This is a genomic window from Aeromicrobium piscarium (genome assembly GCF_007421815.1).
Lineage (GTDB): Bacteria > Actinomycetota > Actinomycetes > Propionibacteriales > Nocardioidaceae > Aeromicrobium > Aeromicrobium piscarium.
Window position 1 is genome coordinate 112,914 of the sequence record NZ_VLNT01000002.1, and the last position, 93,710, is coordinate 206,623.

Genomic DNA, 93,710 nt, shown 5'->3' on the forward strand with positions numbered 1-93,710 from the left:
ACACCCGCGCGCCGCGTGGCACCGAAGGCCGCGAGCGTCGCGTGCTCGAGGTCGAGCTCCTTGGCGGCGAGAGCGAAGAACTCGGTGTCCTTCGGATTCGATCCGGGCCAACCTCCCTCGATGTACCCCACCCCCAGGTCGTCGAGGTGCTGTGCGATCGTCAGCTTGTCCTGCACGGAGAGGTTGAGCCCCTCCTGCTGGGCGCCGTCGCGCATCGTCGTGTCGTACACGTGGAAGTCCGCGCGGGCCATGGTGCCGTGCGCCGGGGTGTCGCTGCTGCTCATCGTTCCTTCGGTCCTTCGCTTCTGACTGGTGCGCGGCCAACAAAAAAGCCCCCCGATACGGGAGGCGGCGCGTCGACGGGGTGGTGTCGACGCGCTAGGCGATGATGATCGAGACGTTGGTCACGGGCACCAGCATAGACTGGCGCGACGATGAGCACCACAGCAGTCCCACGCCCCGGACAGGTCGACGTCATGTATGCCGTCGTCACGACCTCGCCGCTCGAGCGCGACGATCCCTTGCCGACCGGCCTTGAGCCCCTCCTACGGCGCAACGGCACCAATGAGCAGCTGTTGGCGATGTGGCGCGAACGCGAGCACGCGCAGGTGCTGCTGCGCTCGGTACCGCTGGCCGATGCGGGCGAGACCCATCTGCGCACCCGCGCGGCCGCGCTGGCGCTAGCTGCGGAGAACGACGGGGTCGTGGTCGATCTCGCGATTCCGCGGCTGGTGGAGCCTCCCTCGGGAGAGCTGAGCCTCGCGTACTCCGATGCCTGGGTCATGGTGCACTACGAGGTCGCCGACCGCGGCGCGATCGGCAGCCGGGGACTGGAGTCCTTCGGCCTGCCCGAACTGTGCGTCACGGTGCCCGACGGCGCCGATCCGGCGATGTGCGGCGCGGTCACCAGCGGGCTCACCCATCGTCTCCTCGACGAGTGGCCGCAGATGGACCCCGTCGGGCCGGCGGTCATCACGTTGCGCGATATCGCCTTCGGACTGGGCGATCCGCAGGCCGCCGAGATCGGCACCGAGCGCCGGATCCGGATCGAGATCGGCTACGACGACATCGCGCACGAGCTCGACGTCACCCTCCTCGACGACCCGGCGCTCCTCTTCGCCTGACTCCCCTCCTCAGGCTGTGGCGCTAGGCCATCAACCTCACCGGCACCTCATAACGTTGACCAGCTACCGCCACCGAGGCTGTGGGATCAGACGGTGCTGATGTCGTCGGTGACGTGCGGCGGCTCGGGGCGTGGGGCGAGGTTCGCCAGCGACTCCGGGCGCAGGATCTCGTCGAGCGTCGCAGCGGGGAGCAGCTCGCGTTCGAGGATCAGCTCCGCCACCCCCCGGCCGGTCGCAAGTGCCTCCTTGGCGACCTCGGTGGCCGCCGCATAGCCGATGTATGGGTTGAGCGCGGTCACGAGCCCGATGGAGTTCGCGACCTCCGAGCGCAGTAGCTCGCGGTTGGCGGTGATGCCGTCGACACAGCGCGACGCGAGCACCAGGATCGCCTCGCGCAGCCGTGAGAGCCCGGCCGACAGCGAGTAGCAGATGACCGGCTCGAAGGCGTTCAGCTGGAGCTGGCCGGCCTCGGCCGCCATCGACACCGTGACATCGTGCCCTATGATCTGGAAGGCGACCTGGTTGACCACCTCGGGGATCACCGGGTTGACCTTGCCCGGCATGATGCTCGATCCGGCCTGGACGGCGGGCAGATTGATCTCGTTCAGGCCAGCGCGCGGTCCCGACGAGAGCAGCCGCAGGTCGTTGCAGATCTTGGACAGCTTGACGGCCACGCGCTTCAGCGTCCCCGACAGCTGGACGAAGGCGCCGCAGTCCTGTGTGGCCTCGATGAGATCGACGGCCGGCACGAGCGGCAGGTCGGTGATCTCGGCCAGGTGCGTGCACGCGGACTGGACATAGCCCGCCGGGGCATTGAGCTGCGTGCCGATCGCGGTGGCGCCGAGGTTGATCTCGTGCAGCAGCATGACCGCCTCACCGAGCCGAGCCCGGTCCTCGCCGATCATCAGGCTGTAGGTGCGGAACTCCTGCCCCAGGGTCATGGGTACCGCGTCCTGAAGCTGGGTCCTTCCCATCTTGAGCACGTCGTGGAACTCATCGGCCTTGCGGGCGAACGACTCCTCGAGCACGGCCATCGCCTCCAGCAGCGACTTCGTGGCCATGATGATCGCGATCTTGATCGCGGTCGGATAGACGTCGTTGGTCGACTGGCTCAGATTGACGTGCTCGTTGGGATGCAGGCGCGTGTAGTCGCCCTTGGGATGGCCGAGGTTCTCGAGTGCCAGATTGGCGATCACCTCGTTGGCGTTCATATTGGTCGAGGTGCCGGCCCCGCCCTGGATGACGTCGACGATGAACTGGTCGTGCAGCGCGCCGGCCCTGATCTGCTCACAGGCATCGCGGATCGCCTCGAATCGCTCGTCGTCGAGCAGTCCGAGCTCATGATTGGCCGTCGCGGCCGCCTGCTTGACGCCGACGAGCGCCTCCACCAGATAGGGACTGCCCTCGATCGGAATGCCCGTGATCGGGAAGTTCTCCAGCGCACGAAGTGTGTGCACTCCCCAGTAGACGTCGGCCGGCACCTCGCGGTCACCGATGAGATCGTGCTCGCTGCGCGTGGAGGAGTCCATGACCTCCATCCAACCACCCGGACGTGGCCGACTGGCGGGTAACCAGAGGCGTGTCCGCGGCGTCGCGGCGACCGTCCCACAGAAGGGCCACCGCGGCGCGCGCGATCAGATCAGACGGGTCATCCAGCCGTGCTCGTCGCGGGCGCGGCCGTACTGGATATCCACCAGGGCCTGGCGGATCGCCCCCGTCACCTTGCCGAGTTCGCCGTCCCCGGAAGTGACCTCGCCGCCGTTCCACTTCAGGGTGCCCACGGGGGTGATGACCGCGGCGGTGCCGCAGGCGAAGACCTCGGTGATCGTGCCGTCGGCGACGCCCTCACGCCATTCGTCGATGCTGACCTTGCGCTCGACGACCTCGTGGCCGAGGTCGCGGGCGAGCTGCAGGATCGAGTCGCGGGTCACGCCCTCGAGGATCGAGCCGTTCAGCTCCGGGGTGACGATCGAACCATCGGCGTGCACGAAGTACAGGTTCATGCCGCCGAGCTCCTCGATCCAGCGATGCTCGACAGCATCGAGGAAGGCGACCTGAGCGCAGCCGTGGGCGGCGGCCTCCTGCTGGGGCAAGAGGCTGGCGGCATAGTTGCCGCCGCACTTGGCGGCGCCGGTTCCGCCCACGCCGGCGCGGCTGAACTCCTCGGAGAGCCAGATCGAGACGGGCTTGATGCCTCCGGTGAAGTAGGCGCCCGCCGGCGAGGCGATCACCGAGTAGGTGACGTGCTGGCTGGGCCGCACCCCGAGGAAGACCTCCGAGGCGAACATGAACGGACGCAGGTAGAGGCTCTTCTCCTCTCCCGAGGGCACCCATGCGCGATCGGTCTCGACCAACGAGCGGATCGAGCCGAGGAACCAGTCGAGCGGGAGCTCGGGCAGCGCGAGCCGGTGCGCCGACCGCTGGAGGCGCTCGCCATTGGCCTCGGGGCGGAACAGCCACACCGACCCGTCGGCGTGGCTGTAGGCCTTGAGACCTTCGAAGATCTCCTGGGCGTAGTGCAGGACGGCGGTGGCGGGATCGAGCTGCAAGGGCCCGTAGGGCACGACGCGGGGGTCGTGCCAGTCCTCGGCCGGGGTCCACTCGGCCAGGAACATGTGATCGGTGAAGTGATTGCCGAATCCGGGGTTGGCGAGGATGCCGACACGTTCGGCTTCCCCGCGCGCGTGATCGGAGAGCTCGATGCGGGGGGCGAACGTGGGCGAGGTCATAGAGGTCACGGTACTGCTTTCTGGTGGTCGAACGGTACGGGGTCAGGCGACCACCGATACCGCTGCGGCCACGCGTGACGCGATGGCCTCTCCCACCTCCTCGGTGCTGCGGGTACCGCTGCGCTCGGCGATATCGGCCTCGACCGCGGAGGTCACGGCGGCGGCCGCCTCGGGGAGTCCCAGGTGCTCCAGCAGGAGCGCCGCCGAGAGGATGGCGGCGGTCGGGTCGGCCTTGCCCTGGCCCGCGATATCGGGGGCCGATCCGTGGACGGGCTCGAACATGCTGGGAGCCGTGCGATCGGGGTTGACATTACCGCTGGCCGCCAGGCCGATGCCACCGGTGACGGCAGCGGCCAGATCGGTCAGGATGTCGCCGAAGAGGTTGTCGGTGACGATGACGTCGAAGCGCCCGGGGTCGGTGGTGAGGAAGATCGTGGCGGCATCGACGTGGAGGTAGTCCACCGTGATCTCGGGGTACTCGGCGGCGACCTTCTCGACGGTGCGCGACCAGAGGTGGCCGGCATGCACGAGCACGTTGTTCTTGTGCACGAGCGTGAGCTTCTTACGCGGACGTGCCTGGGCGCGCTCGAAGGCATCGCGGACGACCCGTTCGACGCCGAAGGCCGTGTTGAGGCTGACCTCGGTGGCGACCTCCTGCGGCGTGCCGACGCGGATCGCTCCGCCGTTGCCGACGTACGGACCCTCGGTGCCCTCGCGGACGACGATGAAGTCGATCTCGCCGGGATCGCCCAGGGGCGTGGGCACACCAGGGAACAGCTTGCTCGGCCGCAGGTTAACGTAGTGGTCGAGCTCGAAACGCAGCCGCAGCAGCAGACCGCGCTCGAGGACGCCCGACGGCACCGATGGATCGCCGACCGCACCGAGCAGGATGGCGTCGTGCTGACGGATCTCCTGCAGCACCGAATCGGGCAAGGTCTCGCCCGTCGCATGCCACCGCCGCGCGCCGAGGTCGTACTCGGTCGAGGTGAAGGCGACATCGTGGTGCTCGGCGATGACGTCGAGCACGCGCAGTGCTTGGGCAGTGACTTCGGGGCCGATGCCGTCGCCGGGCACGACAGCGAGCGAGAACGTGGTCATGGGCGTGATCCTACGGGAGCCGGTCTCATGATGCGAAACCGGCATCTCACCTGGCGATCAGTTATCGTCGGGGCGGTCATTGACCTCGGCGACGTCCTCGTCGCGCAGGTGAGCCGGTCCCCATTCGATCAATGGCTGGTTCATGATGGCGTGTCCTTCGATGAGTGGATGGGTGCTGGGAGTCAGCGGGATCCGGATCGATCCGGCGACTCGCCAGGCCACATGCTCGAAGGTGGTCGAGCTCTGACAGAGGGGGAGACCAGGTCATGGTCAGGACATCTGCTGCGGAGTCGCCGGGCCAACGCCGAAACTCCGCGGCAGGTGTGGCCCTAAGAGGTCCTGCCGCGGCAAGCGATGAGTACGAGCTGCTTCCGCATGTTCACACTCTAACTGTCACGTTCGGCTTTGTGAAGCATTTCGCGAGACACTGTGCCGCGTGTCTCACGAGCCGGTCTGTTCCGACGGACAGATGCAGTGTCCGTGCCACACTGAGCGAGTGAGCGCACCCACCGATGTCCCCGATCTCGTCGCCCGGACCCTGGACCTGTCCCGGCGACGGGGGTTCATCACGTCCACGCGCCACGAGACCGGACGCCTCCTCGCCGCGCTCGCGGCCTCCCGCAGCGGAACCCTGGCGGAGCTGGGTACCGGATGCGGTGTGGGCTCGGCTTGGCTGCACAGCGGTGCGCCGAAGGAGGCCTCGATCGTCAGCGCCGAGCTCGATCCCGATCTCGCCGAGGACGTCCAGGAGATCTTCGGCGACGCCGAGAACGTCCGGGTGCTCGCCGGTGACTGGTCGGCGCTGGAGGAGTTCACGCCGTTCTCTCTGCTGTTCGTCGACGTCCGCGATGTCATGGCCGATATCGACGTCCTCGCCGACATGCTGGAGGCCGGCGGCATCGCCGTGCTCGATGACTTCGTGCCGTCCTCCTTCTGGCCTCCCATCGTCGACGGGCAGGTCGACTCCATCCGCGAACAATGGCTCACCGACGAGCGTTTCGCCGCCGTCGAGATGCTCATCGACCCCGACGCGAGCCTCATCATCGCCACCCGCCGCTGAACCGTCAGCGCCAGGCACTCTCCCAGAACGCAAGCTCGTAGCGCGTCGCCCGGCTGTACGCGTCGTGCATGTCCGGGATCGTCGAGGGATCGAGCTCGGCCCACCGGTCGGCGATGGCCTCGCAGCGCCGTGTCGCCTCCGCGAAGCCGGGATCGCCGTACTGCTCGAGCCAGGGCAGGTACGGATGGTCCGGATGTGCCGCGGCGGCGAGCGTCTCCCCCACGTGCGCATAGACGCGGAAGCACGGGAGAACCGCCGCAAGCCCGACGCTCGCGGGTTGCCGCGTCGCCGTCGAGATGAGGAAGCCGGTGTAGGCGTCGCAGGCCGCACTCGGCGGCGATGTGGCCAGCGCAGTGCCCACCACCGTCTCGTGCAGCTCACGCTCGGCCACCGCCGCTCCGGCGGCGAACTCCGCCATCGCCCCGACATCGGCAGTCATCGGGGCGCGCGCCGCGAGCGTCGCCAGCACTCGTCCGTATCGATCGAGATAGTGCGCGTCATCGCGCAGGTAGCGCTCGAAGGTCGCGGACGGCAGTGTGCCGTCCGCGAGACCGCGGACGAAGGGATGGTCCATGATCTGCGCGACCACGTCGGCGACCTCGTGCCACGCGCGTTCGCTGAAGCTCATCCCTCACCCCTCAGGTCGACCAGATGGTCCACGGGCCCGTGTCCGGCGCCGATCCGGCGATCGACCGAGGCGATGAGCGCACGCTGAAGATACGCGCGCGCGGTCACCACCGCGTCGGCCATCAGATCACCGAGCGCGAGCCGCGCCGCGACCGCCGCGGACAGGGTGCATCCGGTGCCGTGGGTGTTGGGGGTCTCGATCCGCGCGTTGATCAGGCGACCCGCGCCGTCCGCCGAGACGAGCACGTCGATCACCTCATCGCCGTCGAGATGCCCGCCCTTGACGAGGACGTTGCGCGCGCCGCGGGCCAACACCGCTCGGCCGGCGGCCTCGAAATCATCGGGCGAACGGACATCGAGACCGGCGAGCACTGCCGTCTCAGGCAGGTTCGGAGTCGCCAGGTCGGTGATCGGCAGCAGCGACTCGACGATCGCCGCGACCGCGGTCTCGGGGATCAGTCGGTCCCCCGAGGTGGCGACCATGACGGGGTCGAGCACCAACGGGATCTCGGGGCGCTCCCGCAGCCGCGAAGCGATCGCCTCGATCACGTCGGCATCGCCGAGCATGCCGATCTTGACAGCCCGTACGTCCAGATCCTCCAGCACGGCATCGAGCTGCTCGCCGACGAACCGCGCGGGGACCGGGTGGATGCCGCGGACACCGATGGTGTTCTGCGCCGTCAGCGCAGTGAGGACGCTCGCGCCGTAGACCCCGAGAGCCGTCGCGGTCTTGAGGTCGGCCTGCACACCGGCCCCGCCGGACGGATCGGACCCGGCGATCGTCAACATGACCGGTTCACTCATCGGATCCTCCCTCGGCTCACAGCGGCGCCGAGAGCTCGTACGACCTGGTGCGGATCGGACGCCCGGGTGACGGCCGAGACCGCCGCCACGGCGTCCGCGCCTGCCGCCACCGCCTCCGCCGCACGCTCGAGGTCGATGCCTCCGATCGCGACCACGGGCACCGGCGACCGTCCCGCGATCGCCCGCACACCCTCGAGCCCGAGCGGTGCCTCGTGATCGGGTTTGGTCGGCGTCGCCCACACGGGACTGACGGCCAGGTAGTCGCACGCGCGGACCTGCTCGACATCGTCGAGCTGCGCGATGTCGTTGACGGACCAGCCGATGATCGCCTCGGCCCCAAGGGCCTCTCGTGCCCGCGTCGGCGGAATGTCCGTGACGCCGACGTGGATACCGTCGACTTTCGCGGCTGCATCGAGATCGTCGTTCGCGATGACCGGCACGCCCGCCCTGGACCGGATCATCCCGGCGATCTCGACGAGCTGTGCGGTGGAGGCCGTCTTGTCGCGGACCTGGATCAGGTCGAGTCCGCCTCGCGACGCGGCGACGGCGATGTCCGTGATCCCGTCGACCGGTTCGGTCACCAGATACACACCATGGGTGAAGTTCATCGTCGGACGACCTTTCGCAGATCGTCGGGCTGCTGCAGATAGAGAGCGTCCAGCAGCGCCGGGCGGAGCGTGCCGGGGCCCGAGGCCGAACGGCCCGCGACCTCGCCCGCGTCGGCCAGTGCCGCCATCGCGGTGACGGCGCCCACCCAGGGATCGGGCGCACACGCGCAGGTTGCCGCGACCAAAGCCGACGCCGCGCAACCGAGGGCCGAGATCAGCGGCATCCGCGGATCGCCACCCTCGACGAGCACCGTGCGTTCACCGTCGGTGACGACATCGGTGGCGCCGCTGACGACGACGACCGATCCGAGCGCTTCGGCGAGCTTCTCCGCCTCGTGGCGGATGGCGATGGAGTCGTCGGTGCTGTCGACACCGCGACCGGCGCCTTGGGAGGTCGCGATGGCGAGGATCTCACTGGCGTTGGCACGAATGACGGTGGGGCGATGGGCGAGCAACGCGGTGACCGTCTCGCGACGGTAGGCGGTGGCGCCGACCGCGACCGGGTCGAGGACCCACGGTATGCCGCGATCGTGCGCCGTGCTCGCGGCGGCGTGCATCCCCTCGACCCAAGGCGGGCTCAGGGTGCCGATGTTCACGGTGACCGCCGAGGCGATCGTGGCCATCTCGGCGGCCTCGTTCACGTCGTGCACCATCGCCGGGGAGGCGTGTGCGGCGTTGAGCAGATTGGCAGCAACGTCCATCGAGACGTAGTTGGTGATGCACTGCACGAGAGGAGTGCGCTGGCGCACCACACGGGCGGTGTCGACGACGGCGTCGACGGACAGATCGGACGTCATACGGCTCCCTAGCGCCGGTGTTAACCGGATCAGGTTCGGCGGGTGTGTTCTCAGCCCTCATGGGCACCCCGGCGTGGTCGTGTCGTGCCCGACCGTAGCAGCCTCCGCGGAACCATCGCGGCCAGGGTTGTCCACACGGCGATCCGACGGCAGGTGACAAACGGACCGTTCACCACTACTTTCGTGTCATCGACTTCGGGGGTGATGAGATGCGGCGGATGGTCCTGCCGGTGCTGGCGATGACACTCATGGGGTGTTCGGGTGGCCCCGACCCGCCAGAGGAGACGGTCTCGCCGTCGCCGGAGATCACCGCGCCCGCGATGCCGGAGCTGGCCGGCGACGACTCCCCTGCCGGCGCCGAGGCCTTCGCCCGCCACTACATCGAGGTGCTGAACTATGCCGCGCTGACCGGTGACACCGCGGACCTGGAAGAACTGTCCGCCGACGACTGCACCGGCTGCGCGAAGTATGTCGATTTCTACCGAAATACATACGAAAATGGTGGGCGCATCATCGACAGCACGTGGCGTGTCGACTCGATAACAACCGACTTCGCACCTGGGTCAGATCTGCAATATGTGACGCTCGAAACCCACATCACTGAAGGAATCCATCGGGAATCCGCTGAGAGCGACCCGTTCAAGACCGAACCATCACGCGACACCGTCTCCATGGAACTTATGCGATCTGACCACTGGAGTGTCAGCCAACTCGGCCTAGGCGGAATCGGATGACTGAAAGCAGCCTCACCCTCATCCTGACCGTTCTCTTTGCCTGGCCGACTGTGGATACTGGCATCGATGTCAGACCCGATCCGGGTGCCCCGGGCGTCGTAATCGGAGGCGAGCGAATCACACCCGGCCGACCACCCCATCCCGGTGCTCCTTCTGGGCCGGTGGTGGGGCCGGGTGGGGCACCGGAGGCCCGGCCTCCGACCACGCGCGAACGCATACAGGACGAGATCCAGCGCCGCTGTCCCCCGAGCAGTCTCATCGGATTCCTGTGTTCCCCGCCTCCCCCGGACACCGCCGGCCCCGAGGACCCTCCGCAGGGATCGACGCCGGAGCCTCCATCGCCGGAGGAGATCGAACGAGCCATCCGCGAGATCGACCTGCCCCCGCTCAGCGTCGCCGTCGAACCACGAGACACCACCCTCGTCAACCTGCCGACCAATCTGTACACCACAGCCCCCGAGGTCGACCAGACTGTCGACATCCTCGGCGTCGCCGTGCGGATCCGTGCGACCCCGGTGTCGTTCACATGGCGTCACGGAGACGGTACTCAGCAGACCACCTCGCACCCGGGCGCTCCCTATCCCAACCTGGCGGTGACGCACCGCTACACCAGGGCCGCCGCCTCGATCGATGTACGCCTGGACGCCGGCTACCAGGTCGACTACGCAGTGGACGACGGGTCGTGGACCCGACTCGACGGTCTCATCGTCGCCTCGGGACCTCCCACGACCGTCACCGTGCGCGCCGCCGAACCCGTGCTCGTCCGGCCGTGAACGTGTGTCAGCGGGCCCTTTCCCGCCGGTACCCGTCGCGGAGCAGATCACGCACGGTAACCGCCGCGGCCACCAGAAGCAGTCCACTTCCCAGAATCACCCAGAACATGCCCCGATACTGGCAGCCAGTGGCCTTGTATTCGATAGCCAATTGCCGCAGAGTGGCGTTATGAGCTCTCACCAGCTGAGCGCTGCGAGCCTGGTGGCCGTGGTGGACCCGGCGGCCCATGGACGCGGAGGCCCCGCCTACCAGGCCTGGGCCTCCGCCATCTCCGCCGCCGTCATGGACGGTCGCATTCCCGACGGCACCCGGCTGCCCAGCGAACGCACGCTGGCCGACGCGGCGGGCATCAGCCGCACCACCGCGACGCGTGCCTACGGCGTCCTGCGCGACCGGGGACTCGCAAGCGCGCGACAGGGCTCCGGAACCGTCATCCGGCTCCCGCTCACCGAACAGAACGCGACGAGCCTGCTCGCCAGGTCCGCCGACCCCGACGACATCGCCCTCACCACAGCCGCGATGCCAGCACCGCCCGAGCTCGCGCATCTCGTGCACCGCGCCACCGAGGGACTCCCCAGCCTGATGGCGACCCACGGCTACCTCCCCGACGGACTGCCGCTCCTGCGCGAACGACTCGCGCAGCGTTACACCGAACACGGTCTGGCCACCGAACCCGAGCAGATCATCGTGACCACCGGCGCCCAGGGAGCGCTCGCGCTCCTGACTCGCACCCTCTGCCGGCCCGGGGGCCGCGCGCTGACAGAGGCCTGCAGTTATCCGCATGCCTTCGACGCCTTCGGCGGAGCCGGAGCACGCCTCGTCCCGCTGCCCATCGGTGACGACCCCTGGCCCCTCGCCGATATCGAACGCGCCGCACCTTCCGCACAGGTCGCCTATCTGATCCCCGACTTCCACAATCCGACCGGGGCGGTGATGGACGCCGAGCGGCGAGCCCGGGTCGGCGCGACGCTGCGCCGCCATGACGTCGCCACGATCATCGACGAGACCACCCGAGACCTGCGACTCGACGGTGACTCCCTCCCCCATCTGGCGACCTGGTGCTCCGATGCCTTCACCATCGGCTCGGCGTCCAAGTCGATATGGGGCGGGCTGCGCGTCGGGTGGATCCGCGCGCCCCGCTCGGCAGTCCCGGGCCTGGTCCAAGCCCGCCTGCACCAGGATCTGGGCGCATCGGCACTCGATCAGCTCATCGTCGCCGAGGCCGTCGCCGCGGGACTGCTGGACCGCTCACCCCACCTCGACACCGCGCGACGGACGCGCGATGCGGCCTCCGCCATGATCGCCGATCGACTCCCCGACTGGAGGATCGATATTCCGGCAGGAGGGCTGACCTTATGGGCTCGGCTGCCCGGGCGCAGGGCAAGCGCCCTCGCCCTCGCCGCCGAGGAACATGGTCTCCTCCTGACGCCGGGGCCGCGATTCTTCGGCGCGCAACCCCACGCGGGCGAGCAGTGGATCCGCATCCCCTACACACAGCCGCCGGAGATCATGGAGCGAGCGATCGAGCGTCTCGGCCGGGCGTGGAGCGATCTCGGCCCGCCGGACGCGCACGCGGTCCGCGATCCACGGACCATCGACATCATCACCTGAAACACATCGAGCGTGGTGCCCAAGCGCATCCGAGGATGCGGCCGGGCACCACGCTCAGTGGTGACGGCGAGGGTCAGCGCGCGGCAGTGCCCTCGGTGTAGTCGTCATCGACCTGCTGCCAGGCGAAGTGCGCCCGCAGCTCCTTGCCGGTCGCCTCGATCGAGTGGCCGGCCTCCTTCTCGCGAAGCTCGTTGAACTCCTTGGCTCCGTTGTCCTGATCGTCGATGAAGCGCTTGGCGAACGAACCGTCCTGGATCTCGGACAGGACATCCTTCATCCGGTCCTTGACCGAGGAGTCGATGATCCGCGGCCCGGAGACGTAGTCGCCGTACTCGGCGGTGTCCGAGACGCTCCAGCGCTGCTTGGCGATGCCGCCCTCATGGATGAGGTCGACGATGAGCTTGAGCTCGTGCAGCACCTCGAAGTAGGCGATCTCGGGCTGGTAGCCGGCCTCGGTCAGCGTCTCGAAGCCCGCCTGGATCAGGTGCGAGACGCCGCCGCAGAGCACCGTCTGCTCGCCGAACAGGTCGGTCTCGGTCTCCTCGGTGAACGTCGTCTTGATGACGCCCGCGCGCGTGCCGCCGATCGCCTTGGCGTAGGACAGCGCCAGTGGCCAGGCATTGCCGGTGGCATCCTGCTCCACACCGAGGATGTCCGGGATGCCGCGACCGGCGACGAACTCACGGCGCACGGTGTGACCGGGGGCCTTGGGAGCCACGAGCACGACGTCGACGCCCGCGGGCGGCTTGATGAAGCCGTAGCGGATGTTGAAGCCGTGGCCGAACACGAGGGCATCGCCCTCGACGAGGTTGGGCTCGATCGACTCGGCGTAGAGCGTGCGCTGCACCTGATCCGGCGCGAGGATCACGACGACGTCGGCCTCCTCCGCCGCCTCGGCGGGAGTCAGGACGCGCAGTCCCTCGGCCTCGGCCTTGGCACGGCTCTTGGAGCCCTCCGGCAGACCGACCCGCACGTCGACGCCCGAGTCGCGCAGGTTGAGCGCGTGGGCGTGGCCCTGGCTGCCGTAGCCGATGACGGCCACCTGCTTGCCCTGGATGATGGACAGATCTGCATCGTCGTCATAGAACAACTCAGCCACGGGTGATTCTCCTTGCGTTGTGTGATGGACGTCAGTTTCTGGGGTCGACCGCTAGACGGCGCTCTGCGCGCCTGGCACTGCCCGAAGGGTGCGGTCGGTGATGGATCGTGAGCCGCGGCCGATCGCCACGCGACCGGACTGCGCGATCTCACGGATGCCGAAGGGCTCGAGGACGTTGAGCATCGCGGCGAGCTTACCGGCGTCGCCGGTGGCCTCGATCGTGACCGAGTCCTGGGCAACGTCGACGACCTTGGCGCGGAACAGCTGAACGGTCTCGAGCACCTGCCCGCGGGTCTGCTGATCGGTCTTCACCTTGATCAGCATGAGCTCACGCTCGACGGCGGCGCTCGGTTCGAGCTCGACGATCTTGAGCACCTGCACGAGCTTGTTGAGCTGCTTGGTGACCTGCTCGAGCGGCAGCTTGTCGACATTGACGACGATCGTCATGCGCGAGATCTCCGGGATCTCCGTCGGTCCGACCGCGAGGCTCTCGATATTGAAGCCGCGCCGCATGAACAGGCTGGAGACGCGGGCGAGCACGCCGGGGCTGTTCTCGACCAGGACGCTCAGGGTATGCGTGCTCATGCCGCCACCTCGCTTCTACGCTCGCTCATGCCGCCATCGCCTGAAAGAAGAAGCACGATAGGTCGACGGCGGCATTCGTCAGCACTCATCGTTCGCTCGCTGCGCTCGCTCATGCCGCCACCGCCTGAAAGAAGAAGCACAGTAGGTCGACGGCGGCATTCGTCAGCACTCATCGTTCGCTCGCTGCGCTCGCTCATGCCGCCACCGCCTGAAAGAAGAAGCACAATAGGTCGACGGCGGCATTCGTCAGCACTCATCGTTCGCTCGCTGCGCTCGCTCACAGGTCGTCCTCTTCCCAGTCCGGCGCGAGGTCCCGCGCGATCTTGATGTCGTCATTGCTGGTGCCGGCGGCCACCATGGGCCACACCATCGCATCGCGTTCGACCACGAAGTCGATCACGACCGGCACGTCGTTGATGCTGAGCGCCTTGGCGATGACATCGTCGAGGTCGTCCTCGTTCTCGCAGCGCAGCCCGACACAACCGTACGCCTCCGCCAGCTTGACGAAGTCGGGGATCCGGCGTGCGCCGATCGACTCCGGACCGGTATTGAGGTCGGTATTGGAGTAGCGCCCCTCGTAGAACAGCGTCTGCCACTGGCGCACCATGCCCAGCGAGGAGTTGTTGATGACGGCGATCTTGACCGGGATGCCCTCGAGCGCGCAGGTGGCGAGCTCCTGGTTGGTCATCTGGAAGCAGCCGTCGCCGTCGATCGCCCACACGACACGATCCGGGGCGCCGGCCTTGGCGCCCATCGCGGCAGGCACGGCATAGCCCATGGTCCCGGCGCCGCCGGAGTTGAGCCACTGACGCGGGCGTTCGAAGTCGATGAACTGGGCGGACCACATCTGGTGCTGACCCACGCCGGCGACATAGGTGGCGTCCGGTCCCGACAGGGCGCTGATGCGCTCGACGACCGTCTGCGGGGCCAGGCCCTCCGCGGGCTTGTCATAGGAGGGCGCGAACCTGGACTTCAGTCCCTGCACGAAGGAACGCCAGGCCGAGTACTCCCCGACCAGGGCGTCCTCCTCGGCCTGCTTCTGCAATGCGCGGACGAGGTCGGCGATCACCTCACGGGCGTCACCCACGATCGGCACGTCGGCGGTGCGGTTCTTGGAGATCTCCGCGGGATCGATGTCGGCGTGGACGACCTTGGCGTTCGGGGCGAAGGACTCCAGGTTCCCGGTCACCCGGTCGTCGAAGCGGGCACCGAGGGTGATGAGCAGGTCCGACCGCTGCAGGGCACCGACGGCCGCCACCGTGCCGTGCATGCCGGGCATGCCGAGATTCAACTCGTGCGAGTCGGGGAAGGCCCCGCGTGCCATCAGCGTGGTGACGACGGGGATCTGGGTCAGCTCGGCGAGCACCTTGAGCTCGGCCGCCGCATTCGCCTTGATGACGCCGCCGCCGACGTACAAGACGGGCTTGCGAGCCTCGGCGATCAGCTTCGCCGCCTCGCGGATCTGCTTGTTGTGCGGTCGCGACGTGGGACGGTAGCCCGGCAGCGCCAGCTCGTGCGGCCAGCGGAAGCTGGTGGGCCCCTGCAGCGCGTCCTTGCTGATGTCGACCAGGACCGGTCCCGGGCGGCCGGTCGAGGCGATGTGGAAGGCCTCGGCGATCGCGCTCGGGATGTCAGCCGGATCGGTCACGAGGAAGCTGTGCTTGGTGATCGGCATGGTGATGCCGCGGATATCGGCCTCCTGGAAGGCATCCGAGCCGATGACCCCGCTGGCCACCTGGCCCGTGATCGCGACGATCGGCACCGAGTCCAGGTAGGCGTCGGCGATGGCGGTCACCAGGTTGGTGGCACCCGGGCCGGACGTGGCCATGCAGACGCCGACCTTGCCGGTCTCCATCGCGTAGCCCTCGGCGGCATGTCCCGCGCCCTGCTCATGGCGGACGAGGACGTGCCGGATCGAGGAGTCGAACAGCGGATCGTAGGCGGGGAGGATCGCGCCTCCGGGAATGCCGAAGATCGTGTCGACGCCCACGCGCTCCAGGGCGCGGACGAGGCTCTGCGCCCCGGTGATGATCTCGGCCGGCGGTTCGGTCATCTCGCGGTCCATCTCTGCTCAGTGGTCGGTACTTCGGGCGTGCAGCTCACATAAAAAAACCCTCCGGCCCGTTGGGGCAGTGGAGGGAGGCGATCGTCGGAGACGACCGCCTAGGAAACTACGAGAAGCTGTGCACGCACGCGTCCAGTGTGCGCCCTGCAGGTCGGCCGGTCAAGTTCTGAGACGGCTTCTTCCACGATGTGGACCGCCCCGTTGTGCGCATCCCGACACGAGCCGTGTTGAATGGCTTCGGAGCGCTTCACCGGGGGCGCCGCTAGGAAAGGTACGCCATGAAGCTGTTCACCAAGACCGCCGCCGCGGTCTCCACCGCCGTGCTCGTCGGCTCGCTCGCCGCCTGCGGCGGATCCGACCGCCCCAGCCAGCAGGAGCTCGCCGACTCGATCAGCTCCGGGGACTCGGCGCTCGGCTCCGCGATCCCGGAAGAGGCTGCCGACTGCTTCGCGAAGGTCATCCACGAGTCCGACCTCTCCGATGACGCGCTTCAGGCGATGGTCGACGGCGAGGAGAACTACGACGCCTCCGATGAGGACAAGGAGGCGGCCGAGGACCTGCAGACGACCCTGATCGACGAGTGCCAGGACTCTGTGACTCAGTGAGCCTGTGGTTCGGCCCCGATCGGGGCCGAACCACCTCACCAGGGTGAGGCGCGGAAGTCCTTGAGGAAGACGCCGTAGAGATCCTCGCCCGCTTCTCCTCGCACGATCGGGTCGTAGACCCGTGCCGCGCCGTCGACGAGGTCGAGGGGCGCCTTGAAGCCCTCCTCGGCCAGCCGGACCTTGGTGATGTGCGGCCGCTCGTCGGTGATCCAGCCGGTGTCGACGGCGGTCATGAGAATGCCCTCGCTCTCGAGCATCTCCCCCGCACTCGTGCGGGTCAGCATGTTGAGCGCGGCCTTGGCCATATTCGTATGGGGATGACCCGGCCCCTTGTACGCGCGAGCGAACTGGCCTTCCATCGCCGACACGTTGACCACATAGGCCCGCCGCGCTCCCGCCTCCACCGCGGCGGCCATCGCCGGCCGCAGGCGACTGGTCAGGATGAACGGCGCCACGCTGTTGCACAGCTGCACCTCGAGGAGCTCCAGCGCGTCGACCTCTCCCACGTGCTGCACCCAGCTGTTCGTGTCCACGACATCGGGCACCAGTCCCCCGGCATCGATGCGCTCCAGATCCGCCGACCCGGCCGTCAGCGCCATCGCGGTCAGCGCATCGGCGGTGTTCGCGTCTCCAGCCAGCACCGGATGCGAGGCGACCGACCCGACGAGCGAAGCCGGATGCGCGTCACTGGTGTGACCGAAGGTGATCAGTTCGGGCATCGGGCCGGCTGAGAGCTCGGTGGTCTCGGCATCGGCCAGGTGCTGGTAGGCGCCCGGCGAACGCTTGACGGTCTGCGCGGCATTGTTGATGAGGATGTCCAGAGGCCCAGCGGCAGCGACATCGTCGGCGAGACCGATGACCTGGGCGGGGTCGCGCAGGTCGATGCCGACGATCTTCAGCCGGCCGATCCACTGGTCGCTGTCGGGCAGCTGGCGGAACCGGCGCACCGCATCGCGTGGGAAACGGGTCGTGATGGTGGTGTGGGCCCCGTCGCGCAGCAGCCGCAAGGCGATGTACATCCCGATCTTCGCGCGCCCGCCGGTGAGCAGCGCCCTCTTGCCCGTGAGATCGGTGCGGGCATCCCGTTTGGCGTGGCTCATCGCGGCGCAGTCGGGGCAGAGCTGGTGGTAGAAGGCATCGACGACCGTGTAGTCGGTCTTGCAGATGTAGCACGGGCGGGCGACCTTCAACGTTCCCGCAGTGGCGCCCTTGGCCTGCGAGACAAGCGGCAGACCGGCGGTCTCGTCATCGATCCGCCGCGCCGACCCAGTGGCGGTCGCCTCGACGACGGCGCGATCGGCGGCGGCGATCTCGGCCCGCTTCGCCCTGCGACGCTGCTTCTTGACGTCCTTGTAGAACTTGCCGCACGCGCGGCGCAGCGCGATATAGGCGTCGTCCTCCTCGCCGAGGAACTGGGCCTCGCCGAGGACCTTCAGCGCGATGGCGAGCTCGTCGGGATCGATCGTTGACACCGCGCGATCCTACCGGGCGACACCCCGGCGGAGTCAGCGCGCCAGGTCGTCCATCGCGAAGGAGACGGTGAAGGGGCGCTCGACGGTCGCCGTCTCGCCCGGCGTCCAGCTGCCCAGCTCGGTGTAGACGGCGTCGCCGGAATGCAGCGCATAGGCGGTGAGGCTCAGCTCGGGATCGGTCTCGACCCGCCAGAAGCCCTCGATCCCCCACATCGCGTACTGGGCCGGCTTGGTGATGCGGTCGGTGGTCACCGACGACGGCGACACCACCTCAACCGCGAGCAGCACATCGGTCGGGGCCAGCCAGAGACCGACCGGGCGGACATCGCGCGGAACCACGGCCACGCCGGGCTGACGAAAGTTGCTCTCACCGAGCTGGATGCCTAATTCGGCACCGACGAGATAGTCATCGCCGAGTGAGCGTTGAAGGACCGCTACCAGTCGAGAGGCGACCCGTGTGTGCCCCCAGAGGGGCGGAGGGCTCACTTCCAGCCGCCCGTCGACCAGTTCGAGCTTGCCCTCGTGGTCGGGCATCTCCTCGACGGTGTACCGCCGCGAGAAATCGCCGAGCATCGACATGACGCACCTCCTGATGCCACTATTCCACGCGACCACCACATGAGGCGATGGCCGCGTGGACGTGGCGTCAGGTCGAACGTCTATCCACAGTGAGCGCCGTCGGCGGCCGCTTCACCGGAGAAGCCGTTCGCAGAAGCCGGCCTGCCGCGGTACCTCGGAGCTCAATCCCGACGCCACATCGCGACGAGCGCGATCATCAGCGCCGCGACACCGGCGACGGCAGCCCACGCCGACAGGAATCCCCATCGGTCCACCACGATTCCGGCTAGGAGCGGACCGACCATGAAACCGAGGAACAGACCGAGCGATACCCGCCCGGTACCGCGTCCGACCGATCCGGAGGGGACCACTCGGACGACAGCCAGCATGATGATGGCGTTGGCCGCCAACGCACTGAAGCTGAACATCGACGCGCCCACCCATACCAGCGGCTCACCGCAGCGGTGAGCCGCGAAGACGGCGGCGACGGCGACCAAAGCCACGACGGCCAGTCCGCTGAGCAACCGCCGCAGATCGGTGACCCGACCGGCAAGACCGCCCCAGAGGAGCCTCGCGAGGACACCGAAGCCACCCAGCACTGCTGCGACCAGCCCGGCTCGTGTCACCGATGCTTCCAACTCCTCATATAGGTACAACGGCAGGTAGACATTCGTCGCCTGAACCACGATCCCGAGCAAGAAGGCGTAGCCGCTGAGCCACCAGACCGCCGCGGGTACCTGTCCGGGAGACAACGGATCGTGCCGGCTGGAGTCAGGCATCGATAGCGGAACAAGGCGCAACGTCGGCAGGAGCCCGGCCGCGACGATAAGCCCGCTGCCGATGATCGCGTACCGCCACCCGACGATGACGGCAACGGACGGCAAAACCAGGCCGGCGAAGAGCTGCGCGCCCTGAACGCCCGACTGCTTGGTGCCGAGGACGACGCCTTGACCACTGCGCTCGACCTGCGCCGCTACCAGACGATTGCTCACTGGGTTGGACAGCGACTGGACCGCGCCGGAGATCGACAACGCCACCAGAAGCCACCCGTAGCTTCCCGCCACTCCCCCGATCATCACGGCAGCGAAGGCCAGGACGAAGATCCCGATCAGCACGACACGTTCATTGAGGATGTCTGCGACGACACCAGCCGTGATGGTGCACACGCTCGCCGCTCCGAAAGTGAAGAGCCACAGCGAGCCGAACTGCGTCGCGGTCAGACCGAGCGACTCCACGATCAGCGGTCCGAGGGCGCTGACGGAGTAGTGGAGCAACGGCCCCACCGCCATCACGAGCGCGAGGTACGCGCTCAGGGCACCACGGCTCCAGCCCACCTACACACCGCTCTCTTCATCACCGGCGGCGCGCCCGGTGCCCCGACCACGTCGCCTCCGGGCAGCACCGCACGGCCTCCCGCTCACTGCAGGCCGTCGAAGATCACCGAATCCGGCGGCTGATCGGCGAGATAGCCCGTCTGGATACCGGCCTCGAACACCGCCCGGATACCTTCGGTCACGTCGCTCGCCGGCGCTACCCGCAGTCGCAACCTCTCGTCGTTGTCCTCGATGAGCTTCTGGATGACCTCCGCGTCTCCACCGGGGATCGTCTTGGCGATCAATGCGCCCGCCTCCTCAGGGTTGTCCAACACCCAGTCGGCGGCCGCCTTGTACGTGTCGTAGAGGGACTGCACCTCATCGGGATGTTCGTCGACCCAGGCAGTCTGAGCGGCCACGCCCAGATAAGGAATGTCACCGGTACCGAACTCGGACTCCCACGCGTCGTAGTCGAGATCGACGGTGCGGATGTCCGAGACCGAGGCCAGCAACGACGAATAGGCCGGCTCCCACAGCTGTGTGGCATCGGCACGGCCGGTCTGTGCCATCGTCGACAATCCGGCCGTCGTCTGATTCTGCGTCTCAACCTCGTTGAGATCGAGTCCGATGTCTTGGGCGAACCAAGCGAACATCGCATAGTTCGTCGTGCCCGTCGCGGCGGCGAGGGTGTGGCCGGGGAGATCGGTCAGGCTCTCGATATCGGGGTCCGAGGTCACCACTGTGCCGTAGAAGTCGAACAGGTTGAACAGATAGGTGACATCCGCGCCTCGTTCGGTTCGCAAGCCCTCTGACAGCAGAGCCGCGCTCCCACCGACGTCATAGTGCCCAGCCCCGAACTCCGAGTTGTAGTTGTCCGGTGTGGCGTACGTGAACTGCAGGTCGAGTCCGTGCTCCGCGTCCAGTTCACGTTCCTCGATGACGGCAGGCAGGAAGGCGCCCAATGACGGAGCTTGGAAGGCGACGATCTTGACCGTGGTGCTGTCACCACCGCCATCTGAGCCACAGGCCGTCACTCCGGCGAGGGCTAGAAGCGTCGAAGCGCCGATCGCGGCGGTACGGCGTAGCACGTTTCTCCGCGGTGCGGGGTTCCAGGACATGCTGCTCTCGTTTCTATCGATGGGATCAACTTCGGGCTCGGGGAAGGCGGGGAATGGGCTCTACGGCAGGAAGCTCGCTCGCTCCCGTCCCTCGGGATACGGCAACACGTAGGTCACGGGAATTCGCCCTGGCCCGGCCACGCGGCGCTGGCGGCGGCCGACCACCATCCCGATGAGACCGGCGATCAACGCGGCGGCGATCGCCGGGAGGCCCTTGCGCAGCATCGGCAGCGCGATCGTGCGCACGACGTCGAGGTCGTCCTGGGCGAGCGCGGCCGATCCCGTCACGCCGCTGCCCGAACCCCCCGCCGACGGTTCCGGACCGGAGACAGAGGGGCTGTCGTCGCCGCCACCGATCATGACCTCGAGACGACGGACGAACTCATCGACCATCGTGTTGCTGACCTCGGCGAGCAGGCTGCGGCCGAACTGGGCGGCCCGGCCCGAGACATTCAGCTCGGTGGCGACGTCGACGAGCGTGCCGCCCTCCGCCGGCTTGAGCTCGGCAGTGATCAGAGCGTTTGCCGAACCGCTGCCTTTCTGCTCACGGCCGCGGGCGTCGATCACGGCTCGATGGGCGACGTCATCGCGCTCACGAAAGCTGGCTGTGCCTTGATACTCGAGGCAGGCAGCGAAGCCGATACCTGCGAGACGGCCTTGCGCGCGCAGGTCGTCGCGTTCAGCCAGCAGCGACGTGAGGTCCGAGATCTCGATGGCCTTGTCGAGCACGCCCGGGTAATCGCCCGAGTCGTACTCAGTGCCGCTGGGGATCCGGTACGGGAACTCGTCGGGTCCGATGAAGTTCCGGCGCCTCAACTCCAGCCGATCCACGCCCAGATCCCGGGCGACGGCGTCGACCGCAGCCTCGATCGCGTAATTGGTCGGCGACTGGCCGAAGCCTCGAACCGCGACCTGTCCGGTCTTGTTGGTCGTGACCGCGGTGGCGTTGTATGCCGCGCTCGGTATCCGATACGGGCCGACGATCGCGCCGATCGGCTTCGCGAGCTGCAGTGGCGAGCGGCCCGGGTAGGCCCCCTCGTCGTCCAGCACGTCGATGCGGATCGTGGTGAACTCGCCGTCGGCGGTGTACCAGAGCTCGACCTCGAACAACCGGTCCGGGCCGTGGAAGTCACCGCCGTGCATGTTCTCGCTGCGGTCCTCGATCAGTTTGACCGGTACGCCGAGCCGGCGGGCCAGGAATCCGGCGAGGACGCCGTGTTTGATGCCTCGCTTGACGCCATAGCTGCCGCCGACGTCGACGTCGAAGTGGACACGCACACTGTTGCTGGGTATCCGCAGCGCCTCGGCCACCTGGTCGGGGAATTGCGGCATCTGGATCGAGGCCCAGACATCGAGCACATCCCGGTGCTGGTCCCACTGCGCGACGGCGCCGAAGGTCTCCAGCGGCACGGTCGAGTTGCGGTTCCAGCGCGTCGTCACGGTGGTGGAGCGACCAGCACGGGCGCGGTCCGCATCGACATCGCCCCAGACGAAACGACGCTGCGCCATGACATTGGTGCCATGCGAGGGATGCACGAGTGGAGCCTCGTCTTGCGCCGCATGCTCGGGGTCCATGACGAACGGCAGAGGTTCGTAGTCGACCACGACCACTTCGGCGCCGTCCTCCGCGATGGCGCGGGAGTCGGCCACCACGGCGGCGATCCACTCGCCCGCGTACCGCGTCGACTCGACAGCCAGCGGGCGCCATTGGACCTCGGGAACATCGAGATACTGCCGCAACGGGTTCGTCTCGGCCGCCAGCTCGGCGCCCGTCACCACCGCGACGACGCCGGGGATCTTCAGGGCCTCCTCGGTGTCGATCGACACGATCCGGGCATGGGGATGCGGACTGGTCACCAGGCCGACCTGCAGCGTGCCCGGCGGCGTGATGTCGGCGACGTAGCATCCGCTGCCGGTGACGAATCGTCGGTCCTCGCGGATACGGCCGGGCTGTGACAGGTATCGATGACCGGGTTCGTCATGCACCCCGGAGGCCACACTCTCCTGAGTGACCGTCATGTCGGGCGCTTGCTCATCGATCGTCGTCATGACGTGCTCACCTTGTCCTCCTCCGCGATACCGGCGACGACAGTGGCCACGGCCTCGCGGATCTGCACATAGCCGGTGCAGCGGCAGATATTGCCGCCGATGGCCTCATCGATGTCCTCGGTGCTGGGGGTGGGATTGCTGTCGATCAAGGCCTGCACGGCCAGGACCATGCCCGGCGTGCAGAAGCCGCACTGCAGCGCGTGGGTCTCACAGAACGCATCTTGGACGGCATTGAGCTCGCCCCGCGGACCGGACAGTCCCTCGATCGTCGTGACCGACTGCCCCTCGGCCTGCGCGGCGAGCATGATGCACGAGCGAATCGGCGTGCCGTTGAGCAATACCGTGCAGGCCCCGCAGACACCGTGCTCACAGCCCAGGTGGGTACCGGTGAGACCCAGCTGGTCACGCAGGAAGTCCGCCAAGCTGGTGCGCGCAGATGTCGCGCAGTTCCGCCACTCCCCGTTGACCTCGAGGCCGACATACTGATCCGTGGTCATCCTCTACTCCTTCGCGGCGGCAGCATCGAGCTGCTCGCAGAATGCATGGACTTCGGCGGCGAAATCGCCGGGATTGTCGGCATTGGACAGGTGACCGGCGTCGGGCAGCACCACCAGATCGGCTCGCGCTAGACCGGCGACGATCTCCTCCGAAAGCGGTCTCGGGGTCTTCTGATCGCGATCTCCCCACACGACGCGAGCCGGGGCGGCGATCCTGCCGAGGAGGTCGCGGATGTCGATCCCGAAACACGCCTCGACGGCAGCGATGTAGCTGTCCCTGTCCATCTGCGCGATCGCGCGACGCACGGCCTCGGCGTCGGGCGGATACGGTTCGCGGAACGTGTCCGCGAGGTACCGATCGGCGACTGCCGGCATCGACAGAGTCCTGGCCTGCTCGACCGAGCTCGCGATCTTCGCGACAGCCACATCGGCATCGAGACCGACAAAGCTGTCGGCCACGACCATGCCTCGTACGCGCTCGGGACGGTGTGCGGCGAGAACGATCGCCTGTATGCCGCCCAGCGAGACTCCCACCACCGTGCACCGGTCCGCGTCCGCGTCATCCAGGATCGCCACGAGATCCTCGGTCCACGACGTCACCGACTGCTCCGTGGCTGCTTCGGACGATCCGTGGCCCCGCGTATCGGGCAGGATCAGCCGATACTGCTCCTGCAGCAAGGCGCGGCATCGCCCCCACATGCCACGGTCGGCGCCGAGGCTGTGCAACAGGAGCAGCGTGGGCAGGGCGGGGTCGCCGGCGACCTCGTACCCGAGCATCGTGCCGTCGGGTGACCGAGCAAATCGGTCGGTCATGCGCTCGACGCCTTCGCCGACGGGGTGCCCACTACGGTGTCACCGCCGCCCGGGTCCATCGCCCGCAGCACCCGCTGCCGCAACGCGTCGACGTCCTCCTGAGTGGCATCTGGATCGAGGTGGACATCGTCGGCAAGATGTCCGGGCGGACGCATCACCAGAACACGGTTGCCCAGCGAGAGCGCCTCGGCGATGTTGTGGGTGATGACGACCCCCGTCTTGTTGCCGGCGCGGACCAACTCCACGAACTCCGCGCGCAACGCCTTCGCTGTGATCTCGTCCAGCGCCGAGAAGGACTCGTCGCACAGGATCAGCTCGGGGTCGACCGCGAAGGCCCGTGCGAGCGACACACGCTGACGCTGGCCGCCCGAAAGCTGGTGCGGGTAGGAATTCTCGCGGCCGGCCAGTCCGAGCCGTTCGAGCCAGTCGCGGGCCACCGGTTCCCAGCGCTCCTTCTCGATGCCGGCGAACTTCATCCCCACGCAGACGTTCTGCAACGCGGTACGCCAGGGCAGCAGTCGGGCGTCCTGGAAGACGACGGCGACCTTGCGACGGAACCAGTCGAATTCGGTATAGGGGTCGTGCCCCTGCACCTGGACGGTCCCTCGCGTCGGCGCGAACAGACCGAGGGTCAGGTTGAACATCGTGGACTTGCCGCAACCGGTGACACCGACGACGGAGACCAGCTCGCCACGGCTGATCGTGAAGTCCAGGTTCTCGACCGCACGATGACCCGGGAATGTCTTCTCGACGCGGTCGAACTCGATGATGGCGTCGTTCTCTGGAGCGTAGGTGGTCATGGTCATCCCTTCGTCGTGACGGGCTCTTCGGCCGAGGGGGCGGAGAGCTTGGCGGCCGGCGCCTGTGGAATGGCGCGATAGCGCAGCACATAGGACTCGACGGCGTCGATGGCCGCTTGCAGGATCAGCATGCAGACGGCCAGGAGAAGGGTCCATGAGACGACTGCGGCCATATCGAAGAGCTGCTGAGCGGTCAGGAGCTGCGAACCGACTCCGACGGTGGCGCCGACCAGCTCCGCGATCAGCACCATGCGAATGCCGAGTCCGAGGTTCACCTTCCAGGCGGTGAACAGTCCCGGCGTGATGGACGGCAGGGTCACCTCGCGGAAGAGCGCCCAGCGCGTCGGGCGGAATGACCGCGCCATATCGCGCAGCTCCGCCGGAATGGCGCGATAGGAGTCGTAGGTCTGCAGGGCGAAGCCGGGCAGCGTCACCAGCAGCATGACGAACCAGACACGCAGCTCGACATTGGAGAACCAGATGACGGCGATGATGACCCAGGACAGCGAAGGGATCCCCTGCACGAATCGGACGATCGGCAGCAGGTAGCCCGCCGCGAGAGCGTTCGCGCCGGTAAGCAGACCGATGGCGACGCCGACGATGAACGAGCACACGAGGCCGAAACCGACGCGTGCCAGCGTCGTGAACAGGTTCTCCAGGCCTTCGGCGCTCGTCACGGTCGCCCACAGATGCTCGGCGACGTCGAGAATGGGCGGGACGTTATAGCCAGAGACCAGGGTGGCCGCGATCTGCCAGACCACCAGGAAGAGGACGAGCAGGATCGCGATCTTGGGATCCGCGAGCCGCTGCCACACGGGCTTGCGGGTCACGGGAGCCAGCCCCTCGTCGGGCTTCGTCGCCTCCGGGATGGCCATCAGGACTCCCCTCCAACGGTGGTCAGCTGCGTCGAGAAGTACCGCCGGTCCCCCAGGGCACGCGAGATGTCGGCGGCCGTCGCGAGCGTCATGTCACGCAGAGCGTCCATACGGTCCGGGCTCATGCGGTGGTCGGGCATGCACAGACCGACCGAGGCGACCACACGGCCGGTGTGATCCCGGATGGGAGCAGCGATGCCGCTGACATCGTCGCGGTAGCTGCATTGGTTGATGCCGTAGCCGCGTTCACGCACGTCGGTGAGCATCTCGCCGAGCTCGGCGGGATCGGTGATGGAACGGTCGGTGTACGCGGGCAGAGGCTCCGAGAGGACCCGGTCGATCTCGTCGTGATCACTGTAGGCCAGCAGGACGCGGCCGGTGGCAACGCAGGTGGCCGGACAGCGACGTCCGACATACGACTTGGCGACGACCTGTTGCGGGCTTTCCAGGCGGTCGATGTAGATGACATCGCCGTGTTCGTACACCCCCAGATGCACGGTCTCGCGCGACTGCTCGTTGAGCGCCTTCAGGTACGGCGCGGTGACCGCGCGCAGGTCCAGATTCTGTGCCCAGAGGCTTCCCAGCTCGAAGCATCGCACCCCCGCCGAGTACCGCCCTGTGGACGCATCTTGGCTCACGTAGCCGCGCGCTTGCAGTGAGGCGAGGATCCGGTGCGTGGTGGCCTTCGGGGACGCCACCTGTTCCGACAGCTCTGTCAGCGCCGTCGGGGCTCCTGATCGGGCCAGAGCTTCCAGGATGTCGAGTGTGCGAGTGACCAACAACACTGGTTCGGAACTATGTTTCATGTCACACAGTGAACTGGAACACAGTTTCAAAGTCAAGCCTTCGGCGTCGACCTGCCCTAGAAGAGGTGGCCTTGAGTCGCTCGTACGGCTCGGAATGGCAGCAAAAAAGACAGCACCACCAGGACGGACCTGGTGGTGCTGTCAGAAGCGGGTGAGGACCCCGCCATGTCAGGCGACTCGAACGAGCTATCCGCAGACGGCGCCGTCGGCTGCCGAGGAGACGAGCTTCGCGTACTTGGCGAGCACGCCCGTGGTGTACCGCGGCGGGTTGGGCTCCCAGCCCTGCTGGCGACGCTCGAACTCGTCGGCGTCGATCTCGACCTCGAGCGTGCGATTGGCCATGTCGAGCTCGACGATGTCGCCATCGCGGACGAACGCGATCGGACCACCGTCGACCGCCTCGGGCGCCACGTGGCCGACACACAGGCCGGTGGTGCCGCCGGAGAAGCGTCCATCGGTCAGCAGCAGCACGTCCTTGCCGAGGCCGGCGCCCTTGATGGCACCCGTGATCGCGAGCATCTCACGCATGCCGGGACCGCCCTTGGGACCCTCGTAGCGGATGACGACCACGTCGCCCGCCACGATCGTGCCGTCCTCCAGCGCATCCATGGCCGCGCGCTCGCCGTCGAAGACGCGGGCGGTGCCACGGAAGACATCGGAGTCGAAGCCGGCGCTCTTGACGACCGCGCCCTCGGGGGCCAGCGAGCCCTTGAGCACCGTGATGCCGCCGGTGCGGTGGATGGGCTCGGAGAGCGGGCGGATGACGCTGCCGTCGACCTTGCCATCGAGGCCGAGGTCGCTGAGGTTCTCGGCCATCGTCTTGCCGGTGACCGTGAGGGTGTCGCCGTTCATCAGGCCCGCGTCCAGCAGCGCCTTCATGACGACCGGGATACCGCCCTTCTGATCGACGTCGTACATGACGTACTTGCCGAAGGGCTTGAGATCGCCGAGATGCGGGACCTTGTCGCCGATGCGGTTGAAGTCCTCGAGCGTGAGGTCGACCTCGGCCTCACGCGCGATCGCCAGCAGGTGCAGCACGGCATTGGTGGAGCCACCGAGGGCCATGACGATGGCGATGGCGTTCTCAAAGGCCTCGCGGGTCATGATCTGGCGAGCCGTGATGCCCTTGCGGAGCAGCTCCACGACGGCCTTGCCGGACTCCTGTGCGAAGCCGTCGCGGCGGCGGTCGATCGCCGGCGGCGCGGCCGAACCCGGCAGGCTCATGCCGAGCGCCTCGGCGACCGAGGCCATCGTATTGGCGGTGTACATGCCGCCACAGGCACCCTCGCCGGGGCAGATGTTGCGCTCGATCTTGTCCAGCTGCTCGCGGGAGATCAGACCCTTCATACAGGCGCCGACACCCTCGAAACCGTCGATCAGCGTGACATCCTCGCCGTCGACCTTGCCCGGCATGATCGACCCGGCGTAGAGGAAGACACTCGCGAGATCGAGACGGGCAGCGGCCATCAACATGCCCGGCAGACTCTTGTCGCAGCCGGCCAGCAGCACCGATCCGTCGAGCCGCTCGGCCATCATCACGGTCTCGACCGAGTCGGCGATGACCTCGCGACTCACGAGCGAGAAGTGCATACCCTCGTGGCCCATCGAGATGCCGTCGGAGACGCTGATCGTGCCGAACTCGAGCGGGTAGCCGCCGCCGGCGTGCACGCCCTCCTTGGACGCCTTCGCGAGGCGGTCGAGCGACAGATTGCAGGGGGTGATCTCATTCCAGCTCGACGCCACGCCGATCTGCGGCTTGACCCAGTCGTCGTCGCCCATCCCTACCGCGCGGAGCATGCCGCGCGAGGCGGTCGCCTCGATACCGTCGGTAACCGTCCGGCTACGGGGCTTGATGTCGATCTGGTCCGCGGGAGTGGAGTCGGAAGAGGTCATGGGAAAAGCGTACGACTCGCCTCCGGCAGAACGGCGCGGGGTTATCGCGGAGTCAGAAGAACGGGACGGTCGCGAAGGCGAGCGCCCAGCTGACGAAGCTGCCGACCAGCACGTACTCGGCACGTGTGCCGTCGCCCGGGTCGCGCGAGATCTCGGGGAACCGCAGCACCCCTTTGGCCGCCATGACGGCGGCGACGGCCGCGTATTGCCCCGCGAGCGCCATCGCGAAGATGAACACGCGCTCGATCGGGCCGAGGATTCGACCGCCCTGGAGCTCGCGCTCCTCGTCCAGGACCGCGGGCCCGGCCCGGCGCAGCACCGCTCGTACGACCACATTGGCCGATTGCAGCAGGAAGAGCACGACGCCCAGCCCCAGCACCGCGGTGTCGAGGTCCAGGGTCTCGATCGCCGGTATCTCCAGATCGGCGTACCAGGAACCGATGGGTGCCTCCGTGCGCGGTACGTGCTGTCCGAAGAGGAGGGCGACAGCGAGTCCCGCGGCCAGGGCCAGAGGGCCCCAGACACCCTGGCGACGTTGGGACGTGAGCCAGAGCATGACGATGGCCATCGCGGGGAGCAGCGTCCAGATGCCGGACCGCTCCAGGCCGAGCATCGCACCACCGAGCACGTAGACGGCCAAAGCCATGAGGAAAGGAAGCTCCACGGTCCGCAACCGGCCTCCGGCGGGCCGGCGGACGAGATCGGCCGCACCCACGGAGGCCAGGAGCAGGGCGACGACGATCACGGCCGGCCCCAGGCGTCCTTGAGGGCGAGCGCTCCACTGCGACGCAGGCTCTGCGACACGGCCGACTGGGTGATGCCCTCCTGCTCGGCCAGCTCCTCCTGCGTGTGGCCACGCAGGAGCCCGAGCACCAACCGGCGCTGCCGTTCGTCGAGGTCGCTCACGATGTGATCGCGACAGACGGCGTAGGCGTTCACGAACTCCCCCTTCTCGTATCCGTCGGCCGCCCACACACGTGTGCGCAGGCCCCGGATGCGGCGCTCCTGACGCTCGACATCCTCGAGCGCCTCGCGGGCGGCCCACCAGGCCGAGCCGTCCTGGATCAGACCATAGGCGCCGGGTCCGACGATCTCGACGTCACCGACGCCGATCCCGGCGCGACAGTCGGCCGGATGGGGCAGACTCAGCCGAAGGATCATCGCCGCGTCCAGCGCGGTCGCGACATCGGGATAGACCGCCTGGAGCTCGTCGCCTATCGTGGGCTCGAGAGCTTGCACCGCCCCGGGCACCAGCTCGGCCGTGACGGCACACGCCTGCAGCACGGCGCGGTGCAGGGCACCGCGATCGTCCCAGGCGCGGGACTCGACGAGATCGCCGATGATTGCAACAGCCATATGCTGATAATGCCATAGAATCAGCTATCCGCTTCTTTTTGACGCATATCAGCGTTACCGTGTCGACCATGATCGTCGCGCTGGCCTCTGCCCACCCCTACGACACCATCGATGCCGACCTGCCGCTACTCGTCGATGCGCTCTCCCAGCATGGCGTGGAGACGGTGATCCGCTACTGGGACGATCCCCAGGCCCGCTGGGACGATGTCGCCGTCACGCTGGTGCGCTCGTGCTGGAACTACATCGAACGACGGGAGGCGTTCCTGGCCTGGGCCGAACGGATTCCGCACCTGCAGAATACTGCCGACATCCTGCGGTGGAACACCGACAAGACGTATCTGCGCGATCTGGCCGATGCCGGCATCGACGTAGTGCCGACGCACTGGGATGTCCGCACCACGGAGGAGCTGCCCGCAGCCTTGGAATGGGTGGTGAAGCCATCGGTCTCAGCGGGCTCCGCCGACACGGCGCGGTGGGCGATGCCCGATGATGCCGTCGCCCACAGTCGTGCCTTGCAGGATGCGGGCCGGACCGCCATGGTCCAGCCCTACATCGCGTCGGTCGACGCTCAGGGCGAGACCGCGATGATCTATATCGAAGGCAGGTTCTCGCACGCGATCGTCAAGGGGCCGCGCCTGACCCAGGACTCCGCCGCCGGCACAGAGCCGACACGTGCGGAGAGCGTCGTGGCGACGACACCGGAGCCCGCGCACCACGACGCCGCCGAGCGCGTCCTCGGCATCTGTCGGGATCGCGGTCTCGACCCGTTGTACGCGCGGATCGACCTCGTCGAGGACGCATCGGGCCGCCAACTGCTTCTCGAGCTCGAGCTGACCGAACCATCGCTCTTCCTGCCGCATGCCGGCGGCGCCGCCGACCGTCTCGCCGACGCCGTTCTCCGTCGGGTGGCCGGGTGACGCGCGACGGTCAGTCCGCGCTCTTCTCCACGCGCGGCCAGCCTCCGGGATGCTGGCGCATCCAGCGCTCGGCCGCTGCGTACCCCGCCTCGTAGAGCGACTGCTGCTGAACAGCGGTGAGGTCGAAGTCGGTCCAGCGCACTCCCTTGGGCTTGGCGAAGATGCTCCGATCGGCGTCGACCGGGTCGCTCACGTGTCGTACCTGCGTGGAGTCGACGGTGGTGAAGACCAGGTTCGTGAGCAGCGACAACGGTCCGGTCACCGGCTTGGCCTTCGCCCGCTCCCCCGCCGGTGAGCTGAGCCGGACGCCGATCGTCGGCCAGCGGCTCGGACGGCCGTCGGTACGGTCGAAGGCATCGATGGGGTAGCTGCGCAGCAGCGATCCATCGGCGAGCGTGACCGTGCCGAAACGCGACTTGACCCGCACGGGCTCGAAGAGGAAGGGGATGGCCGATGAGGCGCGCACCGCTCGCGCCACCGGATAGGAGTCGGCGCTTCGTCCGTAGCGCGGAAGGTCCCAGGGCAGGTACATCACGCGCTGACGTGAGAGATCGCTGGCGGTGACGACCAACCGGTAGGCGCGCTCCGGCGGAAGACAGGACTCGGGATCGTCCAGCCGCAGATCGCCGAAGGAGCGCACCCCCAGGTCGCCGAGCACTCCGGCGAGCCACTGCTGCAGGTACGCGCCGCGGTGCGCCCCGAGATGGAACAGCACACCCCAGGCGTTCGCGGCATTGGGCCACCAGGCCAGTCCTCGGCCGATCGCCCGTCGGTCGAGCATCGCGCGATAGTTCACCGTGCGCATGACATCGTCGACCCGACTCATCGACTCGCCGCGCTGCTGCATCGCGACGATGATCGCGCCCACCACCGCCCCCGCCGATGACCCGGCGACCCGGGCGAAGCGGTACTCGTGGTCGGAGAGCGCAACGGCCGCCCCCACCAGAGCGATGCCCTTGACCCCGCCTCCCTCGAGCACCAGATCGGTGACACGTTCGCTCGCCATGGGGACAACCTACGTCGCTCGCGCCGATGCGACAGCGCATGGCCAGATCCGCGAGTGGTCAAGATTGCACCACTTGGCGGACCACCCCGTTCCCAGAAGTCCACTCCGGGCTGTAAACCAGGACTACACTCAGGGCCGTGATCTCTCACGAGACCCTGCGCTATGTCGACATCGACAGCCAGGACGGGACCCGGATCCGAGCGTGGACCAATGATGTCGCCGGCCCCTCGGTGCTGCTCTCGAACGGCCTGGGCACCAATCCCTTCGCCTGGCCGGGACTGTTGCGCGAGGACTGCGGGGTCCACGTGGTGTCATGGAATCACCGCGGCACGGGCGGAGGCGGACGCGTCGCCAAGCGCCGGGTGAATCTGGACGCCTTCGTCGAGGACGCCGTGGCGACCCTGGACGCTTTCGGCCTCGAACGAGCCCCGGTGCTGGCCTGGTCGGCCGGGGTGACCGTCGCCTTCGAGCTCGCCCGGCGCTTCCCCGATCGGGTCGAGGGCATCTACGCGATCGCCGGCGTTCCCGGCGACACCTTCTCGACCACCCTCGCGCCGCTGCGCGTGCCGCCTTTCATCGCCCGTCGCATGGTGGTGGCCTTGAGCCACACCGCCCGCCGATTCGGGCCGCTCGTCGAGCCGCTGACCCGCGACCTGCCTGTCGTGCCCCTGGCCTCACGGGTTCTGCGCCGGACCCGACTCATCGATCCCGCCGCGGACCTGGAGGAGCTTCAGGCGCTCCTGCACGAGTTCCGCACGACCCATCCGCGCTGGTACGCCCATCTGGCCCTGAGCGTGAAGGACCACCAACGCATCTCGCTCTCGGCGATCGACTATCCGGTGCGGTTCCTCGCCGGCCGACGCGATCTGCTGGTCGGCGCGCGCTACGTCAAGACGGCCGCGGACCGGATCGCGCACGCCGCCTACGACGAGATCAACGCGACGCACTTCATCGGTGTGGAGTTCCCCGACTACGTCACCGAGTCCCTGCACGACTTCCTCGCCGATCTCAGGCGAGGGTGACCGACGGAGGATGTGCATCTGTGGTCGCTATGACTGCCGCGGAAACACATCCTTCGTCCGCCCCTGACGCACGATGTGATTCTGTGGTCGCTGGGGCAACCACAGAATCACATCGTGCGTCGGCCTAGGAGAGCTTCTCCAGGATGAGCTCGCGAACGCGGCCCGCGTCGGCCTGGCCGCGCATCTGCTTCATGACCGCCCCGATCAGAGCACCGGCCGCCTGCACCTTGCCGCCGCGGATCTTGTCCGCCACGTCCGGATTGTCGGAGATCGCCTGGTCGACGGCCTCGCTCAGCGCGCCCTCATCGGAGACGACCTCCAGACCTCGGCCGGCCACGACCTCCTCGGGAGTCCCCTCCCCCGCCAGCACCCCGTCGAAGACCGACCGAGCCAGCTTGTCATTGATGCGGCCCGCGTCGATGAGCCCCTGGATCTCGGCGACCTGCTGGGGAGAGATGCCCAAGTCGGCGATCTCGGTGCCGGTCTCGTTCGAGCGACGGGCGAGCTCGCCGAGCCACCACTTCTTGGCCGCCGCGGGGCTCGTGCCGGCCTCGATCGTGGCCGCGACGAGGTCGAGCGCGCCCGCACCTACCGTGTCGCGCATGTCGAGATCGGAGAAGCCCCATTCGGTCTGGAGGCGCTTGCGACGCTCGGCCGGCGGCTCCGGCAGGGTCTGACGCAGCTCCTCGACCCACTCGCGCGAGGGCGCGACCGGCGCGAGATCGGGCTCCGGGAAGTACCGGTAGTCCTCGGCATCGGACTTCTCGCGGCCGGCAGAGGTGCTGCCGTCGGCCTCGTGGAAGTGCCGCGTCTCCTGTACGACCTTCTCCCCGGCGTCGAGGATGCCCGCGTGACGACCGACCTCGTACCGCACAGCGCGCTCGACGGAACGGAACGAGTTGACGTTCTTGGTCTCGCTACGAGTGCCGAGCACGTCCGAGCCGGTGGGCTTGAGCGACAGGTTGACATCGGCGCGCAGCGAGCCCTGGTCCATGCGGGCGTCGGAGACATCGAGAGCCACCATCAGGTCGCGCAGGTAGTTGACATACGCGCGCGCCACGGCGGGTGCCTTGTCGCCGGGCACCTCGATGGTCTTGGTGACGATTTCGATCAGCGGGATGCCCGCGCGGTTGTAGTCCAGCAGCGAGTGCGAGGCACCGTGGATGCGACCGGTAGCGCCACCGACGTGCAGCGACTTGCCAGTGTCCTCCTCCATGTGCGCGCGCTCGATCTCGATCCGATAGACCTCGCCCTCGACCTCCAGGTCGACATAGCCGTCGAAGGCGATCGGCTCGTCGTACTGCGAGGTCTGGAAGTTCTTCGGCATGTCCGGATAGAAGTAGTTCTTCCGCGCGAAGCGGCACCACTCGGCGATCTCGCAGTTCAGCGCGAGGCCGATGCGGATGGCCGACTCGACCCCCTTGGCGTTGACGACCGGCAGTGCACCGGGCAGACCGAGGCACACCGGGCACACCTGTGTGTTGGGCTCGGCACCGAAGGTCGTCGCGCAGCCACAGAACATCTTGGTCGCGGTGTTGAGCTCGACATGGACCTCGAGGCCCATGACGGGCTCGTAGCGCGTGAGGGCATCCTCGAAGGCAACCATCGTGGTCATCGGACCTCCTCCAGCTTCGGGGTGTCGACGAGGCGCTCCAGCGCGGCCGCGGCGTTGTACAGACGGTCATCGGCCATGGCCGGCGCCAGGAACTGCACACCGACCGGAAGACCCGAGTCGTCGGCCAGCCCGACGGGCAGGCTCAGGCCCGGCACACCGGCGAGGTTGGCGGGGATCGTCGCGATGTCCTCGAGGTACATCGAGAGCGGGTCATCGGACTTCTCACCGAGCTTCCAGGCCGTGGTGGGCGTGGTCGGCGAGACCAGGACGTCGACCTGCTCGAAGGCGGACTCGAAGTCGCGGGCGATGAGCGTGCGCACCTTCTGCGCCGAGCCGTAGTAGGCGTCGTAATAACCGCTGGACAGCGCGTACGTGCCCAGGATGATGCGACGCTTGACCTCATCGCCGAAACCGGCATCGCGGCTCGCCGCCATGACCTGCTCGGCACTCGCGCCCTCATGCGGGACGGTGCGCAGGCCGTAACGCATCGCGTCGAAGCGGGCGAGGTTGCTGCTGACCTCGCTGGGCATCACGAGGTAGTACGCGGCGATGCCATGCGCGAAGCTGGGGCAGCTCACCTCGACGATCTCGGCACCCGCCTGGGACAGCTGCTCGACGGCGCGATCGAAGGCGGCCTGGACACCAGGCTGGAAGCCCTCGCCGCCCAGTTCGCGGATCACGCCGACACGAAGCCCCGCCACGTCGCCACGACGTGCTGCCTCGACGACGGGCGGGACGGGACGCTCGATGCTGGTGGAGTCCATCGGGTCGTGACCCGCGACGACCTCGTGCAACAGCGCCGCATCGAGCACGGTGCGGGCCATCGGGCCGACCTGATCGAGGCTGCTCGCCATCGCGATGACGCCGTAGCGCGACACCCCGCCGTAGGTCGGCTTGACGCCGACGATGCCGGTCATGGCGCCCGGCTGACGGATCGAGCCGCCGGTGTCGGTGCCGAGGGCGAGTGGGGCCTCATAGCCGGCGACCGCGGCGGCCGAACCGCCGCTGGAACCGCCCGGGATGCGCGAGGTGTCCCACGGGTTGCGAGCCGGCCCGTAGGCGGAGTGCTCATTGGACGAGCCCATCGCGAACTCGTCGAGATTGGTCTTGCCGAGGATCGGCAGACCGGCGGCGCGCAGACGTCCGACGACAGTAGCGTCGTACGGAGGGATCCAGCCCTCGAGCATCTTCGACCCGGCCGTCGTGGGCTGACCGGTGGTGTTGATGAGGTCCTTGACGGCGATCGGGACGCCCGCGAGGGCCGGTAGCTCGGCACCGTCCGCGCGGCGCGCGTCGACCTCGGCGGCCGTGGCGAGCGCGCCCTCGGCGTCGACGTGCAGGAACGCGTTCAGCCGGTCGTCGACGGCTGCGATCCGATCCAGGTGGGCCTGAGTGACCTCGACGGAGGTCGCCTCGCCGCCGGCGAGCGCGTCGGCGATGGCCGCCGCCGAGGCAGTGGTGAGATCGGTGGTCATTCTTCTCCCAGGATCTGCGGGACGCTGAAGCGCTGCTCATCGGCATCGGGGGCGCCGGACAGGGCCTGCTCGGGAGTGAGCCCGGCGCACACCTCGTCGGCGCGCAGCACATTGGTCACGGGAATGGGGTGGCTCATCGCGGGGACGTCGTCGCCGGCCACCTGCTGAACGACCTTGACGTGCTCGAGGATCGCGGGCAGTTCAGCGCCCAGACGGTCGAGTTCGTCATCGGACAGGTCGATGCGAGCCAGGCTCGCGAGGTGGGCGACGTCGTCACGAGAGATCGCAGAAGACGACATGCCCTCCATCCTAGAGGCAGCCCCTCCCGCACCAGCCGGTCAGTCGGTGGGGGCCTCGGGCTCGGGAGCGGGGCCGAGGGCATCGGGGCCTTCGGCCACGAGGAGGGCGAACTGCTCGGCGTCGATGATGCGCACGCCGAGTTCCTCGGCCTTGGCCAGCTTGGAGCCCGCACCCGGTCCGGCTGCCACGAAGTCGGTCTTCTTGCTGACGCTCGAGGCCGCCTTACCGCCCGCCGCAATGATCGCCTCCTTGGCGCCGTCACGGCTGAAGCCCTCCAGCGACCCGGTGGCGACCACCGTGACGCCGTCGAGCACTCCCCCGCCCTCGGCCGCGGCTCCGGGACCGGGATGCCCCGGGATCGCGAACTGGACACCGGCGGTCTTCCAGCGTTCGACGATCTCGCGGTGCCAGTCGACCTCGAACCAATCGATCACCGCATCGGCGATGATGCCGCCCACGCCGTCGACCGCGGCCAGGTCCTCACGCGTGGCCTCCCGGATCGCCTCGATCGAACCGAAGTGCTGCGCCAGCGCCCGGGCCGCGACAGGCCCGACATGGCGAATGCTCAAGGCGACGAGCTGGCGCCAGAAGTCCTTGGCCTTGGCCTTCTCGAGCTCATCGAGCAGCTTCTCGGCCTGCGCCGAGGGCAGCACCTTGCGGTAGTCCTTGCGCACGCCGGCCTTGCGGCGCTCGGCGGCCGAACTCTCCTCATATCCGGGCGGATAGGTCAGCTCGACCCGCTGGAACGGCGCTCGGCGTACCGGCTGACCGGTGCGGTCGTCGACCCGAGGCTCGCCGGTCTCGGCATCGCGGACGACCACCTCGATGGGGACCAGCTGGTCCATCGTCAGCTCGAACAACGCCGCCTCGGTGACCAGCGGCGGCTCGGCGGGCACCGACGGCTGAGTGAGCGCCGCGGCCGTCACCTCCCCGAGCGCCTCGATATCGAGCGCACCACGGGATCCGACATGCTCCACCCTGCCGCGCACCTGTGCGGGGCAGGAGCGCGCATTGGGGCACCGCAGGTCGATATCGCCCTCCTTCATCGGCCGCAGCGCGGTGCCGCACTCGGGACAGTCGGCGGGCATCTCGAAGGCGTACTCACTGCCGTCGCGGCGTTCGACGACCGGACCGAGCACCTCGGGGATCACATCGCCGGCCTTGCGCAGCACGACCATGTCGCCGATCAGCACGCCCTTGGACTTGACGACCTCCTGATTGTGCAAGGTCGCCTGACGCACGACGCTGCCCGCGACGCGCACCGGCTCCATCACCGCGAAGGGCGTCGCCCGGCCGGTGCGGCCGACCGAGACGACGATGTCGAGCAGCCTGGTCTGCACCTCCTCCGGCGGGTACTTGTAGGCGATCGCCCACCGCGGGGCGCGACTCGTCTCACCCAACTCGGGATGCAGAGCCAGCTCATCGACCTTGACCACGAGACCGTCGATCTCGTGCTCGATCGAGTGCCGGTTCTCGCCCAGCTCCTCGACTCGGGCTAGGACGTCGTCGATCGAGGTGTACACCCGCGAGTGCGGGCTGGTGGGCAGGCCCCATGCGGCGAGCAGATCGTAGACCTCGCTCTGCGCGGCGACCGGCGGCGTCTCCCACGCGCCGATGCCGTGCACGTACAGCGAGAGCGCGGCGATCCTCTCCACCCCGGCCTCGTGCTCCAGACCGGTCTTCTTGTCGAGCTGCTGACGCAGGCCTCCGCTGGCGGCGTTGCGGGGATTGGCGAAGGCGGGGAAACGACGCGCCGCGCTCGTGCGGACCCGCTCCTCGTCGAAGGGCTTGCGGCTGGCGGCGGGACGGGCCTCCCAGCGGTCGCGCGACTCGACGTAGGCACGTTCGCGGAGTTCGGCCTGCAACGCATTGAGCCGCTCGAATGCCGCGACCTTGATGAAGACCTCGCCGCGTACCTCCACGATGGGCGGGTGCCCCTCGCCGTCGAGATACTCGGGGATCCCGGCGACGCGCAGCGCGTTGATCGTGACGTCCTCGCCGATACGGCCGTCGCCACGCGTCGCCGCGGACGTGAGCGCCCCGTTCTCGTAGCGCAGCGAGATGGCCAGACCGTCGATCTTGACCTCGGTCAGCCAGGCCACCGCACGGCCGGCGGCCTGTTGGGTCTTGACGCACCAGTCGCGCAGTTCATCTGTGGTGAAGACATTGTCGAGGCTGAGCATGCGCTCCGCGTGCTCGACCGGGGCGAGCGCGGAGTCGGTCGGGGCGCCCACCCGCTGCGTGGGCGAGTCCTGACCTTGCAACTCCGGGTGCATGCGCTCGATCTCCTCGAGGCGGCGCATCCAGCCGTCGAAGGTGGCGTCGTCGACGAGGGACGTGTCGCGGCTGTAGTACGCGTCGCGCGCCTCGTCGATACGTTCGGCGAGGGTACGAGCTTCGTCGCGAGCTTCGTCCAGGCTGAGGTCGGGAAGGTCCGCTGCGTCGGAGGCCATGGCACGACAGTAGCGCCGCGCACCGACGGTCACCGGAGCAGATATCCACTACACCGCGTTCCCCCGCCTGTGGGGGTACACCAGCAACCTCATCGTGCCGCCATGAGGTTGACCAGCTACCGCCGTCGATGACGAAGGGGCGATGGCCTACCGCCCCACTGCAGGTCAGGAGAGGCTGGTGGCGATCGTCTGGACGCGCTCGAGGGAACGGCGAGCCTCACCCGGGGTCTGGCCGGCGAGGCCGCACGACGGCGTCACCACCATGCGATCGGTATAGGAGGCGGGCTCGTAGCCGAGGCGACGCATGAAGTCCTCGACGGCCCTCGGATCGAGCCCTCCGGGCCACAGATCCACCCCCGACTCGAAGGCCTCGGCCCACGCATCGTCCGCGCCGGCGAGCGCGAGATCGAAGGCGATGGCCCCGGCGCCGGTTCCGGCGAGCAGTGCCACGGGGAGGTCGTCCGCACAGCAGTGCACCACTGGCCGGGCGCCTGCATCCTCGATGACCTCGACCAGGAGACGCAGCAGCGCATCGGCCTCGGGCGGGTGGACCGTGCGGTACCTGCCGAATCCGCTCGTGGTCGGCACCGCGCCTCGCAGGACCGAGGTGATTCCGGGCTCGTCGATCTGCACGACCAGATCATGGCGGGGGAATCGGCGCCGCAGCCCGGCCAGATGTTCACCGACGCCGGCAGCGAGCGCCCCGGCCAGGTCGCGCCGGGCTCCGTGGTCGGCCAGCACGCGCTCGCCGCGCGGCAGCGCGACCGTCGCGGCCAAGGTCAGCGGGCCGGTGATCTGCTGTTTGAGCGTGCCCTCGTGCTCCTGCAGCTCCTCTTCCAGGAGATCGAGGTCATGGTTCAGCAGCGATGCGGCGCGGCGATGATCGACTCCGCCGCCGGACGCGAGCCGCCACCCGGCGGGCTGCAGGTCGACCGCCAGTTCCGTGACGAGTCCGAGCGTCCGGCCGATCATCCCGGCCTGAGCCCCCCGATCGGGGAGCTCAGGAACGAACACGAGGTCGTCGAGCACACCGGTGACCATCTTGATGGCCTCGCGATAGTCCTCTCCCGGCATCGATCCGACTCCCGTGGCACGCATGCGCCCATTGTCCCCGACGGCGGACTGGCTACGCTCGGCGCGTGACGATCCGGACCGCCGTACCGGCCGACCTCGACCGCCTCGCCGCCCTGGCGGCACGAACCTTCCCCCTGGCCTGCCCCCCGCATCTGCCGGCCGAAGACATCGACGCCTTCATCGCCGCGCACCTCACCGCCGACCGCTTCGGGGACCACCTCGCCGATCCGGCCCGCACGGTCTTCGTCGCCGACGAGGCCGGTGAACTGGCGGGATACGTCATGATCGTGTCCGGGGATCCCTACGATGCCGCTATCGCCGCCCTCGTCCGTCACCGACCGACGGTCGAGCTCAGCAAGTGCTATGCCGCACCGGAGTTCCACGGATCGGGAGTCTCGGCGCAGCTGATCGAGCACACGGTGTCCTGGGCTCGCGAGCACGGCGCCGCCAGCATCTGGCTGGGCGTCAACGGCCTCAACCTCCGCGCACAGCGCTTCTACGCCAGGCAGGGATTCGAGGCGATCGGAACGCGACGCTTCGCGGTCGGCGCGCGCATCGAGGACGACCTCGTCCTGGAACGGCCGCTGTCCTGACGTGTTCAGATGAACGCGAGAATGACCACGAACAGCGCGAAGAACAGGATGAAGACCGCCGCCACCATGAGCAGCAGAGCGAAGATCACCGGGTGGGCGCGCCACCAGTGGATGAGCCGCGGGTCTCGTCGCCGCAGAGCCGCCGCGGTGAGGGGCTGACTGGCCCGCTCCACGGCGACTCCATTCCGCCAGAGGTCGGCGGCGAGCTCCTCGAGCTGGTCGACGGTGAACATCTGACTCACCAGAAGGAGCGCAGGACCTTTCTGCCCCGCGACGATCAGGTGGAGAGCCGGTCGCATCACGCCCAGGCTGAACTGCTCGGCAAGCACAGCCAGGCTCAGCTCGTCCGCGCGGTAGACACGGTCGGCGCCGACGAGCCTGCCGATCCGATAGCTGCCGTCGCCGAAGCACACGCCGCTACGTCTCACGAAACGGAAGGCGAGCCATCGGGTGGCGAGGACCGCCGAGACGTAGAGGAGTCCGACGGACGCCAGGACCAGGGCGATCGAACCGCCGGGCAACAACAGGCCCGAGGGAATCAAAGGCAGGACGAACAACGGCCCCAGACAGAGGATGTAGACGGTGTTCAGGCGGACGATGCGACGAGCTTCCTCGGGCGGTACCCGCAGCTCGGTCACGCCGAGACCTCGGTCGTCGAACGATGAGTCCGGGCGATCGTGCCCGACCCGACCACCCGGGTGCCGTCGTAGATCACGCAGGCCTGACCGGGAGCGATGCCCTCGGCCGCGTCGAGTAGCGCGACCTCGATCGACGAGCCGTCGGCACCGACCCGTACCCGGGCACGATGCTCTGAGCCGTGGGCGCGCAGCTGCACCGTGCACTCCAGCTCCCCCCCTGGCGCGGTCCCGCACCACAACGGCTTGAGGCATTCGAGTCCGTCGACGAGCAGATGCTCACGCGGACCGACCGTGACCGTGCCGCTCACCGGCTCGATGTCGAGCACGAAACGCGGCTTGCCGTCGTCCGCCGGCATCCCGAGGCGGAGGCCGCGACGCTGGCCGATCGTGAACTGATAGGCGCCCTCGTGCTCACGCAGCACCGCACCGGACTCGTCGACGATCGCGCCGGGCTTGGGGCCGAGCTTCTCGCTCAGCCAGCCGGCGTTGTCGCCGTCGGCGATGAAGCAGATGTCATGGCTGTCGGGCTTGTGCGCGACCTGAAGGCCGCGCCGCTCGGCCTCGGCGCGCACGACATCCTTGGTGTCACCGCCGAGCGGGAAGATCGAGTGCCGCAGCTGCTCCTGGGTCAGCACACCCAGCACATAGGACTGGTCCTTGCCCTGGTCGACGGCGCGATGCATCTCGATGGTGCCGTCGGCAGCGGTATGCAGCTGCGCGTAGTGTCCGGTGGCGACCGCGTCGAAGCCGAGGGCCATCGCCCGGTCGAGCACGGCGGCGAACTTGATCTTCTCGTTGCAGCGCAGGCAAGGGTTGGGGGTGCGACCCGCGGTGTACTCGGCGATGAAGTCCTCGACGACCTCGTCGGCGAACTCGTCGCTCATGTCCCAGGTGTAGAAGGGGATGCCGATGGCATCGGCGGCGCGGCGCGCATCGCCGGCGTCCTCGATCGAGCAGCAGCCGCGGGCTCCGGAGCGGTAGGAGCGCGGATTGCGGCTCAGCGCGAGATGGACGCCCGTAACGTCATGTCCGGCCTCGACGGCACGCGCGGCGGCGACTGCCGAGTCGACGCCGCCGGACATCGCGGCGATGACCCTCATCGAGCACCGCCTCTGACCAGTCGTGCGGCGCGCGCTCGTTCGTGCGCCGCCGGCAGCACCTCGAGCAGTCGATCGACATCGGCATCGGTGCTGGTGTGACCGAGGCTGAACCGCAGGGAGCCACGGGCCGCGGCCTCGTCGAAGCCCATCGCGAGCAGGACGTGGCTCGGCTGCGGCACCCCCGCGGCGCACGCGGAGCCGGTCGAGACCTCGACCCCCTGGGCGTCGAGCAGCATGAGGAGCGCGTCTCCCTCGCATCCGGGGAAGGTGACGTGGACGATAGTGGGCAGACGATGGTCGTCCCCGGCGAGCGGATCGCCGTTGACCACGGCATCGGGGACGAGTCGGGTGATGCCCTCGACGAGCCGCGCCCGCAGCCGCTCGATGCGCGCGGCCTGCTCGGCCTGGTGCTCGACGGTGAGATCGAGCGCAGTGGCGAAGGCGGCGATGAGGGCGACGCCGATCGTGCCGGAGCGCACGTCGCGCTCCTGTCCCCCGCCGTGCAGCAGCGGCGTCGGCGTCAGTTCGCGCTTCATCAGCAGGGCGCCGACGCCGACCGGACCGCCCAGCTTGTGCGCGGTCACCGTCATCGCGTCCAGTCCGCTCGCCCCGAAGTCGAGCGGCACGTAGCCGGCAGCCTGTACCGCATCGGAGTGCACGGGGATGTCGTACTGGGCGGCGAGCTCGACGACCTCGCCGATCGGCTGGATCGTGCCCATCTCGTTGTTGGCCCACATCGTGGTGACGGCCGTGATGTCGCTCGGGTCGGCCTCGATCGCCGCCCGCAGCTCGTCCAACCGCACGCGTCCCTCGCGATCCACCGGGGTGACCTCGATGCGCGCTCCCTCGTGGGCCGCGAGCCATGTGACCGGATCGAGGAGCGCGTGATGCTCGATCGAGCTGAACAGCACCCGTCGGCGGGCCTCAGTGCGTCGGGCCCAGTAGAGGCCCTTGATCGCGAGATTGTTGGCCTCGGTTCCGCCGGAGGTGAACACGACCTCCGAGGGTCGTCCGCCGAGCCGCTCGGCGATGCGTTCCCGTGACTCCTCCACGACACGGCGGGCCTCCCGCCCCGAGGCATGCAGGGACGACGCATTGCCCACGCGAGCGAGCTCGCGCGTCATGACCTCGAGGGCCTCGGGGTACATGGGCGTCGTCGCGGCGTGGTCGAAGTAGGCGCGAGGGGTGACAGCGGACATGGCCGTTCCAGGGTACTCGCCCCGGCGACGCCGCCTCCGCCGACATCGTGCGATGGCCTAGGGCTTGCGACCGATCTCGACGTGCATCGCCGTACAACTCGTCCGGTGGTCGACTGAGGCTAGGTGCCGTTCGGCCAGCCGGGCGATCCGATCACACACCTCACGGTGGCCGAGCCGCTCGGCGAGAGCGGGGCGGTCATCGGGGTCGGCGGATCGCAGCTCATCGGACTCCACCGAGGTCCGGACCATGACGGCCGGCCGTCCGCCCTCGTGCTCCGTCGATAATGCGATACCCAGCCGGTCCTCGGGTGACGGCAGGTCCTCGGCGACAGGGCCCAGCTCGAAGGCGAGCGCGACCGCTCGCGGCGCGACCGGTCCGTCCACGCCCTCGAGCCTGGACACGACCTGTCCCTCGGGGAGCTCGATGCGCTCGCTCGTCAGATGGTCGGCCACGTAGTCGGGCAGCACCGATGTCGCGAGCCTCTCCCCTTCCTCCGCGCTCTGAGCTTTCCCGCGCAGCTGGATCACGGGGTCGTCCCCGCGAGCCCACACGGCGATCGACGACCACGCTCCGCCGGCGACCGTCTCCAGCACCTGCTCCACCTCGTCGGGCCGGTACGTTCCGGCGATGGTCACGCTGGCGAAGGGGGCGCCGTACGCCATCGGCGGCACCTCCTCGCTGTGCTGATCGGCGAGGGCGGCAAGCTCGCTCAGCAGACCGTGCAGCTGCTCGGGGTCGGTCTCCTCCGCGAGGTCGACCACGGCGACGCGGTCCGGGACATTGGCAGCCCGTTCCCAGCCGTCCACCTGCGCGCCATGGTCGACGACGATCGCCGAGTCGTCCAGCAGATCGATGATCGCCTGCTCGTAGTCATCGGGATAGGTGTCCTCGGTCGGCACGCCGAACAACGCGCACCCGCCGAGTCCGATCGTCATCGCGGCGGCCACGAGGGGCAGAAACCGATGAACCGAGGTCACCCGATCAACCATAGGCTCGATCCGGCAACCTCGGGCACCGCCAGGAAGACCAGGATCGCGAGCCCCGCACCGCACACGCACAGGAACGAGAGGGCGACGGCACCGAAGCTGGCCCGCAGCCCGCTGATCGACCGCCAGAGGAGGACGAGCGCGAGCAGTGGCAGCAGCACCCAGATGGTCGACCAGGCGGACGAGAAGACATCGGCGGGCCAGGACAGGTCGATGGCCCGCGCCAGCTCGGCGAGCCCGGCCACGTACCAGCCGAGGAGCAGGATCGAGCCGCCCCGCAGACCGGCCCGGGCCGCCATCCACACCCCCGAACGGGTCGACGGGCCCACGAGCGTCTCGGGCCGCTCCGCACCGATCTCGGGTCCCGCCAGCCGCGCGAAGAAGTCACGGCGTCGCACCAGCAGGCACAGCAGGGCGATCGTCACGGCGGCCATCCACCACACGGGTCCGGCGGAGGCCATCGACGCCGGCCGGTACTCGGCAGGAGCGAGATCGCCCACCAGGCCGGCCGCCGTGGTGATCGCGACGACCGCGAAAGCGCTCATGACCAGACCTGAGGTGAAGGTCGTCAGCCGGCTCCATGAGGTCACACCGGACCCACGGGCATGCTCCGGCGGGTGGGCAGCCGGTGACTGGGGCCGCGACGACGCGGAGCGTGCGGCGGGGGTGCCGATCGTCGCCTGCGGGGCCGGCGTCACCGCCTCGGTGGAGGGCACGGGCTCGGCGGCCAGTGCACCGAGCATCTCCGGTACGCCCGAGAACCGCTGATGGGGGTCGACCGCCATCGCCCGCATCACGACCTGCGCCAACCCGTCCGGGAGGCCGGGGACGACGTGCCGCGGGTCCGGCCGCGGCTGGTGGCGGTGGGCCATCAACTGCGCGGCCATCGTGCCCTCGAAGGGCGGCCGCCCGGTGAGGCATTCGTACAGCAGGCAGCCGACCGAGTAGACGTCGCTGCGCTCGTCGACCCGGCCCTCGGCCTGTTCGGGCGCCATGTAGTGCGGGGTTCCCGCGATCGTGGCCGTGGCGTCGGAGGCAGCCCGCGCGATGCCGAAGTCGACGATCTTGACCCCGCCGCGCTCGGTCACCAGGACATTGGCGGGTTTGATGTCCAGGTGCAGGATCCCGGCCGCATGGCACGCCGCGAGGCCTTGCAGCACGCCGCGGACGACCAGCACCGACCGCGTGCTCGGGCCGTAGGCGGCCAGGATGTCGCGCAACGACGTGCCCTCGGCGAGCTCCATCACGAGGTGTGGCGTGATCTCGCCGTCGCCATCGGGAAGATGGACCAGGTCGTGGACGGTGACCACATTGGGGTGCGAGACCCGTGCCAAGGTCTCGACCTCCCGGGTGATGCGGCGCATGGCCCGCGGGTCGTCGGCCAGGAAGTGCGAGAAGCGTTTGATCGCCACCTCACGGCCGAGCTGGCGATCGCGGGCGCGGAACACCACGCCATGGTTGCCCGCGCCGATCCGCGAGATCAGCTCGAAGCGACCGGCGGCCGGCGCGACGGGAGTGGTGGTGCGCAAGGGGCGGGCCTCGGACATCCCATCGCCTCCCCTCGTCGCCTGCGCGGTCTCGGGCACGACGGTCAGTCGCGCCCTCCCATTGTCACGCACCGCGCTAACGGCTCGTGACATCGGCGAGGTTCACCGTGCCGGTGGCATCGATCGTGACCTCGACAGGCACCCCTGCCACGGCGAGGACCGCTCCACTGCGCAGCGGCATCCACCGCTCGCATTCGACCGGCTCGCCGTCGAGGGTCGTGCCATTGGTACTGCCGAGATCGGCGACCTCCCACCGGCCGGCCCGCAGACGGATCGCCGCGTGGCGTCCGGAGACTTCTGGCTCGGTGAACGGCACGACGCTGCGTCCGACTCGCCCGAGCACGGCGGTACCCTCCCTCGGGACCTCGACGAGACGACCGCCGTACCGCAGCCGCAGGGTGGGGACAACATTCACGGTGAGGACATCGTCGTCCTCGATCGCTGAGAACAGGGCCGTAGCAGCCGGATCGAGTTCGGGCCCCGAGGGCACCGGCCGCAGCGGGATCGGATCGGCCGTCGCCGGCTCCGGATCCTCGGTGACGACGTCCCAGCCGAGCGGTTTGCGGCGATCGGCCCGAGGTATCTCGACCGAGCCGGTCTCGACCGGCTCGAAGGCCCCCGCCCGCGCGATGGCGCGCGCCGGTGGGATCCATCCCGACCGTAGCCCGGGATCGATCTCGACGTTCACCGTGACGTCGGCGGGCACGCCCCATCCGGACCGGCGTGCGTGGGCGGCGTACAGCTTGGCGCCGTCCGCGCCGAGCCGCTCCACGTCGCCATCGGGGTCGAGCCTCTCGAGATCCTCCGGGGCGATCCGCACGGTGAGTTCGGCGAAGGCGAGTCGCTCACCGCTGGGCATGATGAGGTGCTGACCGGTCAGCGCACGCACGAATCTGCGCCGGAGCACGCCGGACGAGCCGGTCGGATAGGCGACGAGCTTCGCCGCCACCTCTGTGGCCGCCGCACGCTTGGTGTCGGTCTTGAACACGCTCTGCGCCGCCCTCAGCCCCAGGGCGATGACTCCGGCGAACGCCGCCAGGATCAGCAGATTCGTGGTGAGGGAGGCGATGGTCGAGCTCATGACGGCATCATTGACGCTGAGACCCGCCCACGTCGAACCGCGGCGGAACACGTTCCACGAGAGGAGAGACCGGTGCTGCACGTCGAGTGGTCGACCGCCGATGGACACTCCGGTGCGACCGACCTCGATGCCGGTAACAAGCTCGTGCTGGCGCGCCGGATGGAGCTGCCCGAGCAGCAGCCGATGGTCGTCGAGGAGATCGCGGGCTCCCTCTACGTTCTCGTCCGGCTGCCCTATGTCAGCGATCCCGCGCTCGTGCTGACCTCCACCGAGGGCGAACCGGTGCTCTACCGGCGGCAGCGCGCGAACGGAGCGATCGTCGAGGTGACCACGCCGAGCGGAGTGGCCATCACCCCCGAGCCGGGGCAACGGATCACGCTCACGGCCAGCGGCACGCGGGTGAGCTTCCGCGTGCCGGAGTTGGAGCTCGCGATCGCGACGCGATTCCGGGCGTCCTCATCACCCGAGTCCGGCTCCGGCACCGTCCAGCTGGGGCTGAGCACCTTGGAGCACGATGACTCGTGGCTGGTCGCCGCCCTCGCCGTGGCACTGTCCCCCGAGCACGGCGTGGTGCCGCACGGCGAGCTGAAGTCGGCCTTCGCGGCCTGGCGCGGCATCGCCGAGCCGAGTGTGGGCTCCTTCGACCGCAATGTCCTCCGGCCGGCCGTCGAGGCGCGCGGTGCCGAGCTGCCGGGCACGCGTCTGAACAAGATCGCCTATCTCGTCGAGCGCTGCCGGCGCACCTCGGAGTTCCCGCCGCATGTGCTCGACGAGGTACGACGACGTCTGAGCTCCCTCCCGTCGCCCGGACGGTGAACCCTCCCGATGGCGGTACCTGAGCAACCTTTCGCCCCCGGTGGCGGTAGCTGGTCAACGTTACCGAGGGACGATGGGGTTGATGAGGTACCGCTGCCCGAAACGAAAGGTTGATGGCCTACCGCTGCTTCCGGGCTGCGCGCGGGGCTAGGCGAGATCGAGGTGCTGGTCCGGGCTGAGCTCGGCGATGAGCTCCTCGGTCGGTGCCTCCATCGGCTCGGTTCCCAGCGCCTGACGCAGCGCCGTCACCGCGGCTGCCACACCGGCGGCCCCGTCGCGGGCATGCCGTTGGCGGATCACATCGCGCCACAGGCCCTGATGTGTCGGGGCGATGCGCAGTCCGATCTCGGCTGCGGCGACGGCACCATCGGGATCGCCATCGTCGCCGAGGAGCTCGACCAGCCGCTCAGCCGAGTCAACGATGAGCGCCGTCATCTCGTGCACCGTGCCCTCGCGATGCGCCCAGGCATAGGTGCCGGGGCCCGCGTGGCGCAGCGGCATACCCCGCACGATGTGGAGTGCCCGCTTCAGACCGCCGATCTCATCGCGCATGGTCGAGGCGCGACGCGTGTCGCGCACCAGCGTGCGGAAGGCGTCCCAGTCCAGCACGACCTCCGGCGCCAGCAACAGACGACCCTCGGCGTCCTCGCCCAACATGGGCGCACCCTGTGCATCCGTGCCCAGCCAGCGCCGCGCTCGCTCGATATTGGCATCGCGCACATCGGCAGAGACGCCACGTGGCCACACCGCGCCCGCCAGCACCGTCGGGTGAACACCCCCCGGGTGAAGCGCGAGATAGGAGAGGATCTCGGCGAGCAGCTCACTGCGTCCGTCGGTCGGACCCTCCGCCCCGGCCACCTCGACCGCACCCAGCACCATGACGCGCTGCTGAGCCGCGGCCCAGGCAGCAGCATCCACGCGAAGCGCGGGCTCCGAGACGGGCAGCCGGTCGTCATCGCCGCCCGGCCCGCCATCGGTCTCCCGCGCGGCCGACACGAGCTCCAGCACTCCGGCCACCTCGCGCTCGGAGAGACGATGCGCGCTCACCGTGATGCCCAGCTGCGGCGCACTCAGCGTGCCGTTCTCGTCGATGCTCAGGCGCCAGCGAGCCGCCGGATGGTCCCCGACGGTCACCATCGACACCGCCCGACGCTCTCCGCCGGTCAGCCGCCCCATCGTGGCGGCGACATCCTCCGAGAGCGGGTACGACGACGCGATGAGATACGAGGATCCGAGCGGACGACGGGAGGTGCGGCCCACGAGCGGCTCACCCTCGGCGCCGACCACGTGCGCGACCTCGTCGACCACCGCTGCGAGATCGTCGGTGAGGGTCACACGCTCGTCGTCGAGGGACTGCAGACCGTCCGGGAGGCCCGCTCCGACGACCACCATCGACCCTGACCAGGGCGACGTGGCGGCCTGAACCGCGATCGCATTGGTGACCTGCGCCGCGAGCGCATCGTCGCCTCCGACCGACACGATGCCGCCCGCCGCCTCGAGATCGATGAGGATGTCACGGCCCAGATCGTCCAGTCCGAGCGAGACGAGCGCCGGATAGGGACTGGTGCCGGATTCGAGCTCCCGGCGATCCTCAGCGACGTACCGCCACCGCTCACCCCCGTCGTGGGCCTCCCAGCCGGGCAACGCCTCGGGCGTGGCCGGAGCGAGATGCAGGTCGACGTGCTCGTCGTCGACGGTGGCGGAGTAGACGGGCGGCAGCGCGCTCCCTTGGCCCTCCGCGACCCGGGCGAGCTGTGCGAGGGCGGCCTCGAGCAGCTCCGTGCGCACCTGGCTCGCGGCGACCCGCAGCAGCGCCTCGGTGTCGAGCGCATCGTCGTCCGGACGGCGGCCGATGCCCGAGCGCCGGGCCACCGCCACGACACCGAGCACCCCGGCGGCGAGCAGGCCGGCACCGGTCCACCAGGCGGTCGAGGTCTCGGCGGTGTCGGCGATGGTCGCGGACCCCTGATCCGTCCCTCGTGCATCTCCGGTCGGCGGTGCCGTGCTCGGCGCGGACGGAGCGGCCACGCGCTCCAGTCCCGACGCGTCCTCGGGCATGATGAAGTCCCACCCCGGCTGGATCAGCCGCGCGAGCTCCAGGCGACCGCCGTCGGGCTGGAGCCGGTCCTTGTTGAGCTCGTAGATCTCCTTGTAGCGGAAGCCGTCTCCGAGGTGTCGCTCCGCGATATCCCAGAGATTGTCGTGATAGCCGTTGACGGGGGCCTGGACGGTGTAGACCTTCTTGCCGACCATGCTGTCGTCGGTCGAGGCCGACGGCGCCTCCGGCACGTCCTCGACGAGGTCGAGCTGCTGCTCGGCCATCACACTTGCGGCGACGGTGGGTTGAGCGCCGGCATCGGCCGCGGTGGCCGCTTGGGCCGGCCCCGCGACGAGGCCCGTCACCAGGAGCCCGCCGACGAGGATCCGGGCCAGATGCTGCAACGGTCCGGCACCGGGAACGCGGGAGGCGAGCCCCCCGCGCCGGGCCGCGACGATCTCCATGACGACGCATACGAGGAACAGCAGCCAGACCAGCCAGACCACCGCGACGAGCACCGTGATGAGGTCTTCGACGCCGAGCTGCCGGGCGAAATCTCCCAGCGACGGCACACTCGTGGGGATCGGCGGCGGCGCGCCCAGCGCGAGCAGGACCACCGGCAGCCCGATGACGAGCGCGAGCAGACCGACCGCGGAGAAGGCCTTCTCGCGCGGGGACGGCTCATGCACCGGTCGATCGTCGACGAGCCGCTCGAATCGCGACGCGTCGGGGGCATTGTCGTGTGTCGTGTTGTCGTCCATCGGGTAACCCATCAGTTCATGGCGGCGACGGCGGTCGCTCCGGCGCTCACCGGGTAGGAGTCGATGTTGATGATCGAGAGGATGATCGTGTCGGTCGAGTCTCGCACGTCGACGGAGACCTCCGTGCCGTCGACGGAGACGCTGTACTGGCCGGCGCTGTAGCCACGACCCGCGAGGAAGCCGGCGGCCGCCTGGCGGGCCTGCACCGGGTCGATCGCGACGACACCCGAGGATCTCAGGCGACCCACGTCGACGGCATTCGCACCCGCTCGGGCCGCCTGCTCGGCATCGTCGGCCACGCGCATCCGCGTATTGATGCCGACGCCGCCATCGATCGCCAGGCCGGCGCACAACAGCAGGACGACGGACATGCCCACCACGAAGACCGAGGCGGCACCGCGTTCGTGAGAGGTCATCCGGTCCTCCTGTACTGGTCGATCGGCGCACTCGACTGGCCCGTGAAGCGGCGTTCACCCGAGAGCCCGATCATCCCGAGCCCGGTGTTGCTGACCAGACACGAGATGGTGATGTCGACCTGTCCCCCGGCGACGAAGCTGCCGCCGAAGCGCTCGAGCTGGCAGCGCGAGAGATTGCCGTCCGCGCGCTCGGCGGCGGCGACGGCGGCACTGCGCGCCGCGTAGGCGTCACGCTCGAACGAGGCCGCGCGAGCGGCGTCGCGAGCGGCGGACTCGATATCGGCCTTGACCGAGACATAGCGCCCACCGGCGACGACGAGCAGCATGAGCATGACGAGGATCGGGATGGCCAGCACCACCTCGACCGACATCGAACCCCCCTCGCGCCTTCTCACGGCGTGTCCTGTTCGAACTGCTCGATCCGGCCCTCGGAGGATTCCGAGACCCGCGGAGCGATCTCATAGGGCAACAGCTGGTTGGCGCGCCCGCTGACGGTCGCCCGCATGCTGGTGCCGTCGACGACCTCGACCGTCACCTCGATATCGCGCAGCGTGCCTCCGCCGAGGTCGGCGGCGAACTCATTGCCGCGCCGTATCCCCTGTTCGGGGTCGCCGGTCACGCGCGCCACCCGGGCGGCCTCACGGGCCGCCGAGGAGGCCGCGGACTGCGCGAGGTACACGAGCGAGAACTGCACGGCCAGCACGATCACGAGCATGAGCAGCGGCATGTAGAGGACCAGCTCGATCGCGCTGACCCCCCGTTCGTCCTCCCGACGCCGCTGCCCCGTCATGAGATCAGGTGCCCTCGATCTCGCTGCCGACCTCCGACGCCTTGCCTCTGATGGCGGGCACGAGGATAGCGGCGATGATGCCGACGAGACCGACGACGATCGCGGCGATGATGACCCATTCGACGGCCGAGGCGCCTCGCTCCTTGGTCCGTGCGCGGTCGTAGTGCAGGCCGAGCAGCGTGGTGAGGAATTGCAGGATGATCCGGTGCTGAATCATGGTCTCTCCTTGAGGGGGTTACAGCCCGAGAATGCCCGCGAGCGCGGGGTATATCAGGAAGACGAGGAAGCCCGCGCACAGCAACAGTTGAGCGACGAGCATGGACTGGGACTTGGCCGATGCCTGGCTCTCGGCATCGGCGAGTTCGCGCTGCCGCATCGAGGCAGCCCGGGCGGTGAGCGACTCGCGCACCTTGGCACCGTCCTCCGCAACGAGGGCCAGCGCCGCGGCGAGGTCGCGGAGCTCCTCGACACCGAGCTCGTCACCCAGGTCTCCGAGCGCGGCCCATGGCGTCATGCCCTGCAGCCGGGCGCGTCCCATCGTGTCACGGATGAGCACCATCGCCCAGCTGTCGCTGAGCTCCGATGCGCCCTTCAGTGCCTCGGGCACACCGCGGCCTCCTGCGAGGCTCATCGAGACGAGGTCGAGGAAGGAGCTGAGCACATGCCGGAAGTCCTGGCGCCGCTCCTTGGCCGTCGACGAGAGCTGGAACTGGTTGACCACGACGCCGAGCACGAAGCCGAAGAGCGCACCCCACAGCGGGATGGAGAGGTCCATGCCGCCGAGGAGGATCACCGGCGACAGCGCGACCGCCGGGGCGAAGATCCCGGCGACACCCGCCAGGACCGTCATGCCGAGGTGGGTCTCCAGGGTGCGACCGGTGACCGCGAGGTCGGCGCGCATGCCCTTGGGCAGCTCGTAACCCCGGGTGGCCATCCAGGCGTTGATCCGCACACCGATACGCCGGGCGCGCTCGGACTGGCGGTCGGCGAGCTTCTCGGCGACCGCGTCGCGGCGCGACCGACTGCGATCGGCGTCCAGACGCGCCAGCTGGACGGCCGCCGAGGTCGAGAACGCCGGCCGACGGCCGACCAGCAGCAGTACGCCGAGACCGATGAGCGCGCCGCACAGCAGGATGAGGGTCATCGGCCGGCTCCTGCCTTGCCGAGCAGGAAGCGGTCCGGCAGCTGGAAGTCCGAGAGCCGGCGCATCCACGCGAAGCCGATGGCGAAGAGCCCGACCACCACGGCCAGCACCATCTGGCCGATCGGCGAGGAGTACGGCTCGACATAGGTGCGGTTGAAGACCGCGAGGCCGAGCACGAAGGCGACTGAGACGCCCACCACGATCTGCACGCTGCGGCGTGTGGAGGCGCGACCCGAGGTGATGCGACGACGCATCTCCAGTTCCTCGCGAGCCGACGCCGCGAGCGACGTCAGCACCTCGCGCAGGCCCGGGCCACGCAGTCGCGAGTTGAGCATCAGCGCCGCGACGATGATGTCGGCGCTGGGATCGTCGAGGTCGTCGGCGAACTCCTGCAGGGCTACGGGCAGCGGCGTACGGACCCGCAGCCGGTCCGAGAGCGTCCGCAGCTGCGGGGCGATCGACGGCGCGGCGGCATAGGCGGTGGCGGGGATCGCCTGTTCCAGGCCCACCGCACCCGCGATCGTGTCGCGCAACGACTCGGTCCAGCCGGCGAGTCCCTCCAACCGGGCGATCGCCCGTCGCTCAGCCCTCAAGCCGCCGAACAGCAGCGGTGCGAAGAAGGCGAGCAGACCGACCGCGACCGCCATCACCGGCCAGCGGGTCAGCACCAGGGCGAGCAGGCCCGCTCCGATCGCGATCGGTCCACGGGTGCCGAGGGCCTTGAGCCGCGGACCGAGCGAAGACGGTGCCTTGACCACACGGTCCTCGTCGCGCTCCTGCATGCCCCACCAGACGAGCAGCCCGCCGAGACCGATCACCGCGCCGAGCGCGACGATGGCCAGCAGCTGCACCGGGAGCCAGCTCACAGCGCCTGCTCCTCGTAGTACGCGGGCCGGTAGCCGTGCAGCTCCAGCTCGTCGACGCAGCTGACGGCGGCGGCGGGCACGGCGAGACCGTCGGGCCCCTCGGCGAACACCTCGCTCGACAGCACACGCCCGTCGACACCGTTCACCTCGCGCACCGAGGTGATCAGGCGTCGCAGCCCTCCGCCGGTCGCATACTCATTGCGCCGCTCGACGAAGATCACGAAGTCGATCGCGCCTGCGATCAGCATCATCGTGGCATCGGCCGGGAGCCGCTCCGCGGACTGGATCGCGTAGGTGCAGATGCGGTTGAAGACCTCGAGCGAGGAGTTGGCGTGGATCGTCGAGAGTGAGCCGTCATTGCCCTGGCTCATCGCGTTGAGCATCGTGACGATCTCGTCGCCGAGCACCTCGCCCACGATGACGCGGCTGGGATTCATGCGCAGCGAGCGGCGGACGAGCTCGGCCATGCCGATCGCGCCGAGACCCTCGGAGTTGGGCAGCCGCTCCTCGAAGGCCACCACATTGGGGTGGAGATCCGCGAACTCGCCGAGTCCGAGCTCCAGGGCGCGCTCGACCGTGATGAGGCGCTCCTGTGCCGGGATCTCATTGGCGAGGGCCCGCAGCAGGGTCGTCTTACCGGCATTGGTGGCGCCGGCGATCATGATGTTCTTGCGCGCCGCCACGGCGGAGGAGAGGAAGGACGCGAGGTGCGGGGTCATGGTGCCGTTGTCGACGAGCATGTCCAGGCTGGCCCGACCGATGCGCGCCCGGCGGATAGAGAGCGCCGGCCGCTGGGTGACACCCATGACGGCCGATAGGCGGCTGCCGTCGGGGAGCCTCAGGTCGAGCTGCGGATTGGCGGTGTCGAAGGGACGGCTCGTCAGGCCCGAGTAGGCACCGAGCACCTGTACCAGCTCGACCAGCTCGTCGTCGCTGTCCGCCACCGGGGGCATCCGGCGCTCGTCTCCGTTGGCGTAGCCGACGAAGACATTGTCGTAGCCGTTGATGTCGATGTTCTCGACCTCGGGGTCGTCGAGCAGCGGTTGGAGACGACCCACGCCGTACAGCGCGGCGTGGATGCCGTCGGCCAGCTCCGCCTCGTCGGCCGATGACATCGGGGAACGCCCGGCGGCGATCTCGGTGCGTGCATGCGCCTCGAGGACCCGCGAGATGAGGGCGCGCGCGAACTGGCGTTCGTCCTCGCTCGTCATGGGCGGGAGACCGGAGGCGGCGTCCTCGCGACGCTGCTTGGACAGTGCGTCGGCGACCTCCTCGCGAAGGCGGCGGAGAAGCTGCTGATCCATCACGCCTCCTGCAACTGCTGGGGCCGGTCGCCGGTCAGCTCGAGCAGACGACCGGCGACGGCCCGCACCGATCGGAAGTACTCAGTGCGTGCCAGCCGCCGCGACAGGCCCTGAGCGATCATGGCGACGGACTTGGGCTCGTCGGAGACCGTTCCGAGCACGGTGGCTCGTACCCCCTCGGAGTCGAGCAGACGGGCGACGTCCTCCTCACCGTGCCGGTCGCGCGCGTCGCCCACCAGCACCACGCCGGTCGGCGCTCGCGGCCCCTCGTCGATTCCCGCCGAACGCTGCATCCGGACGAGGCGCTCGCGCACGTGGGCGATGCCCGGCACGTCGGCGCGGGCGACGAAAACGGTGGCGGCCGAATTGGCCAGGACACTGGCCACCGGCGAGCCGGCGGTGAACCGGCCGCCATCGGCGATCACCGTGCCCTCGAAGCGTTGCAGGGGCGTGTGCAGATGGGGCCAGGCCGGCCCGAGGCTCTGCGCCTGCGCCGGGCCGGTCGCTCCGAGCAGCACGTCGACGCCCATCGAGGTGGGCACGAGGTGTTCGCCCAGATCGAGATCGGTGCCTCGGCGCAGCGCTGCGCCGAGGGAGACCAGGCCGATCGAGTCGTCGAGTGCTCGGCCTTCGAGCGTGCGGGCGAGCAACGCGACATCGCCGCCCACGGGATCGAGGTCGGCCACGATCGCGGGGCCCTCCCAAGCCTGCGCCAGGGACAACGCCAGTGTCGTCACACCGGGCGACCCCTTCGCCGACACCAGCGTCACAACGCTCATATCGCCACCGCCCGGAAAAGACACAAACTAGGCCGATGGCGGCATGAGAAGACCCCCATCGTTCGCTCGCTGCGCTCGCTCATTCGTCATCACCACCGAAGGTGGTGAGGCGGTCGGCGTCCTCCTCGGGGCTGAGTCCGCGCTCGATCAGCGAGAGACCGAGGACATCGTTGCCGGCGGCATCGACGACCGCGTCCGCGGCTCCTCCCGGAACGAGCAGGCTGGCCGTGGCTCCCGCCTCGCCGCCTCCCGCCAGGCCTCCGCCTCCACCGTCATCCGACGAGGTCTGCAGCACGATCGCCGTGGCCAGCGGCCGCACAGGGCTCTGCCCGTCGCCGAGCCGCGCGACGCGGACCAGATCACCCGATCGCAGACCAGCCGGCACCCGCCCCGGCGAGAGCGTGACACCCACCTGAGCCACATCGCCGGTGAACGGCGAGGACTGGACCAGCATCGTCGTATCGAGCAGCTGCCCCTCCGACAGAGCCGTCTTGGCGTACGTGCCGATGATCTCGTCGACCTGACCGGCGGGCACCAGGAGACTCGAATCACTGGCCACATTGGTCTGCGCGAGCATGTCGTCGGTGATCTGCGTCCCCGCGGGAACATCCGTGCTCAACACCACGACCGGATCTCGGGAGTCCATCCGCAAGGCGAGCAGACCGGCGAGGGCCGCGCCACCCACGATGAGCAGCACGCCGATGACGGCGATGGCCGGCCGCCGCCGTTTGGGCGGGGCAGGGCGGCCATCGCCCTTGGCCTGGGCGCGCGACCCGATGCCGCGCTGGGCCCGTTCGCGCTGACGATCGTCGACAGACGTCCCCGTGGACCGGGTGTCAGTAGCCACGCAGGTGCTCCCCCTCAGACATGAACATGCGCTGGTTGCGAAGCGCAACCGCAATCGCGAGTGTAATGGCGTGCGATGGCGCGAGCACATCGACGTTCGTCACACCGGCCGCCCGCGTAGGCTGTGCGCCATGCGCCTGCTCATCACGGCGGAGTCCGCGTCGAGCCGGAAGCGGCGCGACGTCATCGTGGGTTACACCCCCTCCAGCACCGTCGCAGATCTGGAAACCCAGCTGCACGAGGTGCTCGAGGGCCGACGCCATGCCGATCTCAGCAATGTCGTGGAGCTCACGTCCAAGCGTCCAGGGTGGCCATCGTCGCCGCAGGGAGGTCTCTACCTCGGCGACCGCCGTCTCGACCCCGACGAGCCGATCACCACCTCGGGTGTGCGCCATGGGGCGGTCGTGGGCCTCGGCGGGCCGAGTTCGCATCGCGGAGAAGAGCCGGACGGCGTCGTCGAGATCCGCATCAGCTCGGGGGTGGGAGCCGGGCGGGTCTATCGGCTCGGTATCGGCACCTCGACCATCGGCAACGCCGCTCACTGCACGATCCGGCTCGCGCAAGGGCCCGAGACCGCGGCCCGACTCGAGGTCGGACCGCGCGGGGACATCATCGTCACCCCCGATCCATCGACGATCGGCGAGGAGATGGCGGCTCCCTTCCGGCGCGAGCCGGCGACCGAACCGATCATGCTCAGCGCCAGCACCGTCACGACCCGTAAACGGCGACGATTCGGCCGCAAGAAGAATGTCGAGAGCATTCTCGAGCAGGGTGAGAGCATCGACCCGACGGCGCCACTGCCGCTGGTACGGTTGGAACGGCGCCCCCTCATCGACGGCACGGTCTGGGAGCCCGGCGCCGTCCTCGGCATCGGAGACATCCTGCTCGAGCATGTGCCGGTCACGACGGCCGACGCCTCGCTGTCGCCGGCCGTCGCATCGCCCGAGCTCGACTACAACCGTCCGCCGCGCCTGCACCCGGCCGAGCGCGTCCGCGAGTTCAAGCTCCCCACCGAGCCGCGCCGCCCGGACAAGATGCCGATCCCGATCTTCATGGTGCTGTCGCCACTCCTCATGAGCGGCACGATGTTCTTCGTCACGCGATCGATGTACTCGCTCATGTTCATGGTGATGATGCCGATGATGATGCTGCTGAACATGACGGGGTCGCGTCGGCAGCAGAAGCGGCGCTACCTCGACCAGCTGGCCGAGTTCCATCGGCGCCGCGCCGACGTGGAAGAGGCCGCGGTCGCCTCGCTGCTCGACGAGCGCTCCCAGCGGCGCGGCCTCTACCCCGATCCCGCCTCGGTGCTGCTCTTCGCCACCGGTCCGCGGGCCCGTCTCTGGGAACGGCGCCGCTGGGACCCGGACTTCCTCGTCTTGCGGGTAGGCACCTCGGACGTGGCCTCGGATGTGATCGTCAAGGACTCCACCCGCGAACAGCACGAGGGACCACTGCGTTGGACCGCGCCGGACGTCCCCGTCGCCGTGCCACTCGCCACGACGGCGGTCCTCGGCATCGCCGGTGAGACGGCCGACGTGCATCGCACCACCTCCTGGCTACTGGCCCAGATCGCGACGCTGCACTCCCCCACCGACACCCGTCTCTGGATCTTCAGTTCGTCGCGCGGGGCGGCGTCCTGGGAATGGACCAAGTGGCTCCCGCATGAGCGGGCCGGCGACGATCACCCCCGTCCGGTGCGACTCGCACACGATGAGGACGACCGTGCCGCCATGATCGGCGAGCTCACCGCCGAGGTCGAGCGTCGCAAGGAGCTGGACACGGACGAACGCGAGGGGCTGCCCTCCATCGTGGTCGTGCTCGACGGCGCGCGTGAGCTGCGCATGGCGCCGGGCATGACCTCGCTGTTGAAGTCCGGCGCCTTCGTCAACGTCTACTTCATCTGCCTGGATCGCACCTCGCGCGAGCTGCCCGAGGAGTGTCGCTCGGTCGTGGAGATCGACGGACCGCTGGCCAACCTGCAGACCACCGCGGAACGGCACCTGGACGGCGTCCGCCGCGATGTGGTGGACGATGCCTGGCTCGACCGGCTCGGGCGTGCCCTCGCGCCGATCCGCGATGTCAGCACCGAGGACCTCAGCTCGTCGCTACCAGCCGCAAGCCGGCTGCTCGACGTGCTCGGACTGCCCGTACCGGACGGCGAGGCGCTCACCCGCCGCTGGTCCGGAGGCGGTCGCACGACGCGGGCGGTCATCGGCGAAGGCCTCGACGGACCCTTCACCGTCGACGTCCGCGCCGACGGCCCGCACGGGCTGGTCGCCGGCACCACCGGATCGGGCAAGTCCGAGCTGCTGCAGACGATCATCGCCTCGCTCAGCGTCGGCAACCGGCCCGATGAGTTCAACTTCGTGCTCATCGACTACAAGGGCGGCGCGGCGTTCAAGGACTGCCAGCATCTGCCCCACACCGTCGGCATGGTGACCGATCTCGACGGCCACCTGACGTCCCGGGCGTTGGAGTCGCTCGGCGCGGAGCTGCGGCGGCGCGAGCATCAGCTGGCCCGCGCCGATGCCAAGGACATCGAGGACTATCTGGCCGCCAAGGGCCCCGATGACGAGCCGATGCCGCGCCTGCTCATCATCATCGACGAGTTCGCCGCCCTCGTGGCCGAGCTGCCCGACTTCGTGAACGGCCTGGTGGACGTGGCTCGACGCGGCCGCTCCCTCGGCGTGCATCTCATCTTGGCCACCCAGCGGCCCGCCGGTGTGGTCAACGCCGAGATCAAGTCCAACACCAATCTCCGCATCGCCCTACGCGTCACCGATGCCAACGACTCCGAGGACGTCATCGAGTCGAAGGTCGCCGCCGAGATCCCCAAGTCCTTCCCCGGCCGTGCCTATGCCAGGCTCGGGCATTCCTCGCTGGTCGCCTTCCAGAGCTCGCGGGTCGGAGGACGCCCGGCTGGCGACGAACGCCCCGAGCTCGTCTCGCGGGCCTTCGGGCTGGGCGACCTGCGCGCCCTGGCGCCTCTGTCGGCCGAGGCGGAGGAGGACACGTCGACCCCGACCGATCTCACCACCCTCGTGCGCGCCGTCAACGCGGCGAACGATCTGCTCGGCCTGCCCGAGATGCGCAAACCGTGGCTGCCGCCCCTCCCGCAGACGCTGACCCTCGACGATCTCGACGACGCCGCGCCCGCGGACTCCGACGCGATCGTGTTCGGGCTTGCCGATGTCCCCCATCGCCAGGAGCAGCGCGTGGCCACCTGGGATCTGGTCCGCGGCGGTCACCTGATGATCGCCGGGCAGTCGCGCTCGGGCCGTTCTTGGGCGCTGCGGACCATCGCCGCCTCGATCGTGCGGACACACTCACCGGCCGATGTCCACGTCTACGGCATCGATGCCGGCAACAACGCGCTGCTGCCACTCGTCTCGCTGCCGCACGTGGGCGCTGTCGTCACCCGCACGCAGACCGATCGCCTGTACCGGCTCTTCGACTTCCTCGGTCGTGAGCTCACCCGCCGCCAGCAGTCGCTCGCGAGCCAGGGATTCGCCGATGTCACCGAGCAGCGCGCAGCGGTACCGCCAGAGGAGCGGCTGCCCTATCTCGTCGTGGTGCTCGACCGGCTCGAGGGCTATGTGAGCGCCTTCGACTCCCTCGACGGCGGTGTGCTGGTCGAGCGTCTCGTCGGCTTGCTCCAGGAGGGTGTCGGGGCCGGCATCAGGTTCGTGATCGGCGCGGACCGCAGCGGCGTGCTCGGGCGGATCGCTCTGCTCGTCGAGGATCGGATCATGCTCTCGATGAGCGATGCGAGCGACTTCTCGGCGATCGGATTGTCGGCCCGCTCGGTGCCGGCCTCCATGCCGCCGGGTCGTGGTTTCCGGGGCGGCGAGCGCCCCGAGGAGCTGCAGTTCGCGATGCTCGATGCGAGCGGCGAGGGCACCGCACAGGTCCGGGCGCTGCACGAGATCGGTCGGCTGGCGGCTGAACGTCACCCCGATATCCCGCGGCCGCAGCGGCCGCAGCGTATCGACGAGCTGCCTGTCACGATCAGCCTGGAGGAGGCGCGCCAGCTCGAGCGCACATCGGCCCAGGACAGCCCGACCTTCGTCCCCATCGGCGTCGGCGGGGACACGCTCGCCCTCGTCGGGTTCGACCCGCTCGTCACCGGTCCGGGATTCCTCGTGGCCGGACCCCCGCGCTCTGGGCGCAGCACGTCCCTGCGCGTCGCGGTGGAGCATCATCTCTCCCGACGACGCGAGGTCGTGGCCTTCGCACCTCGCATCTCGGCCCTGCGCGAGGTCGAGGGGAAGCGCTACCGGCTCATGACCGGTCAGGAGCCGATCGACGAGATCCGACAGGTGATCGGCGGGCTCAGAACCCATCACCTCATCGTCGTGGACGATCTCGACGTGCTCGGCGCCGACTCACCCTTGGCGCAGTTCCTCTCCGAGACGCTGACGGGCATGCGCGACTCCCCCAATGCCATGATCGTCGCCGGCGGCATCGATGAGCTGGCGAGCTCGTACCGGGGCCTGCCGGCCGATCTCAAACGGGGCCGCACCGGCTTGGTGCTCGCCCCGCGGGCGGCAAATGACGGCGATGTCGTGAATGCACGCTTCCCTCGTTCGGTCGGTGCCTCGGTGCCGATCGGGCGAGGGCTGCTGGCCACCCCCACCGGATTCCGGTGGGTCCAGGTGCCGCAGCCCTGAGCCCCGGCCTAGGAGAAGGCGCTCGGCGTTACTACTGGGTTGCGCGTGAGGTGTTCGATGTCATCGACGGGCCGGCCGTCGTGTCTGAGACGACGGGGCAAATTCTCCCTGTGGATAGTCGCTGGACGTGTCAGTGGGACCTGCGATGATGGGAACATCAGTTCGACGCATGTGGGGGTTCCGATGGGTGTGGTGGTGGATCGTCTGGCCGGTGGTCCGGCGGCGATCGCTGCCGCGCGTGAGGGGCTCGCCGGACTGGATGCGGGTGAGTTGGTGGAGGCGCATCGGGTGGGGCAGGAGATTCTGCGTGAGGTGCAGGCGTTCCTTCTCGCCGTGACCGCTGAAGGGGCGCGCAAGAAGGCGCACGAGCAGACCTCCGCACCGTCCATGGATGCGTTGATCGCCGAGACCTCGGGTATCACCCGGCGCGACGCCGCCCGGCAGCGCCAGCGCGCCGAACGCCTCGAGACGGCGCCTGTGCTGGCCGGACAGCTGACCAAGCCCGGCATGTCCACCGACAAGGCTCAGGTGGTCGCCCGCGCCATGGATGATCTTCCCCGCGACCTGTCCGCGGCCGACCGCGGCATCGTCGAACGTGATCTCGCTGAGGCGGCACCAGGCATGAGCCTTGAACAGTTGCGGCGCAAGGCCCGTCGGGCGGTCGAGATCGTCGACAAGCCCCGCGCCGACGCGATCGAAGACCGCGCTCTCACCCGCCAGGAGGAGGCGGCACAGCGCAAGGTCAGCTTCTGGATGACCCGGCCCGATGATGCTGGCATGGTCAAGGGCGGATTCGAGATCGACGCGTTCACCGGCGACATGCTGCGCTCCGTCCTCGAATCCAAGACCTCACCGCGCTACCGCGGCGCTGACGCTGAGGTACCCGAATCGACGTCGGTCGGCGACCAGCCGGCCTATCCGGAGAAGCTCGGTCGCGCCTTCTGCGATGTCCTGCGGCACCTGCCCAAGGACGGCTACGGCAACCACGGCGGTGTCGCCGCCACGCTCATGGTCACCGTCACCGAGGACGCCCTGCGTGGTCGCACCGACCAGGCCGGCGTCACCGACCATGGCACGCATGTCTCCGCCGGGCAGCTGCGGATGATCGCCTGCGGCGCGGGCATCATCCCCGCGGTCATGGACGGCGACTCGGTACCCCTCGACCTCGGCCGCAGCAACCGGCTCCACACCGAGAAACAACGACGCGCACTCGCGCTCAGGGACGGAGGGTGCGCGTTCCCGGGCTGCGACCGACCGCCCAGTTGGTGTGAAGCCCACCATGTGAGGCCGTGGTCCGAGGGCGGACCGACCAGTGTCGACGACGGAGTCCTGCTCTGCGCGCATCACCATCGCAAAATTCATCACAGCAGGTGGCGAGTCATCATCAACCCCCGCGACCGACTCCCCGACTTCTACCCACCCGGATCCACCACGCCCATCCGCAACACCCGCTACCGACCACTCATCGCCTAGACCGTCGCGCCAGTAGGCGCGGCGTTGCGAACGGCGCATCCTTGGGGATGCTCCGCCATCGCCAAGGGCTCCGTCCAGGGAGGTGCCCCCACTGCGGAGCGCCCACGGGGCGGCGCGGCGTAGCCGGGGCCTACTGGCGCGATCTCTTAACGCACCTTCTTGACGATCGACTGCAGCTCACCGACGCCCAGGTCGTAGGGGCCTCCCGAACCGGAGATGGTCCCGGGCATCTGGAGCGTCTCGCCGTTCGGCAAAGTCGCCTCGACCGTGTAGTCGACGGTGACGCCGATCGCGTACGACCCGGAGCGTCGGTACGCATGCTCGACGGCACCCTCCTGGCCGACCTCCGCATCGGCGATGCCGGCACCGGTGGCGGAGGCACCGTCGCCGAAGTTCCAGGTGACGTCCTCGGGTGAGAAGGTCAGCGGGATGTCGAAGCCGAGGACGTCGACATTCACCTGCTGGTCCGCGTCGTCGACGTACATATTCGTCGGGAAGTTGACGTAGCTGCGCGCGCCGGGCTCAGTAGTGATCTCCACCCCAGGGGCGACGGCTCGTGCGCTGTCGATGATGTCGTCGATGGTGATCTGGCGGGGCCCCTCCTGCGGCGGCGGATCGTTCGCACCGCGGCAGATGACGCCGAGCCGCTCGAACTCCGGACCGTTGGGGAATGTGCCATCGGGATTGACGAGCCGACCGAAGTCCCAGTACCCGTTCTCTCCATCGGCGCAGTGGGTCTCGGCGTACTGATACATCTCGTGACACAGTGCATCGTTGATCTGCATGGGACGATTGGTCTCGGGGTCGTGCCTGATTCCGGCTTCTGGACAGTACGGCGCGTAGGCGTGTTCCATCCACGGTTCAGGGTCGGTGAAGATCGGCCGGTCGCCTCCGCCGCCTCCACCCGGGTCGGTGACCGAACCACCGGGGTCGGTACCGACGAGATCATCGTCGTCCCAGTCCCAACCGGCGAACGCAGGGCTGACAGTACCGATGAGAACAGCCGCCAGTCCGATGGCGGCGACTCGAAGTCCTTGTCTCACGGTCTCACTCCCCCAGGTTGAAGTTCAGCAGTGACCATACGTCACCGGTCCATCGGAGATTCAACGACGCCGGGACATCCTGCTCCGCAGGCAACACTTCGACGTCCTCAGGGTCCTCGCTGTTGATGCGCTCACCCCCGGGAATGTCCATGGTCAGCGAAAAATTGTGCACGTCGTCGCTGGTCTCGTGGTCCTGGACGATGAAGGTAGGTTCTTTCCCGGCGACCTGCAACTTCTTACTCTCCGCCGCAGCGAAGCGCTCCAGTGAGGCGCACCCCTCGCAGGTGGTCTGGTCGGCGATGTCGAGGACCGGATCGGCGTCGCCGGTCGCGTAGGCATAGAAGATCAGGTCCATCGCGTACTGCGCGAACTCCTCGGCGCTCTCCGACGAGTTCTCCTGATCCCCCGGAGCTGGGGGCGCCTCTGTGGCGCTCCATTCCCAGTCCTGCTCCTGCGCCGGCGTACTCTCCGTCCCTGCCTCGGGCAAGTCGGAGTCCTCCCCGCCGGAGCAGGCCGCCAGCGTGAGCGCCAACAGCACAGCGACAACCCCGGCACCACGTCGCCGTGAGACGAACGAGGTGCCGGGGTCGCGGGCCGTGTCGTCAGGCCACACCGTCGATCAGCGCGGCGAGGTGAGCGGCGAGAGCACGGGATGCTTGTCCTGCTCCTTGGCGCCCTCGGCGAACTTGTTGTGCTGGAAGGCGACATCGGTGCCCGCACCGGCGAAGGCCTGGCACAGGTTCGTCAGCGTCTGCTTGAACTGCACCCAGGACTCGTTGAACTGGGCGGCGCCAGCCGACTGCCACTCCTCATTGGCCTGCGTCAGCGATGCATCCACATTGGTGATCATCGTGTCGGTCTCCTGCATCGAACGCTGAAGCGTCGTGTAGAGAGCGTGCAGGTCTTCGATCCGTGCTCCGGCCATCTGATTTCTCCTCAGTACGTTGGTCCGTCCCCCGAACCCCGCCGAAGGACCACTGCGTTGACAAGACAGTACCGAACTCTACGATCTCTCCCCTAGTCCCGCCCACTCAGAGAGCGATCGAGGCGAGTCCTGGTACCTTCTTTCTCAGCTTCAGTGTCTTTCCAGCTTCACTGTCGAGGGGTGGATCGGTGACCGACCAAGAGGACAACCAGTACAAGGCCGCGCTCGGGCGCGCACGGACGCGGATCGGCCAGGAACGCGATGCCTTCGATATCGGGGGCGATCCCACATCGGCGGTCACCCGGGCCATCGCGACCGACGGCGGATGGGACTGCAGCGAGGCCGATGGCTGGCTGGAGGACCTCTCGCATCAGGTCAGCGGGCTGCGCGAGGCCTTCGATCAGGCATGGAACGACATCAACTCGGCCCACGAAGCCCAACCCGACAAGGTCGACGAGGGTGACTGGCGCGGACGGGCGTACTACACGCTCCAAGGCCCCCTGATCCTGCAGGCGTACTGACATGACCGTGCGCATGAACGTCGACGCCCTCGATTCCGCGATCTCCGCGGTCGAGGAGCTTGCCAATGACATCGCCAATGCCCGTACCGCCTGCATCAACGCCGTGCCGTACCGCGGGCCGTCGCTGTCGAGCCTGACCGGGAATTCGGTCACCGTGACCGCGCCGGAGTGGCTCAGGGAGCAGAAGACCGACCCGCTGGGTGTCGTGCTCGATCTCGCCCGTCTCCTCGACACCGATGGCGAGGGCGAGGTCGTGTGGACGGGATCCACCGACGGCTCCATCCAGGACATCAAGGAGGAGCTCGGTCGTCAGATCGCGGCGCGCGCCGAGGATCTGGAGGATGTCGAGTCCTCTGAGGATCTCGACGAGTTCCTCGAGACGCTGGAACTGCTCGACACGTACGCCGACGATCCCGATGTCACCGGGGCCTTCGTCAACGCGATCGGTCCCGAGGGCCTCAACCGGCTGATCCAGCAGGCGGGTTCGATGACCGGCCCGTACGCCGACTACCCGAACCCGAACGGCATCTACGAGGACTCCTCGTACGGCGAGGAGTTCGAACGCGTCGTCGCCATGCAGGACACGCTGGCCGAGACGTTGAGCCAGAGTGTCGCCACGGCCTCCCTCGCCGGCAAGCTGCCCGACGACTTCGGTGAGGAGTTCGTCCGCGGCGGAGACCCGCGGTCCGCCGCCATCCTCTTCGACTACGCGGCCCGGGGCGGACACGAGTTCGGCTCGGAGTTCCTGGTCTCCGCCGGAGACGCTCTCCTGGAATGGGAGAACGGCGAAGGCGGGATGTACTGGAGCAACTTCCCGGGCGGGGACCAGCAGTACGGCACCGCCGATCTCGATGCCCTGCGCGACCCCACGGTGGCGTGGATGGAGGCGCTCTCGCTCAGCACGGACGGCTCACAAGAAGTGCTGCTCGACACCGACCGGGCCGCCTACCTACTGGAGAGATTCAGCCCGATGGAGGATGTCAACGGTGAGGCGGCCGGCAAGGTCCTGCAAACCGCCACAGTCGACCAGGCCCTCGATCCGGGCAATCACGGGCGCGACGCCGCCGCCATCTCCTCGTGGGCCATCGAACACTTCGGCGGCGACGCCGAGCCCCCGGACGGCATCAAGGAGGAGCTCGGGGGCATTCTCGGGGTCTACATCTACGACGTCTACGAGGCGATCCCCGGCCGCGGCCTGGATATCGAGCCGGGAACCTATGTCCGGCCTCCCGATGACCGCGGTGACGGTTGGCCAGTTCACGGAATCACGATCAATAACGAGGATCTGCGGGGAATCCTCGGCGATATCGGCGATAACGACAGTGCCGTGTCCATCATCGGTTCGGCCGCGAACAACTACAACCAGGTGCGTATCGACGATGCCGTCCAGTCGGCGATCGCCAACGGCGGCCAGGTCGGGGGCGACGATCCCATCACCATGACCACCGGCACCAATGCCGCCAACCTCGGCTTCCTGTACGACGGACTGCTCGAGGGCGGCATCAGCTCCGCTGAGGACGACGCCGCTCAGCGGCGTCGTATGGCCGAGCTCCTCCTGCTCCCGACGAACGCGATCGACGTTCCTGGAGGTCCGGTGGGCACCTATGTGGTGGGAGAGATCAAGAAGCACCTCACCAATGAGTTCGTCGGCGACGGTGTCAACGAGGCCATCACCGGAGCGAATGATGTCTTCACCCAGCTGTCCCGCCAGACCTGGTTGCAGACCTTCGAGACCATGCTCACGGCCGAAGGCGGCGACCAGCTCGATCTGGGCGACGCTCGGGACCAGTGGCCCACCAATGCCGCCGGTAATCCCATCCCGACCGAGGATCTCTCGGACCAAGAGGTGCTGAACCTCATCCTCGCGATCCAAGACGGTGACGGCGGCTATGCCTCCACCGCGCTGTCGGAGGCGGCTGCCCAGATGGAACGCCATCTCGACCGGTACGGCGTGAGTTGATGCGACGCGCCTCCTGGCTGGGCTCCCTCGCGGCGACGGTCGGCATCTGCGGCGCCGTCACGGCCTGCGGGTCGACGCCAGCCGCACCCGACCGTGCCTGCTCCATCGACGGTGCGACCGTGGAGAACCTGGCCGGCACCGCGGAGTTCTCCGCGGACGACGCCGAGATCGGCAGCGACCTCCCACTCGGCGAGCAGAAGGTCGACGCCTCCTGCGATATCGGCGTCGGCGACCACACCATCACCGTCGTATCGGTCGTCCTCACCGCGCAGGATGCCGAGAGTCTCAGCAAGACGTACGCCGCGTCGCCCCATGCCTTCTCCGATGACGAGGGACTCGGCGTCGTCGGGGATCACGTCGGGGGCTACCTCTGCGGACGAGTCGACACCCGCCTCGTGTTCGATGACGAACTCGAGGCACCCTATGACGAAACCACCATGCGCGCTGCGCTCGCCGACGTCGTCGCCGAGGTCGGCTGTTACGACGGCGAGAGCTGAACTCAGCGGACGCGCTTGACGAGGGACTGGACCTCGCCGACCGTGATCGGATAGGGGTCGCTGGTGTTGGTGATCGGCACATCGGCGTCGATGGACTCGCCGTCGACGGTGACCGTGGCTGTGTAGTCGCGGGTGACGGTGATCGAGTAGGCGCCGGCGCGGCGGTACTCGTGCTCTACGGCGCCCGCCTCGCCGATCGCGGCGCCGACGATGCCCGCACCCGAACCGCCTGACCCGTCCCCGAAGCTCCAGGTGATGTCGCTGGGGGTGAAGGACACGCTCACCTCGATCGGCAGGTCCTCCATCGGCACGACGAAGGGTCCGTAGGTCTCGTCGCCGGTGGCCACATTGGTGGGGATGTTGACGTAGGTACGCGCCTCGGGTTCGACGGTGATCTCCGGCTTAGGCGCCAACTGGACGATCTCGTCGAGGATGTCGTCGATGGTGATCGGCTCGTTCGGGTCCGGGGTGTCGGCCCCTCGACATTGCAAGCGCTCGAACTGCCAGGGCTCGTCCGAGCCGCGTTCGCGAGAGTACAGCCGGTACTGGATCTGCCTGTCCGGGCACGGGGCGATCGCGCTGCCGCAGAGGGCATCGTCGGGATTCTCCGGGCCGTTCACATCACAGGCGACGACCCATCGGTACTCTTTCGGGTCGACCCAGATCGGCGTTCCGCCGATGGGGTCCGGCCCGCGGTCACCGCCACCGCCACCCTCCTCACAGCCGACGCTGACTCCGCCGCCGATACCTCCGGTATCGCAGTCGGCGGCCGACGCGGAATCGACGGAGGTGACGACGACCGTGGCGAGAGAGGTCGCTACGAGCGCCAGCGCGAGAATCAGGCGCCGGATCATGGTGCCTGCCCCGGCAGCGTCCAGGTGCGGACCTTCCAGGAGCCGTCGACCCATTGCAGGTGGTAGTCGAACTCGCTGGACTCGGCCGGGAACTCCCCGCTCACCACGTTGGTCTGCGGATCGAGGATCTGGGCGGAGGGCGCGCGGAAGCTCGCCCGGACGGTCGCGGTGTCGTCCGTGACCTCGGCATCCTCGATGTCGATCGTGAGGGGTCCGGAGTACGCATAGACCTCGTCGCCGAGCCCCATCCCCGTCTGTGCGACCGTCGCGCATGGGGCACACTCACCGCGCGCCTCGTCCAGGATGCTCTCGCGGTCCGGCGTGGCCAAGGTGTACGCGAGCATGCGGATGACGTAGTCGGTGTAGGCCTCGGCGCCCTCCGCCGTCTGCTCCGGTTCGGGCCGAGTCGGCTTCTCCGCGGGGTCCGACGGCTGTTCGACCGCTGCCGGCTCGGACGAGGCCGGCGCCGTGGGCGCCGTGTCCGTTCCGTCCTCGCCACACGCGGACAGCGTGAGCAGAAGCGCCACGCCGGCGATGACCTTGCGCACCGCAATCCCCCTGTCATGGATGGTCGTCCGTCGCAGTTTACGATATTCCCCGCCTTCGTCAGGATCAGCGACGCAGGACGGAGGCCAGCTCGCGGGCCGTCGACATCACCTCCGCCGGAGCGGTGCGAGCGCCGAAGGTGAAGCGCACTGCCGTCTGAGCGGTCGCCGCGTCGTAGCCCATGGCCGTCAGCACGTGGCTCGGCTCATCGCTCCCGGCGGCACACGCCGATCCGCTCGAACAGTAGACGCCGCGACGCTCGAGATCGAGCAGGATGGACTCGCCGCTGCGGCCGGGGAACACGAAGGACGCGTTGCCGGCCAGCCGACGGGTGGCGTGCCCGGTCAGCCGCGACTCCGGAACCTGGGCGAGGACCTCCCCGATGAAGCGATCTCGCAGTGCGACCAAGGTCTCGATGTCGTCGCTCGCGGCGAGATCGAGGGCGGTGGCCATCCCCACCGCGGCGGCCACGTTCTCCGTCCCCGAGCGACGATCGCGTTGCTGACCGCCGCCGTGGATCAACGGCTCGAAGGGAGTCCGGCGGCGCAGGTAGAGCACTCCGATCCCCTTCGGTGCGCCGAGCTTGTGCCCCGCCAGGCTCAAGGCCCGCACCCCGAGCCGGGTCACGTCCAGATCGAGAGTGCCGGCGGCCTGCACGGCATCGGTGTGGAAGGGGACGTCGTACTCGGCTGCCAGGTCGCTCAACACGGCGATGTCCTGCACCGTGCCCACCTCGTTGTTGGCGTGCTGGACGCTGACCAAGGTCGTGTCCGGGCGTAACCGCGCCGCGAGCGCGTCCGCCGCCACGATCCCCTCGGAGTCGACCGGGATCCGTTCGACCTCGAAGCCCAGCCGCTCCAGCCATCCGGCGGACTCCAGGACCGCTGGATGCTCGATCTCGCTCACCAGCACGTGCCTCCCCCGAGGCGAAGCGAGCGCGATGCCCTTGACCGCGGCGTTGTCGGACTCGGTCCCGCCTGAGGTGAACAGGATCTCGGCGGGTCGTGCTCCGAGATGCTCGGCGACCCGTGCGCGGGCCTCCTCCAGAGCTCGGGCAGCCGACTGCCCGAGCTCGTGGCTACTGGCCGGATTCGCGAAGCCTCCGGTCAGATGCGGCCACATCGCCTCCAGCACCTCACGCCGGACCGGTGCCGTCGCCGCTTCGTCGAGGTAGACCTGCACGGTCAGCTCCGCACGTCGAGACCGAGGTCGAGGGCGGCCACGCCGTGGGTCAGCGCTCCGACGCTGATGACATCGACACCCGTGCTGGCGATGTCGCCGATGGTCTCGAGCGTCACTCCCCCACTCGCCTCGACGAGCGCGCGACCGGCGACGAGATCGACACCGCGCCGCAGGTCGTCGAGGGAGAAGTTGTCGAGCATGATCGTGCCGACACCACCGGCGAGCACCGGCTCGATCTGTTCCAGTCGGTCGACCTCGACCTCGATATGGGTCGTATGCGGGAGCTGAGCGCGAGCGCGGCGGATCGCGGCGGTGATGTCGCCGACCAGCGCCAGATGGTTGTCCTTGGCCATCACCGCGTCCGACAGCGAGTAACGGTGGTTGTGGCCCCCGCCGCACCGCACGGCGTGTCGTTCGAGCGCACGCAGCCCCGGGGTGGTCTTGCGCGTGTCGACCACCCGCGCACGCGTGCCCTCCACCGCGGCGACGTACCGCGCCGTCAGCGTGGCGATACCGCACATCCGTTGGACGAGGTTCAGAGCGACACGTTCACCCCGCAGCACCGACCGTGCAGGGCCGTCGACCGATGCGAGCACCTCGCCGGTGTCGAATCGAGCGCCCTCGGCGACCTGCGCTGTCACGGTGACCGTGTCGTCCAGCGCGGTCATGGCCCGCGCGAAGACCTCCCCGCCGCTGTAGACGCCCGGCTCGCGTGCGACGAGATCGGCGGTGGCCACCGAGGTGCTCGGAACGAAGACCTCGGAGGTCAGATCGCCGAAGGGAGCGTCCTCGTCGAGGGCGGCCAGCACGATCTGATCGATCTGTCGTGGAGTGAGCATCAGGCCTCCCATCGCACGGCCGAGTGCCGCGCGGTCGTGTCAGATCCGGGTGCGTCGGCTCGCCAGTGAGCGCCTCGGGACTCCTGCCGGGCGAGGGCGGAGTGGGCGACCGCGCGGGCCACCAGCAGCAGGTGATCGTCCTCGGCGCTCTTGACATCGCTGGCCGGGCCGACGGACCAACCGTCGAGCGTCCCTATCGCGTGTTCGAGGAGGTCACGATCCCGCTCGAGGCCGACGTTCTGCCACATCAACCGTTGCAGATCGTCGCGTCCGGCGTGTTCACGAGATCGGCCGGAAGACACCGTGACGACCTCGCCGTCGAAGGGCGGTTCCATCTGCCACGGCAGGTTCAGCGCCTCCACCGCGCGCCGCCCCATGACGGCGCCCTCGAGCAGCGAGTTCGACGCGAGCCGGTTGGCGCCGTGCAGTCCGGTGCAGGCGACCTCCCCCGCGGCGTAGAGGCCCGGGACCGTGGTGCGCGCATGGCCATCGGTGACGATGCCGCCCATCAGATAGTGAGCCGCGGGAGTGACCGGCACCGGCGCCGCGGCCCAATCCCACCCATGCGCTCGGACCGTGGCATCGATCCCGGGGAACCGCCGAGCGAGGAACTCGCTTCCGAGCGCGGTGGCGTCCAGTCCGACGGGTGCACCGTTCTGCTCGCGCATCCGCCGAGCGATGGCACGCGCCACGACATCGCGCGGAGCCAGTTCGGCATCGGGGTGGACCTCGGTCATGAAGCGCCGGCCCTCGGCCTCGCGCAGCACGGCGCCCTCCCCTCGGACCGCCTCGGAGATCAGAGCGTTGCCACCGACCGCCAACGAGGTCGGGTGGAACTGCACGAACTCCAGATCGGCGAGCACGGCCCCTGCCCGCAACGCCAGCGCGAGACCGTCGCCGGTGGCCACGGCGGGGTTGGTGGTGTGGGCGAAGAGTTGTCCAGCGCCCCCGGTCGCCAGGATCACGGCATCGGCGTCGATCGTGGAATCATCCAGGAGGCGCCCCCCGCGAACCCCGCCGTCCCGCAGGACGAGACCGGAGACGAAGGTGTTCTCGTGGACCCGGGCGCCCGAGTCGAGCAGGCGACCCGCGAGGGCCTTCGCGATCGCGGCGCCGGTGGCGTCACCGTCGGCGTGCAGAATGCGTGCGCGGCTGTGCGCCGCCTCCAGCCCTCGCGCGAGACGCCCTTCGGAGACATCGAAGCGCACCCCCGCGGCGAGCAGATCGGCGACCGTCTCCGCCCCCGCACCGCACACCACCTCGGCCGCAGAACGCTCGCTCAGCCCGGCGCCGGCATCGAGGGTGTCCCTCACATGGGCCTCGACCGAGTCGTCATCGCTCGTCACCGCGGCGATGCCGCCCTGGGCGTAGCGCGTCGCGCTCTCGGTGAGATACGACTTGGTGACGACGGTGACGTCGAGCCCGCGGCTCCGCGCGGCGAGGGCCGCGGTCAGCCCCGCGACACCGCTGCCGACGACCAGAACGTGTTCGATGGACATGGCGACCTCGTCAGCGCGGCTTGGCCGCCAGCATCCGCTCGAGCGCGACCTTGGCATCGGCCGCGACCTCGTCGGACACGACGATCTGATTGCGGATCTCGCCCTCGACCAGACCGTCGAGCACCCAGGCAAGATACCCGGGATGGATGCGGTACATCGTCGAGCACGGGCAGACGACCGGGTCGAGGCAGAAGATGGTGCGATCCGGGTACTCGGCGGCGAGACGGTTGACGAGGTTGATCTCGGTGCCGATCGCGATCGTGTCACCGGGCGCACTGGCAGCGACGAACTTCCTGATCACGTCGGTCGATCCCGCCGCGTCGGCCGCATCGACGACCGGCATGGGGCACTCGGGGTGCACGATGACCTTGCAGCCCGGGTGATCGGCGCGCGCCTGCTCGATCTGTGCCGTGGTGAAGCGCTTGTGCACCGAGCAGAAGCCGTGCCACAGCAGCACCTTGGCCTCCTCCAGCTGTTCGAGCGAGTTGCCGCCGAGGTCCTTACGCGGATTCCACATGGGCATCTGCTCCACGGAGATGCCCATCGCCTTGGCGGTGTTGCGGCCGAGATGCTGGTCGGGGAAGAACAGCACGCGCTGGCCGCGCTCGAAGGCCCACTCCAGCACCGTCTGCGCATTGGACGACGTGCACACGATGCCGCCGTGGCGTCCGCAGAAGGCCTTGAGCGCCGCCGAGGAGTTCATATAGGTGACGGGGATGACCGGAAGACGGCCCTCGGCATCCGGCTCGGTGCCGTACACCTCGGTCAGCTGCTCCCAGGCCTCCTCGACCGAGTCCTCATCGGCCATGTCGGCCATCGAGCAGCCCGCGGCGAGGTTCGGCAGGATCACCGTCTGCTCGTCCCTCGCGAGGGTGTCCGCGGTCTCGGCCATGAAGTGCACGCCGCAGAACACGATCGCCTCGGCCTCCGGTCGGGTCAGCGCGGCATTGGCGAGCTGGAAGGAGTCCCCGACGAAGTCGGCGTACTGCACGACCTCGTCCCGTTGGTAGAAGTGCCCGAGGATGACGAGACGGTCACCGAGGGCGCTCTTGGCCCGGCGGATGCGCTCGTGCAGCTCCTCTTCGCTCATCTGCTGGTAGGCGACCGGCAGCTGGCCGGGTCGCACGACGGGTTCAGGGATCGCGTCGGCCTCGGAGGCGCCGGGCCCGTACCCGGGCATCCGGTCGAACTCCCACGGCCCCTTGGCGAGCTCCACATCGCAGCTCTGATTCGGCTGGGACTCGATGCGATCGGTGACGGACAGTGTCATGACGTCTCCTCGATGGTGAGGCTGTGACGCGAATGCGCCGGGTTGGATCGATAGAGCGCGGGGGGCCGATGGCTCGTGCCGGTCACATGGCGACCGGTCGGTTCCACGGCCCCCTGCGCGAGGATCTGGCGACGGAAGTTGGCGGGGTCGAGCGCACGACCCAGCACGGCCTCGTAGACCTCTCGCAGTTGAGCGAGGGTGAACTCGTCGGTCACGAAGGCGTGCGCGATCGGCGAGTAGGTGATCTTGGCGCGCAGCCGGTCGAGGGCGTACCGCACGATGACATCGTGGTCGAAGGCGAGGCCGTGGACATCGTCCGCGACGAACCACTCCACGTTGTCGCCATCGATCGCCCGGGCGTCCTCGTCGCGCCGCACGAGGGCCCAGTAGACGATCGACACGACGCGCTCGCCCGGGGAGCGATCGACGTTTCCGAAGGCGTAGAGCTGTTCGAGGTGACGCGGCGCGAGGCCGGTCGTGCGCAGCAGGGTGGCGCCGGCGGAATCGGCGAGATCCTGATCGTCCTCCAGCGGCCCGCCCGGCAATGCCCAGAGCCCCTCATAGGGCTCGCGGATGCGGCGGACCAGCGGAAGCCAGGGGGTCGTGCGCCCGGTGCTCGGATGCGGGCGCAGCGCGAACACGACGGTGGACACGGCGAGCGACAGGCACTGCTGCGTGGTGCTCTCCATGCGCGACCCTCCTTAAGGTGCAAGTGACACTATGCCCCCGACTTTTGGTCGCGTCAACCCTAAGCACCTCCGGTGCGACTTTTGCCGGGTTGTGGCCCCGTGGCCGGCGGCACAGGGGCCGCAACCCGGCAATTCTCGATCGTTGCGGAAGACTTGTCCGCATGCCGACACAGATCCGACCGATCACACCGGACGATCACGACCAGCTGAAGGTGCTGCTCACCGAGGCTTTCGGAACGAACGAAGGAGACTGGGAGGGCCTCCGGGCTCCTGGGCGGACCCGGTGGGGCGCGTTCGTCGACGGTCGTCTCGCCGCGACCATCAACCATCTCGAGTACACGTCCTGGTTCCGGGGCGTCGAGGTGCCGACGGCCGGCGTGACCGGGGTATCGATCGCGGCCGAATACCGTGGACAGCGTCTACTGCGCCCGCTCATGGAAGAGCTGACGGCGCACGCCCGATCACGAGGCGAGCGGATCGCCACGCTCTTCGCCACGGCAACCGGCATCTATCGGGGCTTCGGGTTCAGCCGCATCCTGCAGGTCGGCAGCGTGGAACTCCCGGTAGCCTCGCTCGGGCGGATTCGCGGCAGCCTGGACCTGCGCCGGGCCACCGACGACGACCAGGATGTGCTACGGACGATCTACGACACCTGGGCCCGGCGGCACGACGGCCCGCTGACCCGGCGTGGTCCGGCCCACGAGCGCCCCGACCATCGCTTCAAGGACCTCACGGGCACCACGATCATCGAACGTGACGGCGAACCCCGCGGTTATCTGCGGTGGAAGCGCGGGCCGTCCGGCGACTGGGCCGACTCGGTCGTCGAGGTTCCCGAGCTGATCGCCCTCGACGCCGATGCCATGCGCACGGCCCTGGCCTCGCTGGCCAGCTACGACTCGGTCGCCTCTCGAGTGCGGCTGTTCAGCGCCGGTGATGTCGACACGATGCGCTGGATCCTGCCGTCGAACTCCTGGACCCCGCTCGCCGACACCGAGCCGTACATGCTGCGCGTCCTCGATCCATCGGCCTTCGATCTACTGCCCGCTCCCCCGGGCGTCACCGCCACTCTGCCGTTCGCGGTCGGCGACGACGGCTGGGTGTTGCACGTCGCGGACGGCGAGATGCGCGTCGAACCAGATCCGATGGCGGCGTCCTCGGGCCGCCGACTGGATCCGGGGGCGCTCGCGGTGAGCTTCGCCGGAGTGCTGACGAGCTCGGCCCAACGCGAGGTCGGCCTGCTCGCAGGAGACGATCGCGACGACGCCCTCTGGGACCTCGTCTTCACCAGCGGCCGCCGTCTCGCCACCCGAGACTCCTTCTGACTCCGTCCAACTTTTGCCGGGTTCTGGCCCCTCGCGCCTTCGAAAAACGGCCACAACCCGGCAAAACTCGGCCGGAGGGCTAGCGGAAGTCGCGGGCGCGGTGCTTGGCGGGGAGCGCGGAGGCGGCAGCGGGGTACAGCGACTCGATGCGCTCGAGGGCCTCGGCCTTGAGGTTGACCGCGCCGTCGCTGTGCTCCAGGACGCCGCGCACCACCACTCCCGCCGCATTGCGCGCCACCCGGCGATGCTGCTGCCACACCGAGCCGAAGACGACGACATTGAGCATGCCGGTCTCGTCCTCGAGATTGAGGAAGGTGACCCCACCCGCGGTAGAGGGTCGCTGGCGATGCGTGATGAGCCCGGCCACCCGTACCCGGCGTCCCGTCTCATAGACCGCCAGATCGGTCACCGAGAGCACCCCGTGTTCTCTCATGAGAGAACGCAGGTGCTGCATCGGGTGCTCACGCGGCGAGATGCCCGTCGCCCACAGATCGGCGGTGGTCAGCTCGACCTCGCTCATCCCGGGCAGCATCGGTGGCGGCGAGGTGACGGCTGTACCCTCCAGCTGCTCGAGCCGGTCGATATATCCGGCATTCCACAGCGCCTCGCGGCGCGACATCCCGAAGCCGTCGAACGCTCCCGCGGTGGCCAGCGACTCCATCTGGGCGATCGACAGCCGCGCCCGCCGGGCCACATCGGCCATGTCGCGGAAGGGCCGCTCGTTCCGGGCCGCGACGATCCGCTCGGCGTCCGCCTGACCGATCTGCTGCACACTCGTCAGACCGAGCCGTACCCCGTGGTGGCCGTCGCGGCGATGGGCACCGAGCCGATGGTCGGCACCGGGAGCGAAGTCGGGCACCGGTGGCTGCTCGGTCAGCAGACACGAGTCCATCCCCGTCGCCTCGCTGCTCCCGGCGAGTGGTTCCAGGTCGGCATGCACGGCCGATGCCTCGATATCGGGCCGGAGCACCTCGACCCCGTGTCGTCTGGCATCGGTCACCAGCGACTGGGGCGAGTAGAACCCCATCGGCTGCGAGCGCAGCAGTCCGGCGAGGAAGGCCGCCGGATAGTGCAGCTTGAGCCAGGAGCTCGCATAGACCAGGAGCGCGAAGCTGATCGAGTGGCTCTCGGCGAAGCCGAAGTTGGCGAAGGCCTCGATCCGGGCGTAGAGGATGTCGGCGACCTCGTCGCTGATGCCCTTGGACTTCATGCCCTCATAGAGCTTGGCGCGCAGCCGCTCGATCTTCTCGATCCCCCGCTTGGAGCCCATCGCGCGGCGCAGCAGATCGGCCTCGTCGCCCGTGCATCCGCCGATCTCGGTGGCGATCTGCATGAGCTGCTCCTGAAACAGCGGCACACCCAGGGTGCGTTTCAAGATCGGCTCCAACGAGGGGTGCAGATAGTCGACCGGCTCCCGCTCGAGCTTGCGCCGGATGTACGGATGCACCGCGCCGCCCTGGATCGGCCCGGGACGGATCAGCGCGATCTCGATGACGAGGTCGTAGAACTTACGGGGTCGCAGCCGGGGCAGGGTGCCGATCTGCGCCCTGCTCTCCACCTGGAAGACCCCGATCGAGTCCGCCCGGCACAGCATGTCGTAGACCCCCGCCTCCTCCTTGGGGATCGTCTCGAGCTCCCACCTCTCCCCCGTGTGCTCAGCGACGAGGTCGAAGGTGTGCTGGAGGGCGCCGAGCATGCCCAGCCCCAGCAGGTCGAACTTGACCAGCCCCATCCAGGCACAGTCGTCCTTGTCCCACTGCAGCACCGTGCGCTTGTCCATGCGGGCACGTTCGATGGGCACCACCTCGCCCACCGGCCGCGCGGTGAGCACCATGCCGCCGGAGTGGATGCCCAGATGCCGAGGGGCCCCGGCGGCACGCGTGGCCAGGTCGATGACCGCCTGCGGTGGGCTACCGGGAGCATCGGGATCGTCGACCTCGACACGCGACCACGAGTCGATGCGCTTGCTCCAAGCGTCCTGCTGTCCCGGCGAGTAGCCGAGCGCCTTGGCCATGTCGCGCACGGCCGACTTGGGCCGGTAGCTGATGACATTGGCGACCTGGGCGGCATTGTGGCGGCCGTACTCGTCGTAGACCCACTGGATGATCTCCTCGCGCCGGTCGGAGTCGAAGTCGACATCGATATCGGGCTCCTCGTCGCGGGTGGCCGACAGGAACCGCTCGAAGGGAAGGTGGTACTTGATCGAGTCGACGGCGGTGATGCCGAGGGCGTAACAGACCGCGGAGTTGGCCGCCGATCCCCGCCCCTGGCACAGGATGCCGCGATCCTTGGCCTCTGTGACGATGCGGTGGACGATGAGGAAGTAGCCGGGGAAGTCCTTGTCCTCGATCACCGCCAGCTCACGCTGCAGCCGCTCCTCGGCCTCCTCCCGGCGGTGGGCGTAGACGCGGTCGGCTCCCTCTCGGACGAGTTCGCGCAACCAGGACATCGGCGTATGCCCGTCGCCGACGGGGAACCGCGGGAGCGCCGGAGAGGCCTTGCGCAGGTCGAAGCCGACCTCCTCGGCGATCCGCACCGAATGCTCGACAGCCCCCGGATAGCGAGCGAAACGGTGCGTCATCTCCTCACCGGACCGCAGGTACCCCGGTTGTCCCAGCCAGCCACGCATCTCGGCGAGGCTGCGGCGGGCCCGCACGGCGGCGAAGGCCTGGGAGAGCCGGGCGTCCCCCGGGGCAGCCGCGTGCACATTGCCGGTGGCCACGATGGGGAGCCCCGCCTCCCGCGCCAGCTCGGCGAGAGCGTCGTTGACATCGGAGTCCTGCGGGTACCCGTGGTCGAGGAGCTCGACCACGACGTTGTCGGGTCCGAAGCGCTCGACGAGGCCGCGCAGCTCAGCCTCCGCGGCCGACCTGCCACCCTCGCTCAAGGCCCGGCGGACCGCCCCCTTGCGGCATCCGGTGAGCACGAGGGTACGGTCGCGCAGTCGTTCGGCGAGGGAATCGAGGTGGTAGACCGGGCGGCCCTTCTCGTCGCCCGCCAGCTGCGCCTCGGTGATCGCCCCCGAGAGCGCGTGGTAACCCTCGACGCCGCGGGCGAGGACGAGCAGATGTTCTCCCTCCGGGTCGGGGCGACCGTTCTGCGGGCCGGTGAGTCCCAGGGAGAGCTCGGCCCCGTAGACGGTGTCCAGGCCGTGCAAGGTGGCGGCCTCGGAGAAACGCGCGGCCCCGTAGAAGCCGTCGTGGTCGGTGAGGGCGAGAGCGGAGAGCCCCAGCCGGACCGCCTGCTCGACGAGGGCATCGGGAGCGTTCGCGCCGTCGAGGAAGCTGTAGTTGCTGTGGCAGTGCAGCTCCGCATAGGGCACTACATCGACCGGGCGCTCGACGGGCTCGTCGGGGCGATAGGCACCGCGTTTGCGCGACCAGGCGGGACCGTCACCGCCGTCGGGCGGGTCGGTGGGTGGAGTGACACGACCGGAGAGACGGGACTCCAGCTCACGCCAGGAGATACCGGGATTGTTCCAGCCCATCATTCACTCCCTTCGGACAACTTTTGCCGGGTTGTGGCCCTTCGGGGACACGAATAAGGGCCATAACCCGGCAAAAGTTGGCCCCGGAGGGGTGTGCCGGTCAGTCATAGCGGGCCTCGGTCCACCATCGTCCGTCCTCGACACACATCAGCCAGGCGCTGCCGTCGACGCCGACGACCTGGAAGCGCGCGATCCGACGGGCCGCATGCTCGTCCCACCACAGGTCGTCGAGCGGCCAGGGGCCTGCCCAGCCCGCGACCGGCTGCCACGGTTGATCCGCTCCGAGACGAAAACGCGCGGGTTCTCCCGTCAGCCCGCCGCGAGAGGTCACGATGACCGGCTGCCCCTCGGCTCCCACCACTTGCGCCGGCTCGGGCGCCGCGAACACCCGCGCCGGAGCCGGCTCGGGGATCGACCCCGGCCACGGCCGCGCGAGATCGCGGACCTCGGCGGGCCTGTCCCCCCACGTGCTGGCGAGTTGACGCTCCCCGGGGCTCGATCCGCCCTGAACCCCTGCCGTCCGTACCGCCTCCGGCCCTACCAGACTCTGCACACGTGCCACCACCCTCTCGACTCCCTCATCCACTCCGTCGCCGAACAGGCTCTCGGCGTGATCACCCACCTGCTCGACGGCCTCGGGCACCACCCGGACCTCATCGACCGGCGCGGTGATCGCCCCGGGCACCTGCGCCTGCCAGCGGACCCGGTCGACGATGTCGGCCGAGGAGAACCACCGTGGGTGCCGCCAGGTACGAGCGTGGGACAGCACACCGTCGCTGTCGATCTCGATGCGTATCGCCGTGGCCACCGCACCGCGATCGGCCAGTGCGGACACGAACGACTCGGCCGCTCTGCGCATGCTGAAGGCGATCGCCTCGACACGATCGAGCGGCGGCTCGAACGACACCCGCCCGACCAGGTCCGGGGGGATCTCCCGTCGGCTGAGGAGCCTCGGATCCTCACCTCGTGCCCAGCGATGGGCGAGCACCCCGCTCGGGCCGAACCGCGTGCGCACGTCGGCGATCTCCAGCCGCGCGTAATCACCCAGCGTGCGGATGCCCAGACGACGCAGCAGATCGGCCATCTCCGGATCGCCGAGCACCGCTACCGGCAGGTCCCGCACGAAGTCCGCCGAACCGCCGGGGCCCACGACCACGGAGTCCTGCGGTGGAGCCTGGCGGGCCGCCTGCTCGGCCGCGAAGAGATCATCGGCGATCCCGCATCGGACGTCCCAGATCCCGTGCTCGACGAGCTGCTCGGCGAGCACGGCCGCCGCCTCGGCCTCGCCACCGTAGTAGCGCGCCGGCACCGTCACCCCGCACAACCCCGGCCGCAGAGGCGCGACCTGTGCGGAGAGCTCCTCGACGAGATCGAGAACCGCCTCGAAAGCCCGGGCATCGGCGGCGGGATCGTGGGCGCACAGGATGACATCGGGGCATCGCGCCTGGGCATCGCGCCGGCGCATCCCGCGGCGCACCCCCTCCTGTCGTGCCGCGGCCGAGCAGGCGACGACGACCTGGCCGTCGATGACCGCCACCGGAGCATCGGCCGGGGTGTCGGGTCCGAGGTGGCTGACGACGGGCCAGTCCGGGCACCACAGCACCATCACCCGTGTCATCAGCCGACCCTGCGCAGCAGCGGTGGCTCATCGGCCACACGGACCTGGCCGTGGTCGTCCGGCAGCCAGAGCTCTCGCCGCCGCGAGGGACGGCCGGGATGCTGAACCTCGATCGTGGCCCGGCGGGCACGCAGATGCCCAGCACCTCGGTCGGTGCCCTCCCACTGGACATCGGTCAGCCGCAGATGGGCACGAGCCCGCGGCCAGGCGGTGTCCCAGGCGATGACGATGCCCTGGTGCTCATGCAGCCGGGCAGCGATCCGTTGGGCATCGCGCGAGGCCATCGCGCGACCCGCCACCACCACTACGGGGACGACATCGATCAGCGCCGCGGTGACAGACAGCCAGTCGGCTCCCGGATCGGGCACCAGGACGGTGCGCTCCAGGGCCACGCCGAAGGCCTGTGCCGCTTGCATGCCGAAATCCGTGGCGCCGATGACCGCCGCCCACTGCCCCTGCACCGACGGGCCGGCCATGAGCAACATCGCCAGCGATGCCGCTCCGACGGTATAGACCTGCCCCGGCTGCACCTCTAGGAGTCCCTCCAGCACCGGATGGACCCGCATCGAGGACACCTGAGGGCGGCCTTCGAGCTCGCGCATCTTGGCGCGGAGGTCGTCGATCAGAGCAGCCTGGGACACTCCTCAAGTATCGAACATACGTTCGAACGAGTCAATCCGGGAGGACCCTCGCGACCGATACTGAGAGCGGTGAGCTAGGCACCTCTCGTCGCCGTTGAGAGGTGCGCAGCTCACCGCCCGGAGCGGGCGGTGGCCTAGGCACCTCTCCACGCGCGAGAGAGGTGCGTAACTCACCGCCCACGTGAGCCGAGCGAGGTCAGCTGGCGAGGTCGATGGAACCACCGGGGATCGCATCGAGGAGCTTGCGGGTGTACTCCTCACGCGGATGGTCGAAGACCTGGATGACCGATGCCTGCTCGACGGCCTTGCCCTTCTGCATCACCACCACCTCATCGGCAATCTGGCGGACCACTGCGAGATCGTGGGTGATGAACAGATAGCTGAGACCGAGCTCGGCCTGCAGGTCATTGAGCAGGTTGAGGATCTGCGCCTGCACCAGCACGTCGAGGGCCGAGACCGCCTCGTCGAGAATGATGACCTCGGGCTGCAGGGCAAGGGCACGCGCGATCGCGACTCGTTGCCGCTGTCCGCCGGACAACTCGTTGGGGAACCGCCGCATGACCGCCGAGGGCAGCGAGACCTTGTCCAGCAGATCGCGGATCGTCGCCTCCCGCTCCTTGCCACTGCCGATCTCGTGCGTACGCAGCGGCTCCTCGATGGAGCGGTAGATCGAGTACATCGGGTCCAGCGAGGCATAGGGGTTCTGGAACACCGGCTGCACACGACGCCGGAAGGCCAACTGCTCGGACTTGCCGCGCAGCGTCGAGATATCGACGCCGTCGAACTGGACCGTCCCGCTGGTGGGCTCGAGCAGATCGAGGACCATGCGCGCCACGGTCGACTTGCCGGAGCCGGACTCTCCCACGATCGCCGTGGTGGTACCGCGTCGCAACGAGAACGAGACCTCGTCGACCGCTGTGAAGTCGACCGTGCGGCCCAGCCCACCGGCGGGCAGCTTGAAGACCTTGGTGAGATCCTTGGCCTCGACGGCGATCCGCGTCGCCTCTCCCCCGAACTCGTCGCCCTCGTGCTCGGCCACGATCTCCCCCGCGGTCTTGACTGCGCTCTCACGCACCTCAGCGCGCGTCTGCGCGGTGAGTCGCTGCGAGGCGAGCGACGGGGCTGAAGCGATGAGCCGCTGCGAGTAGGGATGCTGCGGGTACTGCAGGATCTCCAGCGCCGGACCCGACTCGACGACCTGCCCCTTGTACATCACCACCAGATGATCGGCGCGCTCGGCCGCGAGGCCGAGGTCGTGGGTGATGAGCAGGACGGCGACGCCCAGGTCATCGGTCAGCGAGTCTAGATGATCGAGGATCTGCTGCTGGACCGTGACATCGAGTGCCGAGGTGGGCTCATCGGCGATCAAGAGCTTGGGCCGTGCGGCCAGCCCCATCGCGATGAGCGCTCGCTGACGCATGCCGCCGGAGTACTCGTGCGGGAACTGCCGGGCGCGAGCCTGGGCGTCGGGAAGCCCGGCCTCCTCCAACAGCTCCACGACTCGTTTGTCCGCGGCCTTGCCCTTGGCGATGTCGTTGGCTTCGAGCGCCTCCTTGATCTGCGTCCCGACCCGCACCAGCGGATTGAGATTCGACATCGGATCCTGCGGCACGAGACCGATCTGGCTGCCCCGGATGGCCTCACGCTGACGACGCTTCAGATGCGTGATGTCGCGTCCGTCGAAACGGATCGTCCCGCTGGTGACATGGCCGGTGCCGGGCAACAGATCGATGATCGCATGCGCCGTGGTGGACTTGCCCGACCCGGACTCGCCGACGATCGCGACGGTCTGACCGGGATAGACCGTCAGATTCGCGCCACGGACCGCCGGGATGTCCCTCTTGCCCGATCGGAACGCCACGTGCAGATCGGTGATCTCCAACAGCGGTTCGGTGGTCCGCTCAATTCGCTCGCTCATGCCGCCACCGCCTGAAGGAACAACACAATAGGCCGATGACGGCATTCGTGGATGTTCATTCTTCGCTCGCTTCGCTCGCTCATGACTTCTTCGCCTTCGGATCGAGGGCATCGCGCACAGCATCGCCGAGCAGCATGAAGCTCAGCACGGTGACCGCCAGTGCGCCGGCCGGGAAGAACAGCACGTGCAGGTTACGGCCCGATCGGACCTCGGACTGCGCGGCTGCGATGTCATTGCCCCAGGAGACGACGCTCGCCGGGAGCCCGATGCCCAGGAAGGACAGCGTCGCCTCGGCCACGATGTAGACGCCGAGGGAGACGGTGGCCGTCACGATCACCGGGGCGAGGGCGTTCGGGATGACATGCCGGCGCAGGTTGCTCCACTTGTTGGAGCCGATCGCGCGAGCGGCGTCGATGAACTCGAGGTTCTTGACCTCCAGCACGGCGCCGCGGGCGATACGCGTCATCTGGGGCCAGCCGAAGACCGCGAGCACCAGCACGACGGCGATGACACCACCCCAATAACCGCGACCGGACCAGACATTGTTGAGCGCCGACAGCAGCACGATCGCGCCGAGGATGAGCGGGATGGCGAAGAAGACATCGGCGATGCGCGAGATGAGCATGTCGGTCCACTTGCCGTAGAAGCCGGCGAAGGCTCCCGTCAGCAGGCCGACGAAGGTGACGAAGAGCGTGGTCAGGATGCCGACGGTCACCGAGGCGCGAGCACCGTGGATAACGCGCGAGTAGACGTCATAGCCCTGGGCGTCGAAGCCGAACGGATGCCCCGACTGCGGTCCCTCCTTGCTCCGGCTCAGATCGGCCGCACGGGGGTTGATGTCGGTGAAGAGCCCCGGGAAGAGGCACACGATGAGGATGAACAGCAACAGCACGGCCGAGATCCAGAAGATCCAGTTGCCCCGCAGCTGCTTCCACGCCTCCTTCCACTGGCCCTCCGGCGGTGCCGAGGTGTCGACCGTTCCGGTCTCCTCCAGCGGGGTCTCCGCGAGGGGCGCGACGAAGCGTTCCTGTCCAGGTCGGGCGATCTCAGGCATAGCGGATCCTCGGATCGAGTGCGGCGTACAGCAGGTCGACGAGCAGGCTCATGAGCACATAGACGAGCACCATGACGGTCACGACGGACACGACCGTCGGGCTCTCCCCGCGCTGGACGGCCTGATAGGCCAGGTTGCCGATGCCCGGGACATTGAAGATGCCCTCGGTGACGATCGCACCGGCCATGAGTGTGCCCAGGTCCGCGCCGAGGAAGGTCACGACGGGGATCAGGGAGTTGCGCAGCACATGCTTGCGGTTGACGGTCCCCTCGGACAACCCCTTGGCGCGGGCCGTGCGGACATGGTCGGCGCTGAGGTTCTCGATCACCGAGGTGCGGGTGAGACGTAAGACATAGGCGAAGGAGACCAGGCCGAGGACGATCGCCGGAAGGATCAGTTTGCCGATGGAGGCGTCACCGCCGACGGTGGCGGGCGCCCAGTGGAGTTTGACGCCGAACACCAGCTGGAGCATGAAGCCGAGCACGAAGATCGGGACGGCGATGACCAGCAGCGAGACCACGAGCATGGTGGAGTCGAAGATCTTGCCGCGTCGCAGGCCCGCCCAGAAGCCGGCGATGATGCCGAGCACGGCCTCGATGATGAGGGCCATCAGGGCGAGCTTGACCGTGACCGGGAAGGTCCTACCGATCAGGTCGGCTACCGGCTGACCGGAGTACGAGGTACCCAGATCGCCGGTGAGCGCGCCGCCGAGGAACAGCAGCCACTGCACGAGGAAGGGCTTGTCGAGGTTGTACTGGGCCTCGAGATTGGCTCGAGCCGTCTCGGAGACGGGCTTTTCGCCGAACAGCGCAGTGATCGGGTCACCGGGCTGCAAGAAGACCATCGCATAGATGAGCAATGTGGCGCCGAGCACCACGGGGATCGCCTGGAGTAGGCGCTTTCCGACATACCACCACATCGGCACGGACCTCCTGATCGAGGGATCAATCTACTCCCCTACGGCGGATCGCACCGCGGGGGCGGGTGGAGCGCACACCGGTGGGGCGGTGCCCGTAGGCACCGCCCCACCTCGTGCGATCACTTCGTGACGTCGTGATACTCCGGCTTGTTCTGCCAGTTGAACTCCAGGTTGTTGACGCCCTGGGCGCCGACCGCGGAGATGTTCTGGTTCCACAGCGGGATGGCCGGAAGGTCCTGGAAGAGGATCTCCTGGGCCTGAGCGAGGAACTGTGCTCGCTCTTCCTCCGAGTCCGCCGCGGCGGACTGACCGAGCAGGCCGTCGAAGTCGGCATTGCTGTAGTCGCCGTCGTTCGAGCCGGCACCCGTGCCGTACAGCGGCGCGAGGTAGTTGTAGACCGACGGGTAGTCGGGCTGCCAGCTGGTACGGAAGGCGGTGCCGATGCTGCGGTTGGTGACCAGCTCACGGAACTCGCCGAAGGTCGCGAAGGCCTTGGGCTCGGCCTCGATCTCCAGGTTGGTGCGGATCTGGTTGACGACCGCCTCGACCCACTCCTTGTTGCCGGGCCCGTCACCGTTGTAGGACAGCTCGAAGGTGCCCTCGAAGGGAGCGATCTCCTCGGCCTGGGCCCACAGGTCCTTGGCCTGGTCGACGTCGTACTCGAGCACCTCGCTGCCCGGGATGTCCTCGGTGTAGCCGGGCATCAGCGGGGAGCTGAAGTCGGTCGCCGCGGAGTTCGCGCCGTCGAAGATCTTGTCGCCGATCTGCTCGCGGTCGATGGCCATCGACAGCGCCTGGCGACGCAGCTGGCCCTCCTCGTCCTCGCCGAAGTGCGCGAGCGAGGACGGGATGGTGAAGCTCATGAAGACCGAGCCGGGCTCGGTGATCGGCTGCACCTGGTCGTCATCCTCATAGGACGACAGCGCGCTCGGCGGCACTCGGTCGAGGATGTCGAGGTTGCCGGACTGGACGTCGGTGTAGGCGGCATCCGGATCGGTGTAGAACTTGAAGGTCACGCCCTCGTTCTGGGGTGTGCGGTTGCCGTCATAGTCGCCATTCGGGACGAGGGCGGCCTCGACATCGTGGTCCCAGCTCTCGAGCGTGTACGGACCGTTGCCGATCGGCGCCTCGCCGAAGGCCTCCATGTCGTCGAAGGCCGATTCCGGGAGCGGGAAGTACGCCGAGTAGCCGAGGCGCTTGGGGAACTCCGCCTCGGGGGCCTTCAGCGTCGCCGTGAAGGTGAGGTCATCGGTGACCTCGAGGCCGGAGATGGTGTCGCCGCCGGTCGAGACGCCTTCCTCGTCGGTGCCCTCGAAGGGGTTGAAGAAGTACGCGCCGAGCTGAGCGTTGTCCGGGTCCGCACCGTAGTTCCATGCGTCGACGAAGGACTGCGCGGTGACGGGGCTGCCGTCGGAGAACGTCCACCCGTCCTTGAGCGTGATGGTCCAGGTCTGGTTGTCGTCGGACTCGATGGACTCCGCGACCTCCATCTCGGTGTCACCCTCGGCGGTGTACGAGACGAGGCCGGCGAAGATCAGGTCGACGATATTGCCGCCGCCGGTCTCGTTCGTGTTCGTGGGGACGAGCGGGTTCTGGGGCTCAGTGCTGAACGAGGTGATGACATTGTCGGAGCTGTCTCCGCCGCCATCACCACCGCAGGCAGCCAGGGTCAGGCTGCCGACGGCGACCAGCGCGATGCCCGCCAGGCGTGTCCGCCGAGTGAGTCGCATGGAATTCCTCCTGTACATGGGTACGCCAGATCAGGCGCATTCTCATTGCTATCACTCCGAGCCGTTCGGAGGACAGAGGCAGAAAGGGACCTTAATCAAAGTGTCACCGAACCGATGAGCCATGACAAACCACCCGAACGGACGATGGCATGACGACGGCCCCCGGCGGTAAGCCGGGGGCCGTCGTCACACGCGAGCCGTGTCAGCCCTTGCGCTTGGTGATCTCCTCGGTGGCCTGCGGGAGGACCTCCTTGAGGTCGCCCACGACACCGAAGTCGACGAGCTCGAAGATCGGCGCCTCGTCGTCCTTGTTGACCGCGACGATCGTCTTGGACGTCTGCATGCCGGCCCGGTGCTGGATGGCACCGGAGATGCCGTTCGCCACGTACAGCTGCGGCGAGACCGTCTTGCCGGTCTGGCCCACCTGGAACGAGTGCGGGTACCAGCCGGAGTCGACCGCGGCGCGCGAAGCGCCGACGGCGGCACCCAGCGAGTCCGCGAAGGCCTCGACCTGGGAGAAGTCGCCGCCCGTGCCGCGGCCACCGGAGACGACGATGGCCGCCTCGGTGAGCTCGGGACGACCGGTGGACTCCTTGGGCTTGCTGGAGGTGATCTTGGCCGTCTTGGACGCGTCGGCGATCTCGACCGTGACCGACTCGACCGCACCGGCGCCGGAGGCCTGCTCCGGCGAGGTGGAGTTCGGCTTGACCGCGATGACCGGAGCACCCTGGGTGACCTGCGCGGTCACCGTGAAGTTGCCGGCGAAGGCCGACTGGGTGGTGGTCACAGTGCCGCCGTCGGCGGTCACGTCGACCGCGTCGGTGATCAGACCGGACTCGGTACGCAGCGCCACGCGTGCGGCGATCTCCTTGCCCTCCGTGGAGGAGGTCACCAGGATCGCGGCCGGCGAGGCATCCTTGGCCAGCTGCGTCAACGCATCGGCCTTCGGCCCGACGAGGAACTCCTCGTACGCGGCATCGTCGAGCGTGTAGATCTTCTCCGCGCCGTACTCGGCGAGGACGCCGTTGTCGGCCGAGCCGAACACGACGGCCGAGGGCTCGCCGATGCGGCGAGCGATGGTCAGGAGCTCCAGCGAGGGCTTCGCGACCTTGCCCTCGGGGGCATCGATCAGAACGAGAACTTCACTCATGATTCAGGCTCCTACTCACACGAACTTCTTGGAGGCGAGGAACTCGACGAGCTTGGCTCCGCCGTCTCCCTCGTCGGTGACGATCTCGCCGGCCGTGCGCGGCGGACGCGGCGTGAACGACTCGACCTTGGTCCAGGCGTTATCGAGGCCGACCTCGCCGGCGTCGACGCCGATATCGGACAGCGTCCACTCCTCGACGGGCTTCTTCTTGGCCGCCATGATGCCCTTGAAGGACGGGTAGCGGGCCTCACCGGTCTGATCGGTCACGCTGACGACGAGCTTGCCGGACGCCTCGATCTCCTGCGTGGCAGCATCGCCGTCGCGGCGGATCTTGACGGTGTCACCCTCGACGGTGACCTCCGAAGCGAACGTGACGGCCGGGAGCCCGAGCCGCTCGGCGACAAGCGTCGGCACGACACCGAGGCCGCCGTCAGTGGAGGCCATACCGAAGAACACCATGTCGTACTCGAGCTTCTCGATCGCCTTGGCGAGCACCAGCGAGGTCGCGAAGGCATCAGAACCCGCGATCGCGTCATCCTCGACGTGGACACCGGCGTCGGCGCCCATCTGCAGCGCCTTACGCACCGCATCGGAGGCATCGGCGGGGCCGACGGTCAGCACCGTCACCTCACCCTCGCCGGCCTCGACGACCTGCAAGGCCTGTTCCACGGCGTACTCGTCGAGCTCGGACAGCAGACCGTCGACGTTCTCACGATCAACGGTGTTATCGGCTTCGTCGAACGTGCGGTCCGCGGTCGCGTCCGGCACGTACTTCACAGCGACAACGATCTTGGTCACAAGGACCCTCCTGTGAAATCGGGGCGCGGACCCGGGACGGGCCCACGGCAGTCTGACGACTGATTCGGGTATCACCTTAGCCTTGTGAAATATTCACGCGGTGAGGTGACCCTTGCTCCGGCGATGTTACCCGCAAGTTAACTCCGCGGCGAGCGGCTCGACAGTGGCGTGGGTCACCCTCGTGATCGGCGGCGGGTGACGCGCCGGGTGAAGGACTGCACGGCGAAGCCGATCACGAGATACGCCAGGCCCGCGATGATCCAGGTGACCAGCAGGTCGACGGCCGCGGTGTCGTCGCCGGTCCCGAAGGCGAGGGTGCGGCACACGGGCTCGAGGAGGTCGAACAGGCCCGCCGGCCTCTCGCCGAGCGCGAGCGTCAGCGCCCCGAGAGCCAGCAGGAGCGATGCGATGCTGCCGAGTGCGACGGCGACGGTTCCCAACGCGCGCAGCCCACGCACGCCCACCGAGCGCCGAGGGCTCGTCGGAGCGGGTACATCGGAGGTGGTGCCGGCGGGCGCGACCACGGAGAGGTCGCGCGCGGCGAGGTCTCGCGGGGCCGCGGGCAGCCCGTCGGTCATGCTGACCGTCTGATCCTCACCCGCCTCTTCCGGCGACGCCTCGAGCGGGTGCTCGGACTCGCCACCACGACCCGGGAGCTCGCCCGAGGGCTCCTCGGGATCGGCCGTGGAAGCCGCCCCGGCGATCTCGGCGGCGGTCAAGGGCTTGCGACGTTCTCGCGCCTCACGCTCCGCAGCCTCACGCGCTTCCGCTTCACGCTCCGCCACCTCACGCGCTTCACGCTCCGCGGCCTCGTGCACTTCCGCTTCACGCGCTTCGCGCTCGACGGCTTCATACTCCGCGGCGCGCTCCGACTCGTCCGGTGTCGACTCCTCCGATTCGCGGCGACGCAGCCCGGTCGGGGCCGAATCGTCCGCCTCGGAAGAGCCGATCTCGTACGCCGGGCCCTCGTCCGCCTCGACAGCAGCACGACGACGCTTGCCCGCGGCCTCGGGCGACGGCTCGTCCGAGGCGGTGCGCTCCCGATACCGGCGCAGCGCCTCGTCCCGGCGACGGCGTCGCGCCTCGGCACGCAGCTGACGCGCGCGCTCCTTGTCGTCGGCGGCCATCGTCACCGCCCGGAGAAGGACGCCTGACCGGGCCCGTTGTCGATGAAGGAGGTCATGCCGGCCTTCTGGTCCTGCGTCGCGAACAGCCCGGTGAACCCTGCGCGCTCGATCTCCAACCCCGTCTGCAGGTCGACCTCGAGGCCACGGTCGATCACATCCTTGGCGACCCGGAGCGCCAGCGCGGGACCGCCCACGAACTGACGAGCCCAGGCGACGGCCTCGTCGTAGACCGCCTCGGCCGGATGGACCGCATCGACCAGCCCGATCCGCAACGCCTCGTCCGCGTCGACGAAGCGACCCGAGTAGATCAGCTCCTTGGCCGTGGCCGGTCCGACGAGCCTGGCGAGCCGCTGTGTGCCGCCGGCGCCGGGGATGATTCCCAGCAGGATCTCGGGCTGCCCTAGCTTGGCATTCGCCGCGCAGAACCTGACGTCCGCGGCGAGGGCGACCTCGCAGCCGCCGCCGAGGGCGAAACCGGTGATCGCGGCGACGGTCGGCTTGCCGATCGAGGCGACGGCCCGGGTGAACTCCTGCAGCAGTTGACCGTGGGTCAGCATCTGCGCGTAGTCCATCGAGGCCATCTCTTTGATGTCCGCCCCCGCGGCGAAGACCCGCTCGCCGCCGTAGAGGACCACGGCCGCGACATCATCGCGCTCATCGGCCTCGCGCGCGGCAGCAAGGATCTCGCGTTGCATCTGCGCGTCCAGGGCATTCATCTTGGGCCGGTCCAGGCGCAGGGTGCCGATACCCTCTGCCACGTCGAGCCGTGCGAACTCTGCCACGTCACTACCTCCCTCTCGACGCCACCGCGCCATCTCGTGCAGTACCGAAGGCATCGTCGCATGATCGTGGCACCCAGGGTTGACAGGCACGTGACCCACATCGCAAAATCACATAAAGTCACATAAATGCACGCATATCCACACCTGCGGTAGAGAGAAGAAGACCATGACCGATCTCATCGTCCCCGAACTGGTCGGGCTCGACATCGATCTCGGCACGGACGCACGTGCCGTCATCCCCGCTCTCGCCCAGCGTGTGGCGGACGCGGGGCGCGCCGAGGCCGAGGGGCTCGCGCGCGATGCCCTGACCCGCGAAGGTCAGTCCGCGACCGGCTTGCCCGGAGGGATCGCGATCCCGCACTGCCGGTCCGCGGCCGTGTCGAAGGCCTCGCTCGCCTTCGCCCGGCTCTCACCCGCCGCCGATTTCGGCGCACCCGACGGCCCGGCCGATCTGGCCTTCCTCATCGCGGCACCCGCCGAGGGAGATGCCGATCACCTCGCCCTGCTCTCGGCCCTCGCCCGAGCACTCGTGCGCCCCGACTTCACCGCCGCCCTGCGCGCCGCGACCAGTCCTGAGGAGATCGTCGAGCTCGTCGACGAGGCGGTCGCGCCCGCCGCCCCCTCCCCTGCCCCTGAGGCAGCCGCCGAGGAATCCGGACAGCCTGACGAGGACACGGCAACGGAGGACGAGACCGTCTCGCTCGTCGCGGTCACCGCGTGCCCTACCGGGATCGCCCATACCTACATGGCCGCGGAGTCCCTCGAACGCGCCGCGGCCGAGGCCGGTGTCGAGCTGCACATCGAGCCCCAGGGCTCCTCCGGCGGCAAGCGCCTCGACCCGGCCGTGATCGACCGGGCCAGGGCGGTGATCTTCGCGACCGATGTCGGCGTCAAGGACAAGAGCCGGTTCGCGGGCAAGCCGGTCATCGAGAGCGGCGTGAAGCGAGGCATCGACGACGGTCCCGGCATGATCCGCGATGCGCTCGCGGCTGCCGACGATCCGAACGCGCGTCGCGTCGCGGCGGGTGGATCCTCCTCGTCGTCCAGCTCGACCGCGGAGGGCACCTCCTTCGGCCTGCGACTTCGCCAATGGCTGCTCACCGGCGTCAGCTACATGATCCCGTTCGTCGCCGCGGGCGGCCTATTGATCGCGCTCGGCTTCCTGCTCGGCGGCTACGACATCGATGGCGAGGCGATCCTCGGCGACTACACCCTCTTCAACCCGCCGCCGGGTGCGGAGAACGCCGCCGTCTCGGTCGGCTGGCTCACCTATCTCGGTGCTGTGTTCTCCGTCGTCGGTGGCTACGCGATGATGTTCCTCGTCCCGGCGCTGGCCGGCTACATCGCCTACGCGATGGCCGATCGGCCCGGCATCGCCCCTGGCTTTGTCATGGGCTATCTGGCCACGCAGTCCGACACCGGCTTCCTCGGCGGCATCGTCGGAGGCCTGCTCGCCGGCGCGATCGCGATGTCCTTCAGTCGCCTACAACCTCCCCGCTGGCTCGCGGGGCTGATGCCGGTCGTGATCATCCCGCTCGTCACCACGCTCGTCGCCGGACTGATCATGGTCATCGTGCTCGGCAAGCCGATCGCCTGGATCATGAACGGCCTGGAGGACTGGCTGACCGGCATGTCGGACGGATCGACCTTCATCCTGGGTGCGGTCCTCGGACTGATGATGGCCACCGATCTCGGCGGCCCGATCAACAAGTCGGCCTATCTCTTCGCGACCGCAGGCCTCGCCGAGGCCAATCTCGGAGACCCGGACTCGCCGCAGATGATGATCATGGCCGCGGTGATGATCGGCGGCATGACGCCGCCGCTCGCGCTCGCGCTCTCGACGTTGCTGCGCCCGCGGCTCTATACGCAGGAGGAGCGGGAGAACGGCAAGGCGGCCTGGTTGCTGGGAGCCGCCTTCATCTCCGAGGGCGCGATCCCGTTCGCCGCTGCCGATCCGCTGCGGGTCATCCCCTCGATGATGCTCGGCTCGGCCGCTGCGGGAGCGATCGCGATGGGCACCGGGGTGACGCTCGCGGCCCCGCACGGCGGTATCTTCGTGTTCTTCGCGGTCGGCAACGTGCTCTGGTTCTTCGTCGCCATCATCGTCGGTACTCTCGTGAGTGCCCTCGCGGTGACCCTGGCCAAGCAGATCGGTCGCAAGCCCACCGCGCCCATCGGGGCCTGAGGCCCAGCAATCTCCCGAGAGGACCGAACATGCCCAGCAAGACCGTGACCGTCGGATCGTCCGTCGGCCTGCACGCCCGTCCCGCCGCCACGATCGCCCAGGCGGCCAGCGAAGCGGGTGTCCCCGTGACCCTCGCGACCGGCGGCGGAGACCCCGTCGACGCCGGCTCGGCCCTGCTCATCATGACGCTGGGCGCGAAGAAGGGCGACGAGGTCACCGTCGAGAGCGAGGACTCGGCCGTCGTCGACAAGATCGCCGGACTGGTCGAGGCCGACCTCGACGCCTGACCGGCCTCACCTTCGCCCTCCGGGCGCGGGGGTTGGAGGGGGGGGGGGCGAGGGACACCCGAGGGGGGGGGACCAACCAGCCAA

General features: G+C 68.6%; 87 protein-coding genes and 1 riboswitch (1 of these 88 only partly in view). Of the genes, 18 read left to right on the forward strand and 69 right to left on the reverse strand.

Features of this window, described 5'->3' with window-relative positions; translation table 11 throughout:
• Nucleotides 1–284 carry the 5' end (the start) of a citramalate synthase gene (gene cimA / locus FNM00_RS03375; RefSeq protein WP_246065048.1) on the reverse strand. Its footprint begins 1,339 nt before the window's first position, so only the first 284 of its 1,623 coding nucleotides appear in the window; it begins with the start codon at nt 282–284; its stop codon lies beyond the left edge, outside the window.
• A gap of 150 nt (nt 285–434) precedes the next feature.
• Here cimA and FNM00_RS03380 point away from each other — a divergent pair, with 150 nt between their 5' ends.
• Entirely contained in the window at nt 435–1,124 is a 690-nt protein-coding gene (locus FNM00_RS03380) for a hypothetical protein (protein WP_143911604.1), read from the forward strand.
• Nucleotides 1,125–1,210: 86 nt separating this feature from the next.
• Here FNM00_RS03380 and aspA read toward each other — a convergent pair whose 3' ends face one another.
• From aspA to FNM00_RS18735, 4 genes are all read right to left on the reverse strand, one after another.
• The gene (gene aspA / locus FNM00_RS03385) at nt 1,211–2,653 is read right to left on the reverse strand and encodes an aspartate ammonia-lyase (protein ID WP_143911605.1); all 1,443 of its coding nucleotides are present in this window, start codon (nt 2,651–2,653) and stop codon (nt 1,211–1,213) included.
• A gap of 105 nt (nt 2,654–2,758) precedes the next feature.
• Entirely contained in the window at nt 2,759–3,853 is a 1,095-nt protein-coding gene (locus FNM00_RS03390; protein WP_143911606.1) for a branched-chain amino acid aminotransferase, read from the reverse strand.
• 42 nt (nt 3,854–3,895) lie between these two features.
• Nucleotides 3,896–4,951, reverse strand: coding sequence for a 3-isopropylmalate dehydrogenase (locus FNM00_RS03395; RefSeq protein WP_143911607.1), 1,056 nt, complete (start codon nt 4,949–4,951; stop codon nt 3,896–3,898).
• A gap of 57 nt (nt 4,952–5,008) precedes the next feature.
• Nucleotides 5,009–5,173 carry a hypothetical protein gene (locus FNM00_RS18735; protein ID WP_185972946.1) on the reverse strand — a complete coding sequence of 55 codons (165 nt, stop codon included), beginning with the start codon at nt 5,171–5,173 and terminating at the stop codon, nt 5,009–5,011.
• A 274-nt stretch (nt 5,174–5,447) separates the two neighbouring features.
• Between FNM00_RS18735 and FNM00_RS03400 the strand changes: the two genes are divergently transcribed.
• Entirely contained in the window at nt 5,448–6,011 is a 564-nt protein-coding gene (locus FNM00_RS03400) for an O-methyltransferase (RefSeq protein ID WP_185972947.1), read from the forward strand.
• Between the two features lie 4 nt (nt 6,012–6,015).
• Here the strand turns inward: FNM00_RS03400 and FNM00_RS03405 are convergent, their stop codons facing one another.
• The 4 genes from FNM00_RS03405 to thiM all read right to left on the reverse strand — a co-directional run bounded on the left by FNM00_RS03405 (nt 6,016) and on the right by thiM (nt 8,847).
• Nucleotides 6,016–6,639 (reverse strand): TenA family protein, encoded by a 624-nt coding sequence (locus tag FNM00_RS03405; protein ID WP_143911608.1) that lies wholly within the window; start codon nt 6,637–6,639, stop codon nt 6,016–6,018.
• Complete coding sequence (thiD, locus tag FNM00_RS03410; protein ID WP_143911609.1) at nt 6,636–7,442, reverse strand: bifunctional hydroxymethylpyrimidine kinase/phosphomethylpyrimidine kinase; 807 nt, start codon at nt 7,440–7,442, stop codon at nt 6,636–6,638. Before thiD ends, FNM00_RS03405 begins: the two co-directional genes overlap by 4 nt.
• On the reverse strand, nt 7,439–8,050 hold the full coding sequence (gene thiE / locus FNM00_RS03415) for a thiamine phosphate synthase (protein ID WP_143911610.1): 612 nt from the start codon (nt 8,048–8,050) through the stop codon (nt 7,439–7,441). Before thiE ends, thiD begins: the two co-directional genes overlap by 4 nt.
• Nucleotides 8,047–8,847 (reverse strand): hydroxyethylthiazole kinase, encoded by an 801-nt coding sequence (thiM, locus tag FNM00_RS03420; RefSeq protein WP_143911611.1) that lies wholly within the window; start codon nt 8,845–8,847, stop codon nt 8,047–8,049. The genes thiE and thiM overlap by 4 nt, the downstream gene beginning before the upstream one ends.
• Nucleotides 8,835–8,928: riboswitch (TPP riboswitch) on the reverse strand. Its footprint overlaps the gene before it by 13 nt.
• 137 nt (nt 8,929–9,065) lie before the next feature.
• On the opposite strand from thiM, the gene FNM00_RS03425 reads away from it, so the two are divergent.
• The 3 genes from FNM00_RS03425 (at nt 9,066) to yczR (ending at nt 11,966) form a co-directional block, all read left to right on the forward strand.
• On the forward strand, nt 9,066–9,581 hold the full coding sequence (locus tag FNM00_RS03425) for a DUF6318 family protein (RefSeq protein ID WP_143911612.1): 516 nt from the start codon (nt 9,066–9,068) through the stop codon (nt 9,579–9,581).
• A complete protein-coding gene (locus FNM00_RS18740; protein ID WP_221933566.1) occupies nt 9,578–10,354 on the forward strand; it encodes a hypothetical protein in 777 nt (258 codons plus the stop codon). Before FNM00_RS03425 ends, FNM00_RS18740 begins: the two co-directional genes overlap by 4 nt.
• 169 nt (nt 10,355–10,523) lie before the next feature.
• Complete coding sequence (gene yczR / locus FNM00_RS03430; protein WP_185972949.1) at nt 10,524–11,966, forward strand: MocR-like transcription factor YczR; 1,443 nt, start codon at nt 10,524–10,526, stop codon at nt 11,964–11,966.
• Between the two features lie 73 nt (nt 11,967–12,039).
• Here yczR and ilvC read toward each other — a convergent pair whose 3' ends face one another.
• The 4 genes from ilvC to FNM00_RS03450 are packed head-to-tail and all read right to left on the reverse strand — an operon-like array spanning nt 12,040 to nt 15,703.
• Nucleotides 12,040–13,065, reverse strand: a complete 1,026-nt coding sequence (gene ilvC, locus FNM00_RS03435) for a ketol-acid reductoisomerase (protein WP_143911614.1) — start codon at nt 13,063–13,065, stop codon at nt 12,040–12,042.
• Between the two features lie 51 nt (nt 13,066–13,116).
• Nucleotides 13,117–13,650 carry an acetolactate synthase small subunit gene (gene ilvN / locus FNM00_RS03440; RefSeq protein ID WP_143911615.1) on the reverse strand — a complete coding sequence of 178 codons (534 nt, stop codon included), beginning with the start codon at nt 13,648–13,650 and terminating at the stop codon, nt 13,117–13,119.
• Nucleotides 13,647–13,931, reverse strand: a complete 285-nt coding sequence (locus FNM00_RS03445; RefSeq protein WP_143911616.1) for a hypothetical protein — start codon at nt 13,929–13,931, stop codon at nt 13,647–13,649. The genes ilvN and FNM00_RS03445 overlap by 4 nt, the downstream gene beginning before the upstream one ends.
• The gene (locus FNM00_RS03450; RefSeq protein ID WP_143911617.1) at nt 13,928–15,703 is read right to left on the reverse strand and encodes an acetolactate synthase large subunit; all 1,776 of its coding nucleotides are present in this window, start codon (nt 15,701–15,703) and stop codon (nt 13,928–13,930) included. Before FNM00_RS03450 ends, FNM00_RS03445 begins: the two co-directional genes overlap by 4 nt.
• Before the next feature lie 290 nt (nt 15,704–15,993).
• On the opposite strand from FNM00_RS03450, the gene FNM00_RS03455 reads away from it, so the two are divergent.
• The gene (locus FNM00_RS03455; protein ID WP_143911618.1) at nt 15,994–16,320 is read left to right on the forward strand and encodes a hypothetical protein; all 327 of its coding nucleotides are present in this window, start codon (nt 15,994–15,996) and stop codon (nt 16,318–16,320) included.
• 35 nt (nt 16,321–16,355) lie between these two features.
• On the opposite strand, the gene FNM00_RS03460 is transcribed toward FNM00_RS03455, so the two are convergent.
• The 13 genes from FNM00_RS03460 to FNM00_RS03520 form a co-directional block, all read right to left on the reverse strand.
• Entirely contained in the window at nt 16,356–17,792 is a 1,437-nt protein-coding gene (locus FNM00_RS03460) for an SDR family NAD(P)-dependent oxidoreductase (protein WP_143911619.1), read from the reverse strand.
• Between the two features lie 33 nt (nt 17,793–17,825).
• A complete protein-coding gene (locus FNM00_RS03465) occupies nt 17,826–18,371 on the reverse strand; it encodes a Uma2 family endonuclease (protein WP_143911620.1) in 546 nt (181 codons plus the stop codon).
• Nucleotides 18,372–18,532: 161 nt separating this feature from the next.
• Nucleotides 18,533–19,684, reverse strand: a complete 1,152-nt coding sequence (locus FNM00_RS03470; RefSeq protein WP_143911621.1) for an MFS transporter — start codon at nt 19,682–19,684, stop codon at nt 18,533–18,535.
• An 83-nt stretch (nt 19,685–19,767) separates the two neighbouring features.
• Nucleotides 19,768–20,781 (reverse strand): ABC transporter substrate-binding protein, encoded by a 1,014-nt coding sequence (locus FNM00_RS03475; protein WP_143911622.1) that lies wholly within the window; start codon nt 20,779–20,781, stop codon nt 19,768–19,770.
• 60 nt (nt 20,782–20,841) lie between these two features.
• Nucleotides 20,842–22,830: a molybdopterin cofactor-binding domain-containing protein gene (locus tag FNM00_RS03480; protein ID WP_143911623.1), complete on the reverse strand. Its 1,989-nt coding sequence runs from the start codon at nt 22,828–22,830 to the stop codon at nt 20,842–20,844.
• A complete protein-coding gene (locus FNM00_RS03485) occupies nt 22,827–23,327 on the reverse strand; it encodes a (2Fe-2S)-binding protein (protein ID WP_143911624.1) in 501 nt (166 codons plus the stop codon). Before FNM00_RS03485 ends, FNM00_RS03480 begins: the two co-directional genes overlap by 4 nt.
• 3 nt (nt 23,328–23,330) lie before the next feature.
• Complete coding sequence (locus tag FNM00_RS03490; RefSeq protein WP_143911625.1) at nt 23,331–24,140, reverse strand: alpha/beta fold hydrolase; 810 nt, start codon at nt 24,138–24,140, stop codon at nt 23,331–23,333.
• Nucleotides 24,137–24,940 carry an ABC transporter ATP-binding protein gene (locus tag FNM00_RS03495; protein ID WP_143911626.1) on the reverse strand — a complete coding sequence of 268 codons (804 nt, stop codon included), beginning with the start codon at nt 24,938–24,940 and terminating at the stop codon, nt 24,137–24,139. Before FNM00_RS03495 ends, FNM00_RS03490 begins: the two co-directional genes overlap by 4 nt.
• A gap of 2 nt (nt 24,941–24,942) precedes the next feature.
• Entirely contained in the window at nt 24,943–25,815 is an 873-nt protein-coding gene (locus FNM00_RS03500; RefSeq protein WP_143911627.1) for an ABC transporter permease, read from the reverse strand.
• The gene (locus FNM00_RS03505) at nt 25,815–26,621 is read right to left on the reverse strand and encodes an IclR family transcriptional regulator (RefSeq protein WP_143911628.1); all 807 of its coding nucleotides are present in this window, start codon (nt 26,619–26,621) and stop codon (nt 25,815–25,817) included. Before FNM00_RS03505 ends, FNM00_RS03500 begins: the two co-directional genes overlap by 1 nt.
• A gap of 186 nt (nt 26,622–26,807) precedes the next feature.
• Entirely contained in the window at nt 26,808–28,514 is a 1,707-nt protein-coding gene (gene ilvD, locus FNM00_RS03510) for a dihydroxy-acid dehydratase (RefSeq protein ID WP_143911629.1), read from the reverse strand.
• Nucleotides 28,515–28,566: 52 nt separating this feature from the next.
• Nucleotides 28,567–29,259 (reverse strand): hypothetical protein, encoded by a 693-nt coding sequence (locus FNM00_RS03515; protein ID WP_143911630.1) that lies wholly within the window; start codon nt 29,257–29,259, stop codon nt 28,567–28,569.
• Entirely contained in the window at nt 29,256–29,870 is a 615-nt protein-coding gene (locus FNM00_RS03520) for a SatD family protein (protein WP_143911631.1), read from the reverse strand. The genes FNM00_RS03515 and FNM00_RS03520 overlap by 4 nt, the downstream gene beginning before the upstream one ends.
• Before the next feature lie 68 nt (nt 29,871–29,938).
• Here FNM00_RS03520 and FNM00_RS03525 point away from each other — a divergent pair, with 68 nt between their 5' ends.
• On the forward strand, nt 29,939–30,787 hold the full coding sequence (locus FNM00_RS03525) for an ATP-grasp domain-containing protein (protein ID WP_143911632.1): 849 nt from the start codon (nt 29,939–29,941) through the stop codon (nt 30,785–30,787).
• A gap of 10 nt (nt 30,788–30,797) precedes the next feature.
• On the opposite strand, the gene FNM00_RS03530 is transcribed toward FNM00_RS03525, so the two are convergent.
• On the reverse strand, nt 30,798–31,793 hold the full coding sequence (locus FNM00_RS03530) for a patatin-like phospholipase family protein (protein ID WP_143911633.1): 996 nt from the start codon (nt 31,791–31,793) through the stop codon (nt 30,798–30,800).
• Nucleotides 31,794–31,930: 137 nt separating this feature from the next.
• Here FNM00_RS03530 and FNM00_RS03535 point away from each other — a divergent pair, with 137 nt between their 5' ends.
• Nucleotides 31,931–32,815, forward strand: coding sequence for an alpha/beta fold hydrolase (locus FNM00_RS03535; protein ID WP_143911634.1), 885 nt, complete (start codon nt 31,931–31,933; stop codon nt 32,813–32,815).
• Between the two features lie 124 nt (nt 32,816–32,939).
• Here FNM00_RS03535 and gatB read toward each other — a convergent pair whose 3' ends face one another.
• The 5 genes from gatB to FNM00_RS03560 form a co-directional block, all read right to left on the reverse strand.
• Nucleotides 32,940–34,430, reverse strand: coding sequence for an Asp-tRNA(Asn)/Glu-tRNA(Gln) amidotransferase subunit GatB (gatB, locus tag FNM00_RS03540; RefSeq protein ID WP_143911635.1), 1,491 nt, complete (start codon nt 34,428–34,430; stop codon nt 32,940–32,942).
• A complete protein-coding gene (gene gatA / locus FNM00_RS03545) occupies nt 34,427–35,905 on the reverse strand; it encodes an Asp-tRNA(Asn)/Glu-tRNA(Gln) amidotransferase subunit GatA (RefSeq protein WP_143911636.1) in 1,479 nt (492 codons plus the stop codon). The genes gatB and gatA overlap by 4 nt, the downstream gene beginning before the upstream one ends.
• On the reverse strand, nt 35,902–36,204 hold the full coding sequence (gatC, locus tag FNM00_RS03550) for an Asp-tRNA(Asn)/Glu-tRNA(Gln) amidotransferase subunit GatC (protein WP_143911637.1): 303 nt from the start codon (nt 36,202–36,204) through the stop codon (nt 35,902–35,904). Before gatC ends, gatA begins: the two co-directional genes overlap by 4 nt.
• 39 nt (nt 36,205–36,243) lie before the next feature.
• Nucleotides 36,244–38,658: an NAD-dependent DNA ligase LigA gene (ligA, locus tag FNM00_RS03555; protein ID WP_143911638.1), complete on the reverse strand. Its 2,415-nt coding sequence runs from the start codon at nt 38,656–38,658 to the stop codon at nt 36,244–36,246.
• A 165-nt stretch (nt 38,659–38,823) separates the two neighbouring features.
• Nucleotides 38,824–39,756: a uroporphyrinogen decarboxylase/cobalamine-independent methonine synthase family protein gene (locus FNM00_RS03560; protein WP_143911639.1), complete on the reverse strand. Its 933-nt coding sequence runs from the start codon at nt 39,754–39,756 to the stop codon at nt 38,824–38,826.
• Nucleotides 39,757–39,797: 41 nt separating this feature from the next.
• Here FNM00_RS03560 and FNM00_RS03565 point away from each other — a divergent pair, with 41 nt between their 5' ends.
• Nucleotides 39,798–40,325, forward strand: a complete 528-nt coding sequence (locus FNM00_RS03565; RefSeq protein WP_221933567.1) for a GNAT family N-acetyltransferase — start codon at nt 39,798–39,800, stop codon at nt 40,323–40,325.
• Between the two features lie 5 nt (nt 40,326–40,330).
• On the opposite strand, the gene FNM00_RS03570 is transcribed toward FNM00_RS03565, so the two are convergent.
• The 6 genes from FNM00_RS03570 to FNM00_RS03595 all read right to left on the reverse strand — a co-directional run bounded on the left by FNM00_RS03570 (nt 40,331) and on the right by FNM00_RS03595 (nt 46,877).
• Nucleotides 40,331–40,963, reverse strand: a complete 633-nt coding sequence (locus FNM00_RS03570) for a hypothetical protein (protein ID WP_143911640.1) — start codon at nt 40,961–40,963, stop codon at nt 40,331–40,333.
• Nucleotides 40,960–42,063 carry a tRNA 2-thiouridine(34) synthase MnmA gene (gene mnmA / locus FNM00_RS03575; RefSeq protein WP_143911641.1) on the reverse strand — a complete coding sequence of 368 codons (1,104 nt, stop codon included), beginning with the start codon at nt 42,061–42,063 and terminating at the stop codon, nt 40,960–40,962. Before mnmA ends, FNM00_RS03570 begins: the two co-directional genes overlap by 4 nt.
• Entirely contained in the window at nt 42,060–43,262 is a 1,203-nt protein-coding gene (locus tag FNM00_RS03580; protein ID WP_143911642.1) for a cysteine desulfurase family protein, read from the reverse strand. Before FNM00_RS03580 ends, mnmA begins: the two co-directional genes overlap by 4 nt.
• 57 nt (nt 43,263–43,319) lie before the next feature.
• Entirely contained in the window at nt 43,320–44,240 is a 921-nt protein-coding gene (locus tag FNM00_RS03585) for a hypothetical protein (RefSeq protein WP_143911643.1), read from the reverse strand.
• On the reverse strand, nt 44,237–45,796 hold the full coding sequence (locus tag FNM00_RS03590; protein ID WP_185972950.1) for a serine/threonine-protein kinase: 1,560 nt from the start codon (nt 45,794–45,796) through the stop codon (nt 44,237–44,239). The genes FNM00_RS03585 and FNM00_RS03590 overlap by 4 nt, the downstream gene beginning before the upstream one ends.
• Nucleotides 45,797–45,872: 76 nt before the next feature.
• A complete protein-coding gene (locus FNM00_RS03595; RefSeq protein ID WP_143911645.1) occupies nt 45,873–46,877 on the reverse strand; it encodes an FhaA domain-containing protein in 1,005 nt (334 codons plus the stop codon).
• A 72-nt stretch (nt 46,878–46,949) separates the two neighbouring features.
• On the opposite strand from FNM00_RS03595, the gene FNM00_RS03600 reads away from it, so the two are divergent.
• Nucleotides 46,950–47,693: a hypothetical protein gene (locus FNM00_RS03600; RefSeq protein WP_143911646.1), complete on the forward strand. Its 744-nt coding sequence runs from the start codon at nt 46,950–46,952 to the stop codon at nt 47,691–47,693.
• 147 nt (nt 47,694–47,840) lie between these two features.
• On the opposite strand, the gene FNM00_RS03605 is transcribed toward FNM00_RS03600, so the two are convergent.
• The 10 genes from FNM00_RS03605 to FNM00_RS03650 form a co-directional block, all read right to left on the reverse strand.
• On the reverse strand, nt 47,841–50,492 hold the full coding sequence (locus tag FNM00_RS03605) for an AfsR/SARP family transcriptional regulator (protein WP_185972951.1): 2,652 nt from the start codon (nt 50,490–50,492) through the stop codon (nt 47,841–47,843).
• An 11-nt stretch (nt 50,493–50,503) separates the two neighbouring features.
• A complete protein-coding gene (locus FNM00_RS03610; protein WP_143911648.1) occupies nt 50,504–50,908 on the reverse strand; it encodes a pilus assembly protein TadG-related protein in 405 nt (134 codons plus the stop codon).
• Nucleotides 50,905–51,279 carry a TadE/TadG family type IV pilus assembly protein gene (locus FNM00_RS03615; protein ID WP_143911649.1) on the reverse strand — a complete coding sequence of 125 codons (375 nt, stop codon included), beginning with the start codon at nt 51,277–51,279 and terminating at the stop codon, nt 50,905–50,907. The genes FNM00_RS03610 and FNM00_RS03615 overlap by 4 nt, the downstream gene beginning before the upstream one ends.
• A 20-nt stretch (nt 51,280–51,299) precedes the next feature.
• Nucleotides 51,300–51,698 carry a TadE/TadG family type IV pilus assembly protein gene (locus FNM00_RS03620; protein WP_143911650.1) on the reverse strand — a complete coding sequence of 133 codons (399 nt, stop codon included), beginning with the start codon at nt 51,696–51,698 and terminating at the stop codon, nt 51,300–51,302.
• A 4-nt stretch (nt 51,699–51,702) separates the two neighbouring features.
• Nucleotides 51,703–51,915 carry a hypothetical protein gene (locus FNM00_RS03625; RefSeq protein WP_143911651.1) on the reverse strand — a complete coding sequence of 71 codons (213 nt, stop codon included), beginning with the start codon at nt 51,913–51,915 and terminating at the stop codon, nt 51,703–51,705.
• Between the two features lie 18 nt (nt 51,916–51,933).
• Nucleotides 51,934–52,842, reverse strand: a complete 909-nt coding sequence (locus FNM00_RS03630; protein ID WP_143911652.1) for a type II secretion system F family protein — start codon at nt 52,840–52,842, stop codon at nt 51,934–51,936.
• Entirely contained in the window at nt 52,839–53,708 is an 870-nt protein-coding gene (locus FNM00_RS03635; RefSeq protein WP_246065049.1) for a type II secretion system F family protein, read from the reverse strand. The genes FNM00_RS03630 and FNM00_RS03635 overlap by 4 nt, the downstream gene beginning before the upstream one ends.
• Nucleotides 53,705–55,012: a TadA family conjugal transfer-associated ATPase gene (locus FNM00_RS03640; RefSeq protein ID WP_143911653.1), complete on the reverse strand. Its 1,308-nt coding sequence runs from the start codon at nt 55,010–55,012 to the stop codon at nt 53,705–53,707. The genes FNM00_RS03635 and FNM00_RS03640 overlap by 4 nt, the downstream gene beginning before the upstream one ends.
• On the reverse strand, nt 55,012–55,791 hold the full coding sequence (locus FNM00_RS03645) for a CpaE/TadZ family protein (RefSeq protein WP_143911654.1): 780 nt from the start codon (nt 55,789–55,791) through the stop codon (nt 55,012–55,014). Before FNM00_RS03645 ends, FNM00_RS03640 begins: the two co-directional genes overlap by 1 nt.
• 79 nt (nt 55,792–55,870) lie before the next feature.
• Nucleotides 55,871–56,638 carry an SAF domain-containing protein gene (locus tag FNM00_RS03650; protein WP_185972952.1) on the reverse strand — a complete coding sequence of 256 codons (768 nt, stop codon included), beginning with the start codon at nt 56,636–56,638 and terminating at the stop codon, nt 55,871–55,873.
• 130 nt (nt 56,639–56,768) lie between these two features.
• Between FNM00_RS03650 and FNM00_RS03655 the strand changes: the two genes are divergently transcribed.
• Together FNM00_RS03655 and FNM00_RS03660 are read left to right on the forward strand one after the other, a co-directional pair.
• Nucleotides 56,769–61,310: an FtsK/SpoIIIE domain-containing protein gene (locus FNM00_RS03655; protein WP_143911656.1), complete on the forward strand. Its 4,542-nt coding sequence runs from the start codon at nt 56,769–56,771 to the stop codon at nt 61,308–61,310.
• Nucleotides 61,311–61,493: 183 nt separating this feature from the next.
• Nucleotides 61,494–62,783 carry an HNH endonuclease signature motif containing protein gene (locus FNM00_RS03660; RefSeq protein WP_185972953.1) on the forward strand — a complete coding sequence of 430 codons (1,290 nt, stop codon included), beginning with the start codon at nt 61,494–61,496 and terminating at the stop codon, nt 62,781–62,783.
• Between the two features lie 146 nt (nt 62,784–62,929).
• Here FNM00_RS03660 and FNM00_RS03665 read toward each other — a convergent pair whose 3' ends face one another.
• From FNM00_RS03665 to FNM00_RS03675, 3 genes are read right to left on the reverse strand one after another with little or no spacing between them, the layout of a single operon-like run.
• Nucleotides 62,930–63,826: a hypothetical protein gene (locus FNM00_RS03665; RefSeq protein WP_143911658.1), complete on the reverse strand. Its 897-nt coding sequence runs from the start codon at nt 63,824–63,826 to the stop codon at nt 62,930–62,932.
• A gap of 4 nt (nt 63,827–63,830) precedes the next feature.
• A complete protein-coding gene (locus FNM00_RS03670) occupies nt 63,831–64,439 on the reverse strand; it encodes a DUF6318 family protein (RefSeq protein WP_143911659.1) in 609 nt (202 codons plus the stop codon).
• A 6-nt stretch (nt 64,440–64,445) separates the two neighbouring features.
• Nucleotides 64,446–64,751, reverse strand: a complete 306-nt coding sequence (locus FNM00_RS03675; protein ID WP_087623019.1) for a WXG100 family type VII secretion target — start codon at nt 64,749–64,751, stop codon at nt 64,446–64,448.
• Between the two features lie 188 nt (nt 64,752–64,939).
• Between FNM00_RS03675 and FNM00_RS03680 the strand changes: the two genes are divergently transcribed.
• Genes FNM00_RS03680 through FNM00_RS03690 form a run of 3 tightly spaced genes read left to right on the forward strand, consistent with a single transcriptional unit; the run spans nt 64,940 to nt 67,729 of the window.
• Complete coding sequence (locus tag FNM00_RS03680; protein ID WP_143911660.1) at nt 64,940–65,272, forward strand: hypothetical protein; 333 nt, start codon at nt 64,940–64,942, stop codon at nt 65,270–65,272.
• A 1-nt stretch (nt 65,273) separates the two neighbouring features.
• On the forward strand, nt 65,274–67,232 hold the full coding sequence (locus tag FNM00_RS03685; protein WP_143911661.1) for a hypothetical protein: 1,959 nt from the start codon (nt 65,274–65,276) through the stop codon (nt 67,230–67,232).
• A complete protein-coding gene (locus tag FNM00_RS03690) occupies nt 67,232–67,729 on the forward strand; it encodes a hypothetical protein (protein WP_143911662.1) in 498 nt (165 codons plus the stop codon). The genes FNM00_RS03685 and FNM00_RS03690 overlap by 1 nt, the downstream gene beginning before the upstream one ends.
• A gap of 2 nt (nt 67,730–67,731) precedes the next feature.
• Here the strand turns inward: FNM00_RS03690 and FNM00_RS03695 are convergent, their stop codons facing one another.
• From FNM00_RS03695 to FNM00_RS03725, 7 genes are all read right to left on the reverse strand, one after another.
• Entirely contained in the window at nt 67,732–68,583 is an 852-nt protein-coding gene (locus FNM00_RS03695) for a hypothetical protein (protein WP_143911663.1), read from the reverse strand.
• On the reverse strand, nt 68,580–69,131 hold the full coding sequence (locus FNM00_RS03700) for a DUF6318 family protein (protein ID WP_143911664.1): 552 nt from the start codon (nt 69,129–69,131) through the stop codon (nt 68,580–68,582). The genes FNM00_RS03695 and FNM00_RS03700 overlap by 4 nt, the downstream gene beginning before the upstream one ends.
• Nucleotides 69,132–69,195: 64 nt before the next feature.
• Nucleotides 69,196–70,311: a cysteine desulfurase family protein gene (locus FNM00_RS03705; protein ID WP_221933568.1), complete on the reverse strand. Its 1,116-nt coding sequence runs from the start codon at nt 70,309–70,311 to the stop codon at nt 69,196–69,198.
• 2 nt (nt 70,312–70,313) lie between these two features.
• Nucleotides 70,314–71,150, reverse strand: a complete 837-nt coding sequence (nadC, locus tag FNM00_RS03710; RefSeq protein WP_143911665.1) for a carboxylating nicotinate-nucleotide diphosphorylase — start codon at nt 71,148–71,150, stop codon at nt 70,314–70,316.
• A complete protein-coding gene (gene nadB / locus FNM00_RS03715) occupies nt 71,150–72,649 on the reverse strand; it encodes an L-aspartate oxidase (protein ID WP_246065050.1) in 1,500 nt (499 codons plus the stop codon). Before nadB ends, nadC begins: the two co-directional genes overlap by 1 nt.
• A gap of 10 nt (nt 72,650–72,659) precedes the next feature.
• Nucleotides 72,660–73,919 (reverse strand): quinolinate synthase NadA, encoded by a 1,260-nt coding sequence (gene nadA, locus FNM00_RS03720; RefSeq protein ID WP_143911666.1) that lies wholly within the window; start codon nt 73,917–73,919, stop codon nt 72,660–72,662.
• On the reverse strand, nt 73,916–74,608 hold the full coding sequence (locus FNM00_RS03725) for an NUDIX hydrolase (protein WP_143911667.1): 693 nt from the start codon (nt 74,606–74,608) through the stop codon (nt 73,916–73,918). Before FNM00_RS03725 ends, nadA begins: the two co-directional genes overlap by 4 nt.
• Nucleotides 74,609–74,769: 161 nt before the next feature.
• Here FNM00_RS03725 and FNM00_RS03730 point away from each other — a divergent pair, with 161 nt between their 5' ends.
• Nucleotides 74,770–75,930: a GNAT family N-acetyltransferase gene (locus tag FNM00_RS03730; RefSeq protein ID WP_143911668.1), complete on the forward strand. Its 1,161-nt coding sequence runs from the start codon at nt 74,770–74,772 to the stop codon at nt 75,928–75,930.
• A gap of 79 nt (nt 75,931–76,009) precedes the next feature.
• Here the strand turns inward: FNM00_RS03730 and FNM00_RS03735 are convergent, their stop codons facing one another.
• The 11 genes from FNM00_RS03735 to FNM00_RS03785 all read right to left on the reverse strand — a co-directional run bounded on the left by FNM00_RS03735 (nt 76,010) and on the right by FNM00_RS03785 (nt 91,154).
• Nucleotides 76,010–79,417 (reverse strand): error-prone DNA polymerase, encoded by a 3,408-nt coding sequence (locus FNM00_RS03735; RefSeq protein WP_143912073.1) that lies wholly within the window; start codon nt 79,415–79,417, stop codon nt 76,010–76,012.
• 100 nt (nt 79,418–79,517) lie between these two features.
• Nucleotides 79,518–81,035, reverse strand: coding sequence for a DNA polymerase Y family protein (locus tag FNM00_RS03740; RefSeq protein WP_143911669.1), 1,518 nt, complete (start codon nt 81,033–81,035; stop codon nt 79,518–79,520).
• Entirely contained in the window at nt 81,035–81,676 is a 642-nt protein-coding gene (locus FNM00_RS03745) for a hypothetical protein (RefSeq protein WP_143911670.1), read from the reverse strand. Before FNM00_RS03745 ends, FNM00_RS03740 begins: the two co-directional genes overlap by 1 nt.
• Nucleotides 81,677–81,872: 196 nt before the next feature.
• Nucleotides 81,873–83,594 carry a dipeptide ABC transporter ATP-binding protein gene (locus FNM00_RS03750; protein ID WP_143911671.1) on the reverse strand — a complete coding sequence of 574 codons (1,722 nt, stop codon included), beginning with the start codon at nt 83,592–83,594 and terminating at the stop codon, nt 81,873–81,875.
• A 79-nt stretch (nt 83,595–83,673) separates the two neighbouring features.
• On the reverse strand, nt 83,674–84,648 hold the full coding sequence (locus FNM00_RS03755) for an ABC transporter permease (RefSeq protein ID WP_143911672.1): 975 nt from the start codon (nt 84,646–84,648) through the stop codon (nt 83,674–83,676).
• Nucleotides 84,641–85,567 carry an ABC transporter permease gene (locus tag FNM00_RS03760; protein ID WP_143912075.1) on the reverse strand — a complete coding sequence of 309 codons (927 nt, stop codon included), beginning with the start codon at nt 85,565–85,567 and terminating at the stop codon, nt 84,641–84,643. Before FNM00_RS03760 ends, FNM00_RS03755 begins: the two co-directional genes overlap by 8 nt.
• Before the next feature lie 119 nt (nt 85,568–85,686).
• A complete protein-coding gene (locus tag FNM00_RS03765; protein WP_143911673.1) occupies nt 85,687–87,297 on the reverse strand; it encodes a peptide ABC transporter substrate-binding protein in 1,611 nt (536 codons plus the stop codon).
• A gap of 202 nt (nt 87,298–87,499) precedes the next feature.
• Nucleotides 87,500–88,447 (reverse strand): electron transfer flavoprotein subunit alpha/FixB family protein, encoded by a 948-nt coding sequence (locus FNM00_RS03770; protein ID WP_143911674.1) that lies wholly within the window; start codon nt 88,445–88,447, stop codon nt 87,500–87,502.
• Nucleotides 88,448–88,462: 15 nt separating this feature from the next.
• The gene (locus tag FNM00_RS03775) at nt 88,463–89,245 is read right to left on the reverse strand and encodes an electron transfer flavoprotein subunit beta/FixA family protein (RefSeq protein WP_185972954.1); all 783 of its coding nucleotides are present in this window, start codon (nt 89,243–89,245) and stop codon (nt 88,463–88,465) included.
• 173 nt (nt 89,246–89,418) lie between these two features.
• On the reverse strand, nt 89,419–90,372 hold the full coding sequence (locus tag FNM00_RS03780) for a hypothetical protein (RefSeq protein ID WP_143911675.1): 954 nt from the start codon (nt 90,370–90,372) through the stop codon (nt 89,419–89,421).
• Between the two features lie 2 nt (nt 90,373–90,374).
• Nucleotides 90,375–91,154, reverse strand: coding sequence for an enoyl-CoA hydratase/isomerase family protein (locus FNM00_RS03785; RefSeq protein WP_143911676.1), 780 nt, complete (start codon nt 91,152–91,154; stop codon nt 90,375–90,377).
• Between the two features lie 166 nt (nt 91,155–91,320).
• On the opposite strand from FNM00_RS03785, the gene FNM00_RS03790 reads away from it, so the two are divergent.
• Together FNM00_RS03790 and FNM00_RS03795 are read left to right on the forward strand one after the other, a co-directional pair.
• A complete protein-coding gene (locus FNM00_RS03790; RefSeq protein ID WP_143911677.1) occupies nt 91,321–93,339 on the forward strand; it encodes a PTS fructose transporter subunit IIABC in 2,019 nt (672 codons plus the stop codon).
• Nucleotides 93,340–93,368: 29 nt separating this feature from the next.
• Nucleotides 93,369–93,626, forward strand: coding sequence for an HPr family phosphocarrier protein (locus FNM00_RS03795; RefSeq protein ID WP_143911678.1), 258 nt, complete (start codon nt 93,369–93,371; stop codon nt 93,624–93,626).
• Nucleotides 93,627–93,710 lie beyond the last annotated feature (84 nt).

Coding starts and splice junctions, on each gene's coding strand:
- FNM00_RS03380 (WP_143911604.1), top strand. CDS start 435: ATGAGCACCACAGCAGTCCCACGCCCCGGACAGGTCGACGTCATGTAT.
- aspA (WP_143911605.1), bottom strand. CDS start 2,653: ATGGACTCCTCCACGCGCAGCGAGCACGATCTCATCGGTGACCGCGAG.
- FNM00_RS03390 (WP_143911606.1), bottom strand. CDS start 3,853: ATGACCTCGCCCACGTTCGCCCCCCGCATCGAGCTCTCCGATCACGCG.
- FNM00_RS03395 (WP_143911607.1), bottom strand. CDS start 4,951: ATGACCACGTTCTCGCTCGCTGTCGTGCCCGGCGACGGCATCGGCCCC.
- FNM00_RS03405 (WP_143911608.1), bottom strand. CDS start 6,639: ATGAGCTTCAGCGAACGCGCGTGGCACGAGGTCGCCGACGTGGTCGCG.
- thiD (WP_143911609.1), bottom strand. CDS start 7,442: ATGAGTGAACCGGTCATGTTGACGATCGCCGGGTCCGATCCGTCCGGC.
- thiE (WP_143911610.1), bottom strand. CDS start 8,050: ATGAACTTCACCCATGGTGTGTATCTGGTGACCGAACCGGTCGACGGG.
- thiM (WP_143911611.1), bottom strand. CDS start 8,847: ATGACGTCCGATCTGTCCGTCGACGCCGTCGTCGACACCGCCCGTGTG.
- FNM00_RS03425 (WP_143911612.1), top strand. CDS start 9,066: ATGGTCCTGCCGGTGCTGGCGATGACACTCATGGGGTGTTCGGGTGGC.
- FNM00_RS18740 (WP_221933566.1), top strand. CDS start 9,578: ATGACTGAAAGCAGCCTCACCCTCATCCTGACCGTTCTCTTTGCCTGG.
- yczR (WP_185972949.1), top strand. CDS start 10,524: ATGAGCTCTCACCAGCTGAGCGCTGCGAGCCTGGTGGCCGTGGTGGAC.
- ilvN (WP_143911615.1), bottom strand. CDS start 13,650: ATGAGCACGCATACCCTGAGCGTCCTGGTCGAGAACAGCCCCGGCGTG.
- FNM00_RS03450 (WP_143911617.1), bottom strand. CDS start 15,703: ATGACCGAACCGCCGGCCGAGATCATCACCGGGGCGCAGAGCCTCGTC.
- FNM00_RS03455 (WP_143911618.1), top strand. CDS start 15,994: ATGAAGCTGTTCACCAAGACCGCCGCCGCGGTCTCCACCGCCGTGCTC.
- FNM00_RS03465 (WP_143911620.1), bottom strand. CDS start 18,371: ATGTCGATGCTCGGCGATTTCTCGCGGCGGTACACCGTCGAGGAGATG.
- FNM00_RS03475 (WP_143911622.1), bottom strand. CDS start 20,781: ATGTCCTGGAACCCCGCACCGCGGAGAAACGTGCTACGCCGTACCGCC.
- FNM00_RS03480 (WP_143911623.1), bottom strand. CDS start 22,830: ATGACGACGATCGATGAGCAAGCGCCCGACATGACGGTCACTCAGGAG.
- FNM00_RS03485 (WP_143911624.1), bottom strand. CDS start 23,327: ATGACCACGGATCAGTATGTCGGCCTCGAGGTCAACGGGGAGTGGCGG.
- FNM00_RS03490 (WP_143911625.1), bottom strand. CDS start 24,140: ATGACCGACCGATTTGCTCGGTCACCCGACGGCACGATGCTCGGGTAC.
- FNM00_RS03495 (WP_143911626.1), bottom strand. CDS start 24,940: ATGACCACCTACGCTCCAGAGAACGACGCCATCATCGAGTTCGACCGC.
- FNM00_RS03500 (WP_143911627.1), bottom strand. CDS start 25,815: ATGGCCATCCCGGAGGCGACGAAGCCCGACGAGGGGCTGGCTCCCGTG.
- FNM00_RS03505 (WP_143911628.1), bottom strand. CDS start 26,621: ATGAAACATAGTTCCGAACCAGTGTTGTTGGTCACTCGCACACTCGAC.
- ilvD (WP_143911629.1), bottom strand. CDS start 28,514: ATGACCTCTTCCGACTCCACTCCCGCGGACCAGATCGACATCAAGCCC.
- FNM00_RS03520 (WP_143911631.1), bottom strand. CDS start 29,870: ATGGCTGTTGCAATCATCGGCGATCTCGTCGAGTCCCGCGCCTGGGAC.
- FNM00_RS03525 (WP_143911632.1), top strand. CDS start 29,939: ATGATCGTCGCGCTGGCCTCTGCCCACCCCTACGACACCATCGATGCC.
- FNM00_RS03530 (WP_143911633.1), bottom strand. CDS start 31,793: ATGGCGAGCGAACGTGTCACCGATCTGGTGCTCGAGGGAGGCGGGGTC.
- gatB (WP_143911635.1), bottom strand. CDS start 34,430: ATGACCACGATGGTTGCCTTCGAGGATGCCCTCACGCGCTACGAGCCC.
- gatA (WP_143911636.1), bottom strand. CDS start 35,905: ATGACCACCGATCTCACCACTGCCTCGGCGGCGGCCATCGCCGACGCG.
- gatC (WP_143911637.1), bottom strand. CDS start 36,204: ATGTCGTCTTCTGCGATCTCTCGTGACGACGTCGCCCACCTCGCGAGC.
- ligA (WP_143911638.1), bottom strand. CDS start 38,658: ATGGCCTCCGACGCAGCGGACCTTCCCGACCTCAGCCTGGACGAAGCT.
- FNM00_RS03560 (WP_143911639.1), bottom strand. CDS start 39,756: ATGCGTGCCACGGGAGTCGGATCGATGCCGGGAGAGGACTATCGCGAG.
- mnmA (WP_143911641.1), bottom strand. CDS start 42,063: ATGAGGGTCATCGCCGCGATGTCCGGCGGCGTCGACTCGGCAGTCGCC.
- FNM00_RS03580 (WP_143911642.1), bottom strand. CDS start 43,262: ATGTCCGCTGTCACCCCTCGCGCCTACTTCGACCACGCCGCGACGACG.
- FNM00_RS03590 (WP_185972950.1), bottom strand. CDS start 45,796: ATGTCCGAGGCCCGCCCCTTGCGCACCACCACTCCCGTCGCGCCGGCC.
- FNM00_RS03595 (WP_143911645.1), bottom strand. CDS start 46,877: ATGAGCTCGACCATCGCCTCCCTCACCACGAATCTGCTGATCCTGGCG.
- FNM00_RS03605 (WP_185972951.1), bottom strand. CDS start 50,492: ATGGACGACAACACGACACACGACAATGCCCCCGACGCGTCGCGATTC.
- FNM00_RS03610 (WP_143911648.1), bottom strand. CDS start 50,908: ATGACCTCTCACGAACGCGGTGCCGCCTCGGTCTTCGTGGTGGGCATG.
- FNM00_RS03615 (WP_143911649.1), bottom strand. CDS start 51,279: ATGTCGGTCGAGGTGGTGCTGGCCATCCCGATCCTCGTCATGCTCATG.
- FNM00_RS03620 (WP_143911650.1), bottom strand. CDS start 51,698: ATGACGGGGCAGCGGCGTCGGGAGGACGAACGGGGGGTCAGCGCGATC.
- FNM00_RS03625 (WP_143911651.1), bottom strand. CDS start 51,915: ATGATTCAGCACCGGATCATCCTGCAATTCCTCACCACGCTGCTCGGC.
- FNM00_RS03630 (WP_143911652.1), bottom strand. CDS start 52,842: ATGACCCTCATCCTGCTGTGCGGCGCGCTCATCGGTCTCGGCGTACTG.
- FNM00_RS03640 (WP_143911653.1), bottom strand. CDS start 55,012: ATGGATCAGCAGCTTCTCCGCCGCCTTCGCGAGGAGGTCGCCGACGCA.
- FNM00_RS03645 (WP_143911654.1), bottom strand. CDS start 55,791: ATGAGCGTTGTGACGCTGGTGTCGGCGAAGGGGTCGCCCGGTGTGACG.
- FNM00_RS03655 (WP_143911656.1), top strand. CDS start 56,769: ATGCGCCTGCTCATCACGGCGGAGTCCGCGTCGAGCCGGAAGCGGCGC.
- FNM00_RS03660 (WP_185972953.1), top strand. CDS start 61,494: ATGGGTGTGGTGGTGGATCGTCTGGCCGGTGGTCCGGCGGCGATCGCT.
- FNM00_RS03675 (WP_087623019.1), bottom strand. CDS start 64,751: ATGGCCGGAGCACGGATCGAAGACCTGCACGCTCTCTACACGACGCTT.
- FNM00_RS03685 (WP_143911661.1), top strand. CDS start 65,274: ATGACCGTGCGCATGAACGTCGACGCCCTCGATTCCGCGATCTCCGCG.
- FNM00_RS03690 (WP_143911662.1), top strand. CDS start 67,232: ATGCGACGCGCCTCCTGGCTGGGCTCCCTCGCGGCGACGGTCGGCATC.
- FNM00_RS03695 (WP_143911663.1), bottom strand. CDS start 68,583: ATGATCCGGCGCCTGATTCTCGCGCTGGCGCTCGTAGCGACCTCTCTC.
- nadC (WP_143911665.1), bottom strand. CDS start 71,150: ATGCTCACTCCACGACAGATCGATCAGATCGTGCTGGCCGCCCTCGAC.
- nadB (WP_246065050.1), bottom strand. CDS start 72,649: ATGTCCATCGAACACGTTCTGGTCGTCGGCAGCGGTGTCGCGGGGCTG.
- nadA (WP_143911666.1), bottom strand. CDS start 73,919: ATGACACTGTCCGTCACCGATCGCATCGAGTCCCAGCCGAATCAGAGC.
- FNM00_RS03725 (WP_143911667.1), bottom strand. CDS start 74,608: ATGGAGAGCACCACGCAGCAGTGCCTGTCGCTCGCCGTGTCCACCGTC.
- FNM00_RS03730 (WP_143911668.1), top strand. CDS start 74,770: ATGCCGACACAGATCCGACCGATCACACCGGACGATCACGACCAGCTG.
- FNM00_RS03735 (WP_143912073.1), bottom strand. CDS start 79,417: ATGGGCTGGAACAATCCCGGTATCTCCTGGCGTGAGCTGGAGTCCCGT.
- FNM00_RS03740 (WP_143911669.1), bottom strand. CDS start 81,035: ATGACACGGGTGATGGTGCTGTGGTGCCCGGACTGGCCCGTCGTCAGC.
- FNM00_RS03750 (WP_143911671.1), bottom strand. CDS start 83,594: ATGAGCGAGCGAATTGAGCGGACCACCGAACCGCTGTTGGAGATCACC.
- FNM00_RS03755 (WP_143911672.1), bottom strand. CDS start 84,648: ATGCCTGAGATCGCCCGACCTGGACAGGAACGCTTCGTCGCGCCCCTC.
- FNM00_RS03760 (WP_143912075.1), bottom strand. CDS start 85,567: ATGTGGTGGTATGTCGGAAAGCGCCTACTCCAGGCGATCCCCGTGGTG.
- FNM00_RS03765 (WP_143911673.1), bottom strand. CDS start 87,297: ATGCGACTCACTCGGCGGACACGCCTGGCGGGCATCGCGCTGGTCGCC.
- FNM00_RS03770 (WP_143911674.1), bottom strand. CDS start 88,447: ATGAGTGAAGTTCTCGTTCTGATCGATGCCCCCGAGGGCAAGGTCGCG.
- FNM00_RS03780 (WP_143911675.1), bottom strand. CDS start 90,372: ATGGCCGCCGACGACAAGGAGCGCGCGCGTCAGCTGCGTGCCGAGGCG.
- FNM00_RS03790 (WP_143911677.1), top strand. CDS start 91,321: ATGACCGATCTCATCGTCCCCGAACTGGTCGGGCTCGACATCGATCTC.
- FNM00_RS03795 (WP_143911678.1), top strand. CDS start 93,369: ATGCCCAGCAAGACCGTGACCGTCGGATCGTCCGTCGGCCTGCACGCC.